We start from the raw sequence: 113226 nt of genomic DNA on the forward strand, positions 1-113226 counted from the left end.
GCCGCTGCCGCTGATAGCGCCGCCAAATGTCAGCGCGTTGGAGCGGTTGAAGGCAAGCTGGCCATTATTGGCGATGTCACCTGCAACTGTGCCGCTGTTGCCGCCATTGCCAAGCTGCAGGATGCCGCTGCTGATCGTTGTGCCGCCCGTATAGGTGTTGTTACCGGTCAGTGCCAGTGTGCCGGCACCTTGTTTGTTGAAGGCACCAGTGCCGTTCAAGGCTTGCGATACGGTGAAGGTGTTGCCTGCCGCAGCAACGTCAATCCCGCCGCCATTGCCAGTCATGGTGAGATCACGGTTGTTGCTCAGTGCTGTCAGCCCCGTACCCGTGACCTGCAGAACCCCGCCATTCAATGTCAGTGAACCATTTGCCGAGCCGAGATTTTCATCAGCCGAAACCGACAACGTTCCATCACTGATCGTTGTTCCGCAATGGCTGTTATCGCCGCTAAGCGCAACGGAACCGCCACCCGTTTTTTCGATGCCCCCGCACAGTCCCAGCGCGCCGCTAACAATGGGCACGTCGATTGTTGCACTCACACCCTGAAGGGCACGCAATTCAATGGGGCGGAACAGATTACTCGAGACCAGGGCACCATTCGTACCCGAAACAAGGCTGTATCCATTGGTGACAAATTGCAAGCTGTCCGCACTACGAGAACCGTTGATCGTTACCAGGCTGGTGGGCGCGTTGCCAAGATTGCGGAAAATAGCTGTCCCGCCCGTAAAGGAAGCAGAGGTTCCATCTGCCTTAAGCCAGTCGGTACTGCCATTCCAGGTACCACTGCCTCCCTGGCTGTCGTCACCTTTCCAATATCGTTCGGATCCGTCGGAAACAACGAGATCGATATAGCCGCTTTGCTCTACATCAACAGAGATATCAGCGCCGGACAAACCGCTTGGAGTGGTTCCGAGCACAATGCCGTTGTCAGTCAGACCGCCGCCATAGGACATGATCCGGTAATAACCGATCCCAGCATTGCCGTTTGCCCCACCGGCGTTTGAAAGGTTGAGGGTTCCGTCAAGTGTCAGATTCCCGCCGACAGCGATGAAATCATTCTTGCCAAGTGCACCGAGTTGAAATCCGGAACTGGAGCCGGAGCTTAAGGTCAGATCTCCACCAATCGATAGACTGCCGACATTTCCGCCCGGCGCAATCGTTCCGCCATCAGCAACATTGACGTCGCCCCCGATTGTGCCATTGCCGCCAAGAAGCCCCTGTGCCTGGACATCAATATTTCCGCCCAACTTGTTATCCACAAGCAGTTTGCCGGATTGAATCTCTGTTGCACCTGCAAAACCACTGCTGTCGCCTGTGAGAACAAGCGCGCCGGCGCCTTCTTTTCGGAAGTCACCGCTGCCGCCAAGGATTTGCGACATGACAAATGAGTTGCTCACATTGTCTATGTTGATGCCACCGCCATTGCCGGTCATGGTGAAGTTACGGTTTGTGCCGAGTGCCACAAAATCCGTTCCCGTTACCTTGATGGTTCCGCCGTCAAGTGTCAGGGCGCCGTCTGCCGCCCCGAGGTTCTCATCGTCCGAGACCGACAGTGTTCCATCGGCGATCTTCGTACCGCCCGTATAGGTGTTCGTGCCGGTGAGGATCAAGGTTCCATCGGCAGCCTTTATAAGCCCCCCAGACCCGGAAATTACTGAACCAATGGATGCTGACATGCCCGATTCGACAGAGAATGTATTTTCCGTGCCAACAAGATTAAGGCTTTCACCCTGGAGCAGATAGCCGTCCGTTTTGAATAACAGGCCGGTGATATTTTGAGGAGAGTTGACGGTTACCGAGCCGGGATTGCCCGAAAAGATCGCTATACCCCCGAGTGTCCAGGCCGCGTTCGATGTGCCCGTTTCATCAGTCCAATTGGTGGAGGTGCCATCCCATATTCCACTGCCGCCGGACACCCCTGGCGTTCCCGTTGTATCCTGACCATCCCAATATTGCTGTGCAAGTGCAATATTGGGCGCAAGCAGGCCAGCTCCAATGAAGGCGACACCGAGCAGCAGGATTTGGCCACCCAAGGTTGTAGTCGATTGTAATGAACGAAGAGAACGATTCATTCAGTATTGGCCCTTGGTATCGAATCACCGATGCTTAATTTCACACGCCTTAAGTAAGTTTTCTAGTAAATTACAAATGTTGACATATCAACGACGGGAAGAACACACGCCACACAAATATTTTTAATGTATTGATTTTCATGAGACATTTTTCAGTGCTGCCAAATTAAGCACAAACATGTAACTCTTTAAAAAGCGCAATATCACATCAGCCGTATGTAGGATCTGGCACCAATGTCAGTTGTTGCCAGCCGCAGTTTTCCATCTGACTAGATCAAGAAGGCGATGCGTGCGATTGGCTGCAGTAGAGCTTGGAGTTAAGAAGTTGCGTGGGCGCCGAGAAATTCACGAGGAGTTGTTATGGTGGAACGTGTGAAACCTGCTTGATATTGAACGTCAGATGACGCCTGGGGCCTGTTAAACGGGAACTTGTCAGCGAACAAGCGCTGCGGCACCTGCCTTGCCTATTTCATCAATTGCGTTACCGCATCTTAGATGGCCGGCGGACGACCGGGCGAAACAAAGCCACGGTTTCCATAGAAGGGAAGTAGGCTTAGTTTCGTCATTCCTGCAATCAAATGGTGAGTAAACCGGCATTTGTCAGAACAAGGCCCTTTTAGGAAAAAAAGTATTCTATTTGCCCGGTGTTGCGTGAACAAAAGTATTCCGTGGATATCAAACTTCGCTTACCGACTCTGTCATATTCTTTCAGCTTGTATGGTTTAGACTTTTGAATAAGATATTAATCATACGAGCATTTCTGCCAAAGGAGCAAGCATGCCGATTTACTTACAACTTGATGGAATTCAGGGTGATGCAACGCAGGAGACGCACAAGCGCTGGATGGACATTGAAGCCATCCACTGGAATGTGGCCCGCAGGATGAATACGTCAGCTGGCTCCGCAGCCAACCGTGAAGCATCCGAGCCAACGATCAGCGAAGTCATTTTGACCAAAGTCAGCGACTCATCTTCAACGAAACTATTTCAGGAAGCAGTTTCCGGCAGATCAGGAAAACTGGCAACGATTCATCTCGTAACAACTGGCAATCCGGGTGAAACCTATATCGAATACAAACTCACCAATACATTGATTGCCAACTATTCGATAGATTCCAACGGTGACCGCCCGGTTGAAACGCTACGTTTGAACTTCACGAAAATGGAAATGAAATACACGCCATATGATGAGAACCAGAAACCACAATCGCCACTGATTGCTTCTTACGATCTCGCCACAACACGCTCATCCTAAACACGACCATGCATGATGAGGCAGTTCGATACTGCCTCATCAACTCACACTACCCGCCAACCAGTTATCGTTGAGATTCTACTTCATCTGATCCAAGGTATAGTGCTTATGGAATATGAGTTTTTTGATGCGGGCTTGATTCAGGCGGACCGCATTCTTCGTATTTCGACGGTTCTTGGGCTGGATGTTCTTCTTGCCGAAAAGATGGACGTGCGTGAAGAGATCAACGGCCTGTTTGAAATTCATGTCGATGTCAAATCCAAGCGTACTGACATTAAGCCGGAGGAGCTTGTTGGTACTCTGGCAGACGTATCTCTGGAAATTGCCTATGGTGAGCGCAGGCCATGGAATGGGCTGATAACAGGTTTTCGCGAAGGGCCGCCTGTCTCACGCGGCCTTCGCTCCTATCAACTGACCATGCGCCCGCAATTGTGGCTGCTGTCGCAACGCTCCGACTGCCGCATCTTCATGGACATGACGACGTTGCAGATCGTTGAAACGCTGCTTTCAGAGCATGGGATCAAGGCCGCTGTAACCGGCGGTGTGGTCAATCCGCCAGCGCCGATCCATTATTCTGTTCAATGGAACGAGACGGATCTTGCCTACCTCACCCGCCGTCTGGAGTATGACGGCTTGTTCTACTGGTTCGAGCACAAAGATGGCGAGCATACGCTCCATGTCGCCAGTCATCCTTTTGGATATACCGAGGGACCGGAAACCGATGTCAGGTTTGCAGCAGGTTCCACGGACAGAAACCATATCAGTGCGTTTGCCAGAGACTATCAGTTTACGCCAGGAAAGCGTGCTGGTGGTGACTGGAACTTTGAAAAGCCGCAAGGCCCGCAGGGAGCGGTGACACCTTCGCTCGTGTCGCTACCGAAAAACGCAGAGTACGAACTGTTCCATTATCCGGCCAAGGCGCTGGATCAAGCCTCGAACGAGCAGGCTTCGAAACTGCGCATGCAGGCGGTTGAAGCTGATCACGAAAAAATCGAGGGATCATCCACGGTCAGGACCCTTGCAGCGGGTCGCAAATTCAAGCCCTACGAAGTCGCGCACGCCGATCATGTGTTTGAAGAATATGTGGTCACCGCCATTGTACATCGTATCGTCGATCACTCTTACGAGACGGCAGAAGATGGCTCGCTGGATTACTCCAACAGCTTCATTGCGCTTCCGTCGCGGCTTCCTGCAACGCCGCATCGAGCAACGCCGCAACCAAGGATTGATGGTTCGCAGGTTGCCATTGTCGCCGGACCGCCCGGCGAGGAAATCCACCCGGATGAATACGGCCGGATCAAGGTTTGGTTCCCGTGGCAACGGAACCGGGCCAAGAAGGATGGCTCCGATACCTGCTGGATACGCGTCATGCAGTCATGGGCTGGCAGCACATTCGGCTCGCAAGTTATCCCCCGCATCGGCATGGAAGTGATGGTCACCTATCTCGAAGGCGATCCTGACAGGCCGGTCGTTACCGGCATCGTACCAAACCCGAGCACAAAGGTGCCCTATACGCTGCCCGCGAACAAGACACGCACTGTTTTAAGGTCCAACACACACAAGGGCCAAGGCTTTAATGAAGTCTCCTTTGAAGATGAGAAGGGCAAGGAGAACCAGTTCTTCCATGCCCAAAAGGATCAGACCACGCGGGTTCTGAATAACCGCACGAAGCGCGTTGACGCCAATGAGGTTTCATCGGTAGGTGCCAACCGTGCCGTTGAGGTCGCAGGCAACCAGAAGCACGAAATCGGCGGCTCGATGAACATGGTGGTCGGCGGTACCGGTGCTGGTGCATTGGGCCTTGTTGCACAAGTTGCAGGACTTGCCGGACAAACAGCAGGCTTGATGCAGCAGGCAGGACAAGTTGCCGGAGGTGCCCCCAATCTTGTCAACTTCGCCATGTCGTTGGGCCAATCTGCACTCGGCTTTCTCTCGGCGACCGGCCTTGGTGCACGCGACGGCGTTGTCTCCGGCCCAAGTCCTCGCTCTGATCAGGGAACGGCACTCGCGGCGTCCGGCGATGGCATGGGGCAAGCCACCGGCGCACTGTTCCAACTTCCTGGTATCATGAATACCATCGTCGGCAATTTCAAATCCGACACGATCGGTATTGCCAGAGCCGAGCAGATTGGCATGAGCAAGGTAACAAATATTGGATCAACCCACTTCACCCAGATTGGCAAAGAGCAAAACACGAAAGTCGGCGAAACAATCAAGATAGAGGTTGGCCAGCTTTACAATATTGTTTCCGGCGAAAAGTATCATGGCGAAGCCAAGACATGGGAAATCTACGCTGATGACGAGATACGCCTGTCCGCTCCCGGTGGATATATCACCATCAACAAGAAGGGTATTAAGCTCTACGCACTTAAGATCGATATCGAAGGCAACGCGATCAACTTCAAAAAAGGCGGGCCAGGCAAAGGTACATCCTGCCTCAAGAAGATGTCACAATCCCAAACGCCATTTGTAAGAATGTAGCCCCCTATGGAGATCCCAAAACTCGATCTTCCAAATGCCGAAAATGCTGCCCGGGCTTTTCGTGCAGCATTGGACACATTATCCGGACCACTCTTTGCAGTACTTGATGGCGGCCAATTTGATGATTTGGAAGATGAACTTGCCGACGCTGGCATTACCAGTCGCTCTTTGTTTCTAAGTGGTGGTGATGAAGATATGCGCCGCGATGGACCATGGCTGGTCGCTCTGAACAATCGCAAAACCAGCACGCGCATAGAGGAACTTGCCCTCGAAAAGCCATGCGCTGTGTTCTGGTCTTGTCCTGAAGGTGAACAGGCCCTCTGGCGACACCTTCGGAGCATCAATGAGATTATGATCCCGGATGATCGTATCGAGGGCAATGACGGGAAGTCAGGTACTCCGGTCAAATACGAACGTGTCCTCTTCCGGCACTGGGACCCCAATGTATTGGGTAGTAGTCTTTCTCTCCTGAATGCGGAACAGTTTGCCCGCGTCTTTGGACCGGCAAACGGCATCATCATGAACGCAACCGACTATGGCGGGCTTAAGCGTGCTCCACGACCTAACGACTTACCCCTGCCAAATCCGGGACTTTTGCAGATCGATCCTGAACAGGTCGAAGACCTCAAGGAAGCAATGTTACATTCTTCGAGGTTGCGGATCGCCAGATATTTGAAAGGCAACATTCCCCCTCACTTTTCAGGTATCACGGATGAGTTCGTCTGGGGTACAACACTGGCGAGTGAGCAGACTGCCGACGAACTTGGTATTCTTACCGAGCGCGGTAGAGCGCGCTGGTCCTATGTTATGATGATGTCCGATGGCAAAGCTGCAGATATTCCTGAAGTGCGAAACTATATCAAGGATGGGAATGACTCACCCGATAACCGGGTAAAATCACTTATTCAGCACACCGCTGATGCATTGCGCTCTGGCGACGTGGTTTTATCATGAGCAGCGCAGTCTATGGAACGGCTGGCGAATACGGTGGCAAGATTGCGGGCGGTTTCCTTGGTGGCGCTATCGGCAGCATTTTTGGACCTGTAGGCACCTTTGCAGGCCGTTGGGTCGGCTCCAAACTTGGAGGCATCGCCGGGCGTGCAGCAGCGGAGGCACTTGCCACTGCTATGGAGGATGCCAATACCGATGCGGAAACCAAAACTAAAGATGTACCAATTGCTGAAACATGCGCAACCTGTCAGAAAATCCCGAAAAACCCTTGCGAACATCTGAAAAAAGGGCAAGGCGAAGGTGAAAACCAAGGTGGTGCTCACGAGGAGATGAAAGGTCCATCCGGAGACAATCTGGATTCCCATCATACACCGTCGAAAGACAGCTATAAGGGCAAATTGCATCCCGACGATGGCCCTGCTATGCGAATGCCCCCGAAAGAACATCAGAGTACCGGCAGTTGGGGTAGTGGTGATGACGCCAAAGCGTATAGAGATTTGCAGAAAAAGTTGATCGAAGAAGGGAAATGGAAAGAGGCATTCGACATGGATGTCGAAGACCTTAAAAAACTGGCAGAAAAACTCGGCGATCCCAATAAATTCGACCAACGGATCAAGGATGCTGACGCTTACAGAAAATGCATGGAAAAACACGGCTTACTACCTAAGCCTGACACAGGGACGTTACCCGGGGACGGCCCACCAGCCCAGCCCCCTGTTTCGTAACCGTAGTTTACTGGGAGAATGATATGGATTGGATTATAAGACCTTTCGAGGGCGCAGGCCCACTTAGCTTTGGCATGAGTTCGGAAGACGCTGAAAACAGGATTGGCCCAAATGAAACTTTTATCATTCGACCCAGCGGCAATCGCCAAGAATATAGAGACCTAAAATTTCCGGCCTTAACATTTGATCCAGACAATAAACTGAAAGAACTTATATTCAGCAAGCATGGAGACCCTCTTATACTGGAGGGGGTCTCGTTATTCGCGATGGACCCAGAAACCGTCCTAAAACGGCTAAATGAGATCGCAAAAGAATTGTTTAAAGACGACTATTCTGTTTATGCTCCACAAATAGGTCTCGCACTGGTCGGGTTTGACAATAATGAAGGCGATGAGAAAACGGTCACGCTATTCAAAAAGGGAGCTCTGGATAGCAGAATTCCCGACGCAGAACCGGTGAGTTGGATATAATGACATGTCAGCAGGAAATTTCGCGATTGCGGCGCGGTGACGACTGATCATGGCTGGACGCGCGGTTACCCTTCTAGGCCATATGCATACTTGTCCGATGGTTGATCCCGGCCCTCGCCCTCATGTTGGTGGGCCGGTAGTTTCAACCGGACAGAGCTTCGTGACCGTCGCCGGTGTTCCGATTGCAACTGTTACAGACAAATGTCTTTGCAGCGGCGTTCCAACAACAGCAGCCATTACCGGCGGCTCATCAGTTGCGAAAATCAATGGCAAGAAGGTTGCTCGTATTACCGATGGCTGCGAGCATGGTGGCAAGCTGATTCAGGGTGTGGATTGGTTGACCTTCGAATAGATGCTGGTCAATTAACGTACTTTTGTTCTCGGATTGTTATTCATCAATAGCTGTCCGTGTCGCCGTTGTGTTTAAGAGCGAGGCTTAATGATCTTTTGGAAGCGTTGGATCAGACGCAAGGTCAATGCAGCGGGAGTAAACAAGCTTCGTTCCTATGGAGCAGCAAAGTGTCAAGTCATGCCGGATGACGAGCACCGCTCTTACAAAGGGCTGAACATCTGACCCGAGGATTCGCATGTCCGTTGCGAAAACAGGTAGGGCTAATGCAGGGCTTCCGGTTACCGGGAGGATTGAGCGCTTCGTCTCGATTTTTTCCGCCTTGCTTAATCTGTTCGTTCCCTCTCACCACGACCGCTCAGCCTTTGCCATTCACCTACACAGGCTTCGTGCTATGGCACACTGGAAAAGTAACCGGAACCCTCGACTGAAATCACAGCCGAAGGACTGCCATGTCTACGCCAAGTTAATGTGATAGCGCCTCATAAAGGTCATCGACACCGATATCGGCTTCAATCAGGGCATCTAGCTGTGGCGCCAGAGTCTGACTACCATCACTCTTTGAAACACACATATAACCGATGAGCATTGCCTGAACCCAAGAAGAAAAACATTGGAACGCATTCTTGTATACTTTTTCGTGTCGGGTAATCTAGCGGAAATCGGCGCAATTTTCTTGGCTGTATCAATCCCCAAGAAACGGACGTTTTTCTGGTTAGGAAACTTCCATAGTGAATGTTGAGTCAAGCTTGAGCTTTGTTGCTTTGATAGGGGAATGCCATGCATGGAATATGAGTTTTTTGATGCGGGCTTGATTCAGGCGGACCGCATTCTTCGTATTTCGACGGTTCTTGGGCTGGATGTTCTTCTTGCCGAAAAGATGGACGTGCGTGAAGAGATCAACGGCCTGTTTGAAATTCATGTCGATGTCAAATCCAAGCGTACTGACATTAAGCCGGAGGAGCTTGTTGGTACTCTGGCAGACGTATCTCTGGAAATTGCCTATGGTGAGCGCAGGCCATGGAATGGGCTGATAACAGGTTTTCGCGAAGGGCCGCCTGTCTCACGCGGCCTTCGCTCCTATCAACTGACCATGCGCCCGCAATTGTGGCTGCTGTCGCAACGCTCCGACTGCCGCATCTTCATGGACATGACGACGTTGCAGATCGTTGAAACGCTGCTTTCAGAGCATGGGATCAAGGCCGCTGTAACCGGCGGTGTGGTCAATCCGCCAGCGCCGATCCATTATTCTGTTCAATGGAACGAGACGGATCTTGCCTACCTCACCCGCCGTCTGGAGTATGACGGCTTGTTCTACTGGTTCGAGCACAAAGATGGCGAGCATACGCTCCATGTCGCCAGTCATCCTTTTGGATATACCGAGGGACCGGAAACCGATGTCAGGTTTGCAGCAGGTTCCACGGACAGAAACCATATCAGTGCGTTTGCCAGAGACTATCAGTTTACGCCAGGAAAGCGTGCTGGTGGTGACTGGAACTTTGAAAAGCCGCAAGGCCCGCAGGGAGCGGTGACACCTTCGCTCGTGTCGCTACCGAAAAACGCAGAGTACGAACTGTTCCATTATCCGGCCAAGGCGCTGGATCAAGCCTCGAACGAGCAGGCTTCGAAACTGCGCATGCAGGCGGTTGAAGCTGATCACGAAAAAATCGAGGGATCATCCACGGTCAGGACCCTTGCAGCGGGTCGCAAATTCAAGCCCTACGAAGTCGCGCACGCCGATCATGTGTTTGAAGAATATGTGGTCACCGCCATTGTACATCGTATCGTCGATCACTCTTACGAGACGGCAGAAGATGGCTCGCTGGATTACTCCAACAGCTTCATTGCGCTTCCGTCGCGGCTTCCTGCAACGCCGCATCGAGCAACGCCGCAACCAAGGATTGATGGTTCGCAGGTTGCCATTGTCGCCGGACCGCCCGGCGAGGAAATCCACCCGGATGAATACGGCCGGATCAAGGTTTGGTTCCCGTGGCAACGGAACCGGGCCAAGAAGGATGGCTCCGATACCTGCTGGATACGCGTCATGCAGTCATGGGCTGGCAGCACATTCGGCTCGCAAGTTATCCCCCGCATCGGCATGGAAGTGATGGTCACCTATCTCGAAGGCGATCCTGACAGGCCGGTCGTTACCGGCATCGTACCAAACCCGAGCACAAAGGTGCCCTATACGCTGCCCGCGAACAAGACACGCACTGTTTTAAGGTCCAACACACACAAGGGCCAAGGCTTTAATGAAGTCTCCTTTGAAGATGAGAAGGGCAAGGAGAACCAGTTCTTCCATGCCCAAAAGGATCAGACCACGCGGGTTCTGAATAACCGCACGAAGCGCGTTGACGCCAATGAGGTTTCATCGGTAGGTGCCAACCGTGCCGTTGAGGTCGCAGGCAACCAGAAGCACGAAATCGGCGGCTCGATGAACATGGTGGTCGGCGGTACCGGTGCTGGTGCATTGGGCCTTGTTGCACAAGTTGCAGGACTTGCCGGACAAACAGCAGGCTTGATGCAGCAGGCAGGACAAGTTGCCGGAGGTGCCCCCAATCTTGTCAACTTCGCCATGTCGTTGGGCCAATCTGCACTCGGCTTTCTCTCGGCGACCGGCCTTGGTGCACGCGACGGCGTTGTCTCCGGCCCAAGTCCTCGCTCTGATCAGGGAACGGCACTCGCGGCGTCCGGCGATGGCATGGGGCAAGCCACCGGCGCACTGTTCCAACTTCCTGGTATCATGAATACCATCGTCGGCAATTTCAAATCCGACACGATCGGTATTGCCAGAGCCGAGCAGATTGGCATGAGCAAGGTAACAAATATTGGATCAACCCACTTCACCCAGATTGGCAAAGAGCAAAACACGAAAGTCGGCGAAACAATCAAGATAGAGGTTGGCCAGCTTTACAATATTGTTTCCGGCGAAAAGTATCATGGCGAAGCCAAGACATGGGAAATCTACGCTGATGACGAGATACGCCTGTCCGCTCCCGGTGGATATATCACCATCAACAAGAAGGGTATTAAGCTCTACGCACTTAAGATCGATATCGAAGGCAACGCGATCAACTTCAAAAAAGGCGGGCCAGGCAAAGGTACATCCTGCCTCAAGAAGATGTCACAATCCCAAACGCCATTTGTAAGAATGTAGCCCCCTATGGAGATCCCAAAACTCGATCTTCCAAATGCCGAAAATGCTGCCCGGGCTTTTCGTGCAGCATTGGACACATTATCCGGACCACTCTTTGCAGTACTTGATGGCGGCCAATTTGATGATTTGGAAGATGAACTTGCCGACGCTGGCATTACCAGTCGCTCTTTGTTTCTAAGTGGTGGTGATGAAGATATGCGCCGCGATGGACCATGGCTGGTCGCTCTGAACAATCGCAAAACCAGCACGCGCATAGAGGAACTTGCCCTCGAAAAGCCATGCGCTGTGTTCTGGTCTTGTCCTGAAGGTGAACAGGCCCTCTGGCGACACCTTCGGAGCATCAATGAGATTATGATCCCGGATGATCGTATCGAGGGCAATGACGGGAAGTCAGGTACTCCGGTCAAATACGAACGTGTCCTCTTCCGGCACTGGGACCCCAATGTATTGGGTAGTAGTCTTTCTCTCCTGAATGCGGAACAGTTTGCCCGCGTCTTTGGACCGGTAAACGGCATCATCATGAACGCAACCGACTATGGCGGGCTTAAGCGTGCTCCACGACCTAACGACTTACCCCTGCCAAATCCGGGACTTTTGCAGATCGATCCTGAACAGGTCGAAGACCTCAAGGAAGCAATGTTACATTCTTCGAGGTTGCGGATCGCCAGATATTTGAAAGGCAACATTCCTCAGATCCACCGGGGGTTAGTGATGCATTCGCATGGCGAACTACGCTCGCGAATGAACGAACAGCGGATGAACTCGGAATTCGTACCGAGCGGGGCCGGGCGCGGTGGGCCTACATGGCAGTGGTATCTGACAACAAAGTCGTCGAGTTTCCAGAGGTTCGAAAATTTATTACCAGTGGAGAGGCAAGCCCGGATGAGCAGGTTCGCTCGCTCATGCACCATACGATCAACGCGTTGCGCATTTATGATAATGGGGCCGGGTCGTGAGCGGGTCGTTGGAGACAGTACTGGGAACCGGCGGCAGTATTGTTGGCGGCGCCGGGGGTGCCGGATTGGGGGCATTGCTGTGTGGACCTGTCTGCGGATACATAGGCCGAGCTCTTGGCTCTCAAGCAGGCAAATTGGCGGGTCGGGCAGCAGCTGGATGGATCGCCAACCAAATGGAGCAGGCAGATGTCAATGCCGAAGCACAAACAAAGGCAACTGAAGCCGCAGTACCCTGTGCAAGTTGCACCAAGATAAAATGCTTCAAACCACCGAAGGGTAGTGATGAAAAGCAGGTTAAAGAGTTCGAAAAACAGCTAGAAGAACAGCAGGACGCAATTAACGAGATTCCCCCAGACAAGCTGATTGGAAATCTTAATAAGTACGCCGAAGCAGGACGTGGACCGGACGATGCATCGGCGAGAAAAGAGATTCGAGACCAATTTCTGGGAGACCGTAAACGCGAACTTACACTGGAGTATTTGAAACAGGGTAAATCTGACGCTGCTGAAGCAGCGGCAACGGAAGCTGCGCGAGAAGCCAGCACTCTGGATGCAATACACACACCCGATTTGGGTGCTGGTGGTGATGGAACTTTTCCTCTAGGAACGGCGGGATGGGTGACCGCTCAGTCAATCGATCAATTGGATCACAATGGGGCAAGGATGGTCGTCTCAATGCCTTGAAAGAACACGCAGAAGATGCGAAAAAACAAGGGAAGAAAACGAATGTCAAACTTGAAGTCTGTCCCGATGGTAAGAAGGGTGGCGATCCTCAATCGGAAACACCTGACAAGCCGACAGAGATCACACCGGGAGAGGGAGAAGGAAACGGGTATGGCGTTTGATGGGATGCAGTTTGGGTCCGTATAGCAGAAGGATGCACTTGTGGTGCTGAACAATCATTTCCAGTATATCGTTGACCGCTTCGGACGTCCCGAGGGCCTTGCGTCATTGCCGACTGACGCTGATCTTGCTGCTTATCGAGATATCACGCCGCCGTCTCTACTCGAATTTTGGAAAGAGTGTGGATATGGGATTGTCCTTGATGGTTATTTCCAATTCTGCAACCCTACTGCCTATCAACCTGTTGTTGATCAGATATTCGAGGGCGATAAGGAATTTGACCCCAAACTGATTTGCCCCATCGGGTTTTCTGCATTCGGTAAGTTATTACTGTGGCACAAAGACTTCTATACAATCGATCTGGACCTAGTGGATTTGAGAATGTCATGTGTGGGGTTCATTAAGAAATCTGCCACAAAGGAAGATTCTGACCTTACAATTGTAAGCGTCTTGATGAACCTAGATGACAACAGCTATGATAAGTACGGTGAAGATTCAAAGCCGCTCTTCAAGCGAGCGCTCTCAAAACTCAGCCGTTTGCCGCCTGATAGTATCTACGGCTTTAAGCCAGCTCTGGCTCTGGGTGGGTCTCGGACAGTGGACAGTTTGGCCGTGTATAGCGCCTTCGAGCACATGAGTCTTCTATCTCAACTCGGCGATATCAAATTGATTGATTATTCCAACCCTGCTCTCTGACAGCGAGATATCGGAACATTGCAACAGCTTGGTGTGTTGACAATATGATCGGGCTTCCCGTTACTCTCAAAGGCCATATGCATACTTGTCCGATGGTTGATCCCGGCCCTCGCCCTCATGTTGGTGGGCCCGTGATTTCGACCGCCCAGAGTTTCGTCAAGGTCAGGACTAGTTGCAAGATGCCCAAAGCAGCAAGAAAGATTGACACCGGCTCAGAACACAGTTGCCATTTCCCCCCGACACCTGCAATTGAAGGCAGCCCCAACGTCTGGATAAATGGCCTGAACGCTTTACGCGTTGATGATCATTTCGAATCCCACGATGGCATGGGGCAAGCCACCGGTGCACTGTTCCAACTTGCTGGTATCATGAACACCAACGTCGGCAATTTCAAATCCGACACTATCGGTGTTGCCAGAGCCGAGCAGATCGGCGTGGGCAAGGTAACGAATATTGGATCAACCCACTTCACCCAGATCGGCAAAGAGCAAAACACCAAGGTCGGCGAAACGATCAAGATAGAAGTTGGCCAGTTTTACAATATTGTTTCCGGTGAAAAATATCATGGCGAGGCCAAGACATGGGAAATCTATGCTGATGCAACGCCATCAACTTCAAAAAAGGCGGACCGGGCAAGGGAGCAGGCTGCCTCAAGAAGATGTCACAATCAAATGCATCATTTGTAAGGGCGTAAGATCGTCGTGGAAATATTCCCAGGTAATCAACCCGATGCCGAAAACACTGCACGCACCTTTCGTGCGGCGCTGGATACCTTGGCTTCGCCGTTGTTCGCCGTTCTCGACGGTAGTCACTTCGATGATCTCGAAGACGAGCTTGCTGATGCCGGTATTTCAAGCCGGTCGCTATTCCTCAGAGGCGGCGATGAAGACATACGTCGTGACGGGCCGTGGATGGTCGCACTTAACGACAGACGCACGCGCAACCATATCGAAGAACTGGCGATCGAGCGACCATGTGCCGTGTTCTGGTCTTGTCCTGAAGGTGAGCAGGCATTGTGGCAGCACTTGAGAAGTATCAATGAAGTCCTGATACCTGACACCCGCATTCCGAATAATGACGGTGACCTAGGCAAACCCGTTAAATATGAACGCGCGCTGTTCCGACACTGGGATCCTAACGTTCTTGCCCCTATCGCCCGGTTGTTCGACGTAAAGCAATTCGCTTATCTATTCGGACCTGCAGAATCGATTTTCATGAATGCCGCTGACAATGGTGGACTCACATGCGTGCCAAGGCCAGAGGGTCTTCCAAAGGCCACGCGTGGCACTCTGACTATCTACGCTGATCAGCTTGAAACTATTGAAGCCCGGCACCAAGCGTCTTACTGCCATCGGATGTCCAAGAATCTCAGAGATATGGCGCCGCACGACACAGCGACAATGAGCGAGCAAGAGCTGAACAGCCGAGTTTTGCGCTATGAACTATCGGGAAATAAACTGGGGCTGACGCAAGAACGATCATTGAGCATCTGGGGATATATGATGCTCGCCAGTGGAGATCAGTTCGAACATCAACCTAAGATCCGAGCATTCTTGCTATCCGGACCGGGTACGCCGGATGAAAATGTCGAAACTCTTCTTCATCAAATGAATCGACTTGCAAGTACAATTGACGAGGTTAGTTGATGCCTTTTCTCGGTTTGGGGGTTCCCGTTCTGGCGGGAGCAGGAGCAGGTGGCGGCACCGTCCTCGCGGGAACAGCCGCGACTGGCGCAACGATATCGACCGGAACTTTGCTCGCTGGCGCGGCCGTTGTGGGCACGGGCCTCATCTTAACCGGCGACACGCCCGTCAATTCTGTCGCAGCCGGAGCTATTTCTCCAGCCCTGACCCCGGGACAGAGGGCGGAGCAGATGAGAAAAGCCCAGGAAATTGCAAAGGGGTTGGCGGCGACGGCCGCCGCCGCCTGTAGTACTGGAAAATGCCCTTGTCATAAAACTGTAGTTGTCTCACAGTCGGCTTACCCCGAAAGTGCAAATCATATCCTCGACGCGCAAGCGGCAGGTCAACCCATGACATTGACGATCGACAGAGGAGGCGCTAACGCTCGCCGACAGGCTTCAACAGGCAGATTTCCTCGAGAACCGGGGAAGCAGCCGGACGAATATCCGCCAGCAATGTTTTTGGAAGGCGGTGCGGGAGCGAGTGTGCGTAACATCACAGCCAGCGATAATATGGGATCTGGTGCATCGATCGGCAACCAGTTGAGACCGCCAACAAGATATCCGGACGGGTGCAAAGCTACAATAGTAATAGGACCATAAACAATGACCGAACGCTTTCCTCTCACCATAAGCTACGCGCAGATCGCCGTGTTTGATCCCGATCTGGAGAACCCTTTCAATGACTGGAACGATCGGCAATATACGCAAGGGTTTTCCTGGCGCGAAGGTAGTGTTTCCTTTGCTGTGCCACACGGCAATGCTGTTTTTGTTGAGGTGCTCACAGAACAAGAAAAAAGTCACCTTTCCGGGGAACCTACGCGTGTGATTTTGGTACCTTTCGATATACCGGAAGACAAAGTGGTTATCGGATCCATCATGGACGAGCGGACCACCGTACTTGGTGCTGGAAAATATCAGCTGACATTTGAGCTGCTCGATGGAGGTATCAAAGATGGCGTTACCTACGAAAAATTTATAAGACTGACTTTTGCCAAAAGTATTGCACCCCTGTTTGAGATTAAACTAGCGGATGCGGAGATGAACGTGGATCTTCCTCTGGACAAGAATGCCGTTCCAGCGAGGTAGTGCAATGACTACAGGTCGTACTCTGCTCATGAATATGAACTCTGTAGAGAGAAGCATGTCCGAGGAAAATAACCTGTTTCGTTGGGTGATGGTTAAATGACACAAGAAACACAGACTTCGATATTTTCCAGCCAAGGTGATCCGGAACGGATTGAAACCCCGCGTTTGATTTTGCGCCAGCCAGTCTATTCCGACGCATCGGGGTTACACGCGCTTTTATCGGATCCCGTTACTTGTCACTTCAGTCCGTTCCGACCTTTCACTGATGCCGACACCCATTTCGCTATTGTTGAATGGCGTGAGGCCCGTGACCGGGGACTTCGTACTTACGTGGGAGCAAACCGGTCCGATCCACGTGTCCCTATCGGGTTTATCCAAGTTGGCCCCGATGAGGAATTAGGTGGGCTGATGTCTCCCAAACAAAGTGGTAGGGGTCTTGCCACCGAGGCTATGCAGGCGATCATTACGGCGCTGGAACTACGCCACGCCTGGACAATTATCGACGCAGAGCATGCAGCACTTATCCATACACTTGAGAAGGTAAATATCAAGCAACAGAGGATACTGCCCGCACATCGAGTTCACCCGCAGATTTCGCTTGAAAAAAGGGATTGCGTACTGCTTCATCAGGAGGCAGACCATCAGATGGAACCTGACAGCCAATTGGCTAGAAAGGCCCCCTCTGGGGAGCACGCTAAGCATCGGTGACCGTAGGTTGTATCTTTTTACCCTAACTGAGCAAACTGGCAGCGATTTGTGAAAACTTGATTGAACAATTGGAACGAATAATCATGGGCCACCCCGTTTCACTTTTAGGACATATGCATACCTGCCCAATGGTTGATCCGGGGCCGAGGCCACATGTTGGTGGCCCCGTGATCTCGACAGCCCAGAGCTTTGTTAAGCTCAACGGTATCCCGATTGCGACCGTCGGATCAAAATGTCTGTGTAGTGGTGTGCCGACAACAGCAGCCATTACCGAAGGCTCTTCGGTTGCAAAGATTGGTGGCCAGAAGGTAGCACGAGTTAATGATGGATGTGAGCATGGCGGAAAGCTAGTACAGGGTATTAGTTGGCTAAAGTTTGAGTGATCCAGTGCGTTCCCATAAGTTGAAGCCGCACGCCGTCCGGCGTCAACTGGACCCGCTTCCCGGTATTCATTTTCAAAAGTACCAGGACAGCTAAAAAGCATCTGCTGGCAATGGCACGGTTCTGTAATCTCGAATCTTTAGTGACCGCTTTGCTTTTGGTAACAAATGCGGCCAGATAAATTGTATACGAGAACGCGCCGTTCTGTTTTCAGATACCGATTCGTTGATTTCTCTGAATTCCCGGATCGACAGTTCATCATCGATAATTGCCACGGTGACCATGCCCCAGTTTTATCCAATTCTGAGTTCGCTCCGGCGGTTTTTAGTTTCGGCTTGAGTTGCGGTAGCTGCGGGCTGCGGTACGAAGCCATTTCGGCTGCGCAGCACCGCATCAAGTCGCGGGTTGATGGTCTGAGCGAATTCGGCAGGTGTCAACCAACCGAGGCCTGAGTGCGGGCGAAACACGCCGCTTTATCCATCTAGACGCGGCGAGCCTACTGAGCTGGAGAAATGGTAAAGCTCGGCGGGACACCAACGCCCACGAATTGCTGGTTGCAACGCTCAACGAAGAGGAAGCGACCGATAAGGCATTGTCGGTCCTGGCCGAAGCCTCGCTTAACCAAACCGCACTAGCGGCATAATTTGGGACGATGTTGTTGTTAGGATCAAAAGCGGCCAATTTCCTATGTTTATGATCGATTACGTCTTGTCGCTTGGTGTGGTTGGGCTGGGAGCAATAGCGAGTGCCATGTCAGCTCTTCTGATTGTCCGGCAAGGGTAGCCACGACTACGTGGCACCAATTCGGGTGAAGGGTGATCTCTGGAATCTCGTCGTGCAATCGATGGCAATCTCTGCTGCACCATGCATTTCGGAACAATCTTTACAATCGTGCTAGATTGTCATATATGTTCTCCACAAGGAGAATGATTAATGGTTGCCTTTCAGCGAGAATATACACCAGCCCAGGCCGCTGCGGTCAGTGAGATCGGTGTCAAGTCTGTGCATAACGCTATCGACAAGCGGATCATTGAAAGCCGTGTTGCCAACCATCAGGGCGGACGTGCGCTTACCGACGATGATCTATTGCGTCTCAAGTTGTGGTACGGCGTGGGTTCCATCCTGACTGCCGAGCGCCGCAAGCGACTGTTTGAAGCAATCAAGAGTGACCCTTCGGCAGCAACCGTGCGGGCCGACGATTATTTGATCGTCGATGTCGCACGGGCGAGGGAACAGCTTGCTGCACGCGCAGATGCCCTGAGAGAGGCTGAAACGGTCATCGAGAGCGTCAAGGGCGTGCTTGGTGGTGAGCCGGTCTTCAAAGGAACGCGTGTGCCAGCACGGGCGATTGCCGCCATGAAGGCCCAGGGCGCCAGCACCGAGGAGCTGCTCGAGGGGTATCCCTCTATTACAGCGCGTATGGTCGAGTTTGCCGAAATCTGGACAGCTGCTCATCCGGCACGCGGCCGTCCCAAAAAGCTCTCGGAACATGGGTTGAAGGTAAAATCGACGAAGCGCCTTTCCCCCAAGAGCGAGCCAGGGCCGAGATCGTCAGGTGTTTCTTCGTGAAGTTTTTGGTCGATGAATGCCTTCACACCACGCTCGTGGCCGTGGCGCAAAACCATGGCCACGATTGCTTTCATGTGAACTGGCTTGGCTTGAGCGGTGAGACCGATTGGGACCTGATGCCGAGGATCATTGAGGGCGATTTTACTTTTGTCACGAACAATGCACGAGACTTCCGAAAACTGTATGCGAAGGAAGCACTGCATGCGGGGCTCGTTATCATCGTTCCTCAGGTGCTACCCGCCCGCCAGCGCGAGCTGTTCGATGCGATTTTGGAGGAGCTGGTGAGCACCGAGGAACTGCTTAACGAGGTAATCGAAATCACGCTAGAGGATGACGACGTCGTCATGACCAGATACACCCTTGCGAGCCCTGATGCTTGCTAATCGCAAACAAGTTCCATGCAATAGCGAATGCTCGAAGAAAAGTGCTACTTGCAGGGGGTGTAAGCCCAAACCGCCGAAAATTCTGTAATAGCTTCTTACGTTCAATAGCGTCGCTATAGACACGGCAAGTGCACCAACAGCAAAATTATCAAGGTATGGTCTGTTATTGATAAAAATGAAATCGAAGCGCAGCTTTGATAGTACTTTTGCAATTGGTGGTTTGGGCAGCGTCTGGACTGGGTTAGTCCAACTTCGGTCGGTCTCACTCACTGCAGGGCCGACCCCTGCTCGTGGGAGATATTCAGGAGACTCCCGGCTCCCCGGGGGAGATCGCAGACAGGCTGAAGGCGGTAGGCAACGCATCCTCTTGCCCTCTCCTGGCGCACATCCTTCAAACATGAATCTCGATACTACTTTGTCTGATCCTATCGCCCAGCGGTCCGTCCGGGACCGAATCCGTCACGAGGATATCGACATCCTGCAGTGAGCCAAGCTTGACAAGAGCGCGTTTGCCAAATTTGCTGCTATCGACCGCCAGCAACGTTCGGTCCGATTGTGCAAGGGCCGCCGAAACGGCGGAGACCTCGCCATGATCGTCGTCGCAAATATCACCATCATCATCAATGCCGCTGACTGAAATGACCGCATAGTCGAACTTGAACTTGCGGATGAATTCGGCTGTGTCCTCGCGAAAGACCCCGCCATCCACAGGCCGCACGAAACCGCCTGGAATGGCCAGCACGAAGTTTGAATTCTCGCTGAGGATGGTGGCGACACGCAGACTATACGTTACCACGCGCAGATCGCGCCGCCTGACAAGCGCATGGGCGATTGCCTCGCAGGTCGTGCCAGAATCGAGGAAGACTGCCGCGCCATCGGGAACGATACCGGCGACAATTGCGCCGATTCTCTCCTTTTCGGGCGCATTATCAACGCGTCTCTGGCGGTAGATTACCGGATCGACCGGCGTTGATATCGCCGCTCCACCATGCAGCCGGCGCACTTTGCCCAATTGTTCGAGAGCCATGATATCGCGGCGCGCTGTCTGCGTCGTCACCGAAAAAAGCCGCGTGATCTCGTCAATCGAAATGTAATGGTTTCGTTCGATATAGCGCAGGAGAAAAGCCTGTCGATGTTCTTTCTGGCCGCCCTCGCCGGCTACGGCTTCCCCGCTCGTCATGCCATTTCCTGTAATTTTCTGAATCTGCGCCCACAGCTATTTGCTGCCTAATTTTGGTGAATGCAAGGTTCTCCCCATCAATGTTGTCAAACTGACATAGATGATCACTAATGTTGCCAAAACAACATCATTACTACGTCTTCCACAACTCTTAGCGCAGGGCCGCCTTATGTCGAAAAAGCCAAAAAACAACCGGATGATGTCAGCCGCCAGGATCGGCGTTCTTGCCAGCGCTGTCATGGTTCTGGAAGCAGGAACCGCGATGACGGCGCTTGCCGCTGATGCAGGCGATAATACGCTCCGGATCATTTCTCTCAACACCTGGGGGGCAAGGAATCTCAACCCAACGGCCTGGGATCTCTTTGCCAACGGCAAATACGATGTGATCACGATCCAGGAATACAACGGCGCCTACGGCAGTGACCTTGTGGCCAAGCTTCCATCCTATTTGTTGCATAGCAATAGCGACACCGGGCTGGCGTCGACATTGCCAATGACGACCGGACTGGGTGGCGTGCAGAAAACACCCTTTATCAAAATAGACGCCGATGGCGGGCGTCCGGTGACTATCGTTGCCACCGAGCACCTGAATTATTGGGATGATCCATTCGATCACCGCGTCAGGGAGGCGAAGGAACTCAATGACTGGGCCAGAAGCGAGGTCGACCCCATCCTCATGACGGGTGATTTCAACGCGGGCGATATTTCAGAACGCGGCCTCCTGGAGGTGCCTCAGCAGGAACTGATGCTGGACCAGGCAAGATCAACCGGTAATGCAGATTACAAGGCGTGGGCGTTGCAATATGTCGCGCGCAACCATCCCATCGGCTCGGCGGAGTATCAAGCAGCCGAAGCTTACATCAACAAGACTTCCCAGACGCGTCCCACCGGTCTTTTTACTGACGAGATGTATCCTGTGGCCGGGAATACGCCCAACACGATGAATATTCTCAAGAAGGACTATCAAATTCTTCAAAACCCGGAGGACCGGGAAAAGTTCGCTCCGCATCAGTTGGCAGATGGAAGCACGACGTGGCCCAGCATCGGCGAGGACGACGAAGCGTTCAAATGGCCCTCCTGGGGGCGTACCCAGATCGATCATTTCGTAGCGTCTCGTCCTTATGCCAAATGGTGGAAGCTGGAGGACAAGCCCAATGACCAATATGTCGGCGGCGTTCTTGGCGAATCGGTAAGCGTCGCTCCCAACGGAATTCCCCTCTCCGACCATGAGGCGGTAGCCCATGAACTGCGCTGGAACGGTCCCCGTGTGCAAGAAATCCCTGATGCGGATGGCAAGGTGCAACTGATTTTCGACAGCGGCGCCAGCGGCTTCGATGGCGCGGGCGAGTTCAGGCTTTCGCGCAATAACAACCGCACCGACGTTTATCTCGGACAATTGGCGGATGCCAACGGCACACCAATTTATCGGCTGCCGGAAACAGTCCCGCAAGAAGCCATCACACAGGATCAGCTGGCATATCTGGTTTCCAATGCAATCTACGACCGGGACGGAACCGCCCCCGGGTTTCTCGAACAGTTGAAGCCCTTTATTCCCGAAGACAAGATGGAACTCTTCAACCAACGCCGCAGTGAACTGCTCGATTCAACAGGCGACGGCTATTATCGCACCGTCATCAAGAGCTATTTCGAGGCGCATCGCGATCAGTATCCCGGCAAAGCCGCTTACACCGACCTAAGCTGGGAGGATTGGGGATATATCCTCATGGACCACGTGAAGGCGGATGTGACGTTCCAGACCGTAACGAGCGACTTCACCAAGGTCCAGAAAAACTGGGAGGAACTGCGAACCGCCCTCAACCTCGATGACCCGGCAGCGCGGGCTGAGCTTAAGCGGCTGACGGGTATTGATTTTGAAAATGATCCTTACGCACCGCTGAAACTTCAACTCGCCTGCGGTGATGTCAAGCATCTTTCCCTGCAAGGCGCACGAGATATGTGCGTGGATGATCACAGCCGCTTCAAGGATATTGTGATCGCCGACGGCAAGACAGTCGCAATCGACGAAAATGAGGCGCTGGGTTCAGCCGATGGCACCATCACGCTCGCCAATGGTGGCATCCGCACGGCGGGGCCGGAAGACAAATGGGCCAGTTGGACCGCCCCTGTGACCAGGATCGACAAGGCCGTCCGCCTGGAAGGAATGGGCTGGATTGATGTCTCGGATCCAGCCGTGCCCGTCGCTATGGTTCAGGCGATTTCTGGCCCAGGAATTCTGGAGAAGCGCGGCGTGGGCGTGCTCGACCTTATGGCCGCCAATACCTATACCGGCGGCACCGTGGTTGCGGCTGGTACCTTGCGCGCCGGTATGGCCAAGGCTTTCGTCGACAGTACACCCTATGCGGTCAACGCGGGTGTGCTCGATCTCAACAATTTCGATCTCGTGGCTTCCTCGCTGTCCGGCAAAGGCGGCACGGTAAAGCTCGGCAGCGCCACCCTTGACCTCAATCAGACACTCAATACCCGCTTTGATGGCACGGTCGAGGGAACAGGCGGACTGACGAAGAGCGGCGAAGGTTGGATTATTTTGAATGGCGCGAACAGCTATACCGGCGCAACGGCGGTCAATGGCGGCGGGCTTGTCGTCGGCGACAAGGATCATTCCGGTGCGCGTCTTGCAGGCCAGGTAAACGTGGCGGCGGGCGGGACGCTCGGCGGTGCGGGCACCATAGGCGGCGTGACAGTTGCGAGTGGTGGGACGCTCGCTCCCGGCAACAGTATCGGCACGCTTTCGATTTCAGGCGATCTGGTGCTCAAGAACGGTTCGACCTATCTTGTCAATATCGCGCCGGGCGGATCCAGCGACAAGGTTTCGGCAGGCGGAAAGGTTACACTTGAAGGCGGCGATATCTACATTGCCAAGCTCGCCGGGACCTATATGCCAGGACAGCGCTATGCGATCCTTTCAGCCGGTGACGGCATTACCGGCAGGTTCGCCGATCTGAGCCAGAACATGCCGTTCGTTGATATGGACCTCGCTTACGCCCCACGCAGTGTCTATCTCGATATCGCCCGCAACGATATTGCCTTCTCCACTGTTGGCATCACACGCAACGAGAAAGCCACCGCTGCAGCTGTCGAGGCCCTCGGCGCGGGTAACAAAGTCTTCGACACCGTTGTATTGCAGGACAGCGCGCCGAATGCGCGCGTGGCTTTCAGTCAGCTTTCAGGAGAGATACACGCCTCCGCCAAAACCGCACTCATCAATGACAGTCATCTGATCCGCAACGCGATAAACGACCGGGTCAGAGCAGCCTTCAACGATGTGGCGGCGGTGGAAGTGCCGGTGATGAGCTTTGGGCCGGATACCAAGCCGCTTGGAGTGCCGAGCGATGGGCCTGCCATGGCAGCGTGGGGCAATGCCTTCGGCACTTGGAGCGAGACGAAGGGCGACGGCAACGCTTCCGCTCTCGATCAAGTAACCGGCGGATTCGTCACCGGCTTCGATACCGCGGTCGCAACAAACTGGCGCCTGGGTGCACTGGCCGGGTACAGCCGCTCGACCTTCGATGCGAAGGGTTCCGGTGAGAGCGACAATTATCATGTCGGTGTCTATGGCGGTGGGCGTTTCGATGCTCTCTCATTCCGCTCCGGCCTTGCCTATAGCTGGCATTCGGTAGAAACGTCCCGCACGGTGGCCTTTCCCGGCCTCCAGGATAGTCTTAAGGCCGACTATGACGCCGGAACGTTCCAGACCTTTGGCGAACTGGGCTACCGCATCGACACAAAGCGCGTTTCATTCGAGCCTTTCGCCAATCTCGCCCATGTGCGGATAAAGACAGATGGCTTCAGCGAGAGTGGCGGCTCGGCGGCGTTGACGGCAAAAAGCGAGACGACCAGCACGACCTTCACCACGCTGGGTTTGCGGGGCTCTGCACCCTTCACGCTAGGTAACGTAAAGGCAGAAGCGCGCGCCACGGTGGGGTGGCGCCATGCCTATGGCGATACCACACCCGTCTCGACGCTCGCCTTCGACGGCGGAAACACCTTCACAATTGCAGGCGTTCCGATTGCAAAGGACACGGGTCTTATTGAAGCCGGTTTCGACATGAAGCTTGGCAATCAGACCACGCTTGGGGTTTCCTACACCGGCCAGTTCGGCTCGGATGTGAAGCAGAACGGTGTGGATGCACGGTTCAGCGTTAAATTCTAACCAAGTTTGAGTGGTCAAAGTCCCGAACGCTTAAAAGGCACTAAACTGATCCTGTTAAGTCGGACGGTTTGAAAATGATTAAAAGCTGGGACCACACAAGGCCCAGCTTTTAAGTCATCCACTGGCGTCGGTTTTCCCTAACCGTTTTCCAAGTGAAAGCGCTTCTTTGAAGCAAGAATTCCGATTATCCGCTGACCGAACATTTGCGAAACTGTTTTGCAGGCGCAGCAGCGACCTTTGCCGTTTCCGCATAAGTCCAAATACATCCACCTGACGAGATTGCAATAACATCAGGCTAGCGGCGAGCATATTGGAAAGCAGTTCGGCAAGATTCCGAGTGGGCGTTCGCAATGAATTTAAAATATGGTAAACATGATAATAATGTTCCACTTTAAATAACACCTGCCGCCGCTGCTGTGTAACAACATCTAGCTCCTGCATCTGTTTCTGGATCAGCAGTACATGCAAAAGCTTGCCAAACTAATTATCTGCAAAGAATGCGACGCGATCTTCACGGAAATCCCCGTCGAAGAGTTCCCTGATTCACCTGTCCATTGCCGCGAGTGCGGTGCATTTATCTGTCTTTGGAAAGAAGTAGTGGGCGTCCCCACAAACGACAGCCACGACGAGTAATCGTCCGTCGCAATCAGCGTCCGGTCGCCGCCACGTCTTGCAGGCTTGAGAAGGCATGAACAAGCCATTCGCCGCATTGCCGCTGTTGGCGAGCGCCCCATAGGCCGCCGACAAGAACCTGAGATCTCGCTCACGCTCGATTGAATCCCTGACTTCACGCTGCCCCAAACGTACCAATGTGGTCTGGACAGCCGTTACCATTTCGAGAGGTACGACACCTTTGAAAGTAGATCTGTTTTGCCTGCGGCCCAATCGAGGCAAATTTGCCGGACATCACAGCTCCTTATTTTCAGCCACTATTATTTTATTTTCCGCCTCTTCGAGCCTGAGAAGCAATCCGGAGAACCAATCATCGGTTTCGATAGCTGGGTTGCTGCGCTTTACCGCCGCTCGCAAATCAGCCAATTGGGCGGTGTCTGTCAGCCAATCAGCAAGTAGCCGCTTTTTCTGGTCGTCGTTCATTGCTCAGCTTACGCGTTTGGCAACGAACCGACGCAGTGGAGGATGGTTCCAAAAAATATTACCTTGTCGAAATAGTTGGCATCTCGAATACCAAGCTGTCCTTTCGCCCAAGTGTCGTAGCTTTCATGATCGTGCCATATCTTGAAACACAACAGACTGTGAACGAGTTAAGTTAGCATGCCAGCTGGAACAGCTAATTGGCAGAGAGGGAAAAACGATGCGCATCCGCGAACTGGAAACCATCTTATACGATGACAGAACCGCGACGCTTCGTGTCACTGGCCTCAATCCGTTCAAGAAAAACAAAACCGTGCGCATTGCAGTTGATGACCCGGAAAAATTTCTGAACGCAATCAAGTTGGCGTTCAGCGCCGAAGAGGGAAAGATAATAAAATTTGATGAGGAAGGCCGTATCGTCGCCAACAAGTGAGATGGCCTGATCTTCACGTCATGGATCCACAGATGCGTCCAAAGCGTCGCTAGCTCATACACACGACTGACATGCACATCCGCTATGCTTCATGTTTGGGAGGAGCATGTGATGGCGGAGCATTCTGCAACTTCAAAAACAAGAAGAGCACATTATTTGCGATTTCTCTTGGTGTTCCTTGTCGTCATTTCCGCAGTTGCAGTGTTCACGGCTGTATCAATACTGGCACGTTAACCCAGCGATGGCATCTTGCTTGTTTGGGGAGGGCTCGCGATAGTCGGCGACGTGACGAGTGCCAAGCCCGCCCTGGCCCTTGCTGAGCGCGCTGTAAGATGAAACAGTAAAGCAAACACCAGCAGCGGCCGAGATAACGGCAATGCACGTTGAATGAGTCGCAACTCATCCGGTAAAGATTAACCGAACTGAAATCAGGTCTTCGACGTCCTTGCCTTGGTTCTCTACCCGCTTGGAAAGCCGGCATATTGAGCAATCCATATTATATTTGTAGGCGGTCAAATGCTTTGCCTCCACGTGCGGCGATAGCCGTCCACCCTGATTGACTCGTTTCATGATGTTTTCCTGAGTTGTTTTTTAAGACTATTTCATTATTGCAGGATCATATGTTCTCATCCGAACTGTTCAGTAGAGAACGAGCATGGACCCGGAAGACAAACCCTATCTCACTCGTGTTTGGCCTTATCTGCTGGCTGTCGGAGTGTTGGGCGCAGCGTCCATCAGTCTGGGTCGCTCTTGCTCGGTCGAACTCGAACCGGGATACCGTGTGAGCACCGCACACCCTTCTCTGAAGTCGGGTAATTGGGCATAGGTCGCGCGTCGTCGTCTACTGTTCGTCATGGTGGTCAACCTTGAAATGTATTATTCTTGGTGAATGCTGATCGCAAGTCGGCTAGGGGCTCGGCGCCACCCACTCCGAAGTGTCCCATAGGCATCAGGTCTCGCTTGCGACATATTGGAACTAAATTAATTCCTGCTAGTTGTGAAGTATGGCGCTCAGCCACCCCTCTTTCGAGCGCCATCTATCAGGAACCTAATTTGCCCAGTCTTAGTGCTGGGCTTTCTTTTGGAACCATCAAGGGCGGGAAGGGTTTGCACTTTGTCGATGTGGGGGCATTATCGACATGGGCCCGGCGTTCTTTTCGCAACAAAAGCGTGTCGGGTCCGCTTCGCCTAAATCTGCAATGAACCCGGAATTGTCATCCAGATCCTATGCTAAGTTTCCCACCACCTGCCGTGTTGAGTATAATTGTGATGGGTTTTAGCTGGCTGCTCGGTATGTGGTACGGGCCAAGTTCCGATGTCATGTCCAGCCATTGGTGCTCGCAGCGACCTAATCAAGAGCGATGTCGTCTTGCCACGCAGCCCCCTACATTTTCGCGGCAACCACCGTCATGACACCATGCTTCCCAATGCTGGCGGAGTTGTCGAACGAAATATCTTTCAGCGTTGAAATGATATCGATAGCGTTGGTTCAATGGCACCCCCTCTGTTGGCCCCCGACGGCCGGTTCCGGTCTGAATAATGGCAAACGAGCCATTAACACCTTCCAAGTGCTTCTGGGGGAGCAGCCGGGAGCGGGAAAGAACAGGCACCATAATCCCGTCGAACCTGGTTCCTGGTCTCCACCGTTAAGCAGGAGTTCCCAGAGCCTGAAGAGCGGGGAACCGTCCTGCGTAAAGCGGGTTGTATGTTCTTGCCGGGGGGTATGGGAGCCGCATCGGGACTTGATGCAAGTCGCGCTGTGATGTCGGAAGCCATACGCCGGTATAGGGTCGATGGCATTCTGGCAGATAGCCTCTGGCATGGCCAATGCCATCGGGAAACGGGTCGGGAGCCAGGCCCATCTTCGGATTAAAGGGATGAACAGGAGGATTGGAGTTCACAACAATGGAGCAAAGTCCCCTCGCCACCCTACTCGTGCCGCCGGCCTCGCCCATCCCGCTTTACCTCAGACGTTTTGAGGTCAAGTTGACGTTTACCCCCGACTATACCGGGAAGGAGGACCGACGGGTCATAGATGACGCGTTTAAAGAGTTGGATAAGCTCTTGAAGATCGGCTTCTTCGCTTGGGAAAAGATGACCGCGAGCAAAAGTAACGTGAAGTGGAACAACCGCACGCCCATCGCATTTCAGTCATGTCGTCGGGGTCGTGGAGGGTCACCGACGGCAGACCGTAACGTGCAGCTTCAGGAGAACCCATGCTTTTCCAAATACTCCGAAAACATGGATATACCAGCACTCAATTGCAAATATTGACTGAAGCCCATCACTTGGCATCCCAAAGCTTGGACCGCCATCCCCAAAAACATGAACACAGTGAACGACTGGCACGTACGATTACAGACTTTTTTGATCGGGGTATCCAGGATGTCGACCTTCTGAGCACTTTGGCCGCTAACCGCGAGAAATCGCTGGAAAGTAGAAAGAGTAAAGACAGGCGCACGACAAATCGGCGGGCCCGCGTTGAGAAGAGGAAGGCGCACGCCGCCAAGACACTGGATTAACGACAGGCAGAATGATTGCATTCATCTCTGCTTTTTCTCGGCCCTATCCAACCGGTTCAGTAGTTCAGCAAACTTATCGTCTGTTGTTATGGGAGCCCAAGCCGATCGCATTGCGTCCATGAACTCAGCTTCATGGATCTGATTGCGCAGGTTTATCAAGCTGTCGCGCTTTTTCTTTGGATGGTTCTCATTCACAACGTTGCCTTTTTGGGTTTGGCATACAACCCACCGCAACGCTGTTAGTTCCTTATTATCGGCTGGATGGACTCTTTCCAGCAAAGGAGTAGAGTCAAACCAGCATCGAGACAACATTTCGGCGTTCGATGCTTGAGAGATCATCTGTGCTCTTCGTCATGTTGCGAGGAGAGCCCAATGCCCGGCCAGGATATTCACGTTAACAAATACTCCGCTGAGGATTGGGCTGTGATGGAAGCAGCGTACAAGCTGGCGTATCAACATATCGGCCACATTCCTCAGGTAAAGCCCAATCGGTTGGCACGCTCGAATATGACGTTCTTCGATGGAGGAATGCATTCTGCCGGCATCCTCAGTTCGCTGGCAATGAACCGGGAAATGAGCTTGGTAGATGCCGCCCGTGCAAGAGGATCGACCGCTGACAACGACGATATAATTGCGGGCGATGAAGCTCTGTATTTCGACTGGAAAACATTGGAATGGAAAGACTCGACCACAAACTAGACTGCAAGGATTGCGGCACAATCTATCTGGAAATTCCGGAAGACGTGGCAAGTCATACCCCCATATATTGCAGCACTTGCGGCGGACTACTGGGACGCTGGGATGAGCTGGAAATGGACTTCAATCAACAGGGCGGACAGGACGGCGTGTTTTCTTTACACGACGGTCAGATAGATCGGATTGGCTAGCAACCGATTCCGGCAGGATCCGTTTCACGTCTCATGCGAGACATACCCTTCAAGGAAGTAACAGTGATGACCCGCCGGTCGGGCGTGGTTAAAGGCATAACGTCTGTAATGGGCGCGGCAGAATTCATCCTGCGAGAATGGCCGGGAAATCCAAGTGAACGACTGGATCTTGCTTCGATCGCCCTCGTAAAGGCGTACGATGGAGAGATATCTCCCGACATTGCCCGCACCACGTTCATCGAGGCAGCTAAGGAAGCAGATATTTACATTGAAGCCGCTAAGTCCGCCAGCAACAGGCAAGCGTGAGAAGTGTCGTGAGGGCAATATGCCGCGCGCTTAAGGAGCAAGCCATGAAAGCAGCATGGATACTCTTAATTGTACTGATGGCTGTCGTCGTCTTGGCCCTGCCCGAGCGGTAGCTGGCTTGGACGACGGCGCCCTAACGCTTGATTTCAATTGATGAAAGCTTACGCTTTGCGGTAACACAATTTAGGGTTATATTGACCCAGGCGCCATCTGCGCGAGCTCGCGCTTCTCCCGAGACAGCAATTCCATTTTGTCTCTTTTTTGCTTTGGATATATCAGCCTTGGTAAAGCCCAAACGATCATAGACACGACTGGACGCCACATAATCTTAAGCCGTGGCGATACATTCTGCTATAGGCGGAGCAGCCTGTTGATCCTCTACCAATGTCTTGTAATTCGCGTTGAATGCTTTTCAGTTCCGTAGGATTTTCCGGTGTTCATCATGCTCAGGATAAGTGATCTGCCACTACAGTTCCACAGACTTTCACATGGTTTGCCAAGCCTTCCGACAGCGGGACGCTCTACCTTGACAACGATGTACTTTTTCGTTACATGTAACGAAATTGCAAGGAGGTGCCACCATGCCAACACCTGTCAACGCACGGGTCCACAAACGTAGGGAAGCCCTCCGTGCTGCGGGGCTGCGTCCGCTACAAATATGGGTTCCCGATACGCGCCGACCAGGGTTTGCTGAGGAATGCCGCCGTCAGTCTCTGCTTGTAGCGCAGGCCGACGCGGCCGATCGGGAATTGCTGGACTTCATGGACGCAGTGCTGACCGATCTGGATGAGGGCGAAGAATGAGACGCGGCGATCTCGTAACCGTCGCCATCTCCGGAGACTTTGGCAAACCCCGTCCCGCCCTCATCATCCAATCCGACCAATTTTCCGGCACTGGCACCTTGACGGTGCTGCTGTTGTCCGGCACGCCGGTAGACGCGCCGCTGATCCGCCTGACTATTCAGCCAACACCAGGAAACGGCCTCCGCAAGGCGTCACAGATCATGGTGGACAAAGCCATGTCGGTGAAGCGGGACAAGCTCGGGGAGCCGTTCGGCCACCTTGATGACGAAACCATGGTTTCCGTCAATCGATCACTAGCATTATTCCTGGGCTTCACCTGAACTGTCGGAGAAATCAGGTGGATTGGGTGAGAACTCGCAGACCGGCCCGGCCGCCCACATCTTTGCAGATATAGCACATAACCACGTTGTCCTTGCCGTTGGCGTGTTCGCAGCATAATAACCACCTTGCCTATTTCCTATCGGCGATATCGGTGATCAACCCCTCCTGCGCCAGATCCGAGACGGTTTTACAGGTGAGCCATAGGCGTGTGCCTGCTTTGACCTGCCACCTGTTTGACTTTAATTTGCGGAATAGGTGTGCCTGGGAATTCCCGGGCCGCGAAACCTATATATGAATACAAAGCTGCTTACACTTCTGTCCGGGCGAACGAACCGACAATGGCTTCGAAATGAACCTAGTGGCACGGCTTTCCTCATCCATTGCGGCCGGGTCGCGGCATTCACTGTAACGGCTGGTGCTCCGCGATGACAGGCCGGCACGAACCGCAGGCGGAACGCATCATTGGGGGGCGCTTAGCCCCTCAATGCATTCACACCATCGGGGCTTGAGGTCGATGCTGCATGGCCAAAGCTGCCAGAAATGGCAACCCGCCTTGAGTGCCGATGCCTTTGTCGAGGCTTACCTCGCTGAGTTGAGACACTGGATGCCGTCTACGCCCGCCATGTGCTACGCGCTTGAAAGCGTGCGGATTGAGTGTGAACCGCCACAGCCTTGCAACGACGTATGCGTGCAATGATCGCAGAATCGCACCTGACCGGCATGAGTTTTCTTGCCGCAGCAAGTCCCGCCTGTTTGAATCGGCCTGCCAAACATTTGCAGGCCCAGCAGCTCCCGCCCATCCTCGTGCGGCGCGAGTCCATCAAGGTGCAAACCTTGGACAATGACCAAATGGCCTTGGATGGAATTTTGATAATCTTAGTCAACATATGGAAATGATTGATGAATTTTGGACCAAAGATATATTAGAATTCTTCTAATATATTGTTATTGCTTCGTTTTTCGCGGCGGTCTATGACTCCGACGGCTTTGCTTGTCATCTGGATGAGACAGGCATGAGGCGCTGAGGTTATTTAATGCTCGTTCCATTTCTGATAATGCTACGCGAAGGTATCGAGGCGGCTTTGATCGTCGGGATTGTTGCAAGTTATCTAAAACAGACCGGACGTGGCGCCTGGATGCCTGCGGTATGGGTTGGTATATTTCTCGCGGTTGCACTCTCGCTTTTTGTCGGCGCGGGTCTTCAGCTGGTAAGCGCCGAGTTCCCCCAAAAGGCACAAGAGTTCTTTGAGGCGATTGTCGGCGTTATTGCAGCTGTCGTATTGCTGTCCATGGTATTTTGGATGCGCAAGGCCGCACGGTCGATCAAGTCCGAGCTTCACGCGTCCATCGACAATGCGCTCGCGCATTCATCAGGCCAGACCACCGCCTTGATTGCCATGGTATTCTTTGCTGTGGCCCGTGAAGGACTGGAATCGGTATTTTTCCTGCTCGCAATATTCCAGCAGAGCACAAGTAATGATGCTTCGCTTGGCGCATTGTTAGGCATTCTCGTCTCGATTGTCATCGGTTACGGAATATATGCTGGCGGTATCCGCCTCAATCTTCGCCGGTTCTTCTACTGGACCGGAATTTTCATCATTATCGTCGCTGCGGGCATCCTATCAGGGTCACTGCGTCATTTCCATGAGGCCGGGGTCTGGAACAGTTTTCAGACGGTTCTTTTCGATTTCAGCGGTGTTTTGCCGGTTGCCAGCCCGCTTGGCACTTTGCTGTCAGGCATATTCGGTTATCAGGATGCTCCGACACTTGGCGAAGCGATTGTCTATATAGGTTTTCTGTTAATCAGCCTTTTCTTCTTCCTGCGCCCTGCAAGTGCTCCCGCGCCTTCAGCATCGCCAAAATTTTCCCGTTGATTGAAAGAACCAGCGAATGACGCGCAATACCGGCCCTTCCGCTCCCTCCCCGAAACTGATGAAACTGGCCGTTGCCGGTGCTGCAATTCTGGCGGTCGCGGGAGCTGGCGCTTTCTATTTTGCGTCAAAGAACATGAAGTCAGGGGCGTCTGACAATGCAGTCGTCGTCACGATTAAAGATGGTGTTTGTGACCCTAACGCCATCACCGTTCCTGCTGGCCGTTCCACGTTCAAGATAATCAATAATTCCGACCGTGCGCTTGAGTGGGAAATCCTTGATGGCGTTATGGTTCTGGAAGAGCGCGAGAACATCCTTCCAGGCTTTACGCAAACCATGCAGGCAAAGCTGAAAGCAGGGGATTATGAAATCACCTGCGGGCTTCTCAGCAGTCCGCGCGGGACATTGCACGTCACGCCATCAGCAGAATCCGAGGCAGAAGCAGCGCGCCCTCCCCTCGTCTCTTTTGTTGGTGCACTTGCCGAGTTTCAGGTGTTTTTGATGTCCCAGACAAACAATCTGGTAAAGGCCACAACCGCATTGGACGCTGCAATTCAATCGGGTGATCTCGATCAAGCGCGCGTGCTTTATCAAAAAGCGCGGATTCCTTACAAGCAGATTGAGCCAATGGCCGATCTGTTTGCCGATTTGCATAACGCCATTGACCCTATTGCCGATTATCTGGAAAAGCGCGAACGGGATCCGGCATTTACCGGCTTTCACCGGATCGAATATGCGCTCTACGCTTCCAACAGCCTTGATGGGCTCGCACCGGTTTCTGCCAAATTACTGGCCGATGTCACGGCCCTCAAGGACCGTGTGCGTGGCTTGCGCATACCTCCGGAGCAAATTGCCAAGGGTGCTGCCCGTCTTATGGGCTCAATCGCAGATACGAAAATAGCCAATGGCGAGGACCATTATTCCCAAACCGATCTGGTCGATTTTGAAGGCAATCTGGCGGGAACTTCGCGCATGATGGCGCTTTTGAAGCCGGTGGCAATTCAGGCAGCGTCGGCAGTCGTGACTGATATTGAAACCCGGCTCGCCGACGCCAACACGACATTGGCCGCCCTGCGCGGCGCTGATGGCTACCCGTCCTATGACAAAGTTACAAAAGAAAGTCGGGACTTGCTGGCGCAGAAGATCAGGGCTCTGGCCGATGCTATCGGCAAACTGAATATTGCGGTTGGTTTGGAGTAATTTGAAATGCGCAAGGATATTGATAAATTTACGACGACGCGCCGCAGCGTGCTATTTGGCGCGGGTACCGCCGTGGTTGCAGGATTAACAGCTGCCAGCGCCGCACAAAAGCAGGGTGAACAGGTTACCGACGCTCCTGTCAGCGACAAGACGCAGGAACGTCAATCGTTTTACGGCGTCCATCAAGCCGGTATTGTCACCCCGCGGCCCGCAGCAGGGATGATTGCATCTTTTCACGTTCTCGCCAAAACGCCTGAAGAAGTTGAACGGCTGTTCAGAACATTATCACAGCGCATCGACTTTCTGATGAAAGGCGGCAGGCCGCCAGAGTTTGACGACAAACTGCCGCCGTCGGATTCAGGTATTCTGGGCCCGGTTATCCCGCCGGATAATTTGACGATCACCGTGTCCCTGGGCTCTTCGTTCTTTGATCAGCGTGATTGGCTCATAAACCATAAGCCGAAGCAGCTCTCGCGCATGAAAGCGTCGCGCAACGATGCTCTCGACGCTGATTTATGTCACGGCGATCTGAGCTTGCAGATATGCGCAAATACACCGGACACAAACATTCACGTCCTGCGGGATATTTTGAAGAATTTACCGGATCTGATGGTCCTGCGGTGGAAGCAGGAGGGCTCGGTTCCGGTTCTTCCGCCCAAAGCCGATGGCACTCACGAAACGGCGCGAAATTTTCTGGGATTCCGCGATGGAACCGCAAATCCCGATGGCAATGATGCTGCGCTCATGGACCAACTCGTGTGGGTGCGCCAAAGCGACGAGCCTTCATGGGCCCAGGCGGGTACTTATCAGGTGGTGCGGATCATACGCAATTTCGTTGAGCGCTGGGACAGGACGCCGCTGGCCGAGCAGGAAGCAATTATCGGACGAAAAAAAGCCAGTGGAGCGCCCTTCGGTGGCACCGCGGAATTTGACGTTCCGGACTACTCAAATGATCCGGAAGGCAAAGTCACCGCGCTGGATGCCCATATCAGATTGGCCAACAAACGCACAAAAACATCTGACGAGAATCGCATTTTGCGCCGCCCGTTCAACTATTCAAACGGCGTGAGCAAATCAGGCCAGCTTGAACAGGGCCTGCTTTTCATCTGCTACCAGGCCGACCTTGAGAAGGGCTTCATCACCGTTCAGCGACAGCTCGATGGTGAGCCACTCGAAGAATATATCAAACCGATTGGTGGCGGTTTCTTTTTTACACTGCCCGGCCCAGCGAACGAGGACGACTTCGTAGGCCGGACACTTCTTGAAGCATCGGGCCATCAGATGACCCGCATCAAATCCTAAGGAACTCACGATGAAGTTGAAGATAACTCTCTCTGCAAGCCTCTTTGCGATCACAGCTGCATTCCTGCCGCGCGTAGCGTCAGCCGAAGTTGCTCCACTCGATCTGGTTGGCCCAATTGCCGACTACAAGATCTATGTATCAGAAAATCTGGAAAAGCTGGTCGCGGATACCAAGGCATTTACCGATGCTGTAAAGGCTGGAGATGTTGACAAGGCCAAGTCGCTCTTTGCTCCGACGCGTATGAGCTATGAAGCAATCGAACCAATCGCAGAACTTTTCAGCGATCTTGACGGATCAATCGATTCTCGCGCAGACGACCATGAGAAAGCGGAAAAGGATCCCGAATTCACGGGCTTCCACCGTATCGAATACGGTCTGTTTTCCGAAAACAGCACAAAGGATCTGGCTCCTTTTGCCGATAAGCTGATGGCAGATGTGACAGAGCTCAACAAGCGCATTACTGAGCTGACGCTGCCACCCGAAAAGGTCGTGGGCGGCGCTGCAGCCCTTATGGAAGAAGTTGCAGCCACCAAGATTTCCGGCGAAGAAGATCGTTACAGCCACACTGACCTTTGGGATTTCAAGGCGAATTTCGATGGTTCGCGCAAGATTTTCGATCTCGTGCGGCCTTTGATCGAGAAGGGCGATGGTGAATTTATCACCAAGGTTTCGGGCAATTTCGACAAGGTTGATGTCACGCTTGCAAAGTACAAGAAAGGCGATGGTTATGAGCTTTATGACAAGCTGACTGACGATGATCGTGCCGTGCTGGCGGCGGCAGTCAACACGCTTGCAGAAGACCTTTCCACATTGCGTGGCAAGCTTGGTCTAAACTAAGTCACTGCATCTTCAATTTGAAGCCCGGCCGGATCAAGCGATCTGGCCGGGCTTTTTTTGTTTTAACGGGTGGGGGGCGCAATCGTCGCACCTTGACGAGTGGCGTTGAAGAAAGAGTTTTCATGTAGTATCGTTATTTCAGTAATTACTGAAATAACTGATGAGACGGAAACATGATGAACCTGCCGCCCCTTGTCCAATCTTTTGTGCTTCATTTTGGTGAAATGGGTAGCCGGTGGGGTATCAACCGGACTGTCGGTCAGATCTACGCTCTGCTTTATGTGTCGCCCGAGCCGCTCAATGCCGAACAAATCGTCGAATCCCTTGGTATTTCCCGCTCCAATGTTTCGATGAGCCTGCGTGAATTGCAGGCCTGGAATTTGGTATTGCTCAAGCATCTTCCGGATGACCGGCGCGATTTTTTCACGACGCCGGACGATGTCTGGCAGATTTTGCGAACGCTTGCCGAAGAGCGAAAGAAACGGGAAGTGGACCCGACCCTGTCGGTTTTGCGGGAAATCCTCATGCAGAAACCCGCAAGCGATGCCGAGCGCCACGCACAAATGCGCATGGGAGAAATGCATAGCCTGATCGAGCGGCTGACAACCTGGTACGAAGACGTCAAGCAGCTTGAAACCGATCGTCTGGCAACACTGCTGACGCTTGGCGCAAAGGTCACAAAGCTTCTGGAAGCCAAGGACAAGATCGTTTCTCTTGGCCGGTCAAAACGCAACAACGACAAGGGCTGAGGGTATGAGCTCTTTGCACCCATCCACCATAGCGCTTGCCAGAGAAGGGTTGGCAGACACCGATGCTTCAGTGCGCGCCAACCCCGTTGACGGCGAGGCTCGGACCTGTGCAAAGAAGAATTCTGGGAATGAACGCGGTGCTGCCATTATGCAGGTACTGGCATCGCTGCTTTGGCTACCGCAGGCCGCCCTGCTGGCTAAAGGTGCAACGATCATCATCGCCGACAGCATGGCGGAAATTCACTGGATCGTTACAGCTATAATCATCGTAGGCGTATTGCGAGCACTGCTGGATGCTTTCGGCGCAAGACTGGCCTTCCGCAAGGCTCGTGAAACATTGTCGGAAAAAAGAGCGCAAGCAATCCTGGCATTGTCCCGACGCTCCCCTCTCGACATCGAGAAGCCAGCATCGGGCTTGGCAGCCAGCGTCATCGCCGAACAGGCGGACGCCATTTTGCCCTATCTTGCCCGTTTCCGCCCAGCCAGGATGAAGGCCACAATCATACCCTTGGCTATCCTGATCTGCATCTTTCCACTGTCCTGGGTTGCAGGGCTGGTTTTGTTGATGGCGGCGCCACTCATCCCGATTTTCATGGCTCTGATCGGATGGCGTGCAAAGGCGGCAAGCGAGCGGCATCTGGACGAAATGGGCGATCTGAACGCATTCTTGTTGGACCGATTGCGTGGTCTTGCGACGATACGCTCGCTCGGTGCAGTTGATTTCACAGCTCAAAGACTGCGTGCCAACGCGGATGAGCTTAGGACGCGAACGATGGCAGTTCTGCGCATCGCATTCCTGTCCTCGGCAGTTCTTGAGCTTTTTGCAGCATTGGGTGTTGCCATGGTCGCCGTCTATGTTGGTTTTCATTTTCTTGGACAGCTTGAATTCGGCGCCTGGGGTCACCGCCTTGGTCTTGGCGAAGGCCTGTTTATACTCTTGCTGGCGCCAGCCTTTTTCGAGCCGTTGCGAGAGTTGTCTGCAGTCTGGCACGACCGGGCAGCCGGCGAGGCCGCAATCGATGCGCTGAACAGCCTCTCAGTGACGGGTTTGCCCATTGCGGATAATTCCAGACAGTTGCAGGTGGCGAGATGGTCGGGAGCGCCTGTGGCGCTAACGGTAGAAAACCTGTCATTTAGCCATGCAGGATCGCATTCTCCGCTATTTGACGGCGTCAATCTTGAAGTGCAGGCTGGCGAGCACATCGCTCTCCTGGGGCCAAGTGGCGCGGGCAAATCTACCTTGCTGGCATTGATTGCAGGATTGGCACCCGTCACGGCAGGAACAATCAGGATCGGCAATACGGTGCTCGATGCAAATACCAGTGGGATCTTGCGCGCGCGCATAGGCTGGATGGGGCAAAAGCCGCATATTTTCGCAGGTACAATCTCCGACAATCTATGCTTGCACCGCCACGACCTGACAAAGGATGACGTTGACGATGCGCTACGTGTTTCTTCCTTGCATAAAGTCGTCAATGCGCAACGCCACAATTATCTTGGCGAGGGAGGGTCCGGCCTGTCCGGGGGCGAAATCCGGCGGCTTGCGCTGGCCCGGATGGCCATTGACCGGGACGCTGGTCTAATCCTTGCGGACGAGCCGACAGCACATCTCGACAAAGTAACAGCAGATGAAATCGCAGATCGTTTGACAGCGGCAGCTGCCGGAAAAACCTTGATCGTCGCGACACATGACCAGGTGCTGGCCGCCCGCATGGGCAGGACAATCATGATTGGAAACAAGACCTGCCAAGAGGAACATCCATGACCCTCTGGCGTGTGCTTAAACCTGTTATCAGCCTCTTTCTTGCAGAACGGCGCGCAATGCTCCTGGCTGGCGGTCTGCTTGCGGCGGGTACTGTCTTTGCAGGCATTGCCTTGCTGGGCGTGTCCGGCTGGTTCATTACAGCTACGGCAATTGCAGGTACCTCGGTAGCGACGGCCCTCGTTTTTGACGTGTTTGCTCCTGCGGCAGCCATAAGGTTCCTGTCACTTGCCAGAACTGCTGCCCGCTACGGCGAGCGCTTGACAACGCACGAGGCAACGTTGGGTGTGCTTGCAGCGTTGCGTGAACGGCTCTTCAGGAACACCGCGCAACCTGGTGCAGCAAACAGATTGGCACTTCAACCTTCCCGACTATTGTTTCGGCTGACAGCCGATATTGATGCGCTGGATTCCCTGTATCTGCGGATATTGGTTCCGGCAGCGGTAGCGCTCTGCACCGCTTTGGCTGTCGCGGGCGTATTTGGCGTGATGCATCCATTGCTTGGTCTGGCGGTGGCGGCTTGGCTCCTTGCAACAGGATTGGGAATTCCTGTTCTTGCAGCGCGCTGGAGTATCGTGCCAGCACGTCGACGCGCTTACAGGCTTGAAGCGCTGCGTTCGCGCACGATTGATGTGGTAGCGGGTCAAACCGAACTGGTTATGGCAGGGCAATTATCGGCTTTTAAAACTTCGGCTCTTACAGCAGATGCGCAGCTTGCCATGTCTGATGACGCTCTGAATCTTGTCGAAACCAAGGTGGCCGCAGGTTTCGGTATTGTCTCAGCTGTCTTGCTCGGTGCTGTCTTATATGGCGTTGCTTGTCTGGCGAGCCAGGGAACTATCAGTGGCCCTGTGGCGGTGATGGGCATTCTGGTCGCTCTTGCGGCATTGGAGCCCTTTGCCGCTTTAAGACGTGGTGCAATCGAGCTCGGCAGAACGATTCTCGCCGCGCGAAGGCTTGGACCGGATTTGGTTGCCCCAGTAACCCCTCTTCCCTTGCAAGTTCCTTCGGGAAATTTGGCGGTTGAACTGCGTGATGCCTGTGTAACTTACCCCGGGTCTGCCCTGCCCTCTTTGCAGAATGTATCACTGACGCTTGAGCGCGGTGACCGTGTGGCCATCATTGGTGCAAGCGGCTCGGGTAAAACGACATTGCTGGCATTGCTGGCCGGTGAAATCGAAGCCGCGACCGGGATTGCAAGGTGCATTGCCTCGACATCGATGATCCAAAGGACTGAGCTTTTTCAAGATAGTCTGCGCGACAATCTGCTCTTGGCCGCTCCCGGCGTAACCGATCAGCATCTGCTGGACATATTATCGATTGCCGGTTTGGCCGAGTTCATTGCGACGCTGCCCGAGGGGCTGGACACGAAGCTGGGCGAAGGCGGAATTGGCCTTTCTGGCGGACAAGGCCGGCGCTTTGCATTGGCCCGGCTTTTGTTAAGCAACGCACCTGTCTGGCTGCTCGACGAGCCTTCGGAAGGGATCGACGGCGATACCGCACGCGATGTTCTGCAGCGGCTGGCCGGTCAAATGAAGCAAAAGACCGTTATCATCGCAACACATATCAGGCGGGAGGCCATGCTGGCCGATCAACTGCTGGTTCTTGAACATGGGCGCGTTAAAGCGGCGTGTCGCAAGGGCGAACCCGAATACCAGTCAATCCTCAACGGTTTGAGGCCTGACTAGACGCTTATTTCTATTGGCTCGTATGAGGCGAGCCGATCAACAGGGGGTCGGATAAACCCGACGCAAAGCAATGGAACTCGACATAGTAGCGCTCTCGCGCCTGCAATTCGCGATCACAGCTCTTTATCACTTTCTGTTCGTACCGCTAACGCTGGGGCTTTCTGTGCTGCTGGCAATCATGGAGACGGTTTATGTGATGACCGGCCGTGTGATCTGGCGGCAGATGACCAAATTCTGGGGGACCTTGTTTGGGATAAACTTCGCTATCGGTGTGGCAACAGGCATCGTCATGGAGTTCCAGTTCGGCATGAACTGGAGCTACTATAGCCATTATGTCGGCGACATTTTCGGAGCGCCACTGGCGATTGAAGGTCTGATGGCTTTCTTTCTGGAGGCGACCTTCGTTGGTCTCTTCTTCTTCGGTTGGGACAAACTGTCCAAGGTGGGCCATCTGGCCGCTACCTGGGCCGTTGCCGCAGGATCCAATTTCTCCGCACTATGGATATTGATCGCCAATGGCTGGATGCAAAATCCGGTAGGCTCGGCGTTCAACCCGCAGACAATGCGCATGGAAGTCACTGATTTCTTTGAAGTCTTGTTCAACCCCGTTGCTCAGGCCAAGTTTGTGCATACGGTTTCCGCAGGCTACGTCACAGCCTCTATCTTCGTGCTGGGCGTATCCGCGTGGTATATCCTGAAGGGGCGGCATGTCGAGCTTGCCAAGCGGTCAATGACAATCGCCGCATCATTTGGACTGGCCTCTGCTCTTTCGGTTGTGGTTCTCGGGGACGAAAGCGGATATCTTTCAACAGAGCACCAAAAGATGAAGCTGGCTTCAATCGAGGCCATGTGGAAAACAGAGCCTGCTCCTGCTGCATTCACTGCATTCGGTTTTCCGGACCAGGAAGCGCGTGAGACGCATTATGCAGTCCACATTCCATGGGCTATGGGTCTGATTGGAACGCGATCGCTGACGACGGTCATTCCCGGTATAGAAGACCTTGTAGAACATGCGCAAACCAGAATACGAAAGGGCATAACCGCCTATGACGCACTGCAGAAGATTCGCGAAGTAGGCAGTATCGCGACAGTTGGCGCGGATGTCCGCGAAGCTTTCGAAACAAACGGTGCCGATCTTGGTTATGCGCTGCTGCTAAAGCGCTATGTCGATGATCCAAGACAGGCTTCTGAAGAGCAGATTGCGAAAGCGGCCTGGGATACTGTTCCGCATGTACCCACGCTGTTCTGGTCATTCCGTATCATGGTCGGGCTTGGCATGTTCTTCATTCTGCTGACCTTCACCTTTTTCATACTTTCTGTTCGCAGAAAGATCGATGCCTATCCTTCCCTCTTGCGTATTGCGGTCTTTTCGATTCCGCTGCCCTGGGTCGCAGCGGAGCTTGGATGGATCGTTGCAGAGTTTGGACGGCAGCCATGGATTATCGAGGGTGTATTGCCCACCGCTGCTGCGGTTTCCAACCTCGGCGCCAAGTCTTTGCTTATCACGATTGCAGGCTTTGTCGTCATCTACACGGCGCTTTTCATCATCGAGATGGGTTTGATGTTGAAAGCTATCAAGGGTGGTCCTGAGCCGGATCATGAGCCGGAAGCTGCCCTCATTTCCACACATATTGTTCCAGCGGAGTAGACGATCATGATCCTGCATCAACTTCTTGACTATGAAACGCTGCGTCTCATCTGGTGGGTACTGCTCGGAACTCTTCTCATCGGGTTTGCCATCACTGATGGTTTCGACCTGGGGATTGGAACGCTCCTCCCCTTCATTGCGAAAAACGATATGGAGCGGCGGGTTGTCATCAATACGATTGGCCCTATCTGGGAAGGCAATCAGGTATGGCTGATCGTGGGCGGCGGCGTCATATTCGCCGCATGGCCCCCGCTCTACGCCGTCTCTTTTTCCGGCTTCTACCTCGCCATGTTCGTTATACTTGCGGCACTCATCATCAGGCCGGTGGCGTTCAAATATCGCTCCAAGAGGGAGAGCCCGCTCTGGCGCTCCGCATGGGACTGGGCTCTTTTCGTGGGTGGTTTTGTGCCGGCGCTGATCTTTGGCGTTGCGGTAGGAAACGTCATTCAGGGCGTCCCTTTCCGGTTCAACAGTGAATTGCGGATATTCTATGAGGGATCATTCTTCGGCCTGCTCAACCCCTTTGCACTTTTATGCGGTATCCTTTCCGTAGCGATGCTCGTCATGCATGGCAGTGCGTGGCTGATGATCAAAACATCCGGACCTGTCGCAGACAGGGCGCGGCGCGTCGGAATGGTCGCGGCACCCTTGACGGTGGCAATTTTTGCTCTTGCAGGATTATTTCTCTGGTTGGGCATTGACGGGTACAGGATAACAAGCCTTCTCGACAAGGCTGCTCCTTCCAACCCCCTGATGAAGACGGTCGTGATCGAGCAAGGCGCATGGTTCGCCAATTACGGAGCCCAGCCATTGCTTTTGGCGGTCCCTGTTCTGGCGGCTTTCGGCGCAATGGCGGCATTTCTTGGCCTGAGGGCGAGGCGTGAAGGCACCACGATCCTGTTGAGCGGCCTGTCTGTGGCATCGATCATAGCAACGGTCGGCGTTTCAATGTTTCCGATCATCCTGCCATCATCGCTCGATCCCGTATCGAGCCTCACAGTCTGGGATGCTTCATCAAGCCACCTGACATTGTTCATCATGCTGGTTGTATCGGCAATCTTCATTCCTTTGATTGTTGCCTATACGAGCTGGGTCTACAAGGTTCTTTGGGGCAAGGTGGATGAAGCAACGATTGGCGACAAAAGCGGACATGCTTATTAATCAGGAGAACTGTCATGTGGTATTTTGCCTGGCTTTTGGGATTGCCATTTGCGGCAGCTTTCGCCGTATTGAATGCAATGTGGTACGAGCTTGTCGATGACGACAAATCCCGCATTAACATTGAGAATTCAGACGCACACTCATCTGGTTTGCGAGAGAAAGACCGATATTTACTGTAGTAAATTGTCGGCCTTTTTGTTGCCGGCGGCGTCTGTTCGCCGTTGGCGACGGAAAAGAATGCCTATGCCATCAGACTAATCATCTTGCTGTCGTGTGCGAATCGGAGCCTAATAGCGGTTAGAGAGACAATTGTTCTCAAAAAGCGCTATTAGAGGTTTCGGTTCCGATGAATGTCGCAGTGCCTCTGCCCAAGTTCGAGTTCGATGAAAAGATACTTGATCAGGGTGCAGAGATCTCACACCGGTTGAACCAGCTCCGGATGGAAAAATTTCCACCGGATGCCAGGAGGACTTTGCGCCAATTTTCGATGGCGGAAGTAGCGCATTATCTGGGCGTGACACAGAACAATCTCAAGCGCCTTCATCTTGAGGGCAAAGGCCCTGTGCCTGCTCAGCTATCGTCCGGGCGTCGTTTCTACACCGCCGATCAAATGCTCGACTTACGCCATTATCTTGACCGCAATGGACGGACCGGGTTTAAAAAATACGTTCCGCATCGCAGAGCCGGTGACAAGCTGCAGGTCATCGCCGTGGTCAACTTCAAGGGTGGATCGGGCAAGACAACGACAGCTGCCCATCTGTCCCAGTATCTGGCGTTGACCGGGCATCGCGTGCTTGCAGTAGATCTCGATCCCCAGGCTTCTCTCTCTGCCCTGCACGGCTTCCAGCCGGAGCTGGATCGCAACTTGTCGCTCTATGAGGCCATTCGTTACGACGAAGAGCGCAAACCCCTATCCCACATTATCCTGCCCACCAATTTCCCTGGACTCGATATCATTCCGGCAAATCTTGAATTGCAGGAATATGAGTATGATACGCCGCTGGCCATGCAGGATAGATCCTCGCGTGAAGGACGCCAGTTTTTTACCCGCATTGCTGCGGCCCTGGAGGAGGTTGACGCCCGCTATGACGTCGTCATCATCGATTGCCCGCCGCAGCTTGGCTATCTGACGCTGACTGCGATGTCGGCTGCAACGTCCGTTTTGATAACGGTTCATCCTCAAATGTTGGACCTGATGTCAATGTCGCAGTTTCTCCTGATGCTCGGCGGCATTTTGAAGACCGTCAAGCAGGCCGGCGCAAAAGTCGAACTGGACTGGTTCCGTTATCTGATTACCCGTTATGAGCCGTCAGATATACCCCAGGCACAAATGGTCGGCTTCATGCAGTCTATGCTTGCGGAAGAAATCCTTGCCAGTCCCATGTTGAAATCGACAGCGGTTTCAGATGCAGGTCTGACGAAGCAGACCCTGTACGAAGTCGAGAAAACCAGTTTCACCCGGTCAACCTATGAACGGGCAATTGAATCGCTGGACGCAGTCAATTCCGAAATTGCCGCCTTGGTCCATCGTGCGTGGGGACGTAAATAATGCAGAAATTTACTGCGGTAAAAACCGACGTCTTAGGTACAGACGGACAGCTGTTTGCGAGGCAGGCAGATGGCTCGTAAAGACATTTTCCGTAGCGTCATGAACCTCACGCCAGCCAGCGACGATCGCAATGATGCCGTCTCCTATGCCGCCAGCGGCGCATCGCGCTCTATAAAAAGCTCTTTCGAAGAACTGGCAAAAGGCAGTGTCGTCAATCTTGATCCGGATGTTCTCGATGGATCTTTCGTAACTGACCGGATCAATGACGATGACGACGCGCTTCGCGACCTTGTGGCGGCGATAAGAGAAAGAGGGCAAGATACGCCAATCCTCGTGCGTCCGCATCCAACGGTTTCCGGGCGCTACCAGATTGTTTTTGGTCATCGCCGGGCCAAAGCTGCGCGTGTGCTTGGACGGCCTGTTCGTGCCATCGTCAAGCCGCTTGCCGATCAAGACCATGTCATCGCCCAGGGACAGGAAAACGCTGCGCGTTCAAATCTGTCCTTTATTGAACGCACATTGTTTGCCAAGCGGCTGGCCGATCTGGGCTACGATCAGACAGTTGTGAAATCAGCACTTGCGCTCGATGCAACGACTTTCTCCAAAATGCTGACCGTATCAGGCTCGGTTCCAGAAAATATGATCCTGGCCATCGGTGCAGCCAAGGCAACGGGCAGGGACCGCTGGTGGCAACTCTCCAAGTTTTTGCAAATTCCAGGAAGCATTGAGAAAGCTTACACGGTTCTTTCCGGTGCCGAAGCAAAGTCCGCCGATGGCGATACGCGCTTCAACATGGTTTTCAATGCACTCAGCAAAGCCACGGGGCCTGTGAAGAAAAAAACATCGACTGCGCAAACCTGGCAATCGACTGACAAATCCATCAAGGTTGATATGACGAACAGCGGGCGAGCATTCACCCTGGCACTAAAAGCCAAGAATGCCTCACGCTTCGGTGCATATCTTGCCGATAACCTCGAAGAGCTCTACCGGGCCTTCAAGGAATCGGAAACTGTAGCAAAAACAGGAGATTAACCCGCAAAAGAAAAAAGCTCCCGAACGTTGCCGTCGCGGAAGCCCTTCTCATGTCTAGCAACTAGAGAATCGCATTTCCTCGAATCACTGTCAAGACTTTTTGGCGCCGTTTAAGCGAGTGGATTTCTTTTGCCTTGAAGAAGGTAAAAGACAATGCAGACCGGACATGCAGTAACGACGCCTTTCGGGCGGCGATCGCTGTCGCTTGGCATGTTGGCCACGCAAGCCCTGGCTCAGGACGTTGGTTGCGAAGCATCAATCGATAAATGGAAGATGTTTCGCAACCTGTGTGAAGCGCGGCAAAGCCTTGGCCTATCAGATCGGGCGCTGGTTGTGCTCAACGCCTTGCTGACATTCTATCCGCAAACCGAATTGAAAGAAGAGCGCGGCTTGGTGGTTTTCCCGTCAAATGCGCAGCTCTCACTTCGCGCCCATGGGATGGCACCCGCAACACTGCGCCGGCACCTGAGCGCTCTGGTTGATGCCGGGCTTATATTCCGCAAAGACAGCCCAAATGGCAAACGCTACCTGCGTAAAACCCGGGCTGGCGAGAACGGAGAGGCATTTGGCTTCTCATTGGCACCATTGTTGGTGCGTTCAACCGAGCTGGAAGCACTTGCCAACCAGGCAAAGACGGAGAGATTGCAGTTAAAGCTTTTGAAAGAACGTATAACCTTACTACGCCGCAACATCGCCAAGCTCGTAGAACTCGGCATGGAAGAACTGCCGCAGCTTGACTGGAACAGCCATTATGGACGGTTCAGGATGGTTATAGAAGGCATTTCCAGGCGGTCGACTGCACCGGATCTAGAGCCGGCGATTGACGGACTGGAATGCATTGAAGCCGAAATACTCAGCCTGTTGGAAAACAAGGTAAATTCCCAAAAAACAAGCGCCAATGAATCTCATTTTGAGCGTCACAAACATAATTCAAATACACAACATCAACTTGAATCTGAACCTGGCTCAGAAAATAGACCAGAGGAGAAATCCGAACCAGATTGGAGGAGCGCCGAGATTAGCGCAGGGGTGAATCTGCGAGCAATATCTGGTGTACCGGAACGCGTGAACACGCAAATTGGTCAGGACATGAAGCCGGTCCCGCTCGGCCTGGTTCGGCAAGCCTGCCCGGAGATTGAAGCCTACGCCACAAATGGAATTACAACATGGTCCGATTTAATGGGGGCTGCTGTCGTGGTACGGTCGATGTTGGGCGTCAGTCCGTCGGCCTATGAAGAAGCTTGCGATATTTTGGGTCAGGAAAATGCAGCGGTTGTCGTGGCTTGTATTTTGGAGCGCGCAGCACAAATCACTTCGGCCGGAGGATATCTGAGATCCCTTACGGACAGAGCTTTCAAAGGAGAATTCTCGGTTTGGCCGATGCTGTTGGCTCAATTGAGAGCTCAGGGCACGCACTTGAATTTGGCGGCGAATCTATAGCTGAGAAACCCGTGTGCATATGTGTCGAGTGACACGATATTTGGCCTCGCATAGTATAACCCATTGAGAATCATGGGGTCAAATTTTGCCAGTTCCAGTTAAATTGCCTTTTTTGCCACGATATTTTACCCGTCATACTCTTAAGTGTCGCAAGTCTTGGGATTTTTGCGACAGACGATCGCGTATGAGGCTCAATGAAGTATCAGAAGTTTTTCATACCATCCGGCGAGGCTGGGGTCAGCTTAGAAGTCGTTGCAGCCAAGCCTCAACATGACGGTCCATATCCGTCGATCATTTTCAACCATGGCTCTACCGGGCGAGGGAAATCGGGTGGAATCTACGGAGAAGGGCTTGCTCTCGATGGCTCCGGCTATTCCTGCAATGCTGAGGTTGCGATTGCTGGCTTCTAGCGGGCGATAGAGGATGTGGATGCAGTCGTGCGGCATCTGCGCGAGCGGCCTGACGTGGATCAGGATCAACTTGCTATCGGGGGTGCTTCTCGCGGCGGCATCTTGGCGATAGCACATGCGGGGATGCGGCCGAATACATTTCGAGGTGCGGTCAATTTCAACGGCGGCTGGCTTGGCAGAGGTTGCTCCAGCCATGAAACCGTCAATCCGCTAATCTTCGAACGTGGTGCACCTAGCGGAATTTCGACGCTTTGGCTGCACGGTAGTTATGACCAGTACTACCGGATCGGGCACTGTAGAGGGAATTTCGAAAGGTTTCTGTCAACCGGAGGTCAAGGGAGGTTTTTTGCTGCCCCCATGGGCCATGCTCTGATGTTCAAACCTGCGCTATGGAAAGATCACCTCGATCAATACATCGCCGACATTACTATGTCGCGAAAAGCCTGAAACCTGCACCACGTCCGCAGCGGCCCGGCATCCTGGCCGCGCCGTGTCGCAAAAGTCAGTCGCGCAAGTCTGACTTTCGCACGCGACTTTTGCGACAGATATTTCCCTGAAAAATCAGCACCGGCGATTTTGTCGCAAAACTTAGGAGTTGTGCGACGCGTCAAGGTCAAGCGTGCACATTCTTAGTCGTCACTCGTTTGAAGCTGCAAAGTGGCGGCACCTTCAATGAGTTTTGCGACAATTTCTCTTCGCTCCATGTCCGTCATCGGTAGCGCAATCGGTATCTGCGGGCCGTAAATTGGCGAGTGGATGGTGGGCGATCCCACCAACTTCTCACCAACAAGGATATCTATCTTCTTGCCGACATGTCGCTCGGTGAAGTCGGCGAGATCGCGGCTGCTTTTTTCTGTAATGTAAAGGACAAGCTGTCCCGTCTGCCGGTCCGTAACACCGGTAATCGCGCCGCTTTCAACTTTTAGGTTGAGCGTTTCGGCCAATGCCGGCGACACCAGCATATTCGCCACGTAGATCACCATGGCACGTTTCTTTAGCACCATCTCAAACACCTTGCCTCACTTAAGCAGATCGATCCTTGTCGCGAAAGTCCCACCAGCTGCGACAAACATATGTGACGTAACACGTCTCAGGAATTGCGCGGCGGGTTTCAAATCTGGATATTAAGCGTGCGTTTCAAACTCTCTCGGCGTGGCGTATGCCAATAGTTATGGCCATTTTGCTCATCGTCGTCGAAAAGCGCAGCAACGAACGCACCGAAGGACGATGCCTGAGGGCATAGATAGTTGTTTTCGGCGCTTCCCCAGCTCGCCCAATTTCGCACCCAGCTATAGACCGCCCCAAAATCTTCGGGACGTAATGAAAGAACAATTTCGAGCAAGCCGGGATCAGCTCCGATTGAAAGACACCCATCGGGCAATCGGTTTTCTAGTTCATGGCTCGACTCCACAGTCCGGCACCATGAATAGAGAGGGTCGACAAAATGCTCGGTCGGATTCGGGCTCCCTTCCTCGGGGATGAGTGAGGTATGTCTGAACATATTGGGATAAGGGCGGCCGCCATTGAAGTTGACCAAGAAGGCGCGATAGTCGGATGGCAACGCGTAACCCGCCGATTGTTCCCAACTAGAGATCGCCGACGCAATGGGTTCTCCCGCCTCCCAACCCTCGCCGACAGGGCTGATAAATCTGTTCACGGCATCACGCCTTTCGCAAAAATCCCGCAGACCACCTCAAAACTCCATCAGAGATTCCGAACGTTGTACTAGCATGGTAGACTTTGCCATGGCGCGTCTTTCAGGAACAGACCGTTGGCAATATGATTATGTGTAGCTGCTTGTCCTCGAAATTTGGCATGCGCGCAATGATGACGGAAAGGATTGACTTAAATGTTTAATTTTAGAAATGATGTGTTTCAATTAAACGTTGTCCTTTCTGCCATTCTACTAGTCTCTTCCTCCAACGGTCATGCCGATAACGCACATCTGATGAAATCAGATGTCACCATTTATCTCGACGGGTTGCTACTTAATCGCGGCGGAACTGTTTTCGTGGTGCCAAGAGAAATTCCGGTCGATGAGTGGGAACCACAGCCTGACCAGCCCAACCCATCTCGATCCGATTCGCGATTGGATGTTCGAAAGCCGATATCGGAACGTGACAGGCGACTTTCCGTTTTGGCATTCGGGCAAGTCAGTATTGTGCGCTTCGATTATCCAGCTGGAGGAAGCTACGATTTTCGTTTCCTTCCATCCCTCGAGAGTGGGATACCCCCTGAAAAACAGGGATCGGCACTTGTCGAAGCTGGAAATACTTATGACTACCATCCGAAAACGCGCGAAGAAATGTTTGTACCGGTTGTCCAGGTGTTCAGCATCCTTGGGCCCGACGCCGATGAGTCGGAGTCCCGCTCGCTGGGATCTGAAGTAAAACTGGGTTATCTGGAAGAGCGTTACAACTGCAAAGAATTTGAGGGCTCTCTTTCTTGCGTTGTGCGGGAGCGTAAGTAATGGGCAGGCTTGCCTTGTCGCGCAGTTCCTAAAATTTCGGGATTTTGCGACGAAGGCAGGCAGATCCAACGAGCGGATAACGATGAGCCATAAATTCGATCCCAGACGGACGTCGCCGCCAGCCGATTCCTTGATCGTGGTCAGTTCTGAGGTTTCTCGCTCATCTGCGAAGGCGAGGCCATTTATCAGCTAGACTGGAGCGGTGTGTGCCAGATTGCTGCCTATACGCGCTACGCGATCTGAAGCCTGAGCTTTGTCTGGCATTTGCGTTCTTGCACCGTCAAAAGGATCAAGTCGTTGTTAAGGCTTCCTGTGGGCTGCCATGGGGATTGCTGGCGGAATTGGCGCACTTCTCGCAGGACACCTGCGAACGACCGATCGAGAGCGTCACATTATGGCTATCGGAATGGTAATTACGGCCTTGGCGGCATGGCCCGTGGCAGCTGAGTTTGGGTTTGGCGGGCTGGCGATCGGCCTTATGCTTGCCGGCGTCATGTCCGGCCCGATCGATGTTGCTCTTCTGACGCTTCGGCAGCATCGAACCGATCCCCAACAGCTCGGCCGCGTCATGTCGATTTCGATGAGCCTGAATCTGGCCGGTTTCTCTCTTGGTTCCGCCTTGGCCGGCATGGTGATCACGTCATCACTGTCCACGACATTCATTCTGGCAGGCATCGCCTCTGTCGTTGCGGCCGTCGCGACGATATCGATCCCCTCCGACACCAAGGCGGTTGCCTGATCAAGCGTTGTTCAGCGGGAAGCCAACGCGATGCCCTCACAATGTCGTTCCATAACGCCCGCTCCCCAATCCATGATAGCGGGCAAACTCCTGCAGCCTGCAGCGCGCAGAGCCTCAATATCAAAGGCGCTGGGAAGCGGTGAGGTTACTATTCTTCTGTCTACTGCGGTGCCGGTCTGACTACAGCGCTCTCTTGTTCAACGATGCGGATCGGCACGCCCAAGGCATCCGAAAGGGCGACTTCGCTGCCAGGGACAATCTCACTTCCAATGTCCACCGTCAAAACAAGATTGCCGGTGCGCTCATCGACGTACCCGCCGTAGCCGGCGGGGAGAAAGCGCGCGATCGTCTCGCGCTTATCAAAGGCGGCCCGCAATTGATCAACGGTATGTGTCGCCCCCCCCTGGACTTCGACGCGCACCCGGTCCTCTCCCAACTGGTATTGAAGCGTGCCGGCGTCCCGGTCGCCGGTCAGTCTCACGACGACATGGAAATCGGGCTCGCGCTCGATGTAGATTCCGGCGATGCGGTCAATAAACCGTTCCTTGGGTAGCGATCGCGCCGCCTTCTCGGCAAAGGCTGGAACGGAAAGACCCACAATCAACAAGCTGGTGGTGACAATCTTCAAAGCTACTTCCTCGTGGTGCGACGGAATGTATGTTGTTCGCCCAAGAGTCATGCGACAGCCTCAACCAGCATTATAATAGGCGATAGTTGATACGAAGGCTGCCATTTCGCTCTAAAATATTACCGACAATCGCGCCTGAAGACATGTGCAGTGCGGCTGAAACCATTGAGAAACGTCAGCAATCCTGACCCAAGGGCAACATAGTGGCCAAAAAGGCCAAATATCGTGTCATTTTACAATATGCCAGCAAGGGCCGATAGCGAAATGAAATGTTCATGAGCGTCAAAAATGGCAAGACCTTCGCAGCTTGCGCCCGATTTTATCGCGTCCTGCAAACTTTCAACGAAGGCAAAATGCAGTGTTTTGCGTGACAAATTCAAACAGGCATGACGCAGGGCAGCGCTCAGCTTGACCTGCTCTTGCGTGGCCTAAAGCCTGTTCTCAGCTGAGAACGAATTACCAGCTGAGAACGACTTTGCCGGAGCTGCCCGAGCGCATGGCATCAAATCCGGTTTGAAAATCATCAATCGGGAGCCGGTGTGTGATGATCGGTGTAAGATCCAGTCCACCCTGTACAAAGGCAATCATCTTGTACCAGGTTTCGAACATCTCACGTCCATAGATGCCTTTAAGATTGAGCATCTTGAAAATCACTTTGTTCCAGTCGATCTCAAATCCGGTGGGAGCAATGCCAAGAATGGCGATCTTCCCGCCATTGTTCATCTTGTCAATCATGTCTCGGAATGCCACCGCTGCACCAGACATTTCGAGACCGACATCAAAGCCTTCAGTCATTCCGATCTCTTGCATCACATCGGCGAGATTTTGTGTGGAAGCATCGACAACGTAGTCAATTCCCAACTTGGTGGCGAGCGCCAGCCGCGAAGGATTGATATCTGTAATGACGACTTTGCGAGCGCCAGATCGTTTTGCGACGAGCGCTCCCATAATGCCGATGGGACCAGCGCCGGTGACAAGCACGTCTTCGCCAACAAGGTCGAAACTCAAAGCAGTGTGAACCGCATTGCCGAAAGGATCAAAAATGGCAGCGATTTCGTCAGGCACGTCATCAGGTATTGGAACAACATTGTACTCGGGAATACAGACATACTCACCAAATGAGCCGGGGCGGTGAACGCCAACGCCAAGCGTATTGCGACACAGGTGACCACGACCGGCACGGCAGTTGCGGCAGACGCCACAAACAATATGGCCTTCGCCTGATACCCGTTGCCCAACTTTGTACTTGGTTACGGCAGAACCGACATCAGCGATTTCGCCGCAAAACTCGTGACCGACAACCATAGGTACGGGAATTGTCGCTTGCGCCCATTGATCCCAATTATAAATGTGAACGTCTGTGCCGCAAATGGCGGATTTCTTGACCTTGATAAGAACGTCATTCGGTCCCGGTTCAGGTACCGGCACACGCTCCATCCAAATCCCCGGCTCTGCCTTGGCCTTCACCAGTGCTTTCATCATGTTTGACATGTTCATTTTGCTCCAATGACGCCGAGCTCGCGCCCAACTTCTGCAAAGACTTCGATAACACGCGCTACATCCTCACTCGTATGTGCCGCAGACATCTGGGTACGGATACGCGCCTGGCCTTTTGGCACAACAGGAAATGCAAAGCCGACGACATATACGCCCTTCTCCAGCATCCGTGCTGCCATTTCCTGAGCCAGTGTCGCTTCACCCAGCATGACCGGTATGATGGCGTGGTCCGCGCCTGCGAGCTTGAAACCGAGTTTGCTCATGTCGCGACGGAAATGTGCGGCGTTCGCATTAAGCCGGTTACGGAGTTCAGAGCCCTGTTCGATAAGATCGAATACCTTGAGCGATGCAGCGGCGATAACCGGCGCGAGCGTATTGGAAAAAAGATAGGGGCGCGAGCGCTGGCGTAGCCAGTCGATCACTTCGGCCTTGCCGGATGTGTAGCCGCCGGACGCACCGCCAAGAGCCTTGCCGAGCGTGCCGGTGATAATATCAACCCTGCCCTCGACTCCACAATGTTCTGCGGAGCCACGGCCATACTTGCCAACGAAACCGACCGCATGGCTGTCGTCGACCATAACCATTGCACCGTACTTTTCGGCAAGATCGCAAACGCCTTGCAGATTGGCAATGATCCCGTCCATGGAGAACACGCCGTCGGTCGCAATCATCTTGAAGCGGCTTCCCTCAGCCTTTTTCAGTTCTTCTTCCAGCGCAGCCATATCATTATTGGCATAACGGAAGCGTTTGGCCTTCGACAAACGCACCCCGTCGATAATCGAGGCATGGTTGAGCGCATCGGAAATGATCGCATCTTCTTCACCGAGCAGGGTTTCAAACAGGCCGCCATTTGCGTCGAAACAGCTGGAATAAAGAATGGTGTCCTCAAGACCAAGAAATCTCGAGATGCGGGCTTCAAGCTGTTTGTGTTCTTCTTGCGTGCCGCAGATAAACCTGACCGAAGCCATACCGTAGCCGTAGCGGTCAAGAGCGGCTTTCCCCGCTTCAGCAAGTTCGTCATTATCGGCAAGACCGAGGTAATTATTCGCGCAAAAATTGAGGACCTTGGCGCCGGACGCGATCTCTATCTGTCCTGCTTGCTTGGACGTGATGACGCGCTCGGATTTGTAGAGCCCTGACGTCTTCAGTCCCTCGATTTCGTTGATTAGGTGATCGATAAATGGATTGGCCATGACGGATCCTGCTCTGGGCTGGTGTTGTCAGTTCATCTCACGATCAGACAAATGTCTCAAGCCCTCGCATGAAACCTGCGGAAAACCGCACGATAAGGAACCGTTACTCGGTCTTTCTGGCAATATTTCTTATGAAACGCTCTCGGCTCCGGCAATTTGTTGAATTGTTCTTAGGCAACTTGAACAATGTGCCCGGTGGAAACTTCCTTATATTGTCTCACCGGCGTGACAAAATCGGGTGTGCGCACAGGGCTTTTAATTTCGTCATTGGAAACCGGTCGTTTTATGCCGCGCCGGGAAGGATCTGGCACCGGCACAGCCGATATGAGCTTCTTCGTGTAGGGGTGCTGGGGATTTTCGAAGATTGCCGAACGTGGTCCGATTTCAACGATTTCTCCAAGATACATAACAGCAATGCGATGGCTGACGCGCTCGACGACAGCTATATCGTGTGAGATGAAAAGATAGGCAAGGTTGAGACTGGATTGCAGGTCGAGCAGGAGATTAATCACCTGCGCTTTGATGGAAACATCCAGTGCAGAAACGGATTCATCTGCCACAATAATCCGGGGATCGAGAGCCAGGGCGCGCGCAATGCACACGCGCTGGCGCTGACCGCCGGAGAATTCATGCGGGTAGCGTGCCGCCATATCGGCATTCAGGCCAACCCGCTCCAAAAGATCCGCAACCCTGTCGCGGGCCTGTGCGCGCGTTCCAAGTTTATGCTCGAGATAGGGTTCAGCGATCGCTGCGCCGACTGTCATACGCGGATTGAGACTAGCGAACGGGTCCTGAAAGATCATCTGCATGGTGCGTCGCATATCGCGAAGCTGTTTTGGTTCCATCATCAAGACATCTTTGCCGTTAAGAAGCACCTCGCCCGATTGCGGCTGTACAAGCCGCATGATGGAACGACCCGTTGTCGACTTTCCGCAGCCAGATTCGCCGACCAAGGACAGTGTTTCACCAGGTTGCAGGCTGAAGGACAGGTTTTCCACCGCATGAACCCTGCCCTCCAACTGGCCGAACATGCCGGAATGAATGTTGAAGCGCGTCGTGAGATTGCGGACTTCAAGTAATGGCGGCTTTTCGGTCTGGACCGTGTCCGCGGCCTCGACAGGCGTATCTGACGTGCCCGTATTTCGGTCTACAACTGGAAACCGCAGCGGGCGCTCGCGGCCCTGCATAGAGCCAAGGATGGGCACCGCCGACAGCAATGAGCGGGTATAAGGGTGCCGTGGCCGGGCAAAAATGTCTTCAGTAGGTCCCGTTTCAACCGCTTCGCCATTGTACATAACCACCGTGCGGTCAGCAATTTCGGCAACGACACCCATATCATGGGTGATGAAGAGGACCGAAGCGCCTTCCTCATCCTGCAAAAGCTTTATCAGATCCAGAATCTGGCCTTGAATCGTAACGTCGAGCGCCGTGGTCGGTTCGTCGGCAATGAGGAGTTTCGGTTTGCTGGCAAGCGCCATGGCGATCATCACGCGTTGACGCATGCCACCGGAAAAACGATGCGGATACTCGTTGAACCGCGATTTTGCTGCCGGGATACGGACTTTTTCCAACAGTCGGATCGTCTCGGCCCGTGCATCGGCCCGAGACATATCGTGATGGCAAAGCAGGGCCTCGCTGATCTGCTGGCCGATGGTAAACAGCGGGTTGAGACTAGTCATCGGCTCCTGGAAGATCATTGCGACATCGTTGCCCCGGACCGAGCGCATCTGGCTTTCAGGCAAGCTAAGTATGTCCTTACCATCAAGCAATATCCTGCCTTCGATGCGACTTTTGTCTTTCTGCAGAAGCCGCATAATCGACAGGGAGGTGACGCTTTTACCGGAACCGGATTCACCAACAATGGCAACTGTTTCGCCGGGGGCGACATCGAATGAAACATTGCGCACCACGGGCCGCCATTTGCCGTCAGCCAGAAATGACGTTGTCAGGTTCGAAACTGACAAGACAGGGGAAACGGATTTATCCATGGATTGGTCCTTTCAGATGTGCGATCAATCGGGCCAGCGCATCAAGGCATCAATGCGCGCCTGATATCGCTCCTCATAAGGCGAGGAGATAATCTGGTTGGAAGCGCGGGCCTTGGCCAACTCTTCCTCAAGACGGCTTGCGACGATTGTCTCTTCACCAGGATGCAGATTGCATGGGTCCAGATAAAAATAGCCATGTTCCGCCTCATGATCACGCACGATGACCGGGCGTGATCCTGCTGCCAGTGCATCAGCAAAATCCCAGGCAGTTATATGGGCTTCGTGTGCATTGATGGTTACCCGGAGCCGATCAAGGGGGTTGTGCGTCGGATCCGCTTCGATCTCGGCAGTGACACCCGGTTTACCGGTCAGTGTCTGCTTCCATAGGTGGAGATAGCCCGTTTCCCGCTCACGAGTACCGATATGGTCACGCTTTTCCCATGCTTCCAGTGCCGCAATCGTACCAAGAATACTCTCCTTGCCGATCTTCATGCCGCGTCCAATGCCGCGATTTTGCAGGAAGGCATCGCGTACAAGCTGCTTCTTTCCGGCAACAATACCGCCTGTTGGACCGCCAAGGAACTTGTGCGACGAATAGAGTGCAATGTCTGCGCCCTGTTCAAGGAATATCTTGAAATCATATTCCGAGGCCGCATCAACAATAACTGGAACACTGCGAGCATGGCAAACTTCGGCAAATTGCTTCAGGGCAATCAGACCATACTGGACCGTATGGTGGGACACGACAAAAACGGCAGCAGCGGTGCGCTCGTTGATCGCCCCATCCAGGTGATAAGGGTAGCACGAGGTTGCCTGACCAATCAGGACTGCCTTGGCACCAGCTAAACGAATGCCCTGATCGACAGGCGCACCATAGCTGACAACGTGACCGGTTTGAATAATCACTTCGTTCTTGAGGCCAGTGGCATCCGGCAACCGTTCAATGGCGGCCAGATCATTGCCCGTGATGGCTGCCGCTACCGCAAGCGTAATTCCTGCAGAGCATGAGGCCGTTACAAAGCCCGCTTCTCCGCCGGTCAGACGGGCAATAACGGGGCTGGCAAGTTTGTGCAGATCATTGATTTCCACAAACTGTGGAAGTATGGCGGTCATCGCTGCCACCGCTTCAGGCACAACAATCGATGCGCCCAATGCCGTCATTGTTCCCGAAACATTGATTACCGGTCGCAACCCTCGCGATGCGCGAATGTCAGTCATAGTATTCTCCTTGCATTCCATTTTCTTGGCATATATGCCGCTATAATGTAATAAGAGTGGTGTAACCCAAACCAACCAGCAGGAGCTGCGAACGTGACCGCCAAAATATCAGACATGGACACATCCGGCGGTTACGAGAAGGCAGAGTCGACCGGAAAACGCTCGCGCGTCAGCGGTATGGACCGCGCGTTGCAGGTGCTTGACTATCTTTACGAGACGGGTTCTCCAGCAGGCATTTATGCTATCGCCAAAGCTATCGGCGCTCCGCTTTCGACCGTCTATGTGATAATCGACGATTTGGTTGAAAAGAATATGCTTTCGCGCAACAGCGACAGCACTGTCTGGCTGGGGGCTCGCCTTTATCATTATGGCCTTGCCTATGCGCGGTCTTTGGATTTCCTGAATGTGGCAAATCATGAAATGCATAATCTGAGCCGCATATCCGGCGAGACTGTTCAGGTATGCGGACGCGATGGCGACCATATGATGGTGCTGGCCATGGCAGATGGTCCTGGTCATTTCCAGGTGACATCCCGCGTCGGCACGCGTGTTCCGCTGAATTGGACCGCTTCGGGGCGTCTGCTTGTCGGGCACCTTCCGGAAAAAGAACGGCTGGATCTTTTCGAGCACTGTGCAAAATCTTCTCCCACCGGACGTGCAGTCATTGATCCCTCGGCCCTGTCGGCGGCGGCCGGAGAAGCTTTGAAGGCTCGCATTTCCATTCAGGCGGGTGAATCCGACTATGCAGTGGCCTGTGTTGCTTCGCCGATCTGCGATGATAAAGGTGTATGCATCGCGACTATTTCCATAGTCCTTGCAGAACAGAAAATTGCGGACAACCCGGACCGCTACGCCAGTGAGGTCAAAGCCTCTGCGGACCGTATCGAAACCATTATGGGTTGGCGTAGTCATTCCTGATTCCTAATCCTTCAAGGCGATGATCGCCTCGATCTCGACTGTGATATTGCCTGGAAGTGACCCGAAGCCGACCGCAGAGCGGGCGTGATTGCCTGCTTCGCCAAAAACACTGATCAGCAAGTCCGAGCAGCCATTGATAACAAGGGGATGGTCGGCAAAGTCCGAAACGGCATTGACCATTCCAAGCAGTTTCACGACGCGCTTGACCCTGTTCAGATCCCCGAGTGCTGATTGCATGACGGCCAGGAGATTGATGGCCGTCAGTCGTGCATGTTGGTATGCATCTTCAACGCCGACATCGCCGCCGACTTTTCCCGTATGCATGAAACCGTCGGCCTCACGCGGTCCTTGCCCTGACAGATAGAGCAGATTGCCTTCCTGAATGTGGGTGACAAAATTTGCTATCGGGTTTGGCGCCGGGGGCAACGTAATTCCAAGCGCCCTTAACCGCTCATAGGGCAAGGTTTCGCTCTGTAGTGTTGTAGGGGTACTGTGACTCAAGACGAAATCCTAACGGTACGAATAGGGCGCAATGGCGCCGGAGGTCTCCGGCACGACTGGCTGATAACGGCTGGCCGCAATCGTCTCGGTGCCCAGAACAACCATACGTGGTTCGAATAATTTGCTGAGGTTGGCCTCATAGCCCATGGAGTCGATGACCTTGAGGTCTGAATCGGCAAGATCAAAGATCGTAAAATCTGCGCGCTTGCCAACAGACAAGAGATTGTCCGTCGGCAGACCTATGGCAGAGGCCGGCGAGAGCGTGACCGCCTCGACCACCTTATCAAAAGGCATGCCCACACTCAGCAATTTGGACATGGTTGTGCCAAGGTCCCATACCGAAAAGTTCAGGCTGCGCAAGTGAATGTCGGTTGATATGGAAAAAGGCAAAAGTCCGCGCTGAATGGCAACTTCCGCGACGCGGAACGAGAATGAGGCACCGCCATGGCCGATATCGAGACGAATGCCCTCGCCTGCGCAACGTTCAGCCAACTCAAACAAATCATCGTCTTCAATAATGCTGCTGCCAACCTTGCCGTTGAAGCAATGGGTGATGATATCGCCTGGCCCCAAGATCTCCAGAACCTCCTCATATAGAGCTGGAGGCTCGCCGACATGAACCATCATGGGAATTTTAAGGATCTTGGCGATTTTCTTGCCAAGTTTTACCGGAGTAACGCCCCATGACCCGGTGATGACATGGCTTGCGCGCACTTTCAGACCCACGATGTGATCGCGGTTTTCATTGACGCATGCAACGGTCCGGTCAATATCAATGGAGCGAATATCGCTCAGCTCGCTGACGCGGTTACAGGCTACGAGGCCTATTGAGCCCAGATTGAGAAATGCCTTGATCCGTTCCTTTGCCGGATCGATGATATATTCGCGGAAGCCATGAAAGTTGGCTTCGCCTGCTGAGCCTGCATCCACAATCGTCGTAACGCCACGTTCAACGCCGCATACTTGCGGCCGAACGGAGATATCGGTGCCGCCATGCCATATATGCGCATGCAGATCGACCCAGCCTGGAGAAATCCACGATCCTTTGGCGTCGACCCGTTGCACGTCGCCGGTAACGCTCAGCGAAGAACCAAACTGCGCAATATTTCCATCAGCGTCGATCAAGATATCGATTTTCGTTGCGGGGGTATTGGGGCCGAATGCTACCGGATTTACGTTGGTCAGAAGCAAGCGCCCTTCCCTTTGAGATGAAGCAGCGGTTGCAAAAGTGGCAGGCATGATCACAGATCCTTTCTGAGACGGGGGTCTAACAGGTCGCGAAAGCCATCGCCGACCATTTGCAGGGAGAGAACGGCAAGCACGATCGCAATACCGGGAAACAAAGTCATCCAGTCTGCGGTGCCGATATATTGGCGTCCTGACGCGATCATCGTTCCCCAAGTGGGTACTTCGGGGCTGACGCCAAGACCGAGGAATGACAAGCCGGCTTCCGCCAGCATCGCATTGGCAAAAAGGAAGGTTCCCTGAACGAGGATCGGAGACAGAAGATTTCGCAATATATGTCGCGTCATGATGTGCCACTTGGAGATACCGAGCGATGTCGCAGCTTCCACATAGGGCAATTCACGGATGACAAGTGTCGACGCCCGCACAACACGTGCCAATCGTGGTGCATAAACAATACTTAGCGCCACAATCACGGTTGTCAGTGATGGCCCGAGCGCGGCAACAAGCGCAATGGCGAGCAGAATATCGGGAAACGCCATCATGGCGTCGATAAGCCGGGTGATCGGCGCGTCGAGCCTTTGGAAGAAGCCAGCCAGAATACCCAATGTCACGCCTATAACTGAGGCAAGGACAACTACTGCGAAGCCTACGAGGAGTGATAGCCGTGCGGAAAAAATTGTGCGGGAGAAGACATCACGCCCAAACTCGTCGGTGCCAAAGAACCATCTGGCGTCCGGTGGTTTTAGCCGGTTAACGATTGAGAGCTTGTTAGGCGCATAGGGCGTTATCAAAGGCGCAAAGATCGCCAGCGTTACGAAAACTGCAAGGACAATCAGGCCAAAAAGTACGGTCTTTCGCTTGATCAGCACATGGAAGAATTTGGAGCGCTCGCTTTGCGGCGCGGTCGAGACAATATCGGTCATCAGTAACGCACCCTTGGATCAACGACGAGGTAGAGCATGTCGATAGCGAAATTAATGAGCACGTAGAGTGCCGCGATAATAAGCAACGCACCCTGGATGACGGGATAGTCGCGGCGCAAAACCGCGGATACAACCAGGCTGCCGACCCCGGGAAGACCAAAAACCGTCTCTGTAACGACCGCGCCGGAAATCAGGACGGCAGCGGTCAGGCCAATGACGGTGAGGATGGGGATCAATGCATTTTTGAAGGCATGCTTCAGAACCACCCGGCGCTCATCGACGCCCTTGGCGCGCGCTGTGCGGATATAATCATCGCCAAGTACGTCTAGCATGGAGGCTCGTGTAAAACGCATGATCAGTGCGGACGAGACGATGCCCAATGCAAAGGCCGGCAGCACAAGATATTCAAGCCGTTCGAGCAGCGATGTGCCGGGCCCCCCATAGCCGGAAACAGGAAACAGGCCGAAGCGCACAGCAAAAACCTGCATTAATATGAGGCCAAGCCAAAAGCTTGGGATGCTTGCCGCAAGCATGGCAAGGGCTGTTGCAGCCTGATCAAACACCGAGCCACGGCGATAGGCAGCGTAAATTCCAATCGGTATCGCAATGATACTTGCGATCAGTAGCGAGAATATGGTCAGGAAGAAGGTGGGTTCTGCACGTTGTACAAGCGCTTCAAGTACTGGCTGATTAAGGAAAATCGACTGACCGAGATCTCCCTTCAGCAAATTGCCGATGAAGTAGAAGTACTGCAACAAGATCGATTGATCGAGCCCAAGCTGTTGCCGCAAGGCAGCGATATCAGCGGCCGTGGCCTCCGGCCCGAGCATGACAGCCGCCGGATCGCCGGGTGTAACACGCACGATGACAAATACAATCGTCACCACCAGAAACATGACGATGATCATACCGATAAAGCGTTGGATAATATAGCGAAGCATCAGGCGTCCTGTCAGAAGGAACAAAATCCGGTTTGGCAGCGGAAGGACGTTCGTTCCGCTGCCATTGAAGTCTTACAGGTCCTACTGTTTGAGCGAGACGTTCCAGAAATAGGGCCACGGCGCTGGTGTGAAGCCTTCCAGCTTCGGTGATTTTGCTGAGAGCGCGTTGAAATCACCGATCTTGATGATCGGTACTTCGGCGTAGATCACCTTCTGCACCTCTGCCCAAAGAGCCACACGTTTTGCCGGGTCCACTTCGGAATTGAATGCATCCACTGCGACTTTACGCGCAGGCGTATCCCAATTGCCTGGTGCGCTTGTTGACATAGCACCAATGAGCGCAGGTTCTGGCAAGAACGGACTATGGCTGATGTAAATATCCCAGAGCTTCGGGTCAGCTCGCCGCTGTGTCAGTGTCGCCCAATCGACAACCTGCATATCCACTGTAAAGCCCGCAGCTTTCAGATATTCGGCGGCAACTTGCGCCATTTTATAATGGAACTCATACTGACGACTGGTAAGAATGCGGATCGGTTCACCGTTATATCCGGCCTTTTTCATCAGTTCCGCAGCTTTTTCCGGATCAGCAACATTATAGGCGCCTTCCGTTCCTGCATCTGTTTTCCAGCTGTAGCCATCAGGGTAAAGTGAAGCATCCAGAGAATAGAAATCGGTACTTCCAAAGGCCGCGGCCAGCATGTCTTCCATGCTCAGGGAGTCACGGATAGCCAGGCGGATATCCTGATTTTTGGTGATGCCTGCGCTTGTATTCATGACAAAAACTGGCCAGCCAAAAGGTTTCAGCAGCACGGCTTCAGTCGTTTTTTGATCTTTCAATCGGGCATAGGCTTCAACCGGAAGACTGTCGACATAATCGAACTGGCCAGCGACGGCACCTTCGACGCGCGTATTGGCATCTGGAACGGGTACGAAACGAATTTCGTCGAGATATTGATGACGCGCGCCGCCATAGCCGGTTTCTTCGCCTTCAGGCGACTTGTAATCATCAAAGCGTGACAGCTGGATATATTGATCAGCTTTGCGCTCTTTAAGCTTGTAGGGTCCGGTACCAACAGGTTCGGTCATCGGGCTTTGCTGTTTTTCGCTCGGGAGGATGATCGCGGCTGCATTGTTGAATGCCAGCAGCGAGAGAAGCGGCGCATGAGGCGCATTGAGTGTTATTCTGACAGTGGCCGGATCAACAACGTCAATTGACGTGATCAAGGAGGCGACCTGTTTTCCGCGGGACGCGATTTGGGTCCACCGCTTTAACGAGGCTACGACATCGGTGGCATCCATGTCTGTTCCGTCGTGGAACTTAACTCCGGTGCGCAGCTTAATTGTGTAGACTTTGCCGTCTGGCGATACTTCGGGCAGGCTTGCCGCCAGCAATGGCGTGGCGTTCCAGTTTTTGTCAAACGTATAGAGCGTTTCGAAGATGTGCTGCGAAACAATGCCGACCAGATCCGCCGTTGATGCCATTGCATCCAGCGTTGGCGGTTCGCCGATCGTGGCGACGTTGATCACGCCGCCTTTGGTCTGGGCAAAAGCAGATGGGCTCAGTGCAATCAATGCGGAACCGAGAAGCAGTACTAGCTTTAATGGTTTCATGGTCATTCCCCTATTATTCTATTATTATGGATTAGAATTCTTTATAATAGAATAAGAACAAATGTTGGGGATGCTGTCAATTCAAAAAATAAGGGCAGCGCTTTAAGGCGCTGCCCTTATTTTTTCTAATAGATGATACGGATTAGATGATGCCGCCACCGCCGGCCAGGCTGGCAGGGCGTTCCTTGCCGATTTTCAGCCGGTACTGGCTTTTGCGATAGGTAGCGATAGGATCAATCGCACCACCCGCCCGCAGTCTTGCTTCAGCAAGAATGGGCTCAACGTCAGTCCGGTAAGCCCGCTTCAGCGAGTCCGAAGCCATCAGCGCGTCGTTATCGTCCTGGAAGGCGCCGAGCGCTTTGCGATCCACCAGCAAAGCCTGCGCATAAGCGCGGCGAATTTCATTGGCGCTTGAGATCAGGCTTTCGATAGGATCGGTGACATTGTGCGATTGGTCGATCATATGCGCTGGGCGGAAATCCGGCACACCACGATCCTCGGCATCAACAAGTTCATTGAAGACAAGGAACAACCGGTAGGGATCGATTGATCCCGCATCGAGGTCATCATCCCCATATTTGGAATCGTTGAAATGGAAACCACCGAGCTTTTTGAACTGGATAAGCCGGGAAACAATCATCTCAATATTGGTGTTGGCGGCATGGTGGCCGAGATCGACGAGACAGAATGCTTTCGGCCCCAAAGTTTGAGCAATGAGGTAATTCGTACCCCAATCCTGCACGACCGTTGAATAGAAGGCAGGCTCATACATTTTGTGTTCGGAGAAGATGCGCCAGTCATCGGGCAGTGCTTTGTATATCTCCGCCATTGAACCGAGATACCGCTCAAATGATTTGGCAAAATTGCTTTGACCTGGAAAATTGGAACCGTCGCCAACCCACACCGTAAGCGCTTTCGAGCCAATCGCAACGCCAATGTCGATACATTCGATATTGTGATCAATGGCTTGACTGCGCGTAGCCTGATCTACGTGGCTAAGTGAACCATACTTATAGGAATGCTTCTGATCGGCGGCATCCGAGAACGTGTTGGAGTTCATTGCGTCGAAACCCAGACCGAGCGCATCCGCGTGGGCTTTCAATTGCTTTGGATCGGCCTTGTCCCACGGGATATGCAGCGACACATTTGGCGTAGCCCGGGTCAACTGCTGTATCACCGCGCAATCATCAAGCTTATCGAAAATACCCCGTGGTTCGCCATGTCCTGGAAAGCGCGCAAAGCGGGTGCCGCCGGTGCCGACTCCCCAGGAGGGTACGGCAACGAAAAACGCCGCCACTTTGTTGGTAATCGTTTCGATGTCGACGCCGTGCCGGTCAAGACGTGCGCCCAGCGCATCATAGTCGCTCTTTTGGGCAGTTCGTACTTTGTCGTTTTCACTCGCGATCAGATCGCCTGAAATCTGCAGTTCAGCCATAATATCCTCCCCGGACAGCTAACGTGTAAAGCTTTGCGCGTTACCCGCGTCGACATTGATGATGTTGCCTGTCGATTTGGCCGACGCGTCGGAAGCCAGGAAGTAGATAGCTTCGGCAATATCCTCCGGGAACACGTTCAGCTTCAACATTGAGCGTTTGCGATAATGCTCCTCCAGTTCATCAACCTGCAAATTCGACGAAGCTGCACGTTGCTCGCGCCATTCCCCGTTCCAGATTTTGGAACCTCGCAGAACTGCGTCAGGATTAACGGTATTGACACGAATTCCGGCATCCGCTCCCTCCAGCGCCAGGCAACGTGCAAGATGAATCTCGGCAGCTTTGGCTGCACAATAGGCGCTGGCATTCGGCGATGCGGCAAGACCATTCTTGGAAGCGACAAACACAACATTGCCGCCGATCTTCTGCCGGCGGAACAGACGGAAAGCTTCGCGTGACACGAGAAAATAGCCGGTTGCCAAAATGTCGATATTGCGGGTCCACATGGAGAGTTCAGTGGTTTCAATGGGCGCAGACGACGCGATGCCAGCATTGGAGACGAGAATGTCTATTCCGCCAAATTCAACTGACGCTTCGGCAAAACCAGCAATGACGCCAGCTTCATCGGTAACGTTCAGCTGCACACTGCGCACAGCATCAGCTGTGTAACGGTTGGCGAGGTCCTCACTGGTCGCTTTTAAGGCTTCAGCATCTATATCAGCCAGCACAACGCAAGCGCCCTCCCCGAGCAACCGCTCAGCGGTTGCTCGCCCGATGCCACCGGCCCCACCGGTGACAAAAGCGACACGGCCAGCCAATGATTTCGGCTTCGGCATACGTTGAAGTTTGGCTTCCTCAAGCAGCCAATATTCAATGTCAAAGGCTTCCTGTTCAGGCAGCCCCTGATATTCCGACACAGATGATGCGCCGCGCATCACATTGATCGCGTTAACATAAAACTCTCCCGCGATACGCGCGGTGGCCTTGTCTTTGGCAAATGAAAGCATGCCAACACCGGGAATGAGGAAAATGACCGGATTTGGATCACGCATCGCAGGTGAGTTGCCATGCTTGCAGTCATTATAGTATCGGGCATAGTCGGCTCGATATGCTTCCAGCGCACTATCCAGGGTGGCGACTATGGCATCCGCATCGGGTTGTGCCGGGTCAAAATCGAGCACAAGCGGCCGGATCTTTGTGCGCAGGAAATGATCGGGGCAACTTGTGCCTAGCGCGGCCAGTGGTTGCAGATCGTGCGAATTGACAAATTCCAGCACGGCAGGCTGATCGTCAAAATGCCCAAGCTTGCGTTCGGCAATACCGATTTTCCCGCGAATTTCAGGCATCAGCTTTGCTGCGATGGCACGGCGTTCTGATGCGCTCAGGCTTTTCGTTGCCGCACCTCCGAAGACATCCTTGCCAGATGTCTGTTGGTCGAACCAACTGATTGCCTTGTTGATGATTTCCAGCGTCAATTCATAGCAATCCTTGGCATCATCTGCCCAGGTGAAAAGCCCGTGACTTTCGAGCACGACACCCTTGGAGTTTGGATGGGCTGCAACATAGGCACCAAGGTCAAGGCCAAGTTGAAACCCGGGGCGGCGCCAAGGCAACCAGCCGATATCGTCACCGAAAATTTGACTTGTCAGTTCACGGGAGTTTTTCGACGCAGCGATGGCGATAATTGCATCGGGGTGCATGTGATCGACGTGCCTGAAAGGTACAAAGCCATGGAGGGGGGTGTCGATCGAGGCGGCACGGCTGTTCAGGTTGAAGGTGCAATGGGGCAGGAATCCCACCATGCGATCTTCATCCTCAATCCCTTTATATATCGACTTCAAGGAGTTGAGCTTTTCCATGTAAAGAGTGGCAAAGCCATCAAGCTTTATGGTTCCGACATCGCCACCGGAACCCTTGACCCACAATACTTCCACAGGCTGGCCGGTAAGCGGGTCTGTCTGCGTTACCTTTGCGGAAGTATTGCCGCCACCATAATTGGTTATGCGCTTATCGGCACCAAGCAGGTTGGAACGATAGAGCAACTTGCCCGGCTCATCGAGACCAGCTGCTTTTTGATCATCCCAACGATTATCCAAAAGTTGGATGCTGCCTGCCATGATTGCCTCCCAAAAGTTATGCGGGGCCTATAAAACCCCCTCAGAATTTCGCTTAGCTATGCGGCAGACGGCACTTTAATGTCAATCACAAACCATCAATTTCAGTCATAAACTTACATTGTGCAGTGCAATATGAAACTATTTGATTGAAGTTGATTGACACTGAGATTGAATTTGCGCAATAGATTAAAGCAGGAGGAGCCATCCATATGCACGAGCGTGAGCGTCACCGCATCATTCTGAGCGCTGTTCAGGAAAAACCGGTCATCACCATTCAGGACATTGCTGAGCTGACGGAAGCGTCAGAGGCAACGATCCGCCGTGACATTGCCGCGCTGCATGTGCAAGGTAAGCTGCGCAGGGTCCGCGGTGGTGCTGAAGCCGTTCATCCGGCACAATTGGCCCCGCTTGCCGGGCGGCATTTTCACGTTTCTGAATCCGAAAATGCCGACAAAAAACGTGCCATTGCCCGTGAGGCTGTTGCCCTGTGCGAAGAGGGTGATGCCATCATTATAAATGGTGGCACCACGACATTTCAGATGGTGCATTTCCTTGCGTCGCGCCGCTTGCAGGTGATGACCAATTCTTTTGCCATCGCCGAGCACCTTGTCAAGAATTCAAAGAGTTCGGTTACCGTTCCGGGCGGTGCGATTTATCGAGAGCAGAGCATTATTCTTTCGCCATTCGATAATGATGTGACCCGCAATTTTTACGGCAAGCGCATGTTCATGGGCTCCCAGGGCGTTGGGCCATTTGGCGTCATGGAATCCGACGCACTGATCATTCAAGGCGAACAGAAGCTCATCAATCAGGCCGACGAACTTGTTCTGCTGGTCGATTCGACAAAGTTTTCGCGCAGATCGAGCCTCATTCTGTGTCCGCTGGGTAGGGTAACGACGATTATCACTGATGATGGCATTTCCGATGCGGATCGGAGAATGGTTGAGGAGGCTGGCGTGCAGCTCATTGTTGCAAAGGTTCAGGACAAGCGACGGGATTCCGCTTCCGTCGCGTAAGCGCTGCAGCGGTCTTAAGGAATACAGTAATCAATCTCTGGGAGGACAGAAAATGAAATTACTAAAGAAAATCGCGTTGGGCTCGGCTCTGGCCGTTGCAATGTTCGCATCCCATGCTCAGGCAGCCGATACGATCAAAATCGGTCTTGTAGCGAAATCTCTTGGCAACGGCTTCTTTGAAGCGGCTAACAAGGGTGCCCAGGAAGCGGCCAAGGAACTGGGCGGTGTCGAAGTCATCTATACGGGGCCAACATCGACGACGGCGGAAGGGCAGATAGAGGTCATCAATTCGTTGATCGCCCAGAACGTCAACGCGATTGCCATCTCGGCCAATGATCCTGATGCGGTTGTTCCAGCCCTCAAAAAAGCAATGGCGCGTGGCATCAAGGTCATCTCGTGGGATTCGGCAGTGGGCAAGGATGGACGTATCGTTCACCTCAACCCATCGTCGAACGAGTTGATCGGCAAGATGTGCCTGCAGCTTGCTGCCGATCACCTCAAGGATGGCAAAGGCGATTTCGCAATTTTGTCCGCCACGACAACCTCGACCAATCAGAACACTTGGATTGAGGAAATGAAGAAGCAACTTCCGAATTTCCCGGGTCTCAATCTGGCAACAACGGTCTATGGTGATGATCTTGCCGACAAAAGCTACCGTGAAGCACAGGGCCTTTTGACCTCGCAGCCCAATGTAAAGGTTATCGTTGCGCCAACGACCGTCGGTGTTCTTGCGGCGTCACAAGCCGTCGCAGATGCCAAGAAGATCGGTGAAGTCTATGTCACGGGCCTTGGTCTTCCGTCCGAAATGGCCGGCGCGATCAAGTCTGGCGCGACCAAGGAGTTTGCAATCTGGAACCCGATCGACCTTGGCTATTCCGCTACTCAAATCGCCTATCGCCTTGTGAAAGAGGAAACCGACGGTGCACCGGGCAGTGAAATCGAAGCTGGCCGCATGGGCAAGATCAAGATCGGTGACAATGGTGAAGCCGCCATGGCTGACCCGTTCGTCTATGACGCCAAGAATATAGACCAGTTTTCCAAAATATTCTGATCTCGATCAATATTCTCAAGCCCGGCAGGCAATCTGCCGGGCGTTCCTGTTCGGTAAAATCAATGAACCAGATTGCAGCGCTAATGCCAATTCCTGATATGCCGCTCCTGGAGATGCGCGGCATTTCCAAATCGTTTCCTGGCGTAAAGGCTTTGAACGACGTGAATATCGCCCTCTATGCCGGCAAGGTGACGGCATTGATTGGGGAAAATGGCGCCGGAAAGTCCACCCTCGTAAAAATCCTCACCGGTATCTATTCCTGCGACGAGGGAGAAATCCATGTCGACGGTGCGCCGGTCGCATTCGCCAATGCGCAAGATGCGATAGACGTCGGCGTAACAGCTATTCATCAAGAAACGGTCCTTTTCGATGAGCTGTCCGTTGCGGAGAATATCTTTATTGGCCATGCGCCGAAGTCCCGGCTCGGGCTGGTAAACTGGAAGGCGGTCAATGCGCGGGCGCTCGCCCTGCTGCATTCACTGGAAAGCAACATTGATCCGCGCATACGACTCAAGGATTTGTCCATTGCACAGCGTCATCTCGTTGCCATTGCCCGAGCCTTGTCGGTCGATGCGCGTATTGTCATCATGGATGAGCCCACAGCCGCATTGTCGCGCAAGGAGGTGGATGATCTTTTCCAGATTGTCAAAAGGCTGAAGGCGCAAGGCAAAGCCATTCTTTTCATCAGCCATAAATTTGATGAAGTGTATGAGATCGCTGATCACTATGCGGTGTTTCGTGATGGCAAGGCCGTGGGCAGCGGAGAGCTTGCCGGTGTCGAGCAAAATGAAATCGTAAAACTGATGGTGGGACGATCCGTCGAACATGCGTTTCCCAAGGTAGATATTGCCTTGGGAACAACCGTATTCGCCGTTGAGAACTATACGCATCCCACAGAATTTCGCGACATATCGTTCGAGCTGAGAAAAGGTGAGATATTTGGCATCTATGGTCTTGTCGGTGCAGGGCGTTCGGAAATCTGCCAGTCATTTTTCGGTATTACCCAGCCCTCCAGCGGCAAGCTGAAACTGGACGGGAAGGAAATTACCGTTCGTAGCCCCGGCGAAGCGATCAATGCCGGAATTGTATATGTCCCGGAAGAGCGGGGGCGGCATGGGGCGGTGCTGCAATTGCCAATCTATCAAAATGTCTCCCTCCCCTCGCTGGCACGCACATCGCGTTCCGGCTTCCTGAATGCGGCAGCAGAATTTGCTCTTGCGCGCAAATATGCAGAGCGTTTCGATCTGCGTGCTGCAGCGCTTTCCGTGCCGGTGGGAACATTGTCGGGCGGCAATCAGCAGAAGGTCGTCATTGGCAAATGGCTGGCAACGCAACCCAAAATCCTGATTCTTGATGAGCCGACGAAAGGCATTGATATCGGATCAAAAGCTGCAGTTCACGCCTTTATCAGTGAGCTTGCTGGCGAAGGCCTCAGCATCATCATGGTCTCGTCGGAACTGCCGGAAATAATGGGCATGTCAGACAGGGTGCTCGTTATGCGTGAAGGTCTTTCAGCAGGTATCTTTGAGCGTGACAGTTTGAGCCCCGAAACACTGGTTCGTGCGGCAACCGGCAATGCGAGTGTGTAATGATCAAACAAATCTTCAGATACCGCGAAATATTGCTGGTAATTATTATTGCCGCTCTGCTTGCGGTCTTTTCAACGCGCGCGCCGGGTTTTGCCAGACCCGGTAACTTATCCAACATATTCAACGACACGTCGATCCTTATCATACTGGCCTTGGGGCAGATGACAGTAATCCTGACCAAGTCGATTGACCTGTCCGTGGCCGCCAATGTTGCCTTTACCGGCATGGCTGTGGGCATGTTAAATGCATCCTATCCGGATCTGCCCCTGCCCCTGATTGTTCTTGTGGCACTCTCAATCGGCGCGATACTCGGTGCCCTCAACGGGCTTTTTGTGTGGAAGCTCAATATCCCTTCGATTGTTGTTACTCTCGGCACTTTGACCATCTATCGGGGGATGGCTTTTGTGCTTTCCGGCGGCGCGTGGGTTAACGCCCATCAGATGAGCGAACCATTCCTTCAGACGCCGCGCCAATTGTTTCTTGGCCTGCCGGTTCTTGGTTGGATAGCCATTATCATTGTGGTTGTAATGTATCTCGTCATGTCACGCACATTCCTTGGCCGCGCAATCTACGCGTCGGGCGGGAATCCGACTGCCGCAGTTTACGCAGGCATCGACGTTGGGCGCACCCGCTTCTTTGCTTTCGTAATTTCCGGCACGCTCGCGGGTCTATGCGGCTATCTTTGGGTTTCGCGCTACGCGGTCGCGTATGTCGACATCGCTGCAGGCTTCGAGCTCGACAGTGTTGCGGCCTGCGTCATTGGCGGAATTTCAACCCTCGGCGGCATAGGTTCCGTCGCAGGCGCTGTTCTTGGTGCGCTGTTTCTTGGTGTTATCAAGAATGCGCTGCCAGTCATCAACATTTCGCCTTTCTCGCAAATGGCAATTTCAGGCGGGGTAATCATTGCTGCAGTTATCTTCAATGCGCGACAAGAGCGTCGACGCGGGCGGATCATCCTCCGAGATCGCGGTGCATCGGAACAAATCGAGGTAGCAGCATGAGCGCAGTCACGGAAAAACGGCATATTCCTGATCGGTTGGGTACATCTGCCTCGCGTCTTTTTGCAAGCTGGGAAGCGCTGCTTTTATGTGTGGCAGTGCTGATCTTCATTGCCAATAGCCTTGCCTCACCTTACTTCCTCAATGCTTGGAACTTGTCGGACGCCACATTCAATTTCACTGAAAAGGCATTGATAGCCTTTGCTATGGCGCTGTTGATTATAGCCGGCGAAATAGACCTATCCGTGGCTGCGATTATTGCGCTTGCTTCAACTGCCATGGGAACAGCGGCTCAAATGGGGGTGGGTACACCGGGTATCGTTTTGATCGGCATTGGTGTTGGTCTCGGATGCGGCGTAATCAATGGCGTACTCGTTGCCGGTCTGCGCCTGCCTTCAATCGTCGTCACTATCGGCACCATGAGCCTGTTTCGAGGCATCGCCTATATTGTGCTGGGCGACAAGGCTTATGGCGGCTATCCCCCATCCTTTGCGTACTTCGGCCAGGGCTATGTCTTTTGGGTCGTCTCATTCGAATTTGTCTTGTTTGCAGTTTTTGCCTGCCTTTTCGCGATTTTGCTGCATGCCACAAATTTTGGCCGCCGCATCTATGCCATTGGTAACAATGAATTCGCCGCGCGTTTTTCCGGCATCCGTGTCGAACGCGTCAAGTTTCTGTTGTTTCTGCTCACTGGCCTGATGTCGGGTATCGCAGCTGTCTGCCTGACGTCCCGCCTAGGTTCCACCCGTCCTTCGATTGCACAAGGGTGGGAACTGGAGGTCGTGACCATGGTTGTTCTTGGCGGAATTTCGATCCTCGGTGGTTCGGGCCGCATTGGCGGTGTCGTTATCGCTGCGTTTGTGATGGGATTGGTAACATTTGGTCTCGGTCTGCTGAATGTGCCGGGTATTGTTATGTCGATCTTCATCGGACTTTTGTTAATCGCAACAATCACGTTGCCGATCATCATCCGTCGATTGAGATATGGCAAAACAGCATGAATCTCACTGAGAAATATGCATTCACCATGACGCTGAATCCGGGCATGGAAGCAGAATATAAGCGCCGCCATACGGAAATATGGCCTGAACTGGTGGCTCTGTTGCACGATGCGGGTGTCAGGGATTATTCGATCCACCTTGATCCGGCTACCCATACGCTTTTTGGAGTTTTAACCCGGCCAGCAGATCATGGGATGCAAAAACTGGCAGAGCATCCTGTTATGAAAAAATGGTGGGCTTACATGGCCGACATCATGGCAACCAACGAGGATAATTCGCCTGTCCAAACTCCGCTCACGAACATGTTTCATCTCCCATGAGCGCAATTCGTCATATTGCAGTTCTGGATATCGGCAAGACGAATGCCAAGGTTGTCGTGGTTGACGCTGGTACCGGCTTGGAAATCGTCGCGAGAAGTACGCCCAATCGTGTTCTGAAGACCGGCCTGTACCCACACTATGATGTCGAGACTCTTTGGGAGTTTTGTCTCGGTGCGTTGTCGGAATTTGCTTCCGATCCCGGGTTTGACGCAATCTCCGTAACGGCGCATGGCGCAGCCGCCGTCTTGCTTGATGGGCAAGGTCTGGCCATGCCGGCTATTGATTATGAATATAGCTATCCCGATGAGGTCTGCGCAGCGTATGCGGCTTTGCGCCCGGATTTTTCAGAAACCGGTTCCCCCTTGCAGTCTGGTGGCCTGAATGTTGGAGCGCAAATCCATTATCAGAAAACCCAATTTCCGGCCGAGTTTGCCACGGTCAGGACGATTGTCACCTACGCTCAGTACTGGGTGTGGCGGCTCACCGGAATTGCCAGAAACGAAGTGACATCTCTGGGCTGTCACACCGATTTATGGAATCCGCAAACATGCAGCTATTCCAGTCTTGTCGATAAGCTTGAGCTACGGCCGTTGCTTCCTCCTATAGCCCCGGCATTTGAGAGGATCGGCGGTATTCTGCCTGCAGTGGCTGCCGAAATCGGGAGCAAACAATCAATTCCGGTTTATTGCGGCATTCACGATTCCAACGCTTCATTGCTACCCCATCTGATGAGGCGCAAGTCTGGTTTTTCCGTCATTTCTACAGGTACCTGGGTGGTGTTGTTTGCGGTGGGAGGAACACTTGAACAACTTGACCCGGATCGTGACACGCTGGCCAATGTTGATGTTTACGGCAAAGCTGTACCTTCCGCCCGCTTTATGGGCGGAAGAGAATTCGATCAACTGACGCACGGTCAAATCGCCGAACCTGACGTTGAAACGCTTGCCCGGATTATCGCCGACCGGACAATGATCCTTCCAAGTATTATACAAGGATCGGGACCCTTCCCCAATCATAAGGCTGTTTGGTTGAATGGTGAGCCGGACGGTGCCTCAGACAGAAATGCAGCAGCTTCTCTCTATGCAGCGCTGATGACGCAGACGAGCCTTCAATTGATCGGCGCGATAGGCCCGACAATTGTCGAGGGTCCATTCTCCCGCAACCAAATATACCTTTCCGCCTTGCGATCCCTCACATCCCGCGAAGTGATTGCCGCTCCGGGTTCAACGGGCACGAGTCTTGGTGCTGCGTTGCTGGCGGGTGCAAAGCTGCCCGTCGAATCTGTTGATGAAACAATCCTGCCGCTCGGTACTGATTTTGATTTCTACGCCAGACATTGGCGAGACAGTACGGTCGATGCCCGGCTCCTTTTGTAGGAATACCGGATAATCTGGACCGCTGACTGTTGAAAAACGGGCTCCGGCACTCCCATCAATTCGACTTCTTGCTATTTATATTACTATATTATAGTAACACATTGAGGTCTGGGAGGATCTTAACAGTTTGACCATTTAGGGAGGAGAAGTTATGGCTTTTACGAAGAGAATTCTGCTTGCCACTACGGTGGCGATTGCCTTTGCCGGGTATGCCAATGCGGCAGATTTGACAGTTGGCTTTTCGCAGATTGGCTCTGAATCCGGCTGGCGCGCCGCTGAAACGTCCGTATCTAAAATCGAGGCGGAAAAGCGCGGTATTAACCTGAAGATCGCCGACGCCCAGCAGAAGCAGGAAAATCAAATCAAGGCGATTCGTGGATTCGTCGCTCAAGGCGTCGATGCAATCTTCATTGCGCCGGTCGTTGCGACGGGCTGGGATACTGTTCTCACAGAAGCCAAGGAAGCCAAAATTCCGGTTATACTTTTGGACCGCACAATCGAAACAGCCAGTGATGATCTGTATTTGACAGCTGTGACGTCAGATACAGTGCACGAAGGCAAGGTTGCGGGCGAATGGCTGGTGAAAACAGTAGCTGGCAAGGAATGTAAAGTCGTCGAATTGCAGGGAACTGTGGGCTCGAGCCCGGCAATCAACCGCAAGAAGGGCTTTGAAGAAGGTATCGCATCTGCATCCAACATCAAGATTACCCGGAGCCAGACAGGCGACTTTACCCGGTCCAAGGGCAAGGAAGTCATGGAAGGCTTTCTGAAAGCCGAAAATGGCGGCAAAGACATTTGCGCACTGTACGCCCACAATGATGACATGGCTGTCGGTGCAATTCAGGCAATCAAAGAAGCAGGCTTGAAGCCAGGCAAGGATATTCTCGTCGTGTCGATTGACGCGGTTCCGGATATTTTCAAGGCCATGTCTGAGGGCGAAGCCAACGCAACGGTTGAACTGACCCCAAATATGGCCGGCCCGGCTTTTGATGCGCTCAAGGCGTTCAAGGATGACGGAAAGGCCCCGCCAAAGTGGATCCAGACGGAATCGAAGCTTTATACGCAGGCGGATGATCCAAAGAAGGTCTACGAGGAGAAAAAGGGTCTGGGATACTGATCAAACCGTCATTGCCAGCTGCCCTATCGGGCGGCTGGCTACTGATTGACAATACGCTCGCGAGAGGCGCAATGACGGAACATCCCAGTCTTCTGGCCGTAGAAGGCATCTGCAAATCATTCATCGGATTTAAAGCTCTCGACAGCGTCGATTTTGCCGTTCGCCCCGGAGAAATCCATGCACTTCTCGGCGAGAATGGTGCAGGAAAGTCGACGCTTATCAAAGTACTGACAGGCGTGCATCAGCCCGATTCCGGCGTGATAAAGATAGACGGGCAGCCTGTGAGCGTGCGCGACACGCAGCATGCGCAAAATCTGGGCATCGGCACCGTCTATCAGGAAGTAAATCTGCTGCCGGATATGTCTGTAGCCGATAATCTTTTCATTGGTCGCCAGCCAATGCGTTTTGGCTTCGTTAACCGCAAGCTGATGGAAAAAAGTGCAAGGGAGCTGCTGACCCAGTACGATCTCCATCTGGACGTCTCATCGGATTTGTCCCGCTATTCCGTCGCTGTCCAGCAGCTTGTGGCAATTGCCCGCGCTGTCGATATGTCAGGACGGGTTCTCATTCTTGACGAGCCGACAGCCAGTCTCGACCGCCATGAGACCGAAATCCTGTTCGCAATTCTTCGCAAGTTGCGAAGCCGTGGCCTGGGGATTGTCTTCATTACCCATTTTCTCGATCAGGTTTATGAAATCTGCGACCGGGTGACGGTCCTGCGTAATGGCAAACTGGCCGGAAGCGCATTAACAACAGAGCTTTCAAAAATTGAGCTTGTTTCGCTTATGCTCGGGCGAACATTGGCTGTTGCCACACATAATACGCGCCGTGACCGGCCCGCTCCCGAAATCAGACAATTTTCTTTCAAAGGGCTCGGACGCAGTCGCAGCATCGATCCATTTGATCTGGATATTGGCGAGGGCGAAGTTGTTGGCATGGCGGGACTATTGGGTTCTGGGCGCACGGAAACCGCTAAAGTTCTGTTTGGTATTGATGCCGCAGACACAGGGCAGATTCACATTGATGGCGATCCGGTGCTTATCCGGACTCCACAGGACGCAGTGGCCTGTGGCTTTGGCTTATGTCCGGAAGATCGCAAGTCCGACGGTATAATCGGTGATCTTTCCGTGCGGGAGAATATCTGTCTTGCGCTGCAAGCGCATAGAGGCTGGTTCCATCGCCTCTCAACTCAGGAGCAGACTGTACTAGCTGATAAATTCGTCAAGGCTTTCGATATTCGAACGACCGACATCGAAAAGCCGGTGAAATTTCTCTCTGGCGGTAATCAGCAGAAAGTCATTCTTGCGCGCTGGCTTGCCACCAATCCACGGCTTCTCATTTTGGACGAACCAACCCGCGGCATTGATGTGGGTGCTCATGCGGAGATTATTGCCTTGATTCATCAATTGTGTGACGACGGCATGGCCCTGCTTGTTATCTCATCGGAAATCGATGAGATCGTTGCCTATAGCAGCCGCGTTGTCGTTTTGCGTGACCGTGCCCATCGCGGTGAAATTTCCGGTGATGATATTGTTCCAGCTAATATCATGCAGATGATTGCTGCTGAACCCGAAAGGGCATCGGCATGAGCGGTCCGCGTGTCACAGCACTGACGAAGGCCATGCCGCAGCTGCTTACGCTCGTGCTGATATTATTTCTCAACTATCTGGCTTTCCCCGGATTTTTCGACATACGCCTTCAAGACGGGCGGTTGTTCGGTAGCCTGATCGACGTGCTCAACCGGGGTGCGCCGGTGATTATCCTTGCAGTTGGCATGACTGCTGTCATCGCGAGCCGCGGTGTTGACCTTTCCGTTGGTGCAGTGATGGCGGTGTCCGGTGCGATAGCGGCAACGATGACCGTTGCCGGATATCCCCTGCCGATCGTCATTCTTGCCACGCTTGGGGTAGGTTTGTTGTGCGGATTGTGGAACGGTATTCTTGTCGCCTATTTCGACCTGCAACCCATCGTGGCAACGTTGATTTTGATGGTTGCCGGGCGGGGTATCGCGCAGCTGATTACGGAAGGTTCCATCGTCACCTTCAATGAACCTGGCCTGATATTTTTCGGAACCGGATCATTTGCCGGGGTTCCGATGCCTATCCTGATTGCGTTGCTGCTTCTCATCGTGGCGATTGCGGTTGTCCGGCGCACAGCACTTGGGCTGCTGATCGAATCCATTGGTATCAATCGCAGCGCCAGCAATTATGCAGGCCTGAACAGCAAGCTGCTGCTGCTTGTAATCTACGCTTTCTGCGGGTTTTGCGCCGCATTGGCGGGGATCATTATTGCAGCCGATATACGTGGAGCGGACGCCAATAATGCTGGTCTTTGGCTGGAACTGGACGCTATCCTTGCCGTCGTTGTCGGTGGCACGTCGCTCTTCGGCGGTCGGTTCTCCATTCTCATGTCGGCGCTGGGAGCGGTCATCATTCAGGCAATGAACACAGGAATACTGCTGTCCGGTTTCCCGCCAGAATATAATCTCATTTTGAAAGCGCTGGTCATAATCGTGATCTTGCTTGCGCAGTCATTCTCATCGGCTGGCGGCTGGGCATTCGTTAAGGCAGAATTCGGTACCAAAGGGCGGAAGAGCCAGTGAACACACGTCTTTTACCTCTTTATGCAACATTGCTGATCTGTATCGTTGCTTATGCTGTCTGCGTCTTTCAGTTCCCCATGATGTTTTCAACGCGGGTCGCCGGAAATTTGCTGACTGACAACGCGTTTCTTGGAATTGCTGCCGTTGGTATGACCTTTGTCATTCTCTCAGGTGGCATCGACCTATCGGTCGGATCGGTGATTGCCTTCACCGGCGTATTGCTTGCGGTGCTGATCACGCATTACGGAATTCATCCCCTCATCGCTTTCGCCATTGCGCTCGTCATTACGACTGCTTTCGGGGCAAGCATGGGTACTGTCATACATTATCTGGAAGTCCCCGCCTTCATTGTTACGCTGGCAGGAATGTTTCTGGCGCGAGGCATGTGCTTTGTCATGACGACGGATTCAATACCGGTCAATCATCAATTCTATACATATCTGCAGGGATTATATTATCTGCTGCCGGGTGGCGGAAGACTGACTTTCATTGGCTGCCTGATGCTGCTGATCTTTGCATTTGGCATTGTAATGGCCCATTTCAGCAAGTTTGGCTCATATATTTATGCCGTCGGAGGAAATCGTACTTCTGCCGAGCTTATGGGAGTGCCCGTTGCCAAAACAACCATCGGCATCTATGCAATGTCGGGCTTTCTGTCAGGGCTCGCGGGTATCGTCTTCTCTCTTTATACTTCGGCCGGATATTCTCTTGCAGCAGTTGGTGTCGAACTTGATACAATTGCGGCCGTAGTTATTGGCGGAACCCTACTGACCGGTGGCGTTGGCTATGTTGCGGGCACTTTCATCGGCGTAATTATTCAGGGCATTATCCAGACATACATCGTTTTCGACGGAACTTTGTCGAGCTGGTGGACAAAGATCGTTGTGGGAATACTTCTCTTCTCATTCATTGCCTTGCAACGTCTGTTGGTGTTGCTGTCATCGAAAAGAACGGCGACCCTTACCAAACCATAACTGCCGAATAGGTTTTTCGGCCCTCTAGCGCCAGCGTTTCGCAGGCCAAGGTCATAACAAATCCTGGATTTTCGCTACAAAGCGGCATAGTCAGTTGCCAATCACGCGTTCTCGTCCTATTCCAGTTATAGAACATTGGAGGAATTATGAATACAAATGTTGCATTGACAGGCTTGGCGCGGGATATGCAGGCGCGCGCTGATACGGGACGCCCAATCCGCATTGGCCTGATCGGCTCCGGGGAGATGGGAACCGACATCGTTACACGCGTAGCGCACATGCCGGGTATCGAAATCGGCGCTATTTCAGAGCTCAATACGCCCAATGCGCTTAAGGCGGTGGATATCGCCTATCGCGAGGAGGGGCATTCGCGTGAAGTATCGAATGCTTCCGCTCTTACACAAGCCATGGAAGCCGGTAAGATTGCTGTCACCAATGATGCGAATCTCATTCTGGAAAACGGACTGATAGATGTCGTCATCGATGCGACAGGCGTGCCGGCGGTTGGAGCCGAGATCGGTCTGCGGGCCATGGAGCACGGCAAACATCTGGTCATGATGAATGTTGAAGCTGACGTCACTATTGGCGCCTATCTCAAAAGCGAGGCTGATCGGCTCGGCGTCACCTATTCCCTTGGTGCGGGTGATGAACCTTCCTCTTGCATGGAGTTGATCGAGTTTGTTTCTGCCATGGGCCACCCGATCGTTGCTGCGGGCAAGGGCAAGAACAATCCTCTCAATATTGATGCCATTCCTGACGATTACGAGGAAGAAGCAGCGCGCCGGCACATGAATGTCCGCATGCTCGTCGAGTTTGTGGACGGTTCCAAGACCATGGTGGAAATGGCGGCAATTGCAAATGCCACAGGGCTTGTCCCGGACAAGCCAGGCATGCACGGTCCTGCCGCAACTCTTGATCAGCTTTCCAAGGTACTGGTACCGGAAAAAGATGGTGGTGTACTGTCGAGAGTTGGCGTCGTTGACTATTCCATTGGCAAGGGAGTGGCTCCCGGCGTGTTCGTTATTGCCGATATGTCGCATCCTCGCATATCAGAGCGGATGGAAGATCTGAAAATGGGCAAAGGTCCCTATTTCACATTTCATCGTCCCTATCATCTCACCTCTCTTGAAGTGCCGCTAACATGCGCGCGCGTCGTTCTGTACGGTAAGGCGGATATGGTTCCTTTGGCCACGCCGGTTGCAGAAGTGTGCGCTGTTGCCAAAAAAGATATGAAACCGGGCGATAAGCTCGATGCTATCGGGGAATATTGCTATCGGGCCTGGATCATGACTGCTCCTGAAGCGCGGTCAGCTGGTGCAATTCCTTGCGGACTTTTGCAAGGCGGCTTGGTTACGGCCCCGATAAAAAAAGGAGAGCTCATCACCCATGCCAATGCCGCCACAGCTCCGGGATCCAAAATTGTCGAGCTTCGCGCACGGCAAGACAAGTTGGTCTACGGTTGATTGATCAAACTATATTTCGTTGTCGTAACGAACAAAAATTGTGAATATTTAACAGCAAGTTAGACAGAGGCTCATGCTTCTGCCTAACTTGCGTTCCGTGTGTATAAAGCTGGTTCTAGCCTTGCAAAAAGCCTGTCAAGTACCAATATTAATAATTGGTTAACGACTGAGTCTTTGATGCAGGAGTGCTCCGTGCCGGCCTATCAAATAAAGTTTGCCTATCTGACGAAGTATAAGCAGTCGCGCCATCTGTTTCACCAACTGGTGATTGCAGACGATGAAGCAAGTGCGCTGGCGCAAGGACGGCAGCTCATGAGTAAACGTTCACCCCAGGCTAGAATCATCCACGAATCCTGCACACTTCGTCCCGATAGCTCCGAAGTCGAAAGCGCAACAGCCCATGGTTGGACGCTTAACGACAATTGGTGGTCCCGCCCGATTAAACCGGATGACGATCTTGCAGCGATTGCAAAACATGGCTTTACCCATAGCAATCATATTCACGCTAAATCTGCGATGGACTGTGTTGCCATAGATAAATATGCCGCGTGATCATAGATCGGTCCGAACAGCCCAAAGCTCCGGGAACAAAACGACGTCGAGCATTTTTCTCAAGTAGTTGACACCTGAAGTCCCGCCTGTCCCGGTTTTAAAGCCGATAATGCGCTCGACAGTCGTGACGTGGTTAAACCGCCAGCGCCTGAAATAATCCTCAAAATCCACCAGTTTTTCGGCAAGCTCATAAAGTGACCAATGTGCTTCCGGATCGCTATAAATAACCAGCCAGGCGGCACGAACGCTTTCATTGGCCTCATAGGCCTGCGAACAATCGCGTGTCAAAATAGACTGATCAATGGGAAACCCTTGCCGGGCTAAAAGACGGATCGACTGGTCATAAATGCTTGGTGCCTGCAAAATCCTTTCAAGCCATGCGTGAATATCGGCTTTATGCGCATGCGGACGCATCATCGCCGCGTTCTTATTGCCCGCCAAAAATTCAATTGCACGATACTGAAATGACTGAAAGCCGGAAGACATGCCAAGCGCCTTGCGAAATGTCGTATACTCGCTGGGCGTCATGGTTCTCAACACGTCCCATGCGGAATTCAACTGGTCAAGAATGCGCGAAACCCGAGCAAGCATTTTGAACGAGGGTGCAAGATCATCTTTGGCAATGTGATCGCACACGGATGTCAATTCGTGAATGACCAGCCGCATCCAGATTTCGGAAGCTTGATGTTGCACGATGAAAAGCATTTCGTCATGCGCATCGGAAAGCGGGGCTTGCGCAGTCAAAATTGTATCCAGCCGCAGATAATCGCCGTAAGACATCCGTCCGTCGAAGGACATCTGTGCGCCCTCGCCGGAGGGATCGTAAGGTGTGCGCGTCATGTGACCGCCCCGAGTACACGATATTCGTGTGCATCCCAGCTGCGTGTTACCAGGACTTCCTTGAGTATAGAAACGGCGTTTTCGACATCAGCAAAACTCAGATAAAGAGGCGTAAATCCAAAGCGGATAATGTCGGGTGCCCGGAAATCGCCAATCACACCCCGGGCGATCAGCGCCTGCATGATGGCGTAGCCATTTTCGCATGAATAAGAAACCTGGCTCCCCCGCTTATCGGCGTCTCTCGGCGTGACCAGCTTTAGGTGATATTCCGCTGCAAATTCTTCAACGCCTTCGATGAAGGTGTCGCACAGCGCCGTCGACTTCATCCGCAAAGCTTCCATGTCGACATCATTCCAAACTGACAATGCTTCATCCAGAGCGATCATTCCCAGAACTTGCGGTGTTCCGCAAAGATATTGTTCGATGTTTCTGGACGGAGCATAGACAGTTTCGAAGTTAAAAGGCGCACGATGGCCAAACCAACCCGATAGTGGCTGATTGAATTCTCCCTGATGAGCCGGATTGACATATAGAAAAGCCGGAGCGCCGGGGCCCCCATTCAAATATTTATAGCCGCAACCTATAGCGAAATCGGCATTTGCGCTGGTCAGATCCACGGGCATTGCGCCCGCTGAGTGAGCCAGATCCCACACAACAAGGACACCTTTGTCGTGGGCGGCCTGCGTTATTGCCGCCATATCGTGACGGTAGCCGGTACGATAATTGACATGGGTAAGCATGAGAACGGCTACATCATCGTCAAGCGCGTCAGCAATGTCGGCCGGTTTGTCAACCAGCACAAGCCTGTGGCCTTTTCCTATCTGCTTTGCCACGCCTTCTGCTATGTAAAGATCTGTTGGAAAGTTTTCTCTTTCCGAAACAATCTTGCTGCGTCCGGCATTGAGCCCGAGAGCGGCTGACAGCACCTTGAAAAGGTTGATCGATGTGCTGTCGGCGGCAACGACGGTTCCTGCAGGCGCGCCGATCAAGCCGGCAATTTTATTTCCCACGCGTTGAGGCAGATGGACCCAGTCGGCAGTGTTCCAGCTTCGAATGAGTTGTTCGCCCCACTCTTCACTTATGGTTTTTGCAACCCGCTGCCTAACGGTTTTCGGCAGCGCGCCCAATGAATTACCATCAAGGTAAATTACATTATCGGGCAGCTCGAATCTGTCGCGAAAGGACCTTAGCGGATCAGATTGGTCGGCTAAAATGGCTTTGGTGCTCGTCATGGGTTTCATTGTTCCATCAGGCCGCTGTGTCGACAGAAGGTATGCCACCAGCGCGGGCCAGTTTCAAAAATGCCTCTTTGGCGAGGCGGACGTGATCAATCAGCAAGGCCTCGGCCTTCAATTTGTCTCGTGCGAGTGCTGCTTCGAGCAGGGCTGTATGCGCTTCGATGCCAAGCGCTTCACGGGATAAGACAGCATTCCCGGCTGCTCCTTCCGCAGCACGGTTCAGGTGATCTATGCGCAGGATTATATGTCGCCTATATCGCTGCAGCTGCGCCGTGGTCTGCTGGGCAAAGCTCATCAGCCATTTTGAGGATGTTCCCGCTATCAGCGCCAGATGGAATTCGGCATGAGCGATATCCCATGCATCTATTGCCTCTGATTGTGAAAAAGAATTGGGTGTGATGCAAGTGGCAAGGCGGTAATGCGCGCTGACCAAATTAGCCTCCCAGTTGCGGTCACCTTCGTCGATGGAACGCGCAAGCAATTCAGTTTCAATCACGGACCGGGCGGTCTCAAGATCTTCCAGTTCTTCGAGCGTCATAGTGGCTACACGAAAACCTTTGTTGGCTTCGGTCGTGACGAAGTTTTCAGCATGAAGGCGATTGAGTGCTTCACGTATGGGAGTAGCGCTGGTGCCAAGCTCGTGCGCCATCGTTCGCAACCGCAATGATTGTCCAGGCCGCAACTCTCCATTGAGGATGCGGGATCGAAGCACGGTATAGAGGCCATCAGATTTGACGCTATCGGCCATTTGGTCCCTTTGTCACGTTGGTGCTTAATTCCATATTGTATATCATTTCACGTTTGTTATACTATTTTCAAGCTTTACAGAGCGGAACATATAAAAAGGGAGAATCGGATGGTTTTGGCACACAAATTGGCCCGTCTAACAATAGGTACGGCGCTCGGACTTGCTTTGGGTTTGAGTGCCGCGGCCGCAGAAACCCGCATTGGCATTGCGCAGTTTGGCAAACATCCCCAGTTGGATGAGACGGTTACTGCTTTCAAGGCAGAGATGACCAAGCTCGGTGTTACTGATGCCGTCTATGATGAGCTCCAGGTTAACTTTGATGCCACGCTGATCCCGCAAATGGTAACCAAGCTGGCCTCCAACAGTCCGAAGCTTATTTTGGCTGTCACGACACCCGTTGCACAAGGCGCGCGGCAGATCGTCGGAAATACCAATACGCCAGTTGTTTTTGCTGCCGTTACGGATCCGGTTGCAGCCAAGCTGACCCCATCCTGGGAAGCTGGCGATAAGGCGATGACCGGAGCCTCCGATCTGCAGGATGTTGCCTCCGTAATTACCTTCATCAAGAAGCTGCTGCCAGATGCAAAGCGCATCGCATATCTTTACAATCCCGGCGAAGACAATGACGTTGCTGTACTCAAATTGATGCAGGAAGTCACCAAGGCGCAGGGTCTGGAACTCGTTGAAGTCGGCCTCGACAACACGAACGACATTCCAATTCGTGTCGGTTCACTGGCAGGAAAAGCTGACGTGATTTATGTGCCGGGCTCCAATCTTGTACAACCAGCCGTTCCGGCTGTTGCGGCGGCGGCCTTGAGCATCAACATTCCCGTTGTCAATGCCTCTGCGCAAGCGGTACGCGATGGGCTTGTGGCAGCGGCTTTCGAAGTTTCCTACACCAAAGTTGGTCAGAACGCGGCAAAACTTGCCTCTGAAATTCTGGCCGGAAAATCGACGGAAAGCCTGGCGCCCATCAAACCGGCTTATGAAGACCATGCTGCAGCCATAAATGAAGCCGTTCTGTCAAAAACCGGACAAAAAGTGCCGGATAGCCTCAAAGATTGCGGTTGTTTCGTCAAATAAGCCTTCTCTTACAAGCCATAAGCATATAGTTCCCGCCTGTAGCGCGGGAACTACCATATTATAGCGGCTCAGCTTAAGGGGCTCACATGACCGACATGCTCTCCGTCAAGGGCGGCACCAAAATCTTCTATCGCGGCACGCAGGATGAACGACGTGCTCTCGATGGATTGGATGTAACACTTAAATCCGGTGATTTTTGCATCGTGATTGGTAGTAATGGTGCTGGAAAGTCGAGCTTTCTCAACGCTGTTTCCGGTAAACTGCCGCTGGATTCCGGCAAAATATTCATTGACGGTCAAGACGTCACAAAGCTAAGCGCCCATCGCCGTGCCCAGTTCATTGCCAGAGTCTTTCAAGATCCGATGATAGGCACTGCTCCGACCATGACAATCGGCGAAAACATGCTCCTTGCCGAACTGCGGGGAAAACAGCGCAGCTTTGCCTATGGGCTGACAACATCCCGCCGCGCTCGATATAGCAAGCAATTGGCTGAACTCAATCTTGGATTGGAAAACCGCCTCGATATGCAAGTCGGGCTGCTATCCGGTGGGCAGCGTCAGTCACTTTCGCTGGTCATGGCCGTTTCAACACATCCAAAACTGCTGCTCCTGGATGAACACACGGCTGCCCTTGATCCCCGCACTGCCAAACTTGTCATGGACACGACAGTGCGCGCCGTCGATGAGCTCAAGCTCACGACAATGATGGTCACGCATAATATGGAACATGCCATCAATTACGGTAACCGGATTATCATGATGGATGCTGGCAAGGTTCTTGTAGATATTGGGCCCGAAGAGAAGCGCGGCATCACAGTGATGGACCTTATTGACCGGTTCCATACAAAATCTGACGCGATCGCGTTGCAGGGGGCCTAAGATGCTGGATGTTTTTAACAGTTTCTACGGGCTCATCCCGGTCACAATTGCGCAAAGCCTCATTGTTTCCTTTGTCGTTCTTGGCGTTATGTTGCCATTCCGCATCCTGAATTTCCCGGATCTGACATCTGAAGGTGCGTTTCCGCTCGGCGGCTGTGTTTGCGGAACCCTGATAGCGGCCGGGGTAAATCCTTTTCTCGCCGTTTTTATTGCTCTGCTTTGCGGATTTGCGGCGGGTTGCACAACGGCGTTTATCCACCTCCGGTTCAAGATCAACACGCTCCTTGCCGGTATATTGGTGATGACGATGCTCTACAGCATCAATTTGCGTATTATGGGCCGCACAAATATTCCGCTTTTTACCTATGACACGACCTTTACTTTATTGGCCGGACCGGCTGCCAATTTCGCATGGGTGAAAATTGCGCTCGTAGGGGTACTGGTCGCGCTTGTTATTGCCGCGATGTTGTACTTCTTCATGTCGGAGAAAGGCACATCAATGCGTGCGGTCGGGGCGAGCCCAGATATGGCTGAAGCGCAAGGCATCAATGTCAGCACTGCGACGATCATTGGGGTTGGTGTCGCCAGTGCGCTTTCTGCCACAGGTGGAAGCATCATGGTTCAAACTCAAGGGTTTGCCGACGTCAATATGGGTTTTGGCATTCTTATCAATGGACTTGCTGCTCTTATTATCGGTGAAGCGATTACCGGTCGTCAGACGATCTTGCGGCAAATCCTTGCCCCCATTGTCGGGTCGTTGGTCTATTACCAGTTGATCTCATTCTGCTTGACGCTGGGACTTGCTCCAGCAGACCTTAAATTTGCCACTGGTGCCTTTGTGCTCCTGATGCTGGCTCTGCCGAATCTGCGCAAGTCCGGCGGAGGAAACCAGATTCGTGAGAAAATAAGGGAATAATCACAATCGGGAGATAATCATGACGAATGCTATCGATTGGGATGATGCCTATTCCAACTTCGCCTATATTCCGGACGGAGCCAGTTATCCGCAAAAATGGCGTACAGAGGCAGCCCAGTTCCGGTCGGAAATGGATGATAAAGGTCTGCTGAAGGCAGATATCGCCTATGGCCCAGATACGCGAAACCGGCTCGACCTTTTCATGCCTTGGGGCGATCTAAAGGGCCTTATGATATTTGTCCATGGGGGCTATTGGAAAGAAGATTTCGACAAAAGCGTGTGGTCACATTTGGCAAGGGGTGCGCATGCTCATGGATTTGCTGTTGCCGTTCCATCATATGTGCTCTGCCCGCATGTTCGCATCAGCGATATTACGGTTCAAATCGGTCTTGCTATCACCAAAGCCGCAGGAGAAGTTGCAGGTCCGATTCATTTGACCGGGCATTCAGCAGGTGGCCATCTCGTGGCACGCATGGTTACAGTCACATCGCCATTGTCGCAAACGATCCGTCAGCGCATTCGCAAGACCGTTCCGATATCTGCTATCACGGATCTTCGGCCTTTAATGAAAACAAAAATGAACGAGACGCTTCATCTTGATGCCATAGAAGCGCGGTTGGAGAGCCCGGCTTTGCTCGAACCGCAAGAAGGGATCGACCTTACTGCCTGGGTTGGTGCCGATGAGCGTCCGGAGTTTATCAGGCAGAATGCATTGCTTGCCAATATATGGGCTGGCTTTGATTGCAGTATTACGGCTGTTGAAGAGCCGACAAAGCACCACGCCAATATTATCGAAGGCCTGACGAAGGCGGATCATCCGCTGACGCGTACATTGCTGGGACTGTAGCAAAAAGGCTGCCAGGATTGGGATATCACCCTGGCAGCCTTTTTACCGATTTGTTGTTATCGAAGTGTCAGGCGCTAAGGCGCTTTGAATCCTCAATGATCATTGCATTGCTCGGCAAACCGAGTGCATGAGCAATACGTTCTAGCTTGCTCGGGTCCGAATTTTGACCGCTTTCAATAGTCTCGATTTCGAGAGATGTCAGACCGCATGACACGGCCAGATCTTCAATTGAATATCCGAATTGTTCGCGAAATGCCCTGACAATATTAATACCATTGGCTAAAGCTGTTGTAATCGATTCTGGCAATGAATAGTTATCGATGGTTTTGTTCATCGCTTTGCTCCTAACGTGAATGGTTTGGTTAACAAATCGGAAGGCAGAACTTATACGTCCGTCGGTTTGGATCAACCCTTTTATGCCTGTTCACATAAAACGTGATCGAAAACTATGTGGAGCGCTTGCCTTAAAGTAGCACCAAATCTCGGTAAAATGACAAATATGCCGATCGTTGACTTGACCAATTGCTGAAGAATATCAGTGGATTGTAACGCCGCTGTGTCACTTGCGGCTCGACATATATAGGTATGCCATCATGAAAAAGAAGGTTTCTGGCTGGATTTATTTCACGAGTCTCGTTTTGGGGTTTGTAACATTGGTTTGCCTGCCTTCAGGCTGTGCTCAGGTCTACTACGGAACGTTCCGCTATGAGGCTCAATGTCTGGAGCGCCCGCAACATGGTGAAACACTCTGCACAGTCGAGAAGATTAAATAGCCCGGTTTCCCGGGCCATTTAGTTCAAACGGCCACATCAAAAGCGGCTTGGGTTTTTGCTTTGATTTCTGCAACGGTCACACCGGGGGCGATTTCTATCAAGGTCATTTTGGCCTCACCACGTCTCTCGATAGTGAAAACGCCAAGATCAGTGATGACAAGGTCTGTCACCCGCTGGCCGGTTAGTGGCAACGTGCATTCTTCGAGCAGTTTGGCTTCCCCTTTTGCTTCATGCTCCATCACAACAACGACCTTCTTGACGCCTGCGACCAGATCCATTGCGCCACCCATGCCTTTGACCATTTTGCCGGGCACCATCCAGTTGGCAAGATCACCATTTTTTGCAACCTGCATGGCTCCCAGGATGGAAAGGTCGATATGGCCGCCTCGGATCATTCCAAAGCTATCGGCACCGTTGAAATAACTCGTTGTCGGCAACTGCGTGATTGTTTGCTTGCCGGCATTGATGAGATCAGCATCCTCTTCGCCTTCATATGGAAATGGCCCCATACCAAGCATTCCGTTTTCACTCTGGAGCTGTACACTCATGCCGGTTGGGATGTAGTTGGCGACGAGAGTGGGGATGCCAATTCCCAGATTGACGTAGAAACCATCTTCAAGTTCCTTTGCAGCCCGCTCGGCCATTTGATCACGTGTCCACGCCATATCAGTGCGCTCCGTTTTCAGCGACAAGTCTCGGTCGCGTTGTCCGTTGTTCAATATGTTTTGTCGGATTTGGAACGTGTACAATCCGCTTCACAAAAATACCGGGTGTATGAACATGGTCACCATCAATCATGCCTGCCTCGACCAGGTGTTCCACCTCCGCCACAGTGAACTTTGAGGCAGTCGCCATGATCGGATTGAAGTTGCGGGCCGTTTTACGATAAACGAGGTTACCCTCCGTATCACCCTTATAGGCATGGACTATGGACAGATCGGCGAAAAGCCCGCGTTCCATGACATAAGACTCGCCATCGAATTCCCGCACATCCTTGCCTTCTGCTATGATGGTGCCGACACCGGTCTTGGTGAAAAAGGCGGGAATTCCGGCTCCTCCTGCCCGAATGCGCTCGGCAAGCGTGCCTTGCGGATTGAACTCGAGTTCCAGTTCCCCCGATAGATATTGCTGCGCAAAAAGTTTGTTCTCGCCAACATAAGACGAGATCATTTTGCGGATTTGCTTGGTTTCGAGCAATACGCCAAGACCAATGCCGTCAACACCGGCATTGTTGGATATTACGGTCAGATCTCTAACACCGGAATCGCGGATTGCATAAATCAGCGCTTCGGGAATACCACAAAGGCCAAATCCACCGGCCATGATCGTCATGCCGTCGAACAGAACACCTTTCAGTGCGTCAGCCACGCTTGATTGAACTTTTTTCAAGAATAGTCTCCCATTTCTTTCGTCCTCCTTATCAACGGTAAAGCTTGTGCCGGTGCCACAGATAGTCGTATTAATACTGCATGACAGTACCGGAGCTTTCCAGTTTAGACATTGTGAATTCTGCGAGCGAAAAACGCTTTCAGTTGACGGACCTGCCAATGCCGATGGTCTATGCAACGCACCGTATCATAAGGGATTGCAATTCCGAATTTGCTGAAACCTTTGGCTATGAGCGGCTGGAGTTGATCAATCAGAGTTTCAGCCGGCTCTATCCCAAGATCAGAGATTTCGTTCGCACCGGCGAGATGTGGAGAAGCAATCTTGGAGGCGGTAAGGTCTATTACGATGAACGTTTGATGAGGCGCAGGGACGGAACCAGCTTCTGGTGCCGGGTGCGCGGTCGCAGCCGCAATAACGCCGATCCGTTTGCAGAGGCACTTTATTGTTTCGAGCCGACAAACCGGGCCGTGACAGGAAATATGAGCCTCATCTCCGATCGACAGAAACAAGTTCTGACCCTGGTGTCCCAAGGCAAGACCAATGCCCAGATTGCGGCGGAAATAGGCTTGTCGAAACGCACTGTCGAAGCGCACAGGGCACGCCTTATGCGGGCCCATTCTTTGCACAATAGCGCGGAACTTATTGCGTGGTTTTCAAGTCTGCGCTGAATCAGAAGGAAGCAGCGCTCTTTGGCCGCCAGACAAGCAGACGGTTTTCAACAAGTGTCACCAGCCAGTCGACAAGAATAACGAAAAAAGTCAAAACAAACATTCCTGCAAAAACGCCGGTGATATCGAAGACGCTTTCAGCCTCGTGAATAAGATATCCCAGGCCCGCTGCTGAGCCGAGATATTCACCGACTACTGCTCCCACTACCGCAAAACCTACCGACGTATGCAAAGATGAGAACATCCAGGACAACGCGGACGGCATATAGACATGGCGCAGCAACTGTCTTCCGTTCATGCCAAGCATGCGCGCATTGGATAGCACAGCTGGGCTTACTTCCTTGACACCTTGATAGACGTTGAAGAACACAATGAAAAAAACCAGAGTAACGCCCAAGGCCACTTTCGACCAGATGCCAAGCCCGAGCCACAATGCAAATATTGGTGCAAGAACAACGCGTGGCAAAGCATTGGCTGCTTTCACATAAGGATCGAAAACGGCAGCAAGGAGTGGTTTGCGCGCAAACCAGAACCCGACAATCACGCCCCCGAGCGAACCGATGATGAAGGCAAGTGCGGCCTCAGTGAGTGTTATGCCGAGATGATACCAAATCGAACCATCGGCAAACCAGTCGAGAATGCGGTTGCCAACGGCCAATGGCTCGGCGAAGAAAAAACTGATTGTTTTAGGATCACCGATAAGGGTTGTGGTTGAGGCAACGTGCCAGGCTACCAGAACGACGACAGCCACTAAAATTTGCAGGAGAAGTAAAAGTCCCCGGTTCATCAAGCTTTTTCCGCCTGCCGATAACCTTTGAGCACTTCTTCCTTTAACGCATTCCAGATTTCCCGGTGCACTTCATGGAATTGCGGCTCGGATTTGATGTCAGCCATATTGCGTGGTCTGGTTAGTGGAATTGTGTAATCGCCAATAATGCGCGACGACGGTCCGGCAGACATAATGACCACCCGGTCAGCAAGACCGATTGCCTCATCAAGATCGTGCGTAACAAACATGACTGCCTTGCGATCTGCTGTCCACAAATCAAGCAGCAGATCACCCATAATAAGGCGGGTCTGTGCATCCAATGGCCCAAAGGGCTCGTCCATTAATATGATCTTCGGGTCGCGGATAAGGACCTGTGCCAATCCCACACGTTTGCGCTGACCGCCGGAAAGCATGTGCGGATAACGGTCGCAAAAGGCGGAAAGTCCGACTTTCCCCAGCCATGTGCGAGCGCGCTCAAGTGCTTCACGACGCGGAATTCCGGCTACTTCCAGCCCTATCGCAACATTATCAAGCGATGTCTTCCACGGCATGAGCGAATCTTGCTGAAAGAGATATCCGGCATGGCCATTGATCCCGGTATGTGTCTTGCCGAAGATTTTGATCTGGCCCCGTGCTGGTTTGAGCAAACCAGCGGTCGCATTTAAAAGGGTGGACTTTCCGCAGCCCGTTGGTCCGACAATTGCAACGAACTCACGATCACGAACACTCAGATTTGTTTCGCCAACGGCCTCATATGTCTTTTCATGGGCAACCGGAAAAGCGATGGTAATGCCTTGCAACTCGACGGCGTCTGCACGGGTGCCCGCCTCGGATAGGGGTACTGTCATTGATGCTGCCTATCCCTTGATGAACCGGTCATCAAACGTTGCAGCAAGATCGATATCGGCTTTTGCAAATTCTGGATCGAGGATTTTTAATGTATTGAGAACCGACTGCATGCCCTCCATTGTCAGGACGCCGTTAAGCGAATAGGTGGGCAATGAATTGGCTACTGCTTTCAAATAAAGCGATTTATCGCCCAATTGATATTCCGCTGGAACGCTGTTTGCAATTTCTTCTGGCGAAGCACCATGCAACCATTTCAACGATTTGACGAAGGCATTGACCAAGGCTTTTGAAGTGTTGGGATTTGCGTCGGCAAACTCTTTCTTGACATAGAGCACTGCCGCTGGATTTGATCCGCCAAATAGTGCCTTTGTTCCCTCTTCGGTACGGGTATCGATGATGACAGTGATGTCGCCATCTGCTTCAAGCTTGGCAATGACCGGGTCCAGATGTGAAATTACATCCACCTGTCCTTGTTTGATTGCAGCCACGGCGCTGGCGCCACCGCCAATACCAATCAAGGGCGCCGCATTGGCTTTGAGTCCGGCTTTGACCATCGCATATTGCGCAGTCAGCGCAGTTGACGATCCAGGTGCTGTCACGCCGATCTTCAATCCGGCAAAATCGGCGGGAGACTTGATCTTATCAGCGAGTTCCTTGCGGACAGCGATCACAATGGCCGGGAACCGGCCAAGCTCGCACAAGGCTCGCACATCCTGTCCTTTTGCCTGCATCCGGATCGTGTGCTCATACGCGCCGGTTACAACATCGACAGACCCGCCGATCAGGGCCTGCAAGGATTTTGCTCCGCCGCCAAAGTCATTAACGGTGACATCAAGACCCTCTTCCTTGAAAAACCCCCGGCGCTCGGCAATTGTCAGCGGCAGATAATAAAGAAGGGGTTTGCCGCCGACACCCAGTGTAACGCTGGTTTTTTCCAGGGCCCCTGCTGTTTGAGCCCCCGCCCTTGAGCTGGAAGTACCAAGCAAGGATAGTGCTGCCGCACCAGCAAGAAATTGACGGCGTTCCATATTGCTTCCTCCGCTATGGATTGCACAACTTGTTCCGATGGCTGGCGATACCAGCTGGCTGTGCATTTGTTTTCTGATTTTGAGAAAAGTTAGCATCAGGATTCTGGCAAGACAAGCAGTTCCGCGGAAATACACAAAGAGGGAGATCTCCATAACCAAGGCTGCATCAAGCGAACGTGATGGCACTCATCAAGACGTCGCAGTCACCCATTATCGATCCACGCGCACAAACAGGCCCACGGCTACAAAAGCGAACGCAGATTATTGTCCAGGACGTGCTCGTGGTGCGGAATCGGTTGGCAGGGCGTCGAAAATGCACCCGAACCCTTCATCCATACGACATGGGAATGATCCACGCTTCAACCGGGCCGGCATTTGCTACCAGGTCGGTAATCGGCATCAAGGTGTCTTTCTGCCCTCCGCTATTTCAAGGGCAGGCTCGAAATCGCCGAGCCCTTCAATTGTTGCGGCTATTATCATTTGGTTTCACCACACTGTAACGCTGCGCCGTCTTGTATCGCGTATTCCTCACCTCGATAATGCCGCCCTCCAGTACGATGTATACGACCTCCCCATTTTGGGAAGTCGCCATGTCTCCGACTTTACCCTCACCTCGTATGATTTGATTGACGGTGATACGCGCCACCTGATCATCTTCTGCAGCTGCGACCAGGCCGGGATATGAGCAGGCGAAAATCGTAAAAGCCGAAAACAGCGCTATTTTTTTGTTTGCCACTTCACAGTCTCCCATTCACATGAATGTCGATTCCAACCATTCTCGATAAATGGCCGCGACTCAATGTTTGAATGATATCGAGCCCGCCATCGTTACGCCAATGTTTGGCAGGCTTGAAAGCAGCAACAATTCCGTGTAGAAATCTAGAAATAACGCTATTTTTCTAGATGGAATGCACCATAGATGAGCCTCAGCATCAAAGATCCGGAAGCCCACCGCCTGGCGCAGGCGATTTCTCACGCCACGGGGGAAAGCATGACCCGCGTCGTCACCGAGGCGCTACGCGAGCGGTTCGCCAAGATCGAACGGCAAAAGGGCCGGGCCAGCGTCGAGGAGCTCCTAGCGATCGCCGATCGTGCCGCAGCGCACGTCAAGCGCCCCTATGTCGATCATGCCGAATTCCTTTATGACAAGAACGGCCTGCCGAAATGATCGTCGATACCTCGGCTCTGGTCGCAATCCTCTATCTTGAGCCCGAGGCGGCGAGCTTCGTTAAGATCATCCATGACGCTGAAGTCACCCGGATCAGCGTCGCCAATTACGTCGAGTTGGCTATGGTGGTGGAGGGCCAACTCGGGGCCGATGGCATGCGTCAGGCCGAGGCCTTCTTCCGGCGCGCCGGCATCATCGTCGAGCCTGTGACACTGGAGCATGGCGAACTGGCCCGACAGGCTTTCCTTGATTTCGGCAAGGGCCGTCACAAGGCCGGCCTCAACTTCGGCGACTGCTTCGCCTATGCTCTGGCGAAAGCCTCGGGCGAACCGCTGCTGTTCAAAGGCAACGACTTCTCGCAAACCGACGTTCACGCGGCCTGATGGCCGACGATTCACAACCAACCGACTACAATTCGCTAACCCCTTCTGCTCCAAGTGCGCCTCCTCCCCTGCCGACCCATTTGCAGAATCTGACCGAGCGTGCCCGTGATTATGTCGAGGCGCGAGCTCCGCCAATACTCGCAAGGTTTATGCGTCCGACTGGAAACACTTCTCGGCTTGTGCCGGCGTTCGAACCTGCGTCCCCTCCTCGCTGATCCCCAAGTCGTTGGGCTCTACATTACGGCATGCGCGACCGGCACTGCATGAAACCGTAGTCGGTGTCGAACCATCGAGCGGCGCGTCTCTCTTAGCGGCCATCGAACGTCAATACCGTGCCGGTGATATAGACGGGCGTCGGCCGGAAAGAGAACGGCATTGGCGATCTCGCTGGGCTCGCCCAGCCTCCTATTGGCTTCCTGCGCATCCAGGTTCCGAACCATTCCTCCTTGCTGCGCCCCTTGAGCGTCAGTTCGGTGCCGACATAGCCGGGCGCGACAGCGTTGACGCGCACGCCCTGTTTGCCGCCAGCGGTTCGGTCAAAAGGTTCACGCTGGCCTTCGCGGCATTGTAGAAACCTGCGGTTGCGGATAGACGATCACTTCACCGCAAATGGACGAGATATTGACGATTGCGCCGCGCCCGTCCAAAAGCCCCAATTGGCACCGTCGGAAAGGATGCTCCTGACTTGCTAGCTTCAGTTCCGCTACGACCACCCACTGCTAGGGGAAGGCATAAGAGCCGTCCGGCCGTTTCGGCACACGTCGTTGCCAGTGAATGTAGCCTTCCTCCGTCATTGCCTGCTCGTCCATCTCGAGCCGCGGCCACACCGGACGCTCGCTGACATCGTCGGCCAAGACCCCCACCGACCTTAAGGCGCGCTGCTGACGACAAACATCGACTTGGACGAAGGCACTTGCTCGCTTGCCCTGCTTGAGGCGACCTCAGAGTTCTTCGGCCTCACACTGCAGCAGACCCGCGCAATCATATCGACCAGGTGTCGCTCCAGCCTTGGCAGGTACGCGTGATTTCGTTCTGGAACCGTAAGGAGGTTGATCACGGTGAAGCTGAAGCTTTGGCGCGATTGTCGATGAAAAGCCGATCAAGGCGATGATTGAGTTACCCGTGCCACTACACAGGAATCTCGTTGCTTATACCTCACGCAGGTCGCCCGGGTTCCTGATCTCTCGCTTCAACGTGGAAAATCAGCCTGCCCTGGCGCATTATGCAGTGGGGCAGCGACCGGCCCAAGCCTGAACTGTTGGTCACGTGCCTCCAATGTCACAAAGCGCTTTTCTCTGCCGCGAGACATTGGTGGCCTCGTCGCAAAATCCGTTGCAAAGTGTCAACTGGTCCCGCGCGAGGCAACCGTAAGCTTACCCGACATATCTGCCTGAGGTTGCTCGCGATCACCGATTGAAGATTTGGAGGCAGAGTGTGTGACGAGATGGCAGGGAATAACCAGCCTCCTTGGCGTATTGTTCACGCGTTCTTCAGGATTGCCGAGAATCGGGGGTCGAAAGCGCGTGCGATAGGTTCGGCTGCAGCGCCAAGTGCAGCAGACCAGGGATCGGCAAGTCCAGCTTGTAGCCGCGGCTGCGGATGGCGGTGTGTCCGCTCTGCAATGGATGGCAGCAAGGGCGCTATCTTTTCTACAAGTCGGTCAATCAGTATTCGGGGTGCACCACCGCACAAAATAACTGTTTGTGGATCGAAGACGAGTTCAAGTATCTGGACCGCGCGCCGCAACCGCTCTGCCACGTCATCCATCCACTGTTCGAGCCTTGACCCGCCCTGTCGCACCGCGTCGGTCACCTTTGCAAAAAGATCCGGCGCAGACGGATCAAGTTCCAGTAATTTACACAATGCCGCCATCGAAGCATAGTGCTCCAGCGGCTCGACATCGGCGCCATCTCCCGGCACCAAGGTCAGCATCATGCCGATCTCTCCGGCATTGGAATAAGCGCCTCCATAAAGTTCGCCGTTGAGAATGAGACCCGTACCCAGGCCATAACCGAAATAAATGCAGATGGCATGGTCAAGTCCATGTGCTGCGCCGAGTAAACGCTCCGCTGTCGCCGCCGCCGAAGCGTCATTTTGTAACGCAACCTCAAGCCCCGTACCTTCGGCGATACGTTCTACAAGTGGAAAGTTCTGCCAGGCGGTCATCATCCATGGATCGTCATAGAGCGTGTTAATGCCAAAAGGTCCGGGCATGGCAATCCCAAGCCCGACGAGGCGATCTTCACCGCCGGAAACCTGTTCGGCTAACATTGTTCTTGCCCGTGCTACAAGATCAAGCACCACGACGACGCCTACCTCCGGTCCCCCTGACGGGAGCATTGCCTCGATTTGAACCAGCACATCACCAACCAGGTTGACGATAACAGTGCGCGTTACATGTCGGTCAATCTGGAGGCCGATTGCAAAGGCTCCTTCGGGCACCAGTTGATAGGGTGTTGCCGGCTGCCCTCTGCCCTTTCGGATACTGGCTTGCGAGCGTACCAGACCCTCACCGGCAAGCTCTTCGATAATGTTGGACACTGTCTGGGGTGTCAGCCCGGTCGCCCTCGCCAAGTCGGCACGAGACAAGGCTCCGTTAATCCGTAGCGCATCAATCATGATACGTCGATTATGCGCGCTTGCTCCACCAAGATTGGTGCCGCTTTTGGCTCTTATCGTTGGTCTGTCATCCATGTCCAAGCCCTCTTGACAGCAGCAGAATATTGATCGACTAATAAGTCAAGAGAATTGATTTAATAGTCGACCGAAAGAGTCGCCGAAAAATCGTCTCCAGGGGAACGTGAGCAAAAGCTCTCGATCTGTAGCGATCACCGAGCACTGTCCATACCGGTCAGCGTTTAGAACTGCCAGAGCTAAACAGGAGGTAAGAATGTTGAAATCCGTCACGACCGCGCTTTTAGGCGCAACACTGCTGGCGGCGGCGCTGTCCGCACCCGCTCACGCTCAAACCAAGATCAATGCCTTGTTCATGGCACAGGCCGCGTACAGCGAAGCTGATGTGCGCGCCATGACAGAGTCTTTCACAAAGGCGAATCCGGATATATCGGTCAATCTTGAATTCGTTCCATACGAGGGCTTGCATGACAAGACTGTCCTCGCACAGGGATCGGGTGGCGGCTATGACGTTGTATTGTTCGACGTTATCTGGCCTGCTGAATATGCAACGAACAAAGTATTGCTCGATGTGTCGGACAAGATCACTCCCGAGATGAAATCAGGCGTTCTTCCCGGTGCATGGACGACTGTCGAGTATGAAGGCAAGCGCTATGGTCTGCCATGGATACTCGACACCAAATATCTGTTCTACAACAAGGAAATTCTACAAAAAGCCGGTATCGCGAACCCGCCCAGGACTTGGGCCGAGCTTTCCGAGCAGGCCAAGATCATCAAGGATAAGGGTCTGCTCTCAACGCCGATAGCCTGGAGTTGGTCTCAGGCCGAGGCGGCGATTTGCGATTACACGACGCTGGTCAGCGCCTATGGCGGCAGTTTTATCAAGGATGGCAAACCGGTATTCCAGACAGGTGGCGGCCTTGATGCGCTCAACTACATGGTTGAAAGCTACAAGTCGGGCCTCACAAACCCCAACTCGAAGGAATTTCTCGAAGAAGATGTCCGGCGCGTGTTCCAGAATGGCGAAGCTGCCTTCGCCTTGAACTGGACTTATATGTACAACATGGCCAACAATCCAAAGGACAGCAAAGTTGCAGGCAAGGTGGGAGTCGTTCCGGCTCCCGGCGTAGAAGGAAAAAGCACGGTCTCGGCAGTTAACGGCTCGATGGGCCTCGGGATTACCTCGACCAGCAAACAGCCTGATGAGGCGTGGAAGTACATTGCTTTCATGACTTCCCAGGCGACGCAAAACCAATATGCCAAGCTCAGCTTGCCAATTTGGACATCGTCTTATGACGACCCGGCTGTTTCGAAAGGTCAGGAAGAACTGATCGCGGCCGCCAAGACCGGTTTGGCTGCCATGTATCCGCGCCCTACAACACCAAAATATCAGGAACTGTCGACGGCATTGCAGCAAGCAGTTCAAGAATCACTGTTGGGCCAAGAAGCGCCGGAAGCAGCGCTGAAAACGGCGGCTGAAAACAGCGGATTATGATTTGATTGGAAAGGCGGCCGCGTTGTCTGCCGCCGTTCCCTCATTCATTATAATATATTGATGATGTGACGGGCAATATTTCATGACGAACAATTGGATTACGACCCGGGCATGGCTGCTTATGCTGCCGCTGCTTGTCGTCATGATAGCGGTTATTGGCTGGCCGCTGATCGATACGATCCGGCTCTCCTTTACCGATGCAAAGCTGGTAGGAACCCAGGGCAGTTTCGTTGGGCTGGACAATTATGTGAAGGTCCTTTCCGGTTCAAATTTCCAGCGTTCACTCCTGACGACTTTTTGGTTTGCGGTTCTTTCCGTCTCCGCAGAGATGGTGATCGGGGTCTTGGCGGCATTGCTTCTCAATCAACGTTTCTACGGCCGCTCAGTCTTGCGTGCACTGATGATTTTACCCTGGGCCTTGCCAACTGTTGTCAACGCCACCTTGTGGCGCCTGATATACAACCCCGAATATGGAGCACTAAATGCACTCCTCGTGCAAATAGGGATGCTTGATTCCTATCGCTCATGGCTCGGCGAACCCGGGACTGCACTGGCATCGCTGATCCTTGCGGATTGCTGGAAAAACTTCCCGCTGGTTGCCCTAATTGCTCTTGCCGCTCTTCAGGCTGTGCCCCGCGATATTACGGCAGCTTCCATGGTCGACGGCGCAGGAGTCTGGTCACGCTTCCGTTTTGTTACCCTGCCCTATCTGGCCGGGCCGCTCATGGTGGCATTGGTCCTGCGAACAATCGAAGCTTTCAAGGTTTTTGATATTATCTGGGTCATGACTCGCGGCGGTCCTGCTAACAGCACCCGCACCCTGTCCATCCTCGTCTATCAGGAAGCATTCTCGTTTCAGCGAGCCGGATCAGGCGCATCATTGGCATTAATTGTCACCTTGCTGGTGACGGTGCTTGCCGTCGCCTATGCAGCTCTTATTCGCAAAACCGCAGGAGCGTCATGATGGAGCGTCAAAGCCTCACCCTGACCATTTTCGTTCATATTGCGGCATTGGTTTTGGCTATCGTCATTCTTGCGCCAGTCGCTTGGTTGTTTGTTATGAGCATTTCCTCAACACCTGACCTGCTCGCAAAACCATTGCATTGGTGGCCGGATACGGTGGACCTTTCGCGCTATGGTGTGCTTCTGTCTTCAGTTGCAAACAGTGCGGGTGAGGCTTTTGTCGCTTCGCTTTTCAACAGTCTCAAGGTTGCCGGCATGGCAACTGTCGCAGCGCTTGCCGTTGCCATTCCATCGGCATGGGCAGTTTCAAGGACGCCTTCCGTTGGCTGGTCGCTCTATGCTGTCATTGCGACCTATATGCTTCCCCCGGTCGCCCTTGCTGTTCCGCTTTACATGTCACTCGCATGGTTCGGTTTGCTCAATAATGTCTTTGGTCTTGCCCTCGTGTATCTGACGATCCTTGCTCCATTTACCACATGGTTGTTGAAGTCAGGGTTTGACTCAATTCCGCGGGAGATCGAAAGCGCTGCCGTCATGGATGGTGCGCGACTGGATCAAATATTACGTCTCATCACACTCCCCCTTGCAGCCCCGGTTATGGCAACCGCTGCTCTGTTTGCATTTTTGCTTGCGTGGGATGAGTTTTTTTATGCGCTGCTTTTCACCTCCGATCAGCGCGCAAAGACATTGACCGTAGCAATTGCCGATCTGGCTGGCGGTCGTGTGTCGGATTACGGTTTGATTGCAACTGCGGGCGTTTTGGCTGCCCTCCCCCCGCTGTTGATCGGTCTGTTCATGCAGCGTGCTCTAATTTCGGGCCTCACAAGTGGCGGCGTTAAAGGATGAATATGCTCTCTGAAACTACAAAGCCCGCCGGACTTGTCGCTATTGAAAAAGAAATGGCACGGCAGAATGCAGACGCCCTTGCTTCCTTTGAGACCGCTTCGACTTTGGCGGCAACAATTGCACAGTCATTGCGCAAGACCCGGCAGTTGCTGCTGCTCGGCATGGGCGGTTCGCATGCGGTCGGTCGCGCAGTTGAGCCATTTTACCGAAGCCTCGGTATTGATGCCATTGCGGTTCCTTTGTCCGAACAACTGGGTCAGCCACTGTCGACGGACGGCAAAACAATTATTGTGACGTCACAGTCAGGTGAAAGTGCCGAAGTTTTGCGTTGGTTCGGTGAGACAGGTATTCGAGCTGATACGTTCGGTCTGACGCTGGAAGAAGGGTCGACGCTGGCGCGTACAATTCCTTCCCTCGTAGGTGCTGGCGGAACTGAAAAGGCATTTGCTGCGACGCGCAGTCTGACCATCAGCTTTGCGTTGCACCTCGCGATCATCAATGCATTGGGAGAAAACACGGCGGAAGCCTTGCGGATCCTGGGATCGTCTGACGTTACCCAAGTCAAAGAAGCGATTTCCGTTTTTTCCAATGTGAGGGCGATCGTCACATCTGGGCGGCGAATGCAGGGTGTGGCCGAAGCCATAGCGCTGGGTCTTACCGAGTTGTCGCGCATTCCTTGTTTCTCGCTGGAAGGCGGTCAATTGCGGCACGGGCCAATGGAGATGCTCGGACCAGATGTTGGCGTTGTTCTGTTTCGAGCCAAGGATGGAACGGCGGAACTCGTCAGCCGCATGGCGCTCTCGGCGCTTGAGGCCGGATCGCCGGTTATTGTGTTTGATGCATCGGATGAAGAGCCGATCAAAGAGGCGGTAATGATTGATGTCGGTGCCGCATCAGGTATTGCCGCTGTGTTTGCACTTCTGCCCGCTGCGCAACATTTCATGCTTGGCTTTGCCGGTTCGCGCGTAAAGGACCTTGGAACGCCTGTACGTTCCACCAAAATTACGCGGAGTGAATAACATGGCGCTGCGGCCTCTTGCCATTATCGGTAATGTCAATGTTGACCTCATACTAGGGCCTGCCGAACCTTGGCCACAGCCAGGTACGGAGATCATGGTCGATCATGATGAGCTTCGGGTCGGCGGATCGGCTGGCAATGCGGCTTTGGCTTTGCTGGGTTTGGGCGTTGAGTGCCAGATCGCCGCCAATGTTGGCGATGATCAGTTCGGCGAATGGTTGCGGCAGGCATTCAACGACCATGCCGTGCATTGGCCCGTGTGCCGGACCGGAACAACTCTTTCCGTCGGGATCACTCATCCCAATGGCGAACGCACATTCTTCACAACCAAAGGCCACATTGCGCACTTGTCGTGGACAGACGTGCACAAAATGCTTGATCCGAAGCTTCTGGAAGGTGGCACTGCAATCCTGTGCGGCTCGTTCCTGACCGGCATACTTGCAAATGATTATGATGCCCTGTTTGACTGGGCAGAAACGCATAATATCAAGATCGCTCTTGATACCGGCTGGCCTATAGACGGATGGACAGAGGAAAATCGTTCGCGCACACGACATTGGCTAAGCCGCTGTCATATCGCCTTGTTTAATGAGGTGGAAACCATCTCCCTTACCCACGCGACCGACGCAATTGAAGCTGCGCACAAGCTGAAGGCATTGATGCCGGACGATGCAATTGTTGTGGTCAAACGTGGCCCGGAAGGGGCGCTTGCCATAGGACCGGACAATATTGTTGTCTCGGCGCAAGCCCCTTCTGTCGCCGTCGTCGACACGATCGGTGCCGGGGATGTTTTCAATGCTGGCTTCGTGGCCGCACAAGCCAGCGGCCAAAGCATTGAAGAAAGCCTGCGCGCTGGTGTGCGTATCGCAACCATGGCCATATCCACTGTGCCTCGCCGTTATGATGGTGAAGATCTTCAAATCGTTTCGGGGAAAGAGTCATGAGCGCGCTTGAACTAGTTGATATTCGCAAACGCTATGGGAACATCGAAACTTTAAAAGGGATTGATCTGTCACTTGCCGATGGCGAGTTTCTCGTGCTGCTGGGTTCTTCAGGTTGTGGCAAGTCCACGCTGCTCAATATTATCGCTGGACTGGCCGAGGCTACGGGCGGTGATGTGCGCATTGGTGACCGCTCTGTAACCGGAATTCATCCGAAGAACCGGGATATAGCGATGGTGTTCCAGTCTTATGCGCTTTACCCGAATATGTCGGTGGCCCGAAATATTGGCTTTGGTCTGGAAATGCGCAAAGTTTCCGAAGCCGACCGCAATGTCGCGGTGCAAAAAACGGCAAGGATACTTCAGATTGAGAATTTGCTGGCGCGCAAACCGTCCGAACTGTCCGGTGGTCAGCGCCAGCGTGTTGCCATTGGGCGTGCGCTTGTGCGCGATCCGCAAATATTCCTGTTTGACGAGCCGCTTTCAAATCTCGATGCGAAATTGCGGATGGAAATGCGAACCGAACTGAAGCGTTTGCATCAGATGCTTGGAACCACGATTGTCTATGTGACGCACGATCAGATTGAGGCCATGACACTGGCAACGCGCATCGCGGTTATGCGCGATGGTCAAATCGAACAGCTGGCCACGCCGGATGAAATTTATAATCGCCCCGCTACGCGTTATGTGGCAAGTTTCGTCGGCTCTCCACCAATGAATATGCTGGATTCCACTTTCTCCGATGGATTTGCTCATATTGACGGGACACTGAGCAGTATTCCCCTCCCCGCGCATCTTCACAAGGCCGCCGCTGAAGCGCGGAACATTACAGTTGGCGTCCGTCCCGAAAGTCTGACGCTTGCGCAGGTCGGGGTCACGAATTTTGGCATAGATGCAAAGATTGAAGTGGTCGAACTGACAGGGCCGGAACTTGTTGTCACTGCCACCATTGGCATGCAACGCCTTACTGCCAGTCTGCCCCCTCGATCGCAGGTGACAGTGGGGGCCATGCAACGCTTTGCCATTGATCCCGACGCTCTGCATGTGTTCGACAAATTGACAGAAAAGCGAATTTAAATGCTTGGTCGACTGAGAACATATGCAGCGCTGGCAATAAAAAATATAGCGACGAACCCTGCCAATAATGGTGACGGCCGGGCGAAATAATAAAATGAAGCATAGCCAAAGGCCATGCCGCCGCAGGCAATCCATTTAATACGCATTGGTATGGCCCCATGCTCTCGCCATTTGACCAATGTCGGCCCAAAGACGGGATGCTCAAGCAGCCATTTCTCAAAACGCGGCGATGATTGCCCAAAACACCAGGCGGCCAAAATCAGGAAGATTGTTGTGGGCATTACTGGGAGAAGCAGACCTATGAAACCGAGCGCGACCATTAGCCAGCCGAGCGCGAAATAAATTGTTCGCTTCGCCATGTTCATACCGCCTGCTTTCCACGTGCTGTTTATTGTAGACAAGTATCTACATGTTTTTGCATATGAAGTCAGCGGGTTTGCAGGTGCCAAAACTCACGCAGGCAGCAATTGCTGCGGCCCTTCCCTCTTTGACAGAACCGTATCAATCAATCCCCACTCTTTTGCCTCGTCGGCGGTCATGAAATGATCGCGATCCAATGTCCGCTCCACTTCATCAAACGAGCGTCCGCAGTGTTGGGCATAAAGCCTTGTCACACGTTGTTTCGTTTGCCGCATCTCTTCAGCCTGGATAAAAATATCCGAGGCCTGACCCTGGAATCCACCAAGTGGCTGATGCACATGGATACTGGAATTGACCAAGGCAGTTCGGTGACCGGGTTCGCCAGCCATTAATAGAAATGAACCCATTGATCGAGCGGTACCCATGCACAATGTTGCAACGGGGCATGTGATGAATTGCATTGTGTCGTATATTGCAAGACCACTGGTTATCACGCCGCCAGGCGAATTGATGTACATGGAGACAGGCTTGGTGGGGCTTTCGGATTCAAGAAACAACAGTTGTGCGCAAATCAACGCAGCCATTCCGTCCTCCACCTGACCGTTGAGAAAAACGATACGTTCGCGCAGCAGTCGTGAATATATATCAAAAGACCGTTCCCCTCGGCTGGACTGTTCCACGACCATAGGGACAAGCTGCATCATGTCGCGCATAGGCGAACTCCTCTCCGTCAAATTGAAAGTTTGTTGTGGTCAGGCGGCCAAGCGTTGCCTTGGAAAATTGCAGTTGGCAGCAATCATGGATTGCTCATGCACGATATGAAAAGTGGTTCCACCTTTGTCATTCGCGTTGATCTGGAACGTCACGGTACTGACCGCTTCATTATCTTTGATGCTATAGCGCACATGCGTGCCCGGTTCCATGGAGATCAGGCGCAGCTCGATGCGGTCCAGTGCGGCTTCATCGTCCATATCGGAGCACGCGGGGCTGCCAAGCCACCGCGAGACATATTCGGGGACGGTTAACGCGCGCCACACCTTCGTTGGTTCAGCATCCAGTTCGTAAGTGAGCCTGATCGGCGCTTCGCTTTTCGGTGTCATTGATCCATCTCCTTGAGAAGCCGTTTCAGCTCGTCCACCCGCTTCGGCCAGAATGCGTGATATCGGCTTAGCCATTGGTGCATTCGCGCGATCCCATCCGGGTTTATTCGATACATCACGTTGCGACCGAGCTTTTGTTCGGCAATCAAACCGGCGCTACGCAAGACAGCAAGATGTTGCGAGATGGCCGGCTGCGACATTGCAAACCCCTGCCGCAACTGCGTGGCGTTCATTTCACCGTCGGCCAGACGTTCAAAAACTGCGCGTCGCGTTGGATCGGCCAGTGCCTTGAAAAACTCTGTCTCGTTCATGAGAATACATAAGCATAGACTTATGTGATTCGCAAGGGCTGTGTTCGGGCAGGGGCTGGTGACCGAGCCGGCCAGGACAAGCCGGTCAGCACCATCGAAATTTGCTCTTTTTTTACCCCTAATCTCGTCAGATTTACGGTCTATATTGTTAATCAGCAAATCATTAGCCCGCTTATAGCCGGGCTCGACTGTCCTTTGGAGATCATGCCTTGTTCACATATCAAAAGTTTGGCCTTGCCCTTGTCCTGTCCTCGGCACTTGTAACCGGTGCTGCCGCCGATACGCAGCAGGTAACCGGCACTTATGTCAATCAGTCCGGGGGCACCAAGGTCCGGCTAAGCGACTGCGGCACCGGTCTGTGCGGTACGGTCATATGGATGAAAAACCCGGTCAATGATGTCAACAATCCGGATGTTTCCAAACGGAACCGGTCCGTGGTCGGCATTCAGGCGGTGAGCCTGAAATCAACAGGGCCTGCCACATATGCCGGCTCTCTTTACGATACAGAAAGCGGCAAGACCTATTCAGGCAAGGCGCAATTCTCTGACAATGAGGTCACACTATCGGGATGTGTCCTGGGCGGATTGATATGCAAATCGTCCATCTGGCGACGCGCAGAATAACCGGCTTTGTCCGCAAGTGGTTGCAGCACTGCGGCTGTGGTCTCGCCGCACGGATAGGTAGGCGTGCCGTTACGGCAGGTAGTGGACATGCCGGCGCAGATGGTGTCTGGACATTCCCACACGTGCCTCGACGCAGAAGGCGTCACGTAACAGATCCTATGTTGATGCTCCGGTGCGCCGGAAGCAACGATCCTGCTTCGCTGCATGCTCCTTGACGAGCCGGACCAATCATCTTGACGCCCAACATCCATCAGCATCCTGCGGCTCGTGGCTTTGGTGATTGTGCCGGTAGGCGCGCGTTATGAGTAAGCTGCTCCTCGGCGTCCGAAAGGCTTTGTCAGCGATCATTGCGCTTTTCTGCCATCCTGGCACGATAAAAGGCGTCCGCTGCCGCCGCATTGTGGGTACGGGACCATCCGAAGACATCGAGCGGTGCGGAAAACGTCCGAGTTCGACGACAGCAAGGGCTGCGAGCTTGGCATTGATCGTCGCATGTTGCCTTGCAGGCGGATTGCACAACAGTGACTGCATGATCGTGCCGGGAAGGAAAATTCTGCACCGCAGAAAATCCGCCATCAATGCCCGCTTCAAACAATAATTCCGGATCATCTTCTGGATCCGGTTGATTTCCACTGCTGTCCGCTCCATGCGGTTGACCCGTCCAAAGAACGTCGTCGACAGCGGTATGGACAGGTCACCGATTCCCACGCTGACCGCAACTACAAGGGCGATGGCGGCAAGCGATGCCAGCAGCAACGTAGCGACAAGAGGGAGATGCCGGGCAAGGTGGCCTGTCTCATTTACTATCCCAGACCAAGAGCCATCGCTGCCTCGCCACCTTTCCAGCCCCGTAGAGGATGTTTTCGGATTCAAGGCCGGCCCGTCCATGATCAGATGGCCTGTTCGTTGCAGCGGATCAACGGCCGGATCGCCAGTCAGGATTTTGATTTCGCTTTGCATCTGTCGTCGTTGCTTGCCACACGATCGGCTAAATTTCAGGTAGGCAAGCCTTATGCACTTGATAAAGGTAGGGCGATAGTGCAAGATATTGACAGGCGCTATCCATCGGCGGCTGTGCCCTTTTGGCCAGAAACCCTCCGCTGCAAGCTTTGATAAGCAGTTGGTCAACGCCTTGATTATCATTGCAAAATCAGTCGTAACGGCAGTTAAATCGCCGTTAGTTGCTCTTCCTCAGAGGGGATGGATTTCCCGACGGGCAAAATACAACCGGGAGTGCAATCCGCGTCATTATAGTCATCCGGTCAGCGGCCTGCGGCAGACGGGTTGGAGTCTCCATAGGTATTAACGAGGCTTTCAAAAAGTTCTCAGCTGAGAACTTTTGCACAGATTTTGGTGGCCGCCATTTGCAAGAGTTCTCAGCTGAGAACTTCCCGGGAATGCGATATGGGTTTTGAAGGCGGCCGAGGCGCGGTTTGCGACGTCTTCCTAAGTTATGCTTGCCCCACCTGTTTGTTGACGGTTCCGGGGGCTCTGCCACGTACATCACCGATCTCGCGATTGATTGGTCTTTGCAATCCAACCAACAGAGCCACGCTGTCCGGATGGTTGAGGCAAAAGCCCACCTAATCCTTTAGGGGCGCCAGCCTGGTTTGCGGGCGTCAGCGGAACATATATTCACTGATGCCGAGTAGATAACCCAGTGGTGATTTGCCTGGCGCGCTCGGTCTGGGCAATGAGCTGGCCCATATCGGCCTGGTTGACTGATCAACCATTGTGCAACGCGGGCCGTGAGGGGCTCGACCCGCCCTTCCCGCAAGCCATAGGTCAGTTCGATCAACTGGTTCCCGCGGGATAAACCAGCGCGGCGCGTCCGTCATTGCCAATGGCAAGAGGATGACGAACGGCAGAGCATCCAGCTCTATATGTCCGCCTTGGACAGGGCGCCTTAGGTAAGGTGATCCGCATGGGGCCTGCATCAATCAATGTGGGTCGGCTTGGTCATCTGTCCGCCCGTCTGGTCTCAAGCGCATGGACAATGTCCCGGTTTCCAAAACACAGCGCCCCCAGCAGCAAGCTCGGACCAGCCTGATCCTGCAGCTCCGACTCACGGTCCTGTCTGCGGAGCATGAGTAGATCGCTCATCTGAAGAAAGGCAGGCGCCGTTCGCGGGACCGGACCTGACTGAACTTCTGAATTCCCGCGGGCAGCAGAGGCTTCAATCGCTACAGGAGGAATTGCTGGCTTCGATCACTTGAAACATTGCCGGGCTGCATGGCGCGCGCAGGGCGATCCGGCGCCACGGCCAGTTGACCAACTGATCAATCATGGTGATATCGTTTACATCCGAGGTATTGAGACAAAATTCGCCGATCCGGCGCAGACGGAAAAGAACCGTGTGTTTACCGAGGCAGCCGGGCAGTTCGCCCGGAAGTTTGATCGCGCCGGACAGAGGCGCCGGCCCGAGATGAGTGAGCCGCTCAATCCTCACGATATTGTCCTCATCGATGTCCTCTCCCGGGGCACCTGGTGACCGATGCACTCGAACAATCGGGTTTTCCGTGCTGACCGCAACCCCGGATCATTCTGCCTAACGATGTTCGGCACATCATGCCCGATATCATTTGACGCATGGCGATCCTGCTGCAGATGGACGGAATTGAAAAATGTGCGCATAGCAAAACCCGGCAGCGGTCACGCGGGTTCCGGTTATTTCCATGACGGGCCCGATGCCCGAGTTGGTCTTTCCCGATGATGTCTTACTTCGAAGAGCGGCGCGTTGGTCGGCCGGCACGGCAATGCGCCCGTTCGTCCTGATTGCTCCGGTACCAGCGCGGGACAAGTGTCCCATTTGCAGGGGCAGGTTCCAGGCGTTGCCCGCCCGCCATCATATCAGCAGCCCGGAAATAAGCCTAAACTCCGCGCACCGGAGATACCGCAGAACCCGGGGCAAAACATAGCCGGGAGGGTAAGCCTGCCGTCCCTTGCTGCAAAGAATTCAGCTCGACAGAAATCCCGCATCGGTCCGTCAAGCCGGTAAAATGGCGAATGCAAGACCCTTGTGGGCGCATGGTGCGGCAGGTCAAAGCCGGCGACCACGGCATCATTTGATCAATCCCCAGGGTGTAAATGCAACCAGTCGGGTGTCGATGCTACCAGGAACTTCCAGCAAGGGTTCATGCAAAGGCCGGCTAGGGGATGGGCAGGCATAAAGGATCTTCTGAATCGAATATCGATCCAGCACACAGCGCCATCCCGATCTTCGCCTGGCTTATTGGTTGCGGCGCCTTTTCCTGCGACGCGCCCGTCAATCAGGTGCAAAGCTGGCTTGCCGCAGGGGAGGGCGAACCTGTCAGTTCGTGTCGCAGGTGCCCCTGCCGAAATGCCAGCGATTTTCCAGGACACAATCCCATTCACACCGGCGCCGGCGATAGAAGGGCAGAAGGGGTGCAAGCGCCCAATCACGCCCCACATTGTGATAAGGCCATCGTTCGTGCTCTGCCCCACCGGAGACCGACCAGCCGTCAGCGCCATGTCCCCAGAGCAAGGTAACAGATGCTGGGAAAGGCGCACGCAAAATGCTGTAGCTTGCGATTTTGTGATACAGCGCCATTCCCGGCGCGGGATCATCACGAGGGTGAGGCAGGCGCGACGGTCCTCCACCGACCCATACCTCTGGTCACGGCCGGTTGCATGATCGCTGCTGGGCAATTGTTGTCATTGTGCGTTGACAGGATCGTTGCAGCAACACTTCCGACTGGCAAAAAGTACGGCATGGCACCTGCTGTAACTGGACGCGAAATGCCCTCTTCACGTGCCCGGTTTAAGCGAATGCCCGGGGGCATCACAACGAGCCTGTAGCCGAAGACATCATGGCAGGAAAGCTGGTTTGCGTCACCGTGCAACGGGCAGATCCGGTTGAACGGTGGCAACTAACAGGCGCCAGTTCTCTGGTCTCAACGCGCGCCGATCAGGGGGCGTTGAGCATACGAGATTTTTTGCGTCCGGGAAGTATCGTGCAGTGCTGCTGCGCTTTGCATCCCCCGCTGCAAGAAGGGCCTTACGTGTCGTCCTTGGTTCCGGCGACCGGTATTAATCCCCTGGGCTCGTGCTTGAAGCCCAGCAAGCCTCTCGAAAGAGCAGGAAGATACTCATGCATAAAGGGATGTAGCCTAAAACCACGCGCCCCGCGAGAGGAAGTGAAATGGTCTTTAGCTGCGGGATGAGCGAAAATTCTCATTTAAAACGGGTACTAGGCACAGCCAAGCGCCGGCAAAACCAAATCCGAATTTTACTGGCGAGCGTTTGTGTCAAACCAGCCTAGTGACTGTCAGCACAAACAGTTCTGATTTGCTTTCATCAGCGTCAAACGGAACCGGACTTCAGTTATTTTGCAGCCCGTGCTGGTTCACTTCCAGTGCTTTAGCAATGCCAGAAGGTCTGGACACTTCGAACAGCGCCGTTGGTCAAGTCCGGCGCTGGTGCTAGGCGCATACGGCGCCTGCTGTCAACAAATCAGGTTCTCAGGAGAAAGCTCCCGCCGCACTCTCTGGCGGCCCAGCCGGGGTTCAGTTGCGGTATTTGGCAAGCATGAAAATCATGTCACGGTCTGGTTGACTGCGTTATCAATCCACGCACGTGTCTGTTCCAAAATTTCGTCCGACAGAACGGGATCGTCGATCGCGCGGGCGATGATCACCGCCCCTACCATCGCCGCCCAGCTTCCGACTGCCGCACGACGCCTGTCGACCTCGCTCAACTGCGCAAGCGCCTCACCGAGGCGATCGATCTGCGAGCGAAGGCCTTCGGTCATGGCCGAGCGGGCCGCCGGGTTCTGATAGCGGATGTCTGCAACAAGGCCCGCAGTCGGGCAACCACTGCCGGCATTATCCCGATGCCGGGGTGAAAGATAGGCATTCAAATAAGCGCGAAAATCCCGCCCGCCGCCTTCGTCCGCGGCAAGGACATGGGCAAGGGTATGTGCGATCAAATCGTCTTTCGAACTGAAGTGGCCATAGAAGCCGCCATGGGTGAACCCGGCCGCTTCCATCACTTCCGCCACGCTGACCGCATCGAACCCTTTGTCGCGAAACAGCCGGCTGGCAGCATCTAAAATCCGGCGGCGGTTATCTGCCATCTGCTCGCGGCTGACCTTCATTTTGAAATTCTCCGTCTGGTCCATTGACTTTTACATGATGACGATCATATTTAGCTAATCATGATGTCCGTCATGATTATAGGTTCGATCAAAGAAAAGGGCAATGCCATGACCATTATTCCGTCAGTCCTCATCACCGGCGCCTCCACCGGCATCGGTGCCGCCTATGCCGAGCGTTTTGCCGGCCGCGGGCACGATCTTGTGCTGGTTGCCCGTGATATGGCGCGACTGGAGATCCTGGCGTTCCGTCTGCGCCAGGAATATGGCGTGGCGATCGACATCATCCGTGCCGATCTCACGCAGCCTGGCGAGCTTGCGACGGTAGAAACGAGGCTGCGCGATGACGCCCGTATCGGAATCCTTGTCAACAATGCAGGAACAGCCATTGGTGGTACGTTCATCGAGCAGAGCACCGACTCCGTTGCACGGCTGGTGGCGCTCAACACGACTGCGCTTGTGCGGCTCGCCAGTGCCATCGCTCCACGTCTTGCGAAGGCTGGCGAAGGAGCAATTGTCAATATCGGCTCTGTGGTCGGACTGGCGCCAGAATTCGGTATGACGGTCTATGGCGCAACCAAGGCTTTCGTTCTGTTTCTGTCGCAGGGGCTCAGCCTGGAGCTTGCGCCCAAGGGGGTTTATGTCCAGGCGGTGCTTCCCGCCACGACGCGAACCGAGATATGGGAGCATGTCGGCGCCGACGTCAACACGCTCTCCAACGTGATGGAGGTGAACGATCTGGTTGATGCGGCACTGGTCGGATTCGACCGCCGCGAGCCGGTAACCATCCCACCGCTTCCCGACGCCGGTCAGTGGGACGCGCTTGAGGCAGCGCGCCAAGCCATGCTTCCAAATTACGGAAATCAGCATCCGGCCGAGCGCTACCGCGCGCCGGCCTAGAAACTCACCTGAAGATTTCGGTCCAACGATCGCTGCGGTGGGCAAACAATTCTAACTCATGGCAAACAAGGAACTGTCTGAGCTTTATAGTGTTGCCCATCAAATCCTTACCAACCCAATTGTCACTTCACCCTTGACCCGCAACCGGGTTGGCCGGGCTTCGTCCCGGGCGCCGAAGGCGGAACGCGTCATTTTACACCGGTTCGGTAACAGCCGGAACAGGAAAGGGGCCTGCTTGCCCAGGCGCCAATAGAATGAACGAACATGGCGGGACTGTCGCCGCTCATTAATGTTCGGCCGGCAATGTATTGCCTAAGCCCGAGGGGTAATATGCAATTAGGAGAAATAATGAGTTTGTTCATGAGGGCCAAAAGCCCGACACGAACCGGATTTTGATCAGTGGCGGGGAAGGCAGTGTTTCAGCGTATCAGGCATTGATTTTGCCCTATGTCCGCCAACGTGCGTTCAGCTGACATTTCCTATTTGCAGCCGGCCCGTAACTGCCATTGGCCATGCAACGCAGAATTTGCATCTATCCGGCAAAATCTGAAATCCATTGGTCGAAGACCGCAGATCAAAGACGTCTGCTCTAAGGAGATTGCGGAAGATGTCGCCGGATTAACGGACGGCCGCTGCTATTTTCCGGCGACGCGCTCCACCCTATCTGTTCGCCTCGTTGACTATCTCGTCCCAGGTTTTGACCTTCTCCTGCCC

The 113226-nt window shown here is 53.4% G+C and carries 116 protein-coding genes and 4 pseudogenes (1 of these 120 only partly in view); 78 read left to right on the plus strand and 42 right to left on the minus strand.

All coding sequences use genetic code 11. The features are described 5' to 3' along the window. Positions 1-2073, minus strand: a 2073-nt coding sequence (locus V9K95_RS14180) for a beta strand repeat-containing protein (RefSeq protein ID WP_336441313.1), incomplete at its 3' end; no start/stop codon positions are given. A 777-nt stretch (positions 2074-2850) separates the two neighbouring features. On the opposite strand from V9K95_RS14180, the gene V9K95_RS14185 reads away from it, so the two are divergent. The 18 genes and pseudogenes from V9K95_RS14185 to V9K95_RS14265 all read left to right on the plus strand — a co-directional run bounded on the left by V9K95_RS14185 (position 2851) and on the right by V9K95_RS14265 (position 17815). Beyond that, on the plus strand, positions 2851-3327 hold the full coding sequence (locus V9K95_RS14185) for an Hcp family type VI secretion system effector (RefSeq protein ID WP_336441312.1): 477 nt from the start codon (positions 2851-2853) through the stop codon (positions 3325-3327). 108 nt (positions 3328-3435) lie between these two features. Beyond that, complete coding sequence (locus tag V9K95_RS14190) at positions 3436-5808, plus strand: type VI secretion system Vgr family protein (RefSeq protein ID WP_336441307.1); 2373 nt, start codon at positions 3436-3438, stop codon at positions 5806-5808. Between the two features lie 6 nt (positions 5809-5814). Continuing rightward, the gene (locus V9K95_RS14195) at positions 5815-6762 is read left to right on the plus strand and encodes a DUF4123 domain-containing protein (RefSeq protein WP_336441311.1); all 948 of its coding nucleotides are present in this window, start codon (positions 5815-5817) and stop codon (positions 6760-6762) included. Continuing rightward, a complete protein-coding gene (locus tag V9K95_RS14200) occupies positions 6759-7484 on the plus strand; it encodes a hypothetical protein (protein WP_336441310.1) in 726 nt (241 codons plus the stop codon). Before V9K95_RS14195 ends, V9K95_RS14200 begins: the two co-directional genes overlap by 4 nt. A 23-nt stretch (positions 7485-7507) precedes the next feature. After that, positions 7508-7954, plus strand: a complete 447-nt coding sequence (locus V9K95_RS14205) for a hypothetical protein (protein ID WP_336441309.1) — start codon at positions 7508-7510, stop codon at positions 7952-7954. A gap of 49 nt (positions 7955-8003) precedes the next feature. Continuing rightward, positions 8004-8306, plus strand: a complete 303-nt coding sequence (locus V9K95_RS14210) for a PAAR domain-containing protein (RefSeq protein WP_336441308.1) — start codon at positions 8004-8006, stop codon at positions 8304-8306. 138 nt (positions 8307-8444) lie between these two features. Next, positions 8445-8778, plus strand: a pseudogene (locus V9K95_RS14215) (hypothetical protein); the annotation flags it as partial. Between the two features lie 309 nt (positions 8779-9087). After that, complete coding sequence (locus V9K95_RS14220) at positions 9088-11460, plus strand: type VI secretion system Vgr family protein (protein WP_336441307.1); 2373 nt, start codon at positions 9088-9090, stop codon at positions 11458-11460. Between the two features lie 6 nt (positions 11461-11466). Beyond that, positions 11467-12636 (plus strand): DUF4123 domain-containing protein, encoded by a 1170-nt coding sequence (locus V9K95_RS14225; protein ID WP_336441306.1) that lies wholly within the window; start codon positions 11467-11469, stop codon positions 12634-12636. Beyond that, the gene (locus V9K95_RS14230; protein WP_336441305.1) at positions 12590-13099 is read left to right on the plus strand and encodes a polymorphic toxin type 15 domain-containing protein; all 510 of its coding nucleotides are present in this window, start codon (positions 12590-12592) and stop codon (positions 13097-13099) included. Before V9K95_RS14225 ends, V9K95_RS14230 begins: the two co-directional genes overlap by 47 nt. Beyond that, positions 13030-13260, plus strand: coding sequence for a polymorphic toxin type 15 domain-containing protein (locus tag V9K95_RS23705; protein WP_442958567.1), 231 nt, complete (start codon positions 13030-13032; stop codon positions 13258-13260). The genes V9K95_RS14230 and V9K95_RS23705 overlap by 70 nt, the downstream gene beginning before the upstream one ends. A gap of 40 nt (positions 13261-13300) precedes the next feature. After that, the gene (locus V9K95_RS14235; RefSeq protein WP_336441304.1) at positions 13301-13954 is read left to right on the plus strand and encodes a GAD-like domain-containing protein; all 654 of its coding nucleotides are present in this window, start codon (positions 13301-13303) and stop codon (positions 13952-13954) included. 92 nt (positions 13955-14046) lie between these two features. Next, entirely contained in the window at positions 14047-14640 is a 594-nt protein-coding gene (locus V9K95_RS14240; RefSeq protein ID WP_337345112.1) for a PAAR domain-containing protein, read from the plus strand. Between the two features lie 15 nt (positions 14641-14655). Beyond that, on the plus strand, positions 14656-15600 hold the full coding sequence (locus V9K95_RS14245) for a DUF4123 domain-containing protein (RefSeq protein WP_336441302.1): 945 nt from the start codon (positions 14656-14658) through the stop codon (positions 15598-15600). Next, complete coding sequence (locus V9K95_RS14250; protein WP_336441301.1) at positions 15600-16238, plus strand: NucA/NucB deoxyribonuclease domain-containing protein; 639 nt, start codon at positions 15600-15602, stop codon at positions 16236-16238. Before V9K95_RS14245 ends, V9K95_RS14250 begins: the two co-directional genes overlap by 1 nt. Before the next feature lie 3 nt (positions 16239-16241). Beyond that, positions 16242-16724 carry a competence protein ComJ gene (comJ, locus tag V9K95_RS14255; protein WP_336441300.1) on the plus strand — a complete coding sequence of 161 codons (483 nt, stop codon included), beginning with the start codon at positions 16242-16244 and terminating at the stop codon, positions 16722-16724. A gap of 96 nt (positions 16725-16820) precedes the next feature. Then, positions 16821-17432 carry a GNAT family N-acetyltransferase gene (locus V9K95_RS14260; protein WP_336441299.1) on the plus strand — a complete coding sequence of 204 codons (612 nt, stop codon included), beginning with the start codon at positions 16821-16823 and terminating at the stop codon, positions 17430-17432. A 128-nt stretch (positions 17433-17560) separates the two neighbouring features. Then, positions 17561-17815 (plus strand): PAAR domain-containing protein, encoded by a 255-nt coding sequence (locus V9K95_RS14265; protein ID WP_337345113.1) that lies wholly within the window; start codon positions 17561-17563, stop codon positions 17813-17815. Between the two features lie 291 nt (positions 17816-18106). Here V9K95_RS14265 and V9K95_RS14270 read toward each other — a convergent pair. After that, positions 18107-18274, minus strand: a pseudogene (locus V9K95_RS14270) (IS3 family transposase); the annotation flags it as partial. Between V9K95_RS14270 and V9K95_RS14275 the strand changes: the two are divergent. The 3 genes from V9K95_RS14275 (at position 18244) to V9K95_RS14285 (ending at position 19765) form a co-directional block, all read left to right on the plus strand. Then, on the plus strand, positions 18244-18456 hold the full coding sequence (locus tag V9K95_RS14275) for a hypothetical protein (RefSeq protein WP_336441327.1): 213 nt from the start codon (positions 18244-18246) through the stop codon (positions 18454-18456). The pseudogene V9K95_RS14270 and the gene V9K95_RS14275 sit on opposite strands and share 31 nt — an antisense overlap. A gap of 290 nt (positions 18457-18746) precedes the next feature. Next, complete coding sequence (locus V9K95_RS14280; RefSeq protein ID WP_336441297.1) at positions 18747-19382, plus strand: DUF433 domain-containing protein; 636 nt, start codon at positions 18747-18749, stop codon at positions 19380-19382. Next, entirely contained in the window at positions 19379-19765 is a 387-nt protein-coding gene (locus V9K95_RS14285) for a DUF5615 family PIN-like protein (protein ID WP_336441296.1), read from the plus strand. Before V9K95_RS14280 ends, V9K95_RS14285 begins: the two co-directional genes overlap by 4 nt. A gap of 391 nt (positions 19766-20156) precedes the next feature. Here V9K95_RS14285 and V9K95_RS14290 read toward each other — a convergent pair whose 3' ends face one another. Next, the gene (locus V9K95_RS14290) at positions 20157-20945 is read right to left on the minus strand and encodes a DeoR/GlpR family DNA-binding transcription regulator (RefSeq protein WP_336441295.1); all 789 of its coding nucleotides are present in this window, start codon (positions 20943-20945) and stop codon (positions 20157-20159) included. Positions 20946-21114: 169 nt separating this feature from the next. On the opposite strand from V9K95_RS14290, the gene V9K95_RS14295 reads away from it, so the two are divergent. Next, positions 21115-25116: an autotransporter domain-containing protein gene (locus tag V9K95_RS14295; protein WP_336441294.1), complete on the plus strand. Its 4002-nt coding sequence runs from the start codon at positions 21115-21117 to the stop codon at positions 25114-25116. Between the two features lie 114 nt (positions 25117-25230). On the opposite strand, the gene V9K95_RS14300 is transcribed toward V9K95_RS14295, so the two are convergent. The 3 genes from V9K95_RS14300 to V9K95_RS14310 all read right to left on the minus strand — a co-directional run bounded on the left by V9K95_RS14300 (position 25231) and on the right by V9K95_RS14310 (position 26211). Beyond that, positions 25231-25584, minus strand: coding sequence for a hypothetical protein (locus tag V9K95_RS14300; protein ID WP_336441293.1), 354 nt, complete (start codon positions 25582-25584; stop codon positions 25231-25233). A 75-nt stretch (positions 25585-25659) separates the two neighbouring features. Continuing rightward, on the minus strand, positions 25660-25950 hold the full coding sequence (locus tag V9K95_RS14305) for a hypothetical protein (protein WP_336441292.1): 291 nt from the start codon (positions 25948-25950) through the stop codon (positions 25660-25662). 72 nt (positions 25951-26022) lie between these two features. Beyond that, positions 26023-26211 carry a hypothetical protein gene (locus V9K95_RS14310; RefSeq protein ID WP_336441291.1) on the minus strand — a complete coding sequence of 63 codons (189 nt, stop codon included), beginning with the start codon at positions 26209-26211 and terminating at the stop codon, positions 26023-26025. Positions 26212-26428: 217 nt separating this feature from the next. Between V9K95_RS14310 and V9K95_RS14315 the strand changes: the two genes are divergently transcribed. After that, a complete protein-coding gene (locus V9K95_RS14315; RefSeq protein WP_336441290.1) occupies positions 26429-26641 on the plus strand; it encodes a hypothetical protein in 213 nt (70 codons plus the stop codon). Positions 26642-27040: 399 nt separating this feature from the next. Here the strand turns inward: V9K95_RS14315 and V9K95_RS14320 are convergent, their stop codons facing one another. Then, on the minus strand, positions 27041-27211 hold the full coding sequence (locus V9K95_RS14320; protein WP_336441289.1) for a hypothetical protein: 171 nt from the start codon (positions 27209-27211) through the stop codon (positions 27041-27043). Between the two features lie 2324 nt (positions 27212-29535). On the opposite strand from V9K95_RS14320, the gene V9K95_RS14325 reads away from it, so the two are divergent. The 21 genes and pseudogenes from V9K95_RS14325 (at position 29536) to V9K95_RS14425 (ending at position 48578) form a co-directional block, all read left to right on the plus strand. Continuing rightward, a complete protein-coding gene (locus tag V9K95_RS14325; RefSeq protein WP_336441288.1) occupies positions 29536-29862 on the plus strand; it encodes a hypothetical protein in 327 nt (108 codons plus the stop codon). Beyond that, entirely contained in the window at positions 29838-30050 is a 213-nt protein-coding gene (locus tag V9K95_RS14330) for a hypothetical protein (RefSeq protein ID WP_336441287.1), read from the plus strand. Before V9K95_RS14325 ends, V9K95_RS14330 begins: the two co-directional genes overlap by 25 nt. 33 nt (positions 30051-30083) lie before the next feature. Then, positions 30084-30356 carry a DUF982 domain-containing protein gene (locus V9K95_RS14335; protein WP_336441286.1) on the plus strand — a complete coding sequence of 91 codons (273 nt, stop codon included), beginning with the start codon at positions 30084-30086 and terminating at the stop codon, positions 30354-30356. A gap of 581 nt (positions 30357-30937) precedes the next feature. Next, the gene (locus V9K95_RS14340) at positions 30938-31159 is read left to right on the plus strand and encodes an antitoxin MazE family protein (protein WP_336441285.1); all 222 of its coding nucleotides are present in this window, start codon (positions 30938-30940) and stop codon (positions 31157-31159) included. Beyond that, complete coding sequence (locus V9K95_RS14345) at positions 31156-31479, plus strand: type II toxin-antitoxin system PemK/MazF family toxin (protein WP_336441284.1); 324 nt, start codon at positions 31156-31158, stop codon at positions 31477-31479. Before V9K95_RS14340 ends, V9K95_RS14345 begins: the two co-directional genes overlap by 4 nt. 685 nt (positions 31480-32164) lie before the next feature. Continuing rightward, on the plus strand, positions 32165-32377 hold the full coding sequence (locus V9K95_RS14350) for a hypothetical protein (protein ID WP_336441283.1): 213 nt from the start codon (positions 32165-32167) through the stop codon (positions 32375-32377). Positions 32378-32514: 137 nt separating this feature from the next. Next, a complete protein-coding gene (efeU, locus tag V9K95_RS14355) occupies positions 32515-33354 on the plus strand; it encodes an iron uptake transporter permease EfeU (RefSeq protein ID WP_336441282.1) in 840 nt (279 codons plus the stop codon). Between the two features lie 16 nt (positions 33355-33370). Beyond that, on the plus strand, positions 33371-34552 hold the full coding sequence (efeO, locus tag V9K95_RS14360) for an iron uptake system protein EfeO (RefSeq protein ID WP_336441281.1): 1182 nt from the start codon (positions 33371-33373) through the stop codon (positions 34550-34552). A 6-nt stretch (positions 34553-34558) separates the two neighbouring features. Continuing rightward, positions 34559-35854 carry an iron uptake transporter deferrochelatase/peroxidase subunit gene (gene efeB / locus V9K95_RS14365; protein ID WP_336441280.1) on the plus strand — a complete coding sequence of 432 codons (1296 nt, stop codon included), beginning with the start codon at positions 34559-34561 and terminating at the stop codon, positions 35852-35854. A 10-nt stretch (positions 35855-35864) separates the two neighbouring features. Next, a complete protein-coding gene (gene efeO / locus V9K95_RS14370; RefSeq protein WP_336441279.1) occupies positions 35865-36692 on the plus strand; it encodes an iron uptake system protein EfeO in 828 nt (275 codons plus the stop codon). Positions 36693-36868: 176 nt separating this feature from the next. Then, a complete protein-coding gene (locus V9K95_RS14375; protein ID WP_336441325.1) occupies positions 36869-37441 on the plus strand; it encodes a GbsR/MarR family transcriptional regulator in 573 nt (190 codons plus the stop codon). 4 nt (positions 37442-37445) lie between these two features. After that, the gene (cydD, locus tag V9K95_RS14380) at positions 37446-39206 is read left to right on the plus strand and encodes a thiol reductant ABC exporter subunit CydD (protein WP_336441278.1); all 1761 of its coding nucleotides are present in this window, start codon (positions 37446-37448) and stop codon (positions 39204-39206) included. Beyond that, entirely contained in the window at positions 39203-40891 is a 1689-nt protein-coding gene (locus V9K95_RS14385; protein WP_336441277.1) for an amino acid ABC transporter ATP-binding/permease protein, read from the plus strand. The genes cydD and V9K95_RS14385 overlap by 4 nt, the downstream gene beginning before the upstream one ends. Positions 40892-40961: 70 nt before the next feature. Then, positions 40962-42539 (plus strand): cytochrome ubiquinol oxidase subunit I, encoded by a 1578-nt coding sequence (locus V9K95_RS14390; protein ID WP_336441276.1) that lies wholly within the window; start codon positions 40962-40964, stop codon positions 42537-42539. 6 nt (positions 42540-42545) lie between these two features. Further along, positions 42546-43700, plus strand: a complete 1155-nt coding sequence (cydB, locus tag V9K95_RS14395; protein ID WP_336441275.1) for a cytochrome d ubiquinol oxidase subunit II — start codon at positions 42546-42548, stop codon at positions 43698-43700. A gap of 14 nt (positions 43701-43714) precedes the next feature. After that, a pseudogene (gene cydX, locus V9K95_RS14400) lies at positions 43715-43813 on the plus strand (cytochrome bd-I oxidase subunit CydX); the annotation flags it as partial. 233 nt (positions 43814-44046) lie between these two features. Next, positions 44047-45249, plus strand: coding sequence for a plasmid partitioning protein RepA (gene repA / locus V9K95_RS14405; protein ID WP_336441274.1), 1203 nt, complete (start codon positions 44047-44049; stop codon positions 45247-45249). Between the two features lie 69 nt (positions 45250-45318). After that, entirely contained in the window at positions 45319-46281 is a 963-nt protein-coding gene (gene repB / locus V9K95_RS14410) for a plasmid partitioning protein RepB (protein ID WP_336441273.1), read from the plus strand. 153 nt (positions 46282-46434) lie between these two features. Further along, positions 46435-47721, plus strand: a complete 1287-nt coding sequence (gene repC, locus V9K95_RS14415) for a plasmid replication protein RepC (RefSeq protein WP_336441272.1) — start codon at positions 46435-46437, stop codon at positions 47719-47721. A 194-nt stretch (positions 47722-47915) separates the two neighbouring features. Continuing rightward, the gene (locus tag V9K95_RS14420; RefSeq protein ID WP_336441271.1) at positions 47916-48131 is read left to right on the plus strand and encodes a hypothetical protein; all 216 of its coding nucleotides are present in this window, start codon (positions 47916-47918) and stop codon (positions 48129-48131) included. Positions 48132-48146: 15 nt separating this feature from the next. Next, a complete protein-coding gene (locus V9K95_RS14425; RefSeq protein ID WP_336441270.1) occupies positions 48147-48578 on the plus strand; it encodes a prolyl oligopeptidase family serine peptidase in 432 nt (143 codons plus the stop codon). A 182-nt stretch (positions 48579-48760) separates the two neighbouring features. On the opposite strand, the gene V9K95_RS14430 is transcribed toward V9K95_RS14425, so the two are convergent. Further along, positions 48761-49135, minus strand: coding sequence for a hypothetical protein (locus tag V9K95_RS14430; RefSeq protein ID WP_336441269.1), 375 nt, complete (start codon positions 49133-49135; stop codon positions 48761-48763). A gap of 107 nt (positions 49136-49242) precedes the next feature. Further along, a complete protein-coding gene (locus tag V9K95_RS14435; RefSeq protein ID WP_336441268.1) occupies positions 49243-49788 on the minus strand; it encodes an SMI1/KNR4 family protein in 546 nt (181 codons plus the stop codon). Between the two features lie 192 nt (positions 49789-49980). Here V9K95_RS14435 and V9K95_RS14440 point away from each other — a divergent pair, with 192 nt between their 5' ends. Further along, a complete protein-coding gene (locus tag V9K95_RS14440; protein ID WP_336441267.1) occupies positions 49981-50601 on the plus strand; it encodes a hypothetical protein in 621 nt (206 codons plus the stop codon). Between the two features lie 310 nt (positions 50602-50911). After that, positions 50912-51340: an MFS transporter gene (locus tag V9K95_RS14445; RefSeq protein WP_336441324.1), complete on the plus strand. Its 429-nt coding sequence runs from the start codon at positions 50912-50914 to the stop codon at positions 51338-51340. A gap of 160 nt (positions 51341-51500) precedes the next feature. On the opposite strand, the gene V9K95_RS14450 is transcribed toward V9K95_RS14445, so the two are convergent. The 5 genes from V9K95_RS14450 to V9K95_RS14470 all read right to left on the minus strand — a co-directional run bounded on the left by V9K95_RS14450 (position 51501) and on the right by V9K95_RS14470 (position 57864). Beyond that, complete coding sequence (locus tag V9K95_RS14450; protein ID WP_336441266.1) at positions 51501-51968, minus strand: hypothetical protein; 468 nt, start codon at positions 51966-51968, stop codon at positions 51501-51503. 456 nt (positions 51969-52424) lie between these two features. Then, positions 52425-53459: an L-threonine 3-dehydrogenase gene (tdh, locus tag V9K95_RS14455; protein WP_115054023.1), complete on the minus strand. Its 1035-nt coding sequence runs from the start codon at positions 53457-53459 to the stop codon at positions 52425-52427. 2 nt (positions 53460-53461) lie between these two features. Beyond that, positions 53462-54658: a glycine C-acetyltransferase gene (locus V9K95_RS14460; protein WP_336441265.1), complete on the minus strand. Its 1197-nt coding sequence runs from the start codon at positions 54656-54658 to the stop codon at positions 53462-53464. A gap of 170 nt (positions 54659-54828) precedes the next feature. After that, a complete protein-coding gene (locus V9K95_RS14465; RefSeq protein ID WP_336441264.1) occupies positions 54829-56646 on the minus strand; it encodes an ABC transporter ATP-binding protein in 1818 nt (605 codons plus the stop codon). A 24-nt stretch (positions 56647-56670) separates the two neighbouring features. Beyond that, positions 56671-57864, minus strand: a complete 1194-nt coding sequence (locus tag V9K95_RS14470; RefSeq protein WP_336441263.1) for an aminotransferase class V-fold PLP-dependent enzyme — start codon at positions 57862-57864, stop codon at positions 56671-56673. A gap of 114 nt (positions 57865-57978) precedes the next feature. On the opposite strand from V9K95_RS14470, the gene V9K95_RS14475 reads away from it, so the two are divergent. Beyond that, entirely contained in the window at positions 57979-58782 is an 804-nt protein-coding gene (locus V9K95_RS14475; protein ID WP_115054019.1) for an IclR family transcriptional regulator, read from the plus strand. A 3-nt stretch (positions 58783-58785) separates the two neighbouring features. Here the strand turns inward: V9K95_RS14475 and V9K95_RS14480 are convergent, their stop codons facing one another. The 7 genes from V9K95_RS14480 to V9K95_RS14510 all read right to left on the minus strand — a co-directional run bounded on the left by V9K95_RS14480 (position 58786) and on the right by V9K95_RS14510 (position 67496). Further along, positions 58786-59283, minus strand: a complete 498-nt coding sequence (locus V9K95_RS14480; RefSeq protein ID WP_115054018.1) for an Atu1372/SO_1960 family protein — start codon at positions 59281-59283, stop codon at positions 58786-58788. Between the two features lie 9 nt (positions 59284-59292). Further along, on the minus strand, positions 59293-60522 hold the full coding sequence (locus V9K95_RS14485) for an amidohydrolase/deacetylase family metallohydrolase (protein WP_336441262.1): 1230 nt from the start codon (positions 60520-60522) through the stop codon (positions 59293-59295). 2 nt (positions 60523-60524) lie between these two features. Further along, a complete protein-coding gene (locus V9K95_RS14490) occupies positions 60525-61394 on the minus strand; it encodes an ABC transporter permease (protein WP_336441261.1) in 870 nt (289 codons plus the stop codon). After that, complete coding sequence (locus tag V9K95_RS14495) at positions 61394-62335, minus strand: ABC transporter permease subunit (protein ID WP_162802566.1); 942 nt, start codon at positions 62333-62335, stop codon at positions 61394-61396. The genes V9K95_RS14490 and V9K95_RS14495 overlap by 1 nt, the downstream gene beginning before the upstream one ends. An 81-nt stretch (positions 62336-62416) precedes the next feature. Further along, positions 62417-63946 (minus strand): ABC transporter substrate-binding protein, encoded by a 1530-nt coding sequence (locus tag V9K95_RS14500; RefSeq protein ID WP_336441260.1) that lies wholly within the window; start codon positions 63944-63946, stop codon positions 62417-62419. Positions 63947-64088: 142 nt separating this feature from the next. After that, the gene (rhaI, locus tag V9K95_RS14505; protein ID WP_336441259.1) at positions 64089-65381 is read right to left on the minus strand and encodes an L-rhamnose catabolism isomerase; all 1293 of its coding nucleotides are present in this window, start codon (positions 65379-65381) and stop codon (positions 64089-64091) included. Positions 65382-65399: 18 nt separating this feature from the next. After that, on the minus strand, positions 65400-67496 hold the full coding sequence (locus V9K95_RS14510) for a bifunctional rhamnulose-1-phosphate aldolase/short-chain dehydrogenase (RefSeq protein ID WP_307277805.1): 2097 nt from the start codon (positions 67494-67496) through the stop codon (positions 65400-65402). Between the two features lie 209 nt (positions 67497-67705). Between V9K95_RS14510 and V9K95_RS14515 the strand changes: the two genes are divergently transcribed. The 13 genes from V9K95_RS14515 to V9K95_RS14575 all read left to right on the plus strand — a co-directional run bounded on the left by V9K95_RS14515 (position 67706) and on the right by V9K95_RS14575 (position 81555). Then, positions 67706-68512 (plus strand): DeoR/GlpR family DNA-binding transcription regulator, encoded by an 807-nt coding sequence (locus V9K95_RS14515; protein WP_307277807.1) that lies wholly within the window; start codon positions 67706-67708, stop codon positions 68510-68512. 52 nt (positions 68513-68564) lie between these two features. Continuing rightward, positions 68565-69563 (plus strand): rhamnose ABC transporter substrate-binding protein, encoded by a 999-nt coding sequence (rhaS, locus tag V9K95_RS14520; RefSeq protein WP_115054011.1) that lies wholly within the window; start codon positions 68565-68567, stop codon positions 69561-69563. Between the two features lie 62 nt (positions 69564-69625). Beyond that, positions 69626-71152: a sugar ABC transporter ATP-binding protein gene (locus tag V9K95_RS14525; protein ID WP_336441258.1), complete on the plus strand. Its 1527-nt coding sequence runs from the start codon at positions 69626-69628 to the stop codon at positions 71150-71152. Beyond that, positions 71152-72153, plus strand: a complete 1002-nt coding sequence (locus V9K95_RS14530; RefSeq protein ID WP_442958566.1) for an ABC transporter permease — start codon at positions 71152-71154, stop codon at positions 72151-72153. Before V9K95_RS14525 ends, V9K95_RS14530 begins: the two co-directional genes overlap by 1 nt. Next, positions 72150-73151 carry an ABC transporter permease gene (locus V9K95_RS14535; protein ID WP_307277813.1) on the plus strand — a complete coding sequence of 334 codons (1002 nt, stop codon included), beginning with the start codon at positions 72150-72152 and terminating at the stop codon, positions 73149-73151. The genes V9K95_RS14530 and V9K95_RS14535 overlap by 4 nt, the downstream gene beginning before the upstream one ends. After that, the gene (gene rhaM, locus V9K95_RS14540; protein ID WP_336441257.1) at positions 73148-73471 is read left to right on the plus strand and encodes an L-rhamnose mutarotase; all 324 of its coding nucleotides are present in this window, start codon (positions 73148-73150) and stop codon (positions 73469-73471) included. Before V9K95_RS14535 ends, rhaM begins: the two co-directional genes overlap by 4 nt. Further along, positions 73468-74847: an FGGY-family carbohydrate kinase gene (locus tag V9K95_RS14545; RefSeq protein ID WP_336441256.1), complete on the plus strand. Its 1380-nt coding sequence runs from the start codon at positions 73468-73470 to the stop codon at positions 74845-74847. The genes rhaM and V9K95_RS14545 overlap by 4 nt, the downstream gene beginning before the upstream one ends. Before the next feature lie 151 nt (positions 74848-74998). Further along, on the plus strand, positions 74999-75964 hold the full coding sequence (gene ytfQ / locus V9K95_RS14550; RefSeq protein WP_336441255.1) for a galactofuranose ABC transporter, galactofuranose-binding protein YtfQ: 966 nt from the start codon (positions 74999-75001) through the stop codon (positions 75962-75964). A 71-nt stretch (positions 75965-76035) separates the two neighbouring features. Beyond that, entirely contained in the window at positions 76036-77553 is a 1518-nt protein-coding gene (locus V9K95_RS14555; protein ID WP_307277826.1) for a sugar ABC transporter ATP-binding protein, read from the plus strand. Then, the gene (locus V9K95_RS14560; protein WP_115054004.1) at positions 77550-78566 is read left to right on the plus strand and encodes an ABC transporter permease subunit; all 1017 of its coding nucleotides are present in this window, start codon (positions 77550-77552) and stop codon (positions 78564-78566) included. Before V9K95_RS14555 ends, V9K95_RS14560 begins: the two co-directional genes overlap by 4 nt. Continuing rightward, entirely contained in the window at positions 78563-79540 is a 978-nt protein-coding gene (gene yjfF / locus V9K95_RS14565) for a galactofuranose ABC transporter, permease protein YjfF (protein ID WP_336441254.1), read from the plus strand. Before V9K95_RS14560 ends, yjfF begins: the two co-directional genes overlap by 4 nt. 146 nt (positions 79541-79686) lie before the next feature. Further along, entirely contained in the window at positions 79687-81003 is a 1317-nt protein-coding gene (locus V9K95_RS14570; protein ID WP_307277829.1) for an NAD(P)H-dependent oxidoreductase, read from the plus strand. A gap of 192 nt (positions 81004-81195) precedes the next feature. Next, complete coding sequence (locus V9K95_RS14575) at positions 81196-81555, plus strand: hypothetical protein (protein ID WP_162802565.1); 360 nt, start codon at positions 81196-81198, stop codon at positions 81553-81555. On the opposite strand, the gene kynA is transcribed toward V9K95_RS14575, so the two are convergent. From kynA to V9K95_RS14590, 3 genes are read right to left on the minus strand one after another with little or no spacing between them, the layout of a single operon-like run. Then, complete coding sequence (gene kynA, locus V9K95_RS14580; protein WP_336441253.1) at positions 81556-82395, minus strand: tryptophan 2,3-dioxygenase; 840 nt, start codon at positions 82393-82395, stop codon at positions 81556-81558. It abuts the gene before it with no gap. Beyond that, a complete protein-coding gene (gene kynU, locus V9K95_RS14585) occupies positions 82392-83627 on the minus strand; it encodes a kynureninase (RefSeq protein WP_307277835.1) in 1236 nt (411 codons plus the stop codon). Before kynU ends, kynA begins: the two co-directional genes overlap by 4 nt. Positions 83628-83643: 16 nt before the next feature. Beyond that, complete coding sequence (locus V9K95_RS14590; RefSeq protein ID WP_336441252.1) at positions 83644-84381, minus strand: GntR family transcriptional regulator; 738 nt, start codon at positions 84379-84381, stop codon at positions 83644-83646. A gap of 108 nt (positions 84382-84489) precedes the next feature. Between V9K95_RS14590 and V9K95_RS14595 the strand changes: the two genes are divergently transcribed. From V9K95_RS14595 to V9K95_RS14610, 4 genes are all read left to right on the plus strand, one after another. Beyond that, positions 84490-85464: an ABC transporter substrate-binding protein gene (locus V9K95_RS14595; RefSeq protein WP_336441251.1), complete on the plus strand. Its 975-nt coding sequence runs from the start codon at positions 84490-84492 to the stop codon at positions 85462-85464. A gap of 95 nt (positions 85465-85559) precedes the next feature. Then, on the plus strand, positions 85560-86342 hold the full coding sequence (locus tag V9K95_RS14600; RefSeq protein WP_115054102.1) for an ATP-binding cassette domain-containing protein: 783 nt from the start codon (positions 85560-85562) through the stop codon (positions 86340-86342). 1 nt (position 86343) lies between these two features. Beyond that, positions 86344-87258 (plus strand): ABC transporter permease, encoded by a 915-nt coding sequence (locus V9K95_RS14605; RefSeq protein ID WP_336441250.1) that lies wholly within the window; start codon positions 86344-86346, stop codon positions 87256-87258. A 19-nt stretch (positions 87259-87277) separates the two neighbouring features. Next, positions 87278-88105, plus strand: coding sequence for an alpha/beta hydrolase (locus V9K95_RS14610; RefSeq protein ID WP_336441249.1), 828 nt, complete (start codon positions 87278-87280; stop codon positions 88103-88105). A 67-nt stretch (positions 88106-88172) separates the two neighbouring features. Here the strand turns inward: V9K95_RS14610 and V9K95_RS14615 are convergent, their stop codons facing one another. Continuing rightward, entirely contained in the window at positions 88173-88439 is a 267-nt protein-coding gene (locus V9K95_RS14615) for a helix-turn-helix domain-containing protein (RefSeq protein WP_115053994.1), read from the minus strand. A 259-nt stretch (positions 88440-88698) separates the two neighbouring features. Here V9K95_RS14615 and V9K95_RS14620 point away from each other — a divergent pair, with 259 nt between their 5' ends. Next, positions 88699-88878: a hypothetical protein gene (locus V9K95_RS14620; RefSeq protein ID WP_336441248.1), complete on the plus strand. Its 180-nt coding sequence runs from the start codon at positions 88699-88701 to the stop codon at positions 88876-88878. A 23-nt stretch (positions 88879-88901) separates the two neighbouring features. On the opposite strand, the gene V9K95_RS14625 is transcribed toward V9K95_RS14620, so the two are convergent. Further along, positions 88902-89543, minus strand: coding sequence for a 3-oxoacid CoA-transferase subunit B (locus tag V9K95_RS14625; protein ID WP_115053993.1), 642 nt, complete (start codon positions 89541-89543; stop codon positions 88902-88904). Between the two features lies 1 nt (position 89544). Next, complete coding sequence (locus V9K95_RS14630; RefSeq protein ID WP_307278980.1) at positions 89545-90210, minus strand: CoA transferase subunit A; 666 nt, start codon at positions 90208-90210, stop codon at positions 89545-89547. Positions 90211-90347: 137 nt separating this feature from the next. Between V9K95_RS14630 and V9K95_RS14635 the strand changes: the two genes are divergently transcribed. After that, positions 90348-90935, plus strand: coding sequence for a PAS and helix-turn-helix domain-containing protein (locus V9K95_RS14635; protein WP_336441247.1), 588 nt, complete (start codon positions 90348-90350; stop codon positions 90933-90935). A 1-nt stretch (position 90936) separates the two neighbouring features. Here V9K95_RS14635 and V9K95_RS14640 read toward each other — a convergent pair whose 3' ends face one another. The 4 genes from V9K95_RS14640 to V9K95_RS14655 form a co-directional block, all read right to left on the minus strand. Further along, positions 90937-91722, minus strand: coding sequence for an ABC transporter permease (locus V9K95_RS14640; protein WP_336441246.1), 786 nt, complete (start codon positions 91720-91722; stop codon positions 90937-90939). After that, complete coding sequence (locus V9K95_RS14645) at positions 91722-92552, minus strand: ABC transporter ATP-binding protein (RefSeq protein WP_307277859.1); 831 nt, start codon at positions 92550-92552, stop codon at positions 91722-91724. The genes V9K95_RS14640 and V9K95_RS14645 overlap by 1 nt, the downstream gene beginning before the upstream one ends. A gap of 9 nt (positions 92553-92561) precedes the next feature. Then, positions 92562-93581 (minus strand): ABC transporter substrate-binding protein, encoded by a 1020-nt coding sequence (locus V9K95_RS14650; protein ID WP_336441245.1) that lies wholly within the window; start codon positions 93579-93581, stop codon positions 92562-92564. Between the two features lie 457 nt (positions 93582-94038). Next, positions 94039-94317 carry a hypothetical protein gene (locus tag V9K95_RS14655; RefSeq protein ID WP_307277865.1) on the minus strand — a complete coding sequence of 93 codons (279 nt, stop codon included), beginning with the start codon at positions 94315-94317 and terminating at the stop codon, positions 94039-94041. Positions 94318-94500: 183 nt separating this feature from the next. Between V9K95_RS14655 and V9K95_RS14660 the strand changes: the two genes are divergently transcribed. The 3 genes and pseudogenes from V9K95_RS14660 to V9K95_RS14670 all read left to right on the plus strand — a co-directional run. Continuing rightward, positions 94501-94749, plus strand: coding sequence for a type II toxin-antitoxin system VapB family antitoxin (locus tag V9K95_RS14660; protein WP_307277867.1), 249 nt, complete (start codon positions 94501-94503; stop codon positions 94747-94749). Beyond that, positions 94746-95132 carry a type II toxin-antitoxin system VapC family toxin gene (locus V9K95_RS14665; protein WP_307277870.1) on the plus strand — a complete coding sequence of 129 codons (387 nt, stop codon included), beginning with the start codon at positions 94746-94748 and terminating at the stop codon, positions 95130-95132. The genes V9K95_RS14660 and V9K95_RS14665 overlap by 4 nt, the downstream gene beginning before the upstream one ends. After that, positions 95132-95396: pseudogene (locus V9K95_RS14670) on the plus strand (integrase); the annotation flags it as partial. The gene V9K95_RS14665 and the pseudogene V9K95_RS14670, both read left to right, overlap by 1 nt. Before the next feature lie 43 nt (positions 95397-95439). Here V9K95_RS14670 and V9K95_RS23710 read toward each other — a convergent pair. After that, complete coding sequence (locus V9K95_RS23710) at positions 95440-95643, minus strand: hypothetical protein (protein WP_442958565.1); 204 nt, start codon at positions 95641-95643, stop codon at positions 95440-95442. 208 nt (positions 95644-95851) lie between these two features. After that, entirely contained in the window at positions 95852-95986 is a 135-nt protein-coding gene (locus V9K95_RS14680) for a hypothetical protein (RefSeq protein WP_336441326.1), read from the minus strand. Between the two features lie 226 nt (positions 95987-96212). Between V9K95_RS14680 and V9K95_RS23715 the strand changes: the two genes are divergently transcribed. Next, on the plus strand, positions 96213-96386 hold the full coding sequence (locus V9K95_RS23715; RefSeq protein WP_440810697.1) for a hypothetical protein: 174 nt from the start codon (positions 96213-96215) through the stop codon (positions 96384-96386). 225 nt (positions 96387-96611) lie between these two features. On the opposite strand, the gene V9K95_RS14685 is transcribed toward V9K95_RS23715, so the two are convergent. Further along, positions 96612-97826 carry an ROK family transcriptional regulator gene (locus V9K95_RS14685; RefSeq protein ID WP_336441243.1) on the minus strand — a complete coding sequence of 405 codons (1215 nt, stop codon included), beginning with the start codon at positions 97824-97826 and terminating at the stop codon, positions 96612-96614. Between the two features lie 196 nt (positions 97827-98022). Here V9K95_RS14685 and V9K95_RS14690 point away from each other — a divergent pair, with 196 nt between their 5' ends. The 6 genes from V9K95_RS14690 (at position 98023) to V9K95_RS14715 (ending at position 104105) form a co-directional block, all read left to right on the plus strand. Next, positions 98023-99261, plus strand: a complete 1239-nt coding sequence (locus tag V9K95_RS14690) for an extracellular solute-binding protein (protein ID WP_336441242.1) — start codon at positions 98023-98025, stop codon at positions 99259-99261. 82 nt (positions 99262-99343) lie between these two features. Continuing rightward, entirely contained in the window at positions 99344-100225 is an 882-nt protein-coding gene (locus V9K95_RS14695) for a carbohydrate ABC transporter permease (RefSeq protein WP_115053985.1), read from the plus strand. Continuing rightward, on the plus strand, positions 100225-101070 hold the full coding sequence (locus V9K95_RS14700; protein WP_336441322.1) for a carbohydrate ABC transporter permease: 846 nt from the start codon (positions 100225-100227) through the stop codon (positions 101068-101070). Before V9K95_RS14695 ends, V9K95_RS14700 begins: the two co-directional genes overlap by 1 nt. Continuing rightward, on the plus strand, positions 101067-102089 hold the full coding sequence (locus V9K95_RS14705; protein WP_442958564.1) for an SIS domain-containing protein: 1023 nt from the start codon (positions 101067-101069) through the stop codon (positions 102087-102089). The genes V9K95_RS14700 and V9K95_RS14705 overlap by 4 nt, the downstream gene beginning before the upstream one ends. A 1-nt stretch (position 102090) precedes the next feature. Next, positions 102091-103032, plus strand: coding sequence for a carbohydrate kinase family protein (locus V9K95_RS14710; RefSeq protein ID WP_336441240.1), 942 nt, complete (start codon positions 102091-102093; stop codon positions 103030-103032). Continuing rightward, a complete protein-coding gene (locus V9K95_RS14715; RefSeq protein ID WP_336441239.1) occupies positions 103029-104105 on the plus strand; it encodes an ABC transporter ATP-binding protein in 1077 nt (358 codons plus the stop codon). Before V9K95_RS14710 ends, V9K95_RS14715 begins: the two co-directional genes overlap by 4 nt. Here the strand turns inward: V9K95_RS14715 and V9K95_RS14720 are convergent. The 4 genes from V9K95_RS14720 to V9K95_RS14735 form a co-directional block, all read right to left on the minus strand. After that, positions 104102-104470 carry a YbaN family protein gene (locus tag V9K95_RS14720; RefSeq protein WP_336441238.1) on the minus strand — a complete coding sequence of 123 codons (369 nt, stop codon included), beginning with the start codon at positions 104468-104470 and terminating at the stop codon, positions 104102-104104. The two genes, V9K95_RS14715 and V9K95_RS14720, sit on opposite strands and share 4 nt — an antisense overlap. A gap of 87 nt (positions 104471-104557) precedes the next feature. After that, entirely contained in the window at positions 104558-105178 is a 621-nt protein-coding gene (locus V9K95_RS14725; protein ID WP_336441237.1) for an ATP-dependent Clp protease proteolytic subunit, read from the minus strand. A 39-nt stretch (positions 105179-105217) separates the two neighbouring features. After that, complete coding sequence (locus V9K95_RS14730) at positions 105218-105565, minus strand: SRPBCC family protein (RefSeq protein ID WP_336441236.1); 348 nt, start codon at positions 105563-105565, stop codon at positions 105218-105220. Further along, complete coding sequence (locus V9K95_RS14735) at positions 105562-105876, minus strand: ArsR/SmtB family transcription factor (RefSeq protein WP_336441235.1); 315 nt, start codon at positions 105874-105876, stop codon at positions 105562-105564. The genes V9K95_RS14730 and V9K95_RS14735 overlap by 4 nt, the downstream gene beginning before the upstream one ends. A 209-nt stretch (positions 105877-106085) precedes the next feature. Between V9K95_RS14735 and V9K95_RS14740 the strand changes: the two genes are divergently transcribed. Continuing rightward, positions 106086-106499 carry a DUF2147 domain-containing protein gene (locus V9K95_RS14740; RefSeq protein WP_336441234.1) on the plus strand — a complete coding sequence of 138 codons (414 nt, stop codon included), beginning with the start codon at positions 106086-106088 and terminating at the stop codon, positions 106497-106499. Between the two features lie 228 nt (positions 106500-106727). On the opposite strand, the gene V9K95_RS14745 is transcribed toward V9K95_RS14740, so the two are convergent. The 3 genes from V9K95_RS14745 to V9K95_RS14755 form a co-directional block, all read right to left on the minus strand. Then, a complete protein-coding gene (locus V9K95_RS14745) occupies positions 106728-107459 on the minus strand; it encodes a hypothetical protein (protein WP_336441233.1) in 732 nt (243 codons plus the stop codon). Positions 107460-108675: 1216 nt separating this feature from the next. Next, positions 108676-108948 (minus strand): hypothetical protein, encoded by a 273-nt coding sequence (locus tag V9K95_RS14750; RefSeq protein ID WP_336441232.1) that lies wholly within the window; start codon positions 108946-108948, stop codon positions 108676-108678. 2106 nt (positions 108949-111054) lie between these two features. Beyond that, complete coding sequence (locus tag V9K95_RS14755; RefSeq protein ID WP_336441231.1) at positions 111055-111615, minus strand: TetR/AcrR family transcriptional regulator; 561 nt, start codon at positions 111613-111615, stop codon at positions 111055-111057. A 108-nt stretch (positions 111616-111723) separates the two neighbouring features. Between V9K95_RS14755 and V9K95_RS14760 the strand changes: the two genes are divergently transcribed. Continuing rightward, positions 111724-112512: an SDR family NAD(P)-dependent oxidoreductase gene (locus V9K95_RS14760; RefSeq protein ID WP_336441321.1), complete on the plus strand. Its 789-nt coding sequence runs from the start codon at positions 111724-111726 to the stop codon at positions 112510-112512. Between the two features lie 660 nt (positions 112513-113172). Here V9K95_RS14760 and V9K95_RS14770 read toward each other — a convergent pair. Then, a protein-coding gene (locus V9K95_RS14770; protein WP_336441230.1) for an alpha/beta fold hydrolase crosses the window boundary here: on the minus strand, positions 113173-113226 show its end. The gene runs 867 nt beyond the window's last position; only the last 54 of its 921 coding nucleotides appear in the window; its start codon lies off the right edge, out of view; its stop codon occupies positions 113173-113175.

The sequence above is a fragment of the Phyllobacterium sp. CCNWLW183 genome, assembly GCF_037203775.1.
Classification (GTDB): Bacteria; Pseudomonadota; Alphaproteobacteria; order Rhizobiales; family Rhizobiaceae; genus Phyllobacterium; species Phyllobacterium ifriqiyense.

Excerpts from the sequence above, each read along its gene's own strand:
- V9K95_RS14710 (WP_336441240.1), top strand. The coding sequence starts at position 102,091 with ATGGCGCTGCGGCCTCTTGCCATTATCGGTAATGTCAATGTTGACCTC.
- V9K95_RS14470 (WP_336441263.1), bottom strand. The coding sequence starts at position 57,864 with ATGACTGACATTCGCGCATCGCGAGGGTTGCGACCGGTAATCAATGTT.
- V9K95_RS14485 (WP_336441262.1), bottom strand. The coding sequence starts at position 60,522 with ATGCCTGCCACTTTTGCAACCGCTGCTTCATCTCAAAGGGAAGGGCGC.
- V9K95_RS14195 (WP_336441311.1), top strand. The coding sequence starts at position 5,815 with ATGGAGATCCCAAAACTCGATCTTCCAAATGCCGAAAATGCTGCCCGG.
- V9K95_RS14325 (WP_336441288.1), top strand. The coding sequence starts at position 29,536 with ATGCCCGGCCAGGATATTCACGTTAACAAATACTCCGCTGAGGATTGG.
- V9K95_RS14375 (WP_336441325.1), top strand. The coding sequence starts at position 36,869 with ATGAACCTGCCGCCCCTTGTCCAATCTTTTGTGCTTCATTTTGGTGAA.
- V9K95_RS14315 (WP_336441290.1), top strand. The coding sequence starts at position 26,429 with ATGCGCATCCGCGAACTGGAAACCATCTTATACGATGACAGAACCGCG.
- cydD (WP_336441278.1), top strand. The coding sequence starts at position 37,446 with ATGAGCTCTTTGCACCCATCCACCATAGCGCTTGCCAGAGAAGGGTTG.
- V9K95_RS14685 (WP_336441243.1), bottom strand. The coding sequence starts at position 97,826 with ATGGATGACAGACCAACGATAAGAGCCAAAAGCGGCACCAATCTTGGT.
- repB (WP_336441273.1), top strand. The coding sequence starts at position 45,319 with ATGGCTCGTAAAGACATTTTCCGTAGCGTCATGAACCTCACGCCAGCC.
- V9K95_RS14640 (WP_336441246.1), bottom strand. The coding sequence starts at position 91,722 with ATGAACCGGGGACTTTTACTTCTCCTGCAAATTTTAGTGGCTGTCGTC.
- V9K95_RS14385 (WP_336441277.1), top strand. The coding sequence starts at position 39,203 with ATGACCCTCTGGCGTGTGCTTAAACCTGTTATCAGCCTCTTTCTTGCA.
- V9K95_RS14440 (WP_336441267.1), top strand. The coding sequence starts at position 49,981 with ATGTTTAATTTTAGAAATGATGTGTTTCAATTAAACGTTGTCCTTTCT.
- comJ (WP_336441300.1), top strand. The coding sequence starts at position 16,242 with ATGACCGAACGCTTTCCTCTCACCATAAGCTACGCGCAGATCGCCGTG.
- V9K95_RS14560 (WP_115054004.1), top strand. The coding sequence starts at position 77,550 with ATGAGCGGTCCGCGTGTCACAGCACTGACGAAGGCCATGCCGCAGCTG.
- V9K95_RS14760 (WP_336441321.1), top strand. The coding sequence starts at position 111,724 with ATGACCATTATTCCGTCAGTCCTCATCACCGGCGCCTCCACCGGCATC.
- V9K95_RS14465 (WP_336441264.1), bottom strand. The coding sequence starts at position 56,646 with ATGGATAAATCCGTTTCCCCTGTCTTGTCAGTTTCGAACCTGACAACG.
- V9K95_RS14240 (WP_337345112.1), top strand. The coding sequence starts at position 14,047 with ATGGTTGATCCCGGCCCTCGCCCTCATGTTGGTGGGCCCGTGATTTCG.
- V9K95_RS14530 (WP_442958566.1), top strand. The coding sequence starts at position 71,152 with ATGATCAAACAAATCTTCAGATACCGCGAAATATTGCTGGTAATTATT.
- V9K95_RS14665 (WP_307277870.1), top strand. The coding sequence starts at position 94,746 with ATGATCGTCGATACCTCGGCTCTGGTCGCAATCCTCTATCTTGAGCCC.
- V9K95_RS14265 (WP_337345113.1), top strand. The coding sequence starts at position 17,561 with ATGGTTGATCCGGGGCCGAGGCCACATGTTGGTGGCCCCGTGATCTCG.
- V9K95_RS14290 (WP_336441295.1), bottom strand. The coding sequence starts at position 20,945 with ATGACGAGCGGGGAAGCCGTAGCCGGCGAGGGCGGCCAGAAAGAACAT.
- V9K95_RS14515 (WP_307277807.1), top strand. The coding sequence starts at position 67,706 with ATGCACGAGCGTGAGCGTCACCGCATCATTCTGAGCGCTGTTCAGGAA.
- V9K95_RS14460 (WP_336441265.1), bottom strand. The coding sequence starts at position 54,658 with ATGGCCAATCCATTTATCGATCACCTAATCAACGAAATCGAGGGACTG.
- V9K95_RS14495 (WP_162802566.1), bottom strand. The coding sequence starts at position 62,335 with ATGCTTCGCTATATTATCCAACGCTTTATCGGTATGATCATCGTCATG.
- V9K95_RS14705 (WP_442958564.1), top strand. The coding sequence starts at position 101,067 with ATGAATATGCTCTCTGAAACTACAAAGCCCGCCGGACTTGTCGCTATT.
- rhaS (WP_115054011.1), top strand. The coding sequence starts at position 68,565 with ATGAAATTACTAAAGAAAATCGCGTTGGGCTCGGCTCTGGCCGTTGCA.
- V9K95_RS23705 (WP_442958567.1), top strand. The coding sequence starts at position 13,030 with ATGGGTGACCGCTCAGTCAATCGATCAATTGGATCACAATGGGGCAAG.
- V9K95_RS14610 (WP_336441249.1), top strand. The coding sequence starts at position 87,278 with ATGACGAATGCTATCGATTGGGATGATGCCTATTCCAACTTCGCCTAT.
- efeO (WP_336441279.1), top strand. The coding sequence starts at position 35,865 with ATGAAGTTGAAGATAACTCTCTCTGCAAGCCTCTTTGCGATCACAGCT.
- V9K95_RS14615 (WP_115053994.1), bottom strand. The coding sequence starts at position 88,439 with ATGAACAAAACCATCGATAACTATTCATTGCCAGAATCGATTACAACA.
- rhaI (WP_336441259.1), bottom strand. The coding sequence starts at position 65,381 with ATGGCTGAACTGCAGATTTCAGGCGATCTGATCGCGAGTGAAAACGAC.
- V9K95_RS14570 (WP_307277829.1), top strand. The coding sequence starts at position 79,687 with ATGAATACAAATGTTGCATTGACAGGCTTGGCGCGGGATATGCAGGCG.
- ytfQ (WP_336441255.1), top strand. The coding sequence starts at position 74,999 with ATGGCTTTTACGAAGAGAATTCTGCTTGCCACTACGGTGGCGATTGCC.
- V9K95_RS14225 (WP_336441306.1), top strand. The coding sequence starts at position 11,467 with ATGGAGATCCCAAAACTCGATCTTCCAAATGCCGAAAATGCTGCCCGG.
- V9K95_RS14600 (WP_115054102.1), top strand. The coding sequence starts at position 85,560 with ATGCTCTCCGTCAAGGGCGGCACCAAAATCTTCTATCGCGGCACGCAG.
- V9K95_RS14620 (WP_336441248.1), top strand. The coding sequence starts at position 88,699 with ATGAAAAAGAAGGTTTCTGGCTGGATTTATTTCACGAGTCTCGTTTTG.
- V9K95_RS14280 (WP_336441297.1), top strand. The coding sequence starts at position 18,747 with ATGGTTGCCTTTCAGCGAGAATATACACCAGCCCAGGCCGCTGCGGTC.
- V9K95_RS14185 (WP_336441312.1), top strand. The coding sequence starts at position 2,851 with ATGCCGATTTACTTACAACTTGATGGAATTCAGGGTGATGCAACGCAG.
- V9K95_RS14390 (WP_336441276.1), top strand. The coding sequence starts at position 40,962 with ATGGAACTCGACATAGTAGCGCTCTCGCGCCTGCAATTCGCGATCACA.
- V9K95_RS14755 (WP_336441231.1), bottom strand. The coding sequence starts at position 111,615 with ATGAAGGTCAGCCGCGAGCAGATGGCAGATAACCGCCGCCGGATTTTA.
- V9K95_RS14200 (WP_336441310.1), top strand. The coding sequence starts at position 6,759 with ATGAGCAGCGCAGTCTATGGAACGGCTGGCGAATACGGTGGCAAGATT.
- V9K95_RS14625 (WP_115053993.1), bottom strand. The coding sequence starts at position 89,543 with ATGGCGTGGACACGTGATCAAATGGCCGAGCGGGCTGCAAAGGAACTT.
- V9K95_RS14320 (WP_336441289.1), bottom strand. The coding sequence starts at position 27,211 with ATGAAACGAGTCAATCAGGGTGGACGGCTATCGCCGCACGTGGAGGCA.
- V9K95_RS14535 (WP_307277813.1), top strand. The coding sequence starts at position 72,150 with ATGAGCGCAGTCACGGAAAAACGGCATATTCCTGATCGGTTGGGTACA.
- V9K95_RS14250 (WP_336441301.1), top strand. The coding sequence starts at position 15,600 with ATGCCTTTTCTCGGTTTGGGGGTTCCCGTTCTGGCGGGAGCAGGAGCA.
- efeO (WP_336441281.1), top strand. The coding sequence starts at position 33,371 with ATGACGCGCAATACCGGCCCTTCCGCTCCCTCCCCGAAACTGATGAAA.
- V9K95_RS14295 (WP_336441294.1), top strand. The coding sequence starts at position 21,115 with ATGTCGAAAAAGCCAAAAAACAACCGGATGATGTCAGCCGCCAGGATC.
- V9K95_RS14715 (WP_336441239.1), top strand. The coding sequence starts at position 103,029 with ATGAGCGCGCTTGAACTAGTTGATATTCGCAAACGCTATGGGAACATC.
- V9K95_RS14590 (WP_336441252.1), bottom strand. The coding sequence starts at position 84,381 with ATGGCCGATAGCGTCAAATCTGATGGCCTCTATACCGTGCTTCGATCC.
- V9K95_RS14555 (WP_307277826.1), top strand. The coding sequence starts at position 76,036 with ATGACGGAACATCCCAGTCTTCTGGCCGTAGAAGGCATCTGCAAATCA.
- V9K95_RS14190 (WP_336441307.1), top strand. The coding sequence starts at position 3,436 with ATGGAATATGAGTTTTTTGATGCGGGCTTGATTCAGGCGGACCGCATT.
- V9K95_RS14205 (WP_336441309.1), top strand. The coding sequence starts at position 7,508 with ATGGATTGGATTATAAGACCTTTCGAGGGCGCAGGCCCACTTAGCTTT.
- V9K95_RS14345 (WP_336441284.1), top strand. The coding sequence starts at position 31,156 with ATGAGACGCGGCGATCTCGTAACCGTCGCCATCTCCGGAGACTTTGGC.
- cydB (WP_336441275.1), top strand. The coding sequence starts at position 42,546 with ATGATCCTGCATCAACTTCTTGACTATGAAACGCTGCGTCTCATCTGG.
- V9K95_RS14330 (WP_336441287.1), top strand. The coding sequence starts at position 29,838 with ATGGAAAGACTCGACCACAAACTAGACTGCAAGGATTGCGGCACAATC.
- V9K95_RS14525 (WP_336441258.1), top strand. The coding sequence starts at position 69,626 with ATGAACCAGATTGCAGCGCTAATGCCAATTCCTGATATGCCGCTCCTG.
- V9K95_RS14510 (WP_307277805.1), bottom strand. The coding sequence starts at position 67,496 with ATGGCAGGCAGCATCCAACTTTTGGATAATCGTTGGGATGATCAAAAA.
- V9K95_RS14310 (WP_336441291.1), bottom strand. The coding sequence starts at position 26,211 with ATGAACGACGACCAGAAAAAGCGGCTACTTGCTGATTGGCTGACAGAC.
- efeU (WP_336441282.1), top strand. The coding sequence starts at position 32,515 with ATGCTCGTTCCATTTCTGATAATGCTACGCGAAGGTATCGAGGCGGCT.
- V9K95_RS14690 (WP_336441242.1), top strand. The coding sequence starts at position 98,023 with ATGTTGAAATCCGTCACGACCGCGCTTTTAGGCGCAACACTGCTGGCG.
- V9K95_RS14725 (WP_336441237.1), bottom strand. The coding sequence starts at position 105,178 with ATGCGCGACATGATGCAGCTTGTCCCTATGGTCGTGGAACAGTCCAGC.
- V9K95_RS14305 (WP_336441292.1), bottom strand. The coding sequence starts at position 25,950 with ATGGTAACGGCTGTCCAGACCACATTGGTACGTTTGGGGCAGCGTGAA.
- kynU (WP_307277835.1), bottom strand. The coding sequence starts at position 83,627 with ATGACGAGCACCAAAGCCATTTTAGCCGACCAATCTGATCCGCTAAGG.
- V9K95_RS14430 (WP_336441269.1), bottom strand. The coding sequence starts at position 49,135 with ATGGTGCTAAAGAAACGTGCCATGGTGATCTACGTGGCGAATATGCTG.
- V9K95_RS14335 (WP_336441286.1), top strand. The coding sequence starts at position 30,084 with ATGCGAGACATACCCTTCAAGGAAGTAACAGTGATGACCCGCCGGTCG.
- V9K95_RS14490 (WP_336441261.1), bottom strand. The coding sequence starts at position 61,394 with ATGACCGATATTGTCTCGACCGCGCCGCAAAGCGAGCGCTCCAAATTC.
- V9K95_RS14645 (WP_307277859.1), bottom strand. The coding sequence starts at position 92,552 with ATGACAGTACCCCTATCCGAGGCGGGCACCCGTGCAGACGCCGTCGAG.
- V9K95_RS14595 (WP_336441251.1), top strand. The coding sequence starts at position 84,490 with ATGGTTTTGGCACACAAATTGGCCCGTCTAACAATAGGTACGGCGCTC.
- V9K95_RS14695 (WP_115053985.1), top strand. The coding sequence starts at position 99,344 with ATGACGAACAATTGGATTACGACCCGGGCATGGCTGCTTATGCTGCCG.
- V9K95_RS14730 (WP_336441236.1), bottom strand. The coding sequence starts at position 105,565 with ATGACACCGAAAAGCGAAGCGCCGATCAGGCTCACTTACGAACTGGAT.
- V9K95_RS14650 (WP_336441245.1), bottom strand. The coding sequence starts at position 93,581 with ATGGAACGCCGTCAATTTCTTGCTGGTGCGGCAGCACTATCCTTGCTT.
- V9K95_RS14660 (WP_307277867.1), top strand. The coding sequence starts at position 94,501 with ATGAGCCTCAGCATCAAAGATCCGGAAGCCCACCGCCTGGCGCAGGCG.
- V9K95_RS14630 (WP_307278980.1), bottom strand. The coding sequence starts at position 90,210 with ATGACGATCATGGCCGGTGGATTTGGCCTTTGTGGTATTCCCGAAGCG.
- V9K95_RS14635 (WP_336441247.1), top strand. The coding sequence starts at position 90,348 with ATGACAGTACCGGAGCTTTCCAGTTTAGACATTGTGAATTCTGCGAGC.
- V9K95_RS14500 (WP_336441260.1), bottom strand. The coding sequence starts at position 63,946 with ATGAAACCATTAAAGCTAGTACTGCTTCTCGGTTCCGCATTGATTGCA.
- V9K95_RS14745 (WP_336441233.1), bottom strand. The coding sequence starts at position 107,459 with ATGCAAAGCGAAATCAAAATCCTGACTGGCGATCCGGCCGTTGATCCG.
- V9K95_RS14605 (WP_336441250.1), top strand. The coding sequence starts at position 86,344 with ATGCTGGATGTTTTTAACAGTTTCTACGGGCTCATCCCGGTCACAATT.
- V9K95_RS14720 (WP_336441238.1), bottom strand. The coding sequence starts at position 104,470 with ATGAACATGGCGAAGCGAACAATTTATTTCGCGCTCGGCTGGCTAATG.
- V9K95_RS14340 (WP_336441285.1), top strand. The coding sequence starts at position 30,938 with ATGCCAACACCTGTCAACGCACGGGTCCACAAACGTAGGGAAGCCCTC.
- V9K95_RS14420 (WP_336441271.1), top strand. The coding sequence starts at position 47,916 with ATGAAGTATCAGAAGTTTTTCATACCATCCGGCGAGGCTGGGGTCAGC.
- rhaM (WP_336441257.1), top strand. The coding sequence starts at position 73,148 with ATGAATCTCACTGAGAAATATGCATTCACCATGACGCTGAATCCGGGC.
- V9K95_RS14700 (WP_336441322.1), top strand. The coding sequence starts at position 100,225 with ATGGAGCGTCAAAGCCTCACCCTGACCATTTTCGTTCATATTGCGGCA.
- V9K95_RS14230 (WP_336441305.1), top strand. The coding sequence starts at position 12,590 with ATGGAGCAGGCAGATGTCAATGCCGAAGCACAAACAAAGGCAACTGAA.
- V9K95_RS14735 (WP_336441235.1), bottom strand. The coding sequence starts at position 105,876 with ATGAACGAGACAGAGTTTTTCAAGGCACTGGCCGATCCAACGCGACGC.
- kynA (WP_336441253.1), bottom strand. The coding sequence starts at position 82,395 with ATGACGCGCACACCTTACGATCCCTCCGGCGAGGGCGCACAGATGTCC.
- V9K95_RS14220 (WP_336441307.1), top strand. The coding sequence starts at position 9,088 with ATGGAATATGAGTTTTTTGATGCGGGCTTGATTCAGGCGGACCGCATT.
- efeB (WP_336441280.1), top strand. The coding sequence starts at position 34,559 with ATGCGCAAGGATATTGATAAATTTACGACGACGCGCCGCAGCGTGCTA.
- tdh (WP_115054023.1), bottom strand. The coding sequence starts at position 53,459 with ATGTCAAACATGATGAAAGCACTGGTGAAGGCCAAGGCAGAGCCGGGG.
- V9K95_RS14545 (WP_336441256.1), top strand. The coding sequence starts at position 73,468 with ATGAGCGCAATTCGTCATATTGCAGTTCTGGATATCGGCAAGACGAAT.
- repC (WP_336441272.1), top strand. The coding sequence starts at position 46,435 with ATGCAGACCGGACATGCAGTAACGACGCCTTTCGGGCGGCGATCGCTG.
- V9K95_RS14350 (WP_336441283.1), top strand. The coding sequence starts at position 32,165 with ATGCGTGCAATGATCGCAGAATCGCACCTGACCGGCATGAGTTTTCTT.
- V9K95_RS14475 (WP_115054019.1), top strand. The coding sequence starts at position 57,979 with ATGGACACATCCGGCGGTTACGAGAAGGCAGAGTCGACCGGAAAACGC.
- repA (WP_336441274.1), top strand. The coding sequence starts at position 44,047 with ATGAATGTCGCAGTGCCTCTGCCCAAGTTCGAGTTCGATGAAAAGATA.
- V9K95_RS14260 (WP_336441299.1), top strand. The coding sequence starts at position 16,821 with ATGACACAAGAAACACAGACTTCGATATTTTCCAGCCAAGGTGATCCG.
- V9K95_RS14210 (WP_336441308.1), top strand. The coding sequence starts at position 8,004 with ATGGCTGGACGCGCGGTTACCCTTCTAGGCCATATGCATACTTGTCCG.